The sequence below is a fragment of the Arcicella sp. GW822-FHT02H01 genome (genome assembly GCF_058802005.1).
Map to the genome: position 1 here is coordinate 1 of NZ_JBXANT010000004.1, position 115,343 is coordinate 115,343.

At 36.0% G+C, this 115,343-nt stretch carries 79 protein-coding genes and 1 riboswitch (1 of these 80 running past the window's edge); of the genes, 43 read left to right on the forward strand and 36 right to left on the reverse strand.

Annotation, left to right across the window (positions count from 1 at the left end):
* Positions 1–894: ParA family protein (locus tag AC1RNE_RS22000; RefSeq protein ID WP_492804220.1), on the forward strand; the 894-nt coding region annotated here is incomplete at its 5' end.
* A gap of 21 nt (positions 895–915) precedes the next feature.
* The gene (locus AC1RNE_RS22005; RefSeq protein ID WP_492804221.1) at positions 916–1,842 is read left to right on the forward strand and encodes a ParB N-terminal domain-containing protein; all 927 of its coding nucleotides are present in this window, start codon (positions 916–918) and stop codon (positions 1,840–1,842) included.
* Between the two features lie 101 nt (positions 1,843–1,943).
* Here AC1RNE_RS22005 and AC1RNE_RS22010 read toward each other — a convergent pair whose 3' ends face one another.
* Positions 1,944–3,209, reverse strand: coding sequence for an alkaline phosphatase family protein (locus tag AC1RNE_RS22010; RefSeq protein WP_492804222.1), 1,266 nt, complete (start codon positions 3,207–3,209; stop codon positions 1,944–1,946).
* Positions 3,210–3,485: 276 nt separating this feature from the next.
* On the opposite strand from AC1RNE_RS22010, the gene AC1RNE_RS22015 reads away from it, so the two are divergent.
* From AC1RNE_RS22015 to AC1RNE_RS22030, 4 genes are all read left to right on the forward strand, one after another.
* Positions 3,486–5,141 (forward strand): tetratricopeptide repeat protein, encoded by a 1,656-nt coding sequence (locus tag AC1RNE_RS22015; RefSeq protein WP_492804224.1) that lies wholly within the window; start codon positions 3,486–3,488, stop codon positions 5,139–5,141.
* 274 nt (positions 5,142–5,415) lie between these two features.
* Complete coding sequence (locus AC1RNE_RS22020; RefSeq protein WP_492804225.1) at positions 5,416–8,175, forward strand: TonB-dependent receptor; 2,760 nt, start codon at positions 5,416–5,418, stop codon at positions 8,173–8,175.
* Between the two features lie 29 nt (positions 8,176–8,204).
* Positions 8,205–9,455, forward strand: a complete 1,251-nt coding sequence (locus tag AC1RNE_RS22025; RefSeq protein WP_492804226.1) for a right-handed parallel beta-helix repeat-containing protein — start codon at positions 8,205–8,207, stop codon at positions 9,453–9,455.
* Between the two features lie 72 nt (positions 9,456–9,527).
* A complete protein-coding gene (locus tag AC1RNE_RS22030) occupies positions 9,528–10,601 on the forward strand; it encodes a phytase (protein ID WP_492804228.1) in 1,074 nt (357 codons plus the stop codon).
* A 69-nt stretch (positions 10,602–10,670) separates the two neighbouring features.
* Here the strand turns inward: AC1RNE_RS22030 and AC1RNE_RS22035 are convergent, their stop codons facing one another.
* From AC1RNE_RS22035 to AC1RNE_RS22060, 6 genes are all read right to left on the reverse strand, one after another.
* The gene (locus AC1RNE_RS22035; protein WP_492804230.1) at positions 10,671–11,003 is read right to left on the reverse strand and encodes a DUF6686 family protein; all 333 of its coding nucleotides are present in this window, start codon (positions 11,001–11,003) and stop codon (positions 10,671–10,673) included.
* Positions 11,004–11,203: 200 nt separating this feature from the next.
* On the reverse strand, positions 11,204–11,821 hold the full coding sequence (locus AC1RNE_RS22040; protein ID WP_492804231.1) for an HmuY family protein: 618 nt from the start codon (positions 11,819–11,821) through the stop codon (positions 11,204–11,206).
* 29 nt (positions 11,822–11,850) lie between these two features.
* Positions 11,851–12,063: a hypothetical protein gene (locus tag AC1RNE_RS22045; RefSeq protein WP_492804233.1), complete on the reverse strand. Its 213-nt coding sequence runs from the start codon at positions 12,061–12,063 to the stop codon at positions 11,851–11,853.
* Positions 12,064–12,073: 10 nt separating this feature from the next.
* On the reverse strand, positions 12,074–12,475 hold the full coding sequence (locus AC1RNE_RS22050) for a SpoIIAA family protein (RefSeq protein ID WP_492804235.1): 402 nt from the start codon (positions 12,473–12,475) through the stop codon (positions 12,074–12,076).
* A 4-nt stretch (positions 12,476–12,479) separates the two neighbouring features.
* Positions 12,480–12,833, reverse strand: a complete 354-nt coding sequence (locus tag AC1RNE_RS22055; protein ID WP_492804236.1) for a hypothetical protein — start codon at positions 12,831–12,833, stop codon at positions 12,480–12,482.
* A 188-nt stretch (positions 12,834–13,021) separates the two neighbouring features.
* The gene (locus AC1RNE_RS22060) at positions 13,022–15,124 is read right to left on the reverse strand and encodes a TonB-dependent receptor plug domain-containing protein (protein WP_492804237.1); all 2,103 of its coding nucleotides are present in this window, start codon (positions 15,122–15,124) and stop codon (positions 13,022–13,024) included.
* Positions 15,125–15,503: 379 nt separating this feature from the next.
* On the opposite strand from AC1RNE_RS22060, the gene AC1RNE_RS22065 reads away from it, so the two are divergent.
* From AC1RNE_RS22065 to AC1RNE_RS22095, 7 genes are all read left to right on the forward strand, one after another.
* A complete protein-coding gene (locus AC1RNE_RS22065) occupies positions 15,504–17,870 on the forward strand; it encodes a TonB-dependent siderophore receptor (RefSeq protein ID WP_492804239.1) in 2,367 nt (788 codons plus the stop codon).
* A 241-nt stretch (positions 17,871–18,111) separates the two neighbouring features.
* Positions 18,112–19,236: a PepSY-associated TM helix domain-containing protein gene (locus AC1RNE_RS22070; protein WP_492804241.1), complete on the forward strand. Its 1,125-nt coding sequence runs from the start codon at positions 18,112–18,114 to the stop codon at positions 19,234–19,236.
* A gap of 57 nt (positions 19,237–19,293) precedes the next feature.
* Entirely contained in the window at positions 19,294–20,013 is a 720-nt protein-coding gene (locus tag AC1RNE_RS22075) for a nickel transport complex, NikM subunit,transmembrane (protein WP_492804243.1), read from the forward strand.
* Between the two features lie 141 nt (positions 20,014–20,154).
* A complete protein-coding gene (locus AC1RNE_RS22080) occupies positions 20,155–22,557 on the forward strand; it encodes a TonB-dependent siderophore receptor (protein ID WP_492804244.1) in 2,403 nt (800 codons plus the stop codon).
* A 10-nt stretch (positions 22,558–22,567) separates the two neighbouring features.
* A complete protein-coding gene (locus AC1RNE_RS22085; RefSeq protein WP_492804246.1) occupies positions 22,568–23,851 on the forward strand; it encodes a hypothetical protein in 1,284 nt (427 codons plus the stop codon).
* 3 nt (positions 23,852–23,854) lie between these two features.
* Positions 23,855–25,012 carry a PepSY-associated TM helix domain-containing protein gene (locus AC1RNE_RS22090; protein WP_492804248.1) on the forward strand — a complete coding sequence of 386 codons (1,158 nt, stop codon included), beginning with the start codon at positions 23,855–23,857 and terminating at the stop codon, positions 25,010–25,012.
* Positions 25,009–25,947, forward strand: a complete 939-nt coding sequence (locus AC1RNE_RS22095) for a DUF6607 family protein (protein WP_492804249.1) — start codon at positions 25,009–25,011, stop codon at positions 25,945–25,947. Before AC1RNE_RS22090 ends, AC1RNE_RS22095 begins: the two co-directional genes overlap by 4 nt.
* Positions 25,948–26,022: 75 nt before the next feature.
* Here AC1RNE_RS22095 and AC1RNE_RS22100 read toward each other — a convergent pair whose 3' ends face one another.
* The 5 genes from AC1RNE_RS22100 to AC1RNE_RS22120 all read right to left on the reverse strand — a co-directional run bounded on the left by AC1RNE_RS22100 (position 26,023) and on the right by AC1RNE_RS22120 (position 34,925).
* Positions 26,023–28,332, reverse strand: coding sequence for an efflux RND transporter permease subunit (locus tag AC1RNE_RS22100; protein ID WP_492804251.1), 2,310 nt, complete (start codon positions 28,330–28,332; stop codon positions 26,023–26,025).
* A gap of 202 nt (positions 28,333–28,534) precedes the next feature.
* Entirely contained in the window at positions 28,535–28,855 is a 321-nt protein-coding gene (locus AC1RNE_RS22105) for a hypothetical protein (protein ID WP_492804252.1), read from the reverse strand.
* 197 nt (positions 28,856–29,052) lie between these two features.
* Positions 29,053–30,168 carry an efflux RND transporter periplasmic adaptor subunit gene (locus AC1RNE_RS22110; protein WP_492804253.1) on the reverse strand — a complete coding sequence of 372 codons (1,116 nt, stop codon included), beginning with the start codon at positions 30,166–30,168 and terminating at the stop codon, positions 29,053–29,055.
* Between the two features lie 75 nt (positions 30,169–30,243).
* Entirely contained in the window at positions 30,244–33,522 is a 3,279-nt protein-coding gene (locus AC1RNE_RS22115; protein WP_492804254.1) for an efflux RND transporter permease subunit, read from the reverse strand.
* 2 nt (positions 33,523–33,524) lie between these two features.
* Positions 33,525–34,925, reverse strand: coding sequence for a TolC family protein (locus AC1RNE_RS22120; protein WP_492804256.1), 1,401 nt, complete (start codon positions 34,923–34,925; stop codon positions 33,525–33,527).
* Positions 34,926–35,285: 360 nt separating this feature from the next.
* Here AC1RNE_RS22120 and AC1RNE_RS22125 point away from each other — a divergent pair, with 360 nt between their 5' ends.
* From AC1RNE_RS22125 to AC1RNE_RS22140, 4 genes are all read left to right on the forward strand, one after another.
* Positions 35,286–37,121: an alkaline phosphatase gene (locus AC1RNE_RS22125; RefSeq protein WP_492804258.1), complete on the forward strand. Its 1,836-nt coding sequence runs from the start codon at positions 35,286–35,288 to the stop codon at positions 37,119–37,121.
* Positions 37,122–37,191: 70 nt separating this feature from the next.
* Positions 37,192–40,557, forward strand: a complete 3,366-nt coding sequence (locus AC1RNE_RS22130; RefSeq protein WP_492804260.1) for a DEAD/DEAH box helicase — start codon at positions 37,192–37,194, stop codon at positions 40,555–40,557.
* A gap of 96 nt (positions 40,558–40,653) precedes the next feature.
* A complete protein-coding gene (locus tag AC1RNE_RS22135) occupies positions 40,654–40,950 on the forward strand; it encodes a type II toxin-antitoxin system HigB family toxin (RefSeq protein ID WP_492804262.1) in 297 nt (98 codons plus the stop codon).
* Positions 40,951–40,960: 10 nt separating this feature from the next.
* Positions 40,961–41,359 (forward strand): helix-turn-helix domain-containing protein, encoded by a 399-nt coding sequence (locus AC1RNE_RS22140; RefSeq protein ID WP_492804264.1) that lies wholly within the window; start codon positions 40,961–40,963, stop codon positions 41,357–41,359.
* A 38-nt stretch (positions 41,360–41,397) separates the two neighbouring features.
* Here the strand turns inward: AC1RNE_RS22140 and metE are convergent, their stop codons facing one another.
* A complete protein-coding gene (gene metE, locus AC1RNE_RS22145; protein ID WP_492804266.1) occupies positions 41,398–43,728 on the reverse strand; it encodes a 5-methyltetrahydropteroyltriglutamate--homocysteine S-methyltransferase in 2,331 nt (776 codons plus the stop codon).
* 205 nt (positions 43,729–43,933) lie between these two features.
* Positions 43,934–44,151: riboswitch (cobalamin riboswitch) on the reverse strand.
* Between the two features lie 392 nt (positions 44,152–44,543).
* On the opposite strand from metE, the gene AC1RNE_RS22150 reads away from it, so the two are divergent.
* Together AC1RNE_RS22150 and AC1RNE_RS22155 are read left to right on the forward strand one after the other, a co-directional pair.
* Positions 44,544–47,603, forward strand: a complete 3,060-nt coding sequence (locus AC1RNE_RS22150; protein WP_492804268.1) for a SusC/RagA family TonB-linked outer membrane protein — start codon at positions 44,544–44,546, stop codon at positions 47,601–47,603.
* 128 nt (positions 47,604–47,731) lie between these two features.
* The gene (locus AC1RNE_RS22155; protein ID WP_492804270.1) at positions 47,732–49,417 is read left to right on the forward strand and encodes a RagB/SusD family nutrient uptake outer membrane protein; all 1,686 of its coding nucleotides are present in this window, start codon (positions 47,732–47,734) and stop codon (positions 49,415–49,417) included.
* Between the two features lie 49 nt (positions 49,418–49,466).
* On the opposite strand, the gene AC1RNE_RS22160 is transcribed toward AC1RNE_RS22155, so the two are convergent.
* The 4 genes from AC1RNE_RS22160 to AC1RNE_RS22175 form a co-directional block, all read right to left on the reverse strand.
* Complete coding sequence (locus AC1RNE_RS22160) at positions 49,467–50,075, reverse strand: Crp/Fnr family transcriptional regulator (RefSeq protein ID WP_492804272.1); 609 nt, start codon at positions 50,073–50,075, stop codon at positions 49,467–49,469.
* Between the two features lie 72 nt (positions 50,076–50,147).
* Positions 50,148–51,398: an NAD(P)/FAD-dependent oxidoreductase gene (locus AC1RNE_RS22165; protein WP_492804274.1), complete on the reverse strand. Its 1,251-nt coding sequence runs from the start codon at positions 51,396–51,398 to the stop codon at positions 50,148–50,150.
* Positions 51,399–51,416: 18 nt separating this feature from the next.
* The gene (locus AC1RNE_RS22170) at positions 51,417–53,162 is read right to left on the reverse strand and encodes a DUF885 family protein (RefSeq protein WP_492804276.1); all 1,746 of its coding nucleotides are present in this window, start codon (positions 53,160–53,162) and stop codon (positions 51,417–51,419) included.
* Positions 53,163–53,332: 170 nt separating this feature from the next.
* Positions 53,333–54,334, reverse strand: coding sequence for a pectinesterase family protein (locus tag AC1RNE_RS22175; protein WP_492804277.1), 1,002 nt, complete (start codon positions 54,332–54,334; stop codon positions 53,333–53,335).
* A gap of 346 nt (positions 54,335–54,680) precedes the next feature.
* Here AC1RNE_RS22175 and AC1RNE_RS22180 point away from each other — a divergent pair, with 346 nt between their 5' ends.
* On the forward strand, positions 54,681–54,932 hold the full coding sequence (locus tag AC1RNE_RS22180; RefSeq protein WP_309923849.1) for a hypothetical protein: 252 nt from the start codon (positions 54,681–54,683) through the stop codon (positions 54,930–54,932).
* On the opposite strand, the gene AC1RNE_RS22185 is transcribed toward AC1RNE_RS22180, so the two are convergent.
* Positions 54,929–58,768 (reverse strand): T9SS type A sorting domain-containing protein, encoded by a 3,840-nt coding sequence (locus AC1RNE_RS22185; protein ID WP_492804279.1) that lies wholly within the window; start codon positions 58,766–58,768, stop codon positions 54,929–54,931. The two genes, AC1RNE_RS22180 and AC1RNE_RS22185, sit on opposite strands and share 4 nt — an antisense overlap.
* 551 nt (positions 58,769–59,319) lie before the next feature.
* On the opposite strand from AC1RNE_RS22185, the gene AC1RNE_RS22190 reads away from it, so the two are divergent.
* Positions 59,320–60,564, forward strand: a complete 1,245-nt coding sequence (locus AC1RNE_RS22190) for an MFS transporter (protein WP_492804280.1) — start codon at positions 59,320–59,322, stop codon at positions 60,562–60,564.
* A gap of 54 nt (positions 60,565–60,618) precedes the next feature.
* Here AC1RNE_RS22190 and AC1RNE_RS22195 read toward each other — a convergent pair whose 3' ends face one another.
* A complete protein-coding gene (locus AC1RNE_RS22195; protein WP_492804282.1) occupies positions 60,619–61,449 on the reverse strand; it encodes a ThuA domain-containing protein in 831 nt (276 codons plus the stop codon).
* A gap of 155 nt (positions 61,450–61,604) precedes the next feature.
* Positions 61,605–63,107, reverse strand: a complete 1,503-nt coding sequence (locus AC1RNE_RS22200) for a malate:quinone oxidoreductase (protein WP_492804284.1) — start codon at positions 63,105–63,107, stop codon at positions 61,605–61,607.
* A 935-nt stretch (positions 63,108–64,042) separates the two neighbouring features.
* On the opposite strand from AC1RNE_RS22200, the gene AC1RNE_RS22205 reads away from it, so the two are divergent.
* The 4 genes from AC1RNE_RS22205 (at position 64,043) to AC1RNE_RS22220 (ending at position 71,243) form a co-directional block, all read left to right on the forward strand.
* Positions 64,043–65,410, forward strand: coding sequence for a TolC family protein (locus tag AC1RNE_RS22205; RefSeq protein WP_492804286.1), 1,368 nt, complete (start codon positions 64,043–64,045; stop codon positions 65,408–65,410).
* 103 nt (positions 65,411–65,513) lie between these two features.
* On the forward strand, positions 65,514–66,644 hold the full coding sequence (locus AC1RNE_RS22210; RefSeq protein ID WP_492804288.1) for an efflux RND transporter periplasmic adaptor subunit: 1,131 nt from the start codon (positions 65,514–65,516) through the stop codon (positions 66,642–66,644).
* Between the two features lie 130 nt (positions 66,645–66,774).
* Positions 66,775–69,933 (forward strand): efflux RND transporter permease subunit, encoded by a 3,159-nt coding sequence (locus AC1RNE_RS22215; protein WP_492804289.1) that lies wholly within the window; start codon positions 66,775–66,777, stop codon positions 69,931–69,933.
* A gap of 239 nt (positions 69,934–70,172) precedes the next feature.
* Complete coding sequence (locus AC1RNE_RS22220) at positions 70,173–71,243, forward strand: alkaline phosphatase (RefSeq protein ID WP_492804291.1); 1,071 nt, start codon at positions 70,173–70,175, stop codon at positions 71,241–71,243.
* A gap of 43 nt (positions 71,244–71,286) precedes the next feature.
* On the opposite strand, the gene ppk1 is transcribed toward AC1RNE_RS22220, so the two are convergent.
* The 4 genes from ppk1 to AC1RNE_RS22240 form a co-directional block, all read right to left on the reverse strand.
* Positions 71,287–73,335 carry a polyphosphate kinase 1 gene (gene ppk1 / locus AC1RNE_RS22225; RefSeq protein WP_492804293.1) on the reverse strand — a complete coding sequence of 683 codons (2,049 nt, stop codon included), beginning with the start codon at positions 73,333–73,335 and terminating at the stop codon, positions 71,287–71,289.
* A 109-nt stretch (positions 73,336–73,444) separates the two neighbouring features.
* Positions 73,445–74,398 (reverse strand): site-specific integrase, encoded by a 954-nt coding sequence (locus tag AC1RNE_RS22230; protein ID WP_492804294.1) that lies wholly within the window; start codon positions 74,396–74,398, stop codon positions 73,445–73,447.
* A 106-nt stretch (positions 74,399–74,504) separates the two neighbouring features.
* A complete protein-coding gene (locus tag AC1RNE_RS22235) occupies positions 74,505–74,912 on the reverse strand; it encodes a type II toxin-antitoxin system VapC family toxin (protein ID WP_492804296.1) in 408 nt (135 codons plus the stop codon).
* Between the two features lie 4 nt (positions 74,913–74,916).
* Positions 74,917–75,153 carry a hypothetical protein gene (locus tag AC1RNE_RS22240; protein WP_492804298.1) on the reverse strand — a complete coding sequence of 79 codons (237 nt, stop codon included), beginning with the start codon at positions 75,151–75,153 and terminating at the stop codon, positions 74,917–74,919.
* Positions 75,154–75,401: 248 nt separating this feature from the next.
* Here AC1RNE_RS22240 and AC1RNE_RS22245 point away from each other — a divergent pair, with 248 nt between their 5' ends.
* The 12 genes from AC1RNE_RS22245 to AC1RNE_RS22300 all read left to right on the forward strand — a co-directional run bounded on the left by AC1RNE_RS22245 (position 75,402) and on the right by AC1RNE_RS22300 (position 91,871).
* Complete coding sequence (locus AC1RNE_RS22245) at positions 75,402–77,042, forward strand: carboxylesterase/lipase family protein (RefSeq protein WP_492804300.1); 1,641 nt, start codon at positions 75,402–75,404, stop codon at positions 77,040–77,042.
* Between the two features lie 338 nt (positions 77,043–77,380).
* Complete coding sequence (locus tag AC1RNE_RS22250) at positions 77,381–79,153, forward strand: sugar-binding protein (protein WP_492804303.1); 1,773 nt, start codon at positions 77,381–77,383, stop codon at positions 79,151–79,153.
* A gap of 22 nt (positions 79,154–79,175) precedes the next feature.
* The gene (locus AC1RNE_RS22255) at positions 79,176–80,234 is read left to right on the forward strand and encodes a glycoside hydrolase family 43 protein (protein WP_492804304.1); all 1,059 of its coding nucleotides are present in this window, start codon (positions 79,176–79,178) and stop codon (positions 80,232–80,234) included.
* Between the two features lie 22 nt (positions 80,235–80,256).
* Positions 80,257–81,330, forward strand: coding sequence for a glycoside hydrolase family 2 TIM barrel-domain containing protein (locus AC1RNE_RS22260; RefSeq protein WP_492804306.1), 1,074 nt, complete (start codon positions 80,257–80,259; stop codon positions 81,328–81,330).
* A gap of 426 nt (positions 81,331–81,756) precedes the next feature.
* Entirely contained in the window at positions 81,757–82,050 is a 294-nt protein-coding gene (locus AC1RNE_RS22265; RefSeq protein ID WP_309959295.1) for an Hpt domain-containing protein, read from the forward strand.
* Positions 82,051–82,185: 135 nt separating this feature from the next.
* Positions 82,186–82,950, forward strand: a complete 765-nt coding sequence (locus AC1RNE_RS22270) for a TolC family protein (RefSeq protein ID WP_492804307.1) — start codon at positions 82,186–82,188, stop codon at positions 82,948–82,950.
* Between the two features lie 65 nt (positions 82,951–83,015).
* Positions 83,016–85,562, forward strand: coding sequence for an SPOR domain-containing protein (locus AC1RNE_RS22275; RefSeq protein ID WP_492804308.1), 2,547 nt, complete (start codon positions 83,016–83,018; stop codon positions 85,560–85,562).
* Positions 85,563–85,594: 32 nt separating this feature from the next.
* Positions 85,595–87,091, forward strand: a complete 1,497-nt coding sequence (locus AC1RNE_RS22280) for an O-antigen ligase family protein (protein WP_492804310.1) — start codon at positions 85,595–85,597, stop codon at positions 87,089–87,091.
* A gap of 26 nt (positions 87,092–87,117) precedes the next feature.
* Positions 87,118–88,293, forward strand: a complete 1,176-nt coding sequence (locus tag AC1RNE_RS22285) for a glycosyltransferase family 2 protein (RefSeq protein ID WP_492804312.1) — start codon at positions 87,118–87,120, stop codon at positions 88,291–88,293.
* Between the two features lie 97 nt (positions 88,294–88,390).
* Positions 88,391–89,596 (forward strand): glycosyltransferase, encoded by a 1,206-nt coding sequence (locus AC1RNE_RS22290; RefSeq protein WP_492804314.1) that lies wholly within the window; start codon positions 88,391–88,393, stop codon positions 89,594–89,596.
* An 80-nt stretch (positions 89,597–89,676) separates the two neighbouring features.
* A complete protein-coding gene (locus AC1RNE_RS22295; protein ID WP_492804316.1) occupies positions 89,677–91,038 on the forward strand; it encodes an oligosaccharide flippase family protein in 1,362 nt (453 codons plus the stop codon).
* The gene (locus tag AC1RNE_RS22300) at positions 91,038–91,871 is read left to right on the forward strand and encodes a beta-1,6-N-acetylglucosaminyltransferase (protein WP_492804318.1); all 834 of its coding nucleotides are present in this window, start codon (positions 91,038–91,040) and stop codon (positions 91,869–91,871) included. Before AC1RNE_RS22295 ends, AC1RNE_RS22300 begins: the two co-directional genes overlap by 1 nt.
* On the opposite strand, the gene AC1RNE_RS22305 is transcribed toward AC1RNE_RS22300, so the two are convergent.
* Complete coding sequence (locus AC1RNE_RS22305; RefSeq protein ID WP_492804319.1) at positions 91,866–92,948, reverse strand: Gfo/Idh/MocA family protein; 1,083 nt, start codon at positions 92,946–92,948, stop codon at positions 91,866–91,868. The genes AC1RNE_RS22300 and AC1RNE_RS22305 overlap by 6 nt on opposite strands.
* 242 nt (positions 92,949–93,190) lie before the next feature.
* Between AC1RNE_RS22305 and AC1RNE_RS22310 the strand changes: the two genes are divergently transcribed.
* From AC1RNE_RS22310 to AC1RNE_RS22330, 5 genes are all read left to right on the forward strand, one after another.
* A complete protein-coding gene (locus AC1RNE_RS22310; protein ID WP_492804320.1) occupies positions 93,191–93,709 on the forward strand; it encodes a gluconate 2-dehydrogenase subunit 3 family protein in 519 nt (172 codons plus the stop codon).
* A 94-nt stretch (positions 93,710–93,803) separates the two neighbouring features.
* A complete protein-coding gene (locus tag AC1RNE_RS22315; protein ID WP_492804321.1) occupies positions 93,804–95,522 on the forward strand; it encodes a GMC oxidoreductase in 1,719 nt (572 codons plus the stop codon).
* Positions 95,523–95,603: 81 nt separating this feature from the next.
* Positions 95,604–96,221: a 3-keto-disaccharide hydrolase gene (locus AC1RNE_RS22320; RefSeq protein ID WP_492804322.1), complete on the forward strand. Its 618-nt coding sequence runs from the start codon at positions 95,604–95,606 to the stop codon at positions 96,219–96,221.
* A 183-nt stretch (positions 96,222–96,404) separates the two neighbouring features.
* Positions 96,405–97,289, forward strand: coding sequence for an AraC family transcriptional regulator (locus AC1RNE_RS22325; protein ID WP_492804323.1), 885 nt, complete (start codon positions 96,405–96,407; stop codon positions 97,287–97,289).
* A gap of 345 nt (positions 97,290–97,634) precedes the next feature.
* Complete coding sequence (locus AC1RNE_RS22330; protein WP_492804324.1) at positions 97,635–98,906, forward strand: T9SS type A sorting domain-containing protein; 1,272 nt, start codon at positions 97,635–97,637, stop codon at positions 98,904–98,906.
* A 127-nt stretch (positions 98,907–99,033) separates the two neighbouring features.
* Here the strand turns inward: AC1RNE_RS22330 and AC1RNE_RS22335 are convergent, their stop codons facing one another.
* From AC1RNE_RS22335 to AC1RNE_RS22370, 8 genes are all read right to left on the reverse strand, one after another.
* On the reverse strand, positions 99,034–99,837 hold the full coding sequence (locus AC1RNE_RS22335) for an alpha/beta fold hydrolase (protein WP_492804325.1): 804 nt from the start codon (positions 99,835–99,837) through the stop codon (positions 99,034–99,036).
* Positions 99,838–99,910: 73 nt separating this feature from the next.
* Positions 99,911–102,190, reverse strand: coding sequence for a beta-N-acetylhexosaminidase (locus AC1RNE_RS22340; RefSeq protein WP_492804326.1), 2,280 nt, complete (start codon positions 102,188–102,190; stop codon positions 99,911–99,913).
* 102 nt (positions 102,191–102,292) lie between these two features.
* Positions 102,293–103,366 (reverse strand): dipeptidase, encoded by a 1,074-nt coding sequence (locus tag AC1RNE_RS22345; protein WP_492804328.1) that lies wholly within the window; start codon positions 103,364–103,366, stop codon positions 102,293–102,295.
* Between the two features lie 161 nt (positions 103,367–103,527).
* On the reverse strand, positions 103,528–104,646 hold the full coding sequence (locus tag AC1RNE_RS22350; RefSeq protein ID WP_492804330.1) for a D-TA family PLP-dependent enzyme: 1,119 nt from the start codon (positions 104,644–104,646) through the stop codon (positions 103,528–103,530).
* A 3-nt stretch (positions 104,647–104,649) separates the two neighbouring features.
* Complete coding sequence (locus AC1RNE_RS22355; RefSeq protein WP_309924478.1) at positions 104,650–105,135, reverse strand: RidA family protein; 486 nt, start codon at positions 105,133–105,135, stop codon at positions 104,650–104,652.
* Between the two features lie 252 nt (positions 105,136–105,387).
* On the reverse strand, positions 105,388–106,701 hold the full coding sequence (locus AC1RNE_RS22360; protein WP_492804331.1) for an alpha-L-fucosidase: 1,314 nt from the start codon (positions 106,699–106,701) through the stop codon (positions 105,388–105,390).
* A 188-nt stretch (positions 106,702–106,889) separates the two neighbouring features.
* Positions 106,890–108,434 (reverse strand): SusD/RagB family nutrient-binding outer membrane lipoprotein, encoded by a 1,545-nt coding sequence (locus AC1RNE_RS22365; protein WP_492804332.1) that lies wholly within the window; start codon positions 108,432–108,434, stop codon positions 106,890–106,892.
* Positions 108,435–108,448: 14 nt separating this feature from the next.
* Positions 108,449–111,649, reverse strand: coding sequence for a SusC/RagA family TonB-linked outer membrane protein (locus AC1RNE_RS22370; protein ID WP_492804334.1), 3,201 nt, complete (start codon positions 111,647–111,649; stop codon positions 108,449–108,451).
* Positions 111,650–111,903: 254 nt separating this feature from the next.
* Here AC1RNE_RS22370 and AC1RNE_RS22375 point away from each other — a divergent pair, with 254 nt between their 5' ends.
* Complete coding sequence (locus AC1RNE_RS22375; protein WP_492804335.1) at positions 111,904–112,662, forward strand: DeoR/GlpR family DNA-binding transcription regulator; 759 nt, start codon at positions 111,904–111,906, stop codon at positions 112,660–112,662.
* 188 nt (positions 112,663–112,850) lie between these two features.
* On the opposite strand, the gene AC1RNE_RS22380 is transcribed toward AC1RNE_RS22375, so the two are convergent.
* The 3 genes from AC1RNE_RS22380 to nagB all read right to left on the reverse strand — a co-directional run.
* Positions 112,851–113,258, reverse strand: coding sequence for a DUF983 domain-containing protein (locus tag AC1RNE_RS22380; protein ID WP_492804337.1), 408 nt, complete (start codon positions 113,256–113,258; stop codon positions 112,851–112,853).
* Positions 113,259–113,464: 206 nt separating this feature from the next.
* A complete protein-coding gene (locus AC1RNE_RS22385; protein ID WP_492804338.1) occupies positions 113,465–114,715 on the reverse strand; it encodes a sugar MFS transporter in 1,251 nt (416 codons plus the stop codon).
* 192 nt (positions 114,716–114,907) lie between these two features.
* Positions 114,908–115,343: the final stretch of a glucosamine-6-phosphate deaminase gene (nagB, locus tag AC1RNE_RS22390; RefSeq protein WP_492804339.1), read on the reverse strand. Its footprint extends 1,496 nt past the window's final position; 436 of the gene's 1,932 nt are visible here — the last part of the coding sequence; its start codon lies beyond the right edge, outside the window; the stop codon is at positions 114,908–114,910.

Below are 115,343 nucleotides of genomic sequence, written 5' to 3' on the forward strand. Positions count from 1 at the left end.
GTGGCGACATTGGAAAGAGAAGCAGGACTTGCCAAAGATACTTTGGCTAAAGCATTGAAAGGAGAACGAAATTTAAGTGAAAAGCATTTAGAGCTCTTATTACCAGTAGTAACTTCGTACGGATTTTCAACAAATTTATATGAAAAGGCTAGAGTGGTATCTGTTATCAACCATAAAGGAGGAGTAGGTAAAACTACGACAACGGGATATTTGGGTGAGGCAATTGCTAAAATGGGCTTTAAAGTATTGATTATTGATTTAGATCCGCAAGGTAATTTGAGTCAGATTTTTGATATACATCTGCAAGATGAAAAACAAGTTTACCATAGTTTAGTAAAATTAGCAGATTTGCCTATTTACAACATTGGCGAAAATCTAGACATTGCTCCGTCAGATATAGAATTGGCAAAAGCTGAAACAGAATTGGTTAATAAGGTAGGTGGCGAACAACGCTTAAAAATATTGATAGCAAGGATTAGTCAGAACTACGATTTTATTTTGATTGACTGTCCACCCTCTTTGAATATTCTTACGATGAGTGCCATGCAAGCCTCTAATAGTTGTTTAATTACCCTTTTGCCAGAAATGTCGGCTTTAAAAGGATTAAATACCCTGTTGGAGCGTATTTCGGAAGCTCGCCAAATTTTCAATCCAGCCCTACAAGTAGATGGCATTGTATTTACCATGGTAAGGAAAAATACTGTTCATGACGGGATTAAAGAGACGGTAAGAAGCATTTTCCCACACATTAAAGTATTCAGCAAGGAAATTAAACATTTGATTGCTTTTCAGAAGGCTCAGATAGAACAGATACCCATAAGAACATTTGATAAAGATTCAGAAGCTGCAAGATGTTATGAAGAGTTTTGTGACGAATACCTATCATTGTTTTAATCCAATTAACATTTTATAGAAATGGCAAAGAACATAAAAATGTCGATTGCAGAAAAAGCAAGGGTGTCTATCACAAATAGTTTTTCGCCCTTAGAGTCGATAAAGCAAAATATAACAGTCCTTGAAGAATTAAGAAGCTTCATTCCTCCCTTGTTAGATTCCGAATTAGCGCAATTAAAGGCTAATTTGTTAGCAAATGGATGCAAAGACCCACTTTTACTTTGGGAAACGACCAAGGATGTTATTGGTGAAGGCAACGTAATGGAGCCAGCTTATGTGTTGATAGATGGGCACAACCGTTATGGGATATGCAAAGAATTTGGGGTTTCTTTCAACGTGCAATTATTGTCTTTTAACTCATTTAAGGAAGTAAAGGAACACATGATTGATTTGCAGTTGGGTCGAAGAAACCTAAATGTACAGCAAGCATCATATTTGAGAGGATTGCGCTATAATACCGAGAAAAATGACGTTTCGGATAATTTACAAGGCAAAAAAGAAGGATTTTTATCAGATGGTCAAAATGACCATTTGGAAAATGCTGTAAAAATTACCACTGCCGAAAGATTAGCCAAAGAATATAATGTAGGCGAAAAAACAATTAGGAGAGATGCTGCCTTTGCTGAAGGCTTAGAAAAACTCACGCCTACCCTTCGCAATGAAGTACTTTCGGGAAAAAAGAAAGTTGAGAAAAGTAAAATACAGCTATTGGCAAAGTCGAATGAGAAAAACCAATCGATTGATGATATTGAGAAAGTAGAGGAAATTTTATTGCAACAAGAGAGTAATTCAAAAGATAAAAAATCAGAGAATGATTCAAACGATATTGCTCAAGAGAAATACAATAAAGTACTAAGTGCCATTAACGAAGCATACGCTAGTAGAAATATAGAAGCTTTTGAGGCGATAGAACTTGCTTTACAAGACTTTAAATTGATTTTAAACTGATATTTGCCAGATGGTCAAAATGTCCATTAGGTAAATGAAATCAAAAAGTATTATTGATAAAAAAGCCAGATGGTCATTTTGACCATCTGGCTTTTTATGTTTTATTTCTTTAAAATAGTATCTAAAACCTTTAGTTTCCCATCTATTTTATGGCTGTATTCTAAGCCAAGAATCTTACTAATCATTGGATAGATATTTACATTTTCAAAACCATCTATTTTTGTTTGAGGGTTGAAGGCTGGTCCCCAAGCAAAGAATGTAGCGTGCATATCTTCAATGGCTGGGTCGAAACCGTGTTTGCCTGGCGTCGTAGATTTACCTGTAATACCAAATACTTTAGGTAAATGTGGAACAAGTAAAATATCGCCAACGCGATTATACTTGTCGTCTTTTTTGCCATAATGCCAACGACTAGGAATATTTTTCTTTAAGTATACATCAAAATCCACTGCTTCTTTCTTTAAAGCTTCGTAGGTCGGCTTAATATCTTTTTTATCTTTTGCATACAATTGCAACAATGCATCTCCACGAGGAATGATGAATTTTTCAGGGTCGATTGCTTTAGGTAAAAGCATAGGATGTTCATATTCAACTTTCGTCATACCGTGGTCAGAAACAAATACGAAGTTTACAGGCAAATGGAGAGAGTCAACAGTAGCAACCAGTTTACCTATGCTATTATCTACAAAATGTACTGCTTCTTCAGTTTCTTTTGAGTCTGGGCCATAAGTATGGGCTTCATGGTCAACCTCAGGGAAATAAAAAGTAATCATATGCGGACGCTTATCTTCAGGTAATTGAAGCCAGTTTTTAACCGTTTTAATACGCGTATCAATGTCTATTTTATCGTTATAGATGTAATAATAAGTAGGTAAAGTTCCTTGAATGTTGCTTTCAGAAGCAACCCAATAAAAACTAGCACTTATCATTTGTTGTTGCTCTGCTAACACCCATAGAGGCGTTCCGCCATACCAAGAGCCATCTGCAACGGCTTTTTTATTGCCCATTCCATAACTCTCTTGGCGTTGGGCATCATAAAAAGAATTGTCAACCAATCCATGATGTGCTGGATACATTCCCGTTACGATACTATAATGATTGGGGAAAGTAAGAGACGGAAAAGAGGGTAGCATGTAGGCTGCTGTTACGCCATCATTACTTAATTTACGAAGATTCTTGGCTTGGTACTTATCAGTAAAGTCTGCACGAAAACCATCAGCCGAAATCAAGATGACATAAGGTTTTTGTTGTTGAGCTAGGCTATTGCTACGATTCGGAATAATTTGCTGCGTTAAGTCTTGAGCAATGGTATTAGAAACACAGAAGCATAGCAAGACAAAAAGAAGATGGAGTATTGATTTTTTCATTTGAAATACTATCAAAAATTGATAGGCTTTAAAATTTGTTGAAGTGAATTGATGATTAATAAAATCTCTTAAAGCAATTTAGTCCATTCTTAATCAAAAATCAAAAAACTTATTCATATCTGTTGTTTAACCAAACATCAAATGAACACAAAAGTCAAATTTATAAAAGTTAGGTATATCATCTTCATATTAAATATTTGTTAAACTTCTAATTGAAATAATGATTTTGAGCTATTGAAGAGGGAAATTTAGCAAATTTTTCGGCTAATACTCATTATGAATTTCATCCAATATTATTCTTCGCGTCGCTTTATCAAAAGCTTTTTTGTTGTATGCTTATTAGTAAATAATCTTTCAAATCTCTGCTCACAAACATTTAAGGAGGAAGATAAAGAAAATCTGGGGCTGTATTTTCATAATCCAGATACTACTTTTCGCCTATTGAAAGAAAAGTACAATAAGGCAAACGAGCAAAAGGATTTTGTTCAAGCAGGACTTTATCTACAGCAAATGGGGCAAATTTGTTATCACTTTGGGCATTATCCTCAGGCGTTGGATTTCCATTTACAGGCCAGCACGATATTTAAGGCCAACCAAAAGAAAGAACTGTTAGCAGGTAATTTAAACGATTTGGGTGTTTTATATTATTACAATCATCAGCGAAACTTGGCTCGTCAGTATTATGATGAAGCATTGGTGATTTATAAAAATACCAAAAATGATTTAGGCATGGCCAATACGTTGGGTAAAATTGGGCAGTTATACGAAAAACAACAGAAATATGATAGTGCCTTTGTCTATCAGCGTCGGGCAATGATGCATTACCAAAAGATTAATAATCGCCAAGGAATGTCCAAGATTTATGAAAACATTGGAAGTATTTATGAAGACCTTGCTAAGTATGACTCAGCCTATTTTTATTACCAACGCTCATTTACGCTTAATAAGGAAACAAACAATCAGATAGCCCAAATAGAAGTATTGAATAATCTAGGAGATGTTTTTAGAAAAACAGATAAGGTAAAAGAAAGCTTACAGTATTCTAAAAAGGCCTTGGCTATGGCATTGGATACAAAAGAAAATTATCAGCTATCAGGAGCGTATCGTGATATTGCAAAAGCCTATAATTTACTAGGACGAAACGATAGTGCTTATCATTACTTAGAATTAAGCCGAAAAACAGCCTTAGATATTTATGATGAGAATAGTAATAAGCAATTGGCATTGTTACAAGTAATGTATGATATTAGTAAAAAGAATAATGAAATACAGCAATTGAATAATGCGAAAAAGCAAAACCAAATTATTGGCTTTGCCATCGGAATCGTAACCGTTTTATTAGCAGCTTTGGCGACGGTAATTATTAGCCGACAGCGCTTGAAAATAAAAAGTGAGCGATTTTTGAATGAAGAGCGAAATTATGTATATCAAACCCAAAAGGAATTGATGGAAGTAGCTTTGAGGAATAAAGTATTGGAGGAAGAAAATCTTAAAAATCTATTGGAAGTAAAAACCAAAGAATTGAGTTCGCACACCCTGCATGTTATTCAGAAAAATCAGTTGCTTGAAAAGCTATATAACAAACTAGAAGAAATGATTAAAGACGAGCGTCGTGACCCTAAACGCCAGCTTAGGCAAATCATGCAGGAAATCAATCAAAGTTTTAATCATGACCAATATTGGGATGAGTTTAGGGGTATTTTTGAGCAAGTACATCAGAGCTTTTTTGATAAGCTAAAAGCTAAGACTGATAACCTTACGGCAAACGATTTACGATTGGTGGCTTTGTTAAAAATGAATCTTAATTCTGCTGATATTTCCTCGTTGTTAGGGATATCTCAAGATAGCTTGAGGGTAGTTCGTTATCGTCTTCGTAAGAAATTAAACTTAGCTCAAGGAGATAGTCTTTCGGCATTTATTCAAGCATTATAGGTTGTTAATGATTTGGAAATGTAACGGTAACAATTTGATAATGTAGCGATTGTTTGTTTTTAAAGTGTTGATTTTTAGGTAATTATATATTTTTTGTTTCTATTGTTGCCTTCTTGTTTATGCCCTTTGTAACGCTGTTGCTTTTTTGTAACGCCCCAAATTTGGTTGTATTCATTTTGTATTTGAACCTTTGTCACATCAAAAAAATGATGTCGAAAGATTTTTTAACTAAGCTCACACGAAAAAGCTAATTAAAAATAAATCACAAAACAAAATGAACAAAATATACAGCCTGATTAGCTTTTTTATCTTAATCACTTTTACTGCTTTCTCAGGAACATTGAGTGGGGTAGTGATTGATAAAGAAACGGGCGAACCACTAATAGGAGCGAATGTACGATTAGATAAAAAAGGTTTTTATGATGTTACTGGACTAGACGGTTCTTTCAGCATCAAGAATCTTCCAGCAGGAAAATACCAAGTAAAGATTAGCTACATTACTTATGAAACTATTACACAAGAAGTAATCATCGGTAAAGACAATACTTTTCTAAAACTGAGTTTAGTACCTGATTCAAAACAATCCCTCAATGAAGTTGTTGTGACTGCCACGTCCGATAAATCAACGGAAAATTCAGCTCGTTTTTCAGAACGAAAAGCTAATCAATTGATGAATATTGTTTCTGGTAGGGCGATAGAAATTTCTCCAGATTTAACGGTGGCGAATTTAATACAAAGAGTATCGGGAATTTCTATTGAAAGAAATAGTAATGGTGACGGGCAATATGCTATTCTGAGGGGAATGGATAAGCGTTATAATTATACTTTGGTGAATGGTATCAAAATACCTAGTCCAGACAACAAATATCGCTATGTACCGCTAGATATTTTCCCTTCTGAACTGTTAGGTCGTTTAGAAGTATTTAAGACCTTGACGCCTGATTTAGAGGGTGATGCCGTAGGAGGTGTTGTAAATATGGTGATGAAAGATGCACCTAATCAATTAGAAATTAAAGGGAATTTAGCAGGAGGGTACAATGAATTGTTTATCAATCGTGGATTTACAAGTTTTGATGCAAGCCAGATTCAAAAGCAATCGCCTTATGAATTAAGTGGTAGTACTTATTCGGCGACATCAAAAGACTTTCCGAAAGGAACTTTGACATTGCAAACTAAAAATCCGAGTCCAAATATAGTAGGAGGGTTATCAATTGGAAATCGTTTTTTACAAAACCGTTTGGGTGTAATTTTAGCAGGGAGCTTTCAAAATACGTATCGTGGTAGCAATAGTAAATTCTTCTCTTCAACGGTTTATGATACTGAAAAAACTTCAAGAATTACCAGTTTAGCTGAACGTCAATTTTCTGAAAGACAAGAGCGTTTAGGTTTGCATGCCAAAATAGATTTTCGATTTAACGAGCGAAATAAGTTGCAGTGGTATAATGCGTATATGAACCTGATTAACGAGCAATTAAGAGACACTAAAACAACAGAATACTCATCAGGAGGGTACGACCCAGAAAAAGGAAATGCAGGCTTAACGTTTGGGGTTCGTTCAAGGCTTACACAACAACAAATTTTCAATAGTACTTTACAAGGTACACATCAATTATCAGATAAATTCAAATTCAATTGGTCGGCAGTATATTCTACGGCTTCTAACCAAGTGCCTGATAATACTAGTTTTAGCGTATTGGGTAAAAGAGAAAATTTTGTTGAAACCAAAATATATCCACAGCAAAGCAGTCGCCGTTGGGAACATAATGATGACCGCGATTTAGCCACTTACTTAAACTTGACGTATTTAAGTTCATGGAAGAGTAACCTGCTAGAAATCAGTACAGGAATATTGTATCGAGATAAACAGAGAAGTAATTTTTATAATAACTATGTACTTCAACCAACGAATCCTTTTGCAGTGTTTGGTAAAGACTTTAACAATTATAACGAAGTAGATTTTACCGTTCAAAACCCAAGAGGAACAGTAGCCTCAGCATTAAATTATGAAGCTACTGAAAAAATAGCAGCAGGGTATTTAATGGCAAAACTAAATACCAAAGCAACGCAATTCATTGGTGGACTTAGGGTTGAAAATACAGACCAAGGCTATCAGATGTTATTTCCACTTGGTGAACTTCATCCGTCTGGAAATCAAGTATATACTGATTTTTTGCCAAGCTTAAACGTCAAACATAGTTTAAATAATATTCAAAATTTGCGTGCTTCATATTTCCGTTCAATCAATCGTCCAGGATTTTTCGAGATTGTTCCAGGGAAAGTAGTCAATGAAGAATTTCAAGAAAGAGGAAATCCTGATTTGCAACGTGCTGTGGCCGACAATATTGATTTGAGGTATGAATATTTTCCGAATGCATCAGACCAAATAATGGCTGGAGTTTTCTACAAATACATTAAAAACCCAATAGAATATACCTTGCAAGTGGATGAAGTTAGAGGCCAAGACGTATTCTATACACCAGGGAATTTTGGGAATGCCAATAATTACGGCTTGGAGTTAGATGTAATCAAGTATTTCAAAAACTTTGGCATCAAGGCAAACTATACCTACACACATTCGTCTATTACAACCAAAAAGAATATCAGGATTCGTAATAGTGCGGGGAACTTAGAATCTATCTCCGTTGATCAAACGCGTCCACTCTATGGACAGTCGGAACACATCGGTAATTTTTCTTTACTCTATAGAAATTCAAAAACAGGATGGGATGCACAATTAGCAGCGTCGTATACTGGTGAGCGTATCAATACAGTTTCACAGTTTTTAGATAATGACTTATGGCAAGAAGCCTTCGTTCAGATGGATTTCTCTGTAGAAAAAAAACTGAGTGACCGTTGGGTAGTTTTTGGCAAAGCCAACAACTTATTGAATACGCCGATGAGAGTATTTATCAAAAATACCAATCCAGTCAATGCCAATATACCAGAGCAATCAAAAGGAGGAAATGATAAAACCTTGATTCGCGAAGATTATTACCAAAGAAGTTATTTAATAGGCATAAAATTCAAATACTAAAATATTCAAAATTCAACTTTATTAATGTCATGAAAAATTCAAAAATCTTAGTAGGAGCATTCTTACTAGCCACATTGTTTAGTGCTTGTAGTAAAGACGAAAACAAAACAACACCCGTTGTAGAGCAGTCGGTAACGGGCGAAGTATCAGGAACTTGGGTAAAAGGTTCTATCATCCAAGTAAAAACGGACATCATCATTCCAGCAGGCAAAAGCTTAACGATTGAAGAAGGCGTAACAGTAGTGATGGATACGACAAGCAAGCCTGAAATTATCGTAAATGGTAATTTGTATGTAACAGGAAGTACAGCTAACCCTGTAAAAATGACTGTTCCTGAAAGTGCAAGAATTACTAAAAACAAATTCGGTAAGTTGTGGGGTGGAATTTTGGCTTCAAAAACTTGTTCAGAATTGTTGTTAAATAATGTAATTATGGAGTATGGTGGTGCTGTTACAACAGAATCGTCAACATCTGTAAAACAAGGTTTATACAAGGCTGTTAGCGGTGAATTTGACCCTGCTATCTGGTTTTCTAATACCGCAGGAAAGTTAATAATGCAAAACTCTATCGTTCGTTTTTGGCATGATGACTGTACTTATTTAGAAGGGGGAAGCATCATTTTTAGCAATAACACTTTTCATACAACAGGTGAAAGTGGTGGAGAAGCTATCAACATCAAATCAGGTTGTGTTGCTGACGTAGCTTATAACTTAATTTATAGCACAAATACAAATGCCTTGAAATTATCAAATGCTGGTGACCGTACTCCTCAAGCGTATGTAGTGGCTTATAACAACACGATTGTGAATACAGGCTGGAGAAGACCAACTATTAAAGGTGGTTCTATTTGGGTAGAAGCAAGTGTTCGTGCAGATTTGTATAATAACTTAATGGCAAACACTCGTTTTGGTATTAAGAGAGACGCTAAAAAACCAGAAGATAGTCGTTCGGTAGTTAGTAATTCATTGTACTATGGCTATACGCAAGAGGGAGTAAATCAATTCCAACCAAGTACTGAAATTTTAACAGGAAAGAACGATATTATCAGTACAAAAGTAGGTGATAACGACCCTAAATTTGTGAATTATCCAGTAAGTACTGATAAATCAAATGCTGACTTCACAACTACTTGGGACTTCCACTTAGCTACTGATTCACCAGCGTTGAATAAAGGAATCACTACCTTCACGAGAAACTATAAAGACGGTATCACGATTAATGGTCAGACTTACAAATCGCCTGAACCTGCGTCGTATATTGGTGCTTTTGGAACGAAGTAAATAGTTGTGATTGAGTGGATTACGAGTTAGTGATTCACTCAATCACTAACTCACAATTAAATAGAAAGAATAATGAACCATAGGCTTTTAACCATCTTTTTGCTTGCCTTTTCGCTTAATGCTTGTAAACAAGTGGCTGTTCAAACAAATACTACTGCTAGTGAACAACCCATCGTACAGCCCACTTTTATTACTGAACCTGTACAACATGATACCGACGACCCTGCTGTTTGGATAAATCCCAATGATGCCAGCAAAAGCCTAATAGTGGGTACAGATAAAGACGTAGATGGAGCTTTGTATGTGTATGATTTGCAAGGGAAAATTCAAGCGGATAAAGTAGTACATGGATTAAAGCGACCTGATAATGTGGATATTGAATATGGCTTAGTGCTAAACAACAAAGCCACAGATATTGCCGTAGTTACAGAGCGTCTGACCCATAAACTACGTATTTATTCATTACCAGACATGAAGGCCGTTGATAATGGAGGCATTGAGGTATTCGAGAACGAAACAGGAGCAGAGTTTCGTGACTTGATGGGAATATCTTTATACAAAAACAAAGTAGGAAAAATTTATGCGATTGTAGGTAGAAAATCGGGTCCAACAGATGGTAGTTACCTTTGGCAATATCTTTTGGAAGACAATGGTGCTGGACAGGTAAAAGCTACGTTAGTAAGAAAGTTTGGGGCATATAGCGGAAAAAAAGAAATAGAATCTATCGCTGTAGATGATGAACTTGGCTATGTCTATTATTCCGACGAAGGCGTTGGCGTAAGAAAATATTACGCTGAGCCAACAAATGGTAACCAAGAATTAGCGTTGTTTGCTACTACAGGTTTTACTGAAGACCATGAGGGAATTTCTATTTATCAAACCTCACCAACGACTGGTTATATTTTAGTTTCGGATCAAGGAGCAAATCAATTCCATATTTTTAGCAGAGAAGGGACAGCTCAGAACAAAAACGACCATCAGTTACTAAAGGTAGTGAAAGTAAAAGCCAATAAAAGTGATGGTTCTGAAACAGTTGCAGTGTCTTTAAATAATACTTTCAAAAAAGGATTATTTATTGCCATGAGCGACGACCGTACTTTTCATTTCTATAAATGGGAAGATATAGCAGGAAAAGAACTTAAGTAATGAAATGAATAGTATCGAGTTTTGATTGCGGAGTTATAAAAAATACTCCGCACTTAAAACTCAAATTTCTTAGTTCTTATTGATATTGACTACTCTATGAGCCTCTACTAGCAAGGCAATTTCTTCCATCATATCTAATACTTCATCTATTTCACTTTCTTTCCACAAAACAAAATAGTTTTTCAGTGGTGTACGCATCATATATTCCTTACCATGCGAAGTCCAAAAATCATGAATGCCTATTTTGTTTTCCAACATTTCTTGAAAAGCACCAAACTCAAATTCATTCAGGATAAACAAAGAGTTTTTGTAGGCAAGGTTATACTTTTTACAACATGGACAGTAACCAATATAACCGTTTGCATTTTCGGTTAACGTATTGAAATCGTGTGAGTTTTCCATAAGAATAGCTTTAAACAATGACGCTTATTAATTAGATAGTAGACGAACAGAAATTAAGCAACAATAGCGAGTATTGGCCAAGGAATTAGAAATCTGAAGATTACTATAATCACTATTAAGAAAAACTACCACCGCAAAGCAGTGGCAGTTTATATAAGAGAGCGATGTCTTTTACTCTCTCATTGAGCGATTCAATATCATCAGTTAAACTTTGTACTTGCTTCTGGTTGATATACATATCTGAATGTATAATAACGCGCTACATCAGTAGTAGTTGGAGTAGTCGGAGCACCTTTATAGTAGCTCAAAATCTCTACTTTAGCATATTTGCCATCAGCAGTTTTTATTAATATTACTTTTCCTGCTGCAGGTGTAATGATACCATTAGCATAGTTGTACCAACCATTTCCTGCACCTGTTGGAATAGCAAATGTGGTTTTAGTATCTTGTGCAAAAGTGGCAGAAGCAGGCACTTCTTTGATTTCATCGAAAATACCCGATATTACTACTGCGCCACCTTGGCCACTACCAGAACCACCACCATTTGTGATAATTGTAGTAGCTCTTACGCCAATATCCCATTTCGTAGTTGCTGAGTCTGAGCTAGCAACAGCACCAGTTTTGAAGCTAAAGAAAGCATATTTTCCTGTTCCTGCAGGCTGGCCGTTAGCACCAACGGCAGTTGTAGGGTCGGCAGCTAAATCTTTCACTGTTTCTGATTTTACGGGTTGTACTACTACTTCATCATCTTTTTTACAAGCAGTAAAGAGCGTACTAATAACTAAAGCTGACAAGGCAATTTTTTGTAAAGAATTCATGTTTTTTGTATTTAAATAAAGGGATGAGTTTATGATATTTTCTCGCACTGGTAACCTAGCCCAACAAGGGCACTAATAATTTTTTCGCTCGGTGTAAATTGTTCAGACACAATTTTTAAAACTTTGTTCACATCATGAAAGTCAATGTTGAAATTGCTAATTCCTACTGACTTGAGGGCATCCCAAATGGCTTGTATACCAATAGGAGAGGTAATGTTTGTTTTGAACATTAATGTTTCCATCTGACTGATTTTATTGTTTAGGAGTTAAGTACAAATCCATTAACCATCTTTGAGCATCAGAACGAGTTTCAAAAATATTTACAGGACAGCCATAGGTACGCTTAGCTAAATATTGTACAATATGGTGATAGACGTTTGCCATAAAAAATGATTTCGTGACGATTGCAATCCCAAAACATTGTCTGGAAAACTCTCTACGATAATGTTTAAACCAAGTGGTTTCTAATTTTACGACACCTCTTTCGCGACATAGATTTCCTTCTGGGTAGTCGAAGAGCAAGCCAAAACTTTCGTTTTTATTAATAAGCTTACTCATTTCTGACAAATAGCTTCTGGTATCTTCCTGCGTTGTTTTTCCACTAATTTTCATCGAAAAAACAGGACATTTAAAATGTGTTTCAATTTGTACCATTAGCTTAGTTATTGTGAATTGTATTCCTAAAAATTAGCTCTAAATCAATCTTTTCACAGGCTGTATGCAACACAAATAAAAATTCTTTCATTTCTGTGTTATTTAAAAATAGACCAGTTGAAAATATATCTGTTTGTATATTTGGAACGCTTCTTAAATTGCACAATTCTATGACATAAAACTTTTGGGCATGCGGGGCTTCATTTAATTTTCTTAAAAACGTCACCATCGTAGTCCATTCAAAAGTCATCAAAGAGTTTTTATATTGAACTTGTATTTCATTACAACATTTACATTGCCAAGCACTGGCGTTATCCGTTTCAACTAAAATGATATGTTGTTGTTGCATCTCTTTCATATTGATAAAATTTAGTAGAAAACTTTTTTAAAAACAGTCTCGATAATTCAAGACTGTTTTTGTACAATGTGAACGAAAAGAAAAAATAAAACTATTGATTCTCAGAAATGACTTTAATAAAATCATAGTCATTTACTATTTACCATAATCTCGTGAATTCGGGATAAACGACCCCCCCGAATGCTACTCTACTGTTCTGTAATCTTGTGCTTTTCAAGGTTGATACCAAGGCTTACCCAAATGAGTCTTCCTGCTAGGTTAGGGATATTTCTATTATCTGTATAACCCAATACATTATCAACACCTGCTTGTAATCTAAATCTTTCCTGAAAGGTTTTACTGGCAGATACATTCCAAAGGATGTATCCATTTACAAATTCATTGCTAACATCAGCAATACCATTTCCGTTATAATCAGCAAAACCATATCTACTTCTATAAATCCCTCTTAACGAAGCCGTTAATCCACTTTTCATGTCTTCATAGAATACTTTGATGTTGGCTGAATGCCTAGAGCGATTGAAAAGTCCTTCATAGTCTGCAGCTTTTACCCTTACTGTTACCAACGTTTCAGGGTCACGTCTGAATAATTCACCTCGGGCTATTTTATCTACTACGTCTTTATCTTTTGCTTCCAAAAACTGATAGCCTGCACTCAACGTAATAGGCGACTTATTATTGGCAATCGTATAACTAGCATCTAATTCTATTCCTTGTGTAAATGCTTTCGTAAGATTCATGTAACTAAAAACACTTTGTCCATTCGTTTTCAAGGCTACGGCTTGGGTTTGAATTAGGTTTGAAATATCATTTCTAAAAACATTTGCCTTGAATTTCAGACCATTATCTAAATCAACTTTTCCACCAAAATTAAACGCTAATGAGCTCTCAGCTTTTAACTCTCCGAATTTACTTACATCGAACAACACTTCTGCAATCTGATTTTCAGCCTGTAAACGAGCTAAATTTAATGCTACTTCTTGCGTACCAAATACGCTATAGCCAGCTACGGCATTGGTGAAGTTGAGGTATAACTGTCTGAAATCTGGTGCCTTGAAACCCACTCCAACAGAGCCGTTGAGTTTTACCTTTTTAGATAAATCATAAGCCACCGAAACTTTGGGGCTAAACTGAGCTTTGTAAGCAGAGTGAGCGTCAAAACGACCACCGATAGTTAGGTTTAGAGCACTCACCAGTAAATTTTCGTATTGAAAAAACCCATAATTGGTTTCAAATCTTTTCACATCATCGTATCTCGTTGCTTCTACACTCTCCCAAATTTTACCAGCCCCAAGCGTTAATACTTGTTTATTGCCTATGGCATAATCTACCTGAATTTCTGGTCTTAGAAATTGCTGATTGAAGTACGTTGCATCATATACGTTATTGTCTTTCTGAAATAAAAGTTCAGAATTTGTTTTATACTGTGTATTGTAAAATCTAAAAACAGCTTTTAGGTTTTGGTGAAAAGAAACCCTTAAGCTTGGGTTAATATTCCAGTCTTTTACCGACCCTGTTCCTACTATTTGATCCGTTCCGACTAATAAGCTACTTTCTTGATTTTCAATATTATACCTTGTTGATATATTCAAACTTACATTTTTTGAAAAATCATAGGTAAATTTTGGGGTAATCGTATAATTTTGAAAAGGTGAAACTGTTGGTCCAAAAGTTTCAGGCGTAAAATCATATCCTCCAGAAGCATAACGATTTAAGAAAAGGTTGAACCCTAACTTTTTCGTTTTCATGCTCATGTTTCCAGATAAATCAGTTGTCTGATTCGTTCCGTATCTTGCTGAAAAAGAACCTTTTGTCCCATTAGGTCTTTCAGTAATGATATTTACTACTCCAGCCAAAGCCTCTGAACCATATAAACTAGAGGAAGGCCCTTTTACGATTTCAATTTGTTTAATATTAGCTACTGCCAATCTTGATAATTCTAAAGTACCAGCTGTTCTCCCAACCAAAGGTTCACCATCCAAAAGAATTAAAGTATAATCTGGACTAAACCCTTGAACTTGAAGCCCTTGCCCGTGGTCGTTTACAATAAAAAGCCCCGTTTGTTCTGCAAGTACTTCGCTTAATCGCAATGAACCCATCGCCCGAATCTGTTTCTGCCCAATCAGTGTTACAGGCATGGGTAAAGCGTTTAAAGCCCTTTCATTGCGAGTAGCGGTTACAACAACTTCATTTAAATTACTTGTCTTTAAACTATCACTTAAAACATGTTTCTGTTGCCCAAACACGTTTAAAGCATTATATATAAATAATAAGGTAATTATACACTTCATAAGATGTTCGGGTAATTAGCTTTTAGCAGCGAGCTTCAGCATTATTCAATGTTAGTGATTGATATGAATCTTTGTTTGATAATTTAGAGAAATCCAATACTTGTTTCCTTTCCAATAGTCCTATCGTCTCAAAATCTAAAATCCCTAGGTCTAACGTCTTACATCAAGCGTCTTATGTCTTCTAGTCTTACAGTGTAATAGCCCCAAGTCTCCAAAACTTTCTATTTCAAAAGGAACATGACAAAGGTAATAGATTATTTAGAAGGATTCCAAATAAAAACTAAAATTATTTTGAATTAGTCTAAATAAGTATAATCTTTGCATTGTCAAAATCACATTTGATGTCTTTAAATAATTAAATCCTTATATAAACAGTATCATGAATAAACAATTATCAAAACACTTTTTTAGTATTATTTTCTGCAGTGTTTTATTGTTAAACAGCGTATTTGCAGTAGCTCAACAAACAGCCCTTGTAAAAGGAAAAGTTTTTACAAGTGACGGAAAAGCAGCAGAATTTGTAAACGTTGTTCTAAAAGGAACAAATAAAGGAGTTGTGGCTGATGCAAATGGCTACTATGAGATTACACAAATTAAACCAGGAAAATATACCGTACAAGCAAGTTTTGTAGGCTTAGAACCACAAAACCAAAGTGTTGTTTTAGCGGCTGGTGAAACAAAAGAAATAGATTTTAGATTAACTGAAGACAGTAAACAACTAAAAGAAGTTGTGGTGGTATCAAATCCAAGCAAATATGTAACGGATTATCCATCGATTTCACTTCGTTTAAAAACTCCATTACTTGAACTGCCTCAGAATATTCAAGTAGTGACTGCCCAAACATTAAAAGACCAACAGATTTTTGATATGTCTGAAGGCGTTACTCGTAATGTAAGTGGTGCGGCACGTTCAGAACACTGGGAAACTTATGCACGTATTGTGATGCGTGGTTCAAGAATTGCAGCTTTCAGAAATGGGATGAACGTAACTGAAACTTGGGGCCCACTTACTGAAGATATGAGTATGGTTGAGCGTATAGAAATCGTAAAAGGACCAGCAGGATTTATGCTTGCTAGTGGCGAGCCAAGTGGTTTTTATAATGTAGTGACTAAAAAACCAACAGGTCTTACGAAATCAGAAATCGGTATGACAGTAGGTAGTTTTGGAACATACCGTAGTACCGCAGACTTTGATGGAAAATTAAGCAAAGATGGTAAAATACTTTATCGCCTTAACTTGATGGGACAAATGAAAGGTACTCATCGTAATTTTGAATACAATAACAGGGTTTCAATAGCGCCTGTAGTGAAATTCCAGATTAATCCAAATACTTCATTAACAGCAGAATATACTTATCAAGGAGTTGAAATGTCACCAATTGGTTCGGCTTATGCATTCTCTGCAAAAGGTATCAGCGATTTGCCTTATAATTTCACTACGTTAGAACCAAATTTGAAACCAACTTACATCAAAGATCAATCTTTGTTCCTAACACTTTCGCATAGCATTAATAACAACTGGAAATTCACAGGCCAGTTAGCATATTTGAATTTTGATCAAGTAGGACAAAGTCTTTGGGCATCTGGCTTTAGTGGTGATACTTTAAAAAGAACCGCGTCTATTTGGGATATTTTAGGAACAACCAAAGTAGGACAATTCTTTTTGAATGGTGATGTACAAACAGGAAGTATCAAACACCGCATTTTAGCAGGAATAGATATGGGTAATAAAGACTATTACCACGATTGGGCACAAGGAGGTATAATAGGAGATTTGAATGTTTACCATCCTGTATATGGACAAACACCTTCAAGTAATTATCCAAAATATGACCGTACTTTAGACATCCGTGAACGTGGTGTTCACTACAACAATAGCTATACTGCTTTTTATGCTCAGGATGAAGTAAGACTTTTTAATGAAAAATTACGCTTTACGTTAGCTGGACGCTATACTACAACAAATGATACAGACCCTTATTCTGGAACAGTTGGTACTGATAAATTTACGCCAAGAATAGGTTTGAGTTATTCAATCGACAAAAGTACTAGCGTGTATGCTGTGTATGACGAAGCATTTATTCCACAAGCTGGCGGTACTTTTGAAGGAAAGAAATTTGACCCTATTATTGGAGATAATAAAGAAATTGGTTTGAAAAGAGAATGGTTGAATGGCCGTTGGATGGCATCTGTTGCTGCTTATAAAATCACTAAAAACAATGTACTTACTGATGACCCTAACCACCAATTCTTTTCTATTCAACTAGGACAGACACAAACACAAGGGATAGAGTTTGATGTAAGAGGACAAGTGCTTCAAGGATTAGAAGTAACGATGAACTATGCTGTAACGGATGCTAAAGTAACCAAAGATACTGATGGTTCACAAATAAGCAGACAAGTACCAGGCACAGACAAAAATATTTTTAACGCATGGTTGAATTATCGTTTCCAATCAGGAAAAGCAAAAGGTTTGGGCTTATCATTTGGTGTTCAGCATAGTGCAGGAAGAAGTAACTGGTATGGAGCTTATAATAAAGCAGTTGACCCTACAATGCCAAATTATACACGTTTCGACGGAGCGGTATCTTACCAGTTTGACAAATTCTCAATCGCATTAAATGTAAACAATATTTTCAATGAGTATTTGATTACAGGGGGGTCATTCTATGCATGGAGCAATTATTATTACTCACAAGTAGAAGCTTTGCGTAATGCTCGTTTAAGTATCAATTACAGATTCTAAAAAATTTACCGTGTTCATTTAGCACCTCAGCGTAATAAATGAACACATTATTACCAACATCAAGTTTAATATATAAATAGTAATTGGCTATCTGTATATTAAACTCGATGTTGGCTAAATCAACTCATAGCATCATAAAATGAATTTCCCAGTTATTGTAGGGATATAAGTTTTTTGAATAAAAGAGATAATTCTTTACGAGTACCTTATTAATCATTGAGCGTTAATCATACTTAAATATATGAAGAGTTTTAAAAAAATTATAGGACAGGTTCACCTGTGGCTTGGACTTGCGTCTGGCCTTGTGGTGTTTATCGTTTCTATAACGGGCTGTTTGTATGCTTTTCAGGAAGAAATACAGAATGTCACACAGCCTTTTCGCTTTGTAGAATCCCAAAATAAACCATTTTTACGACCATCAGTCCTTGAAAAAATAGCATTAAAAGCTTTGCCAAACAAACAGCTACATGCTATCATGTATTCAGGTAAAAGTCAGTCAGCACAAGCTATTTTTTATCATTATGAACCATCCTATTATTATATCACCTACCTCAATCCTTATAATGGAGAAGTATTGGAAGTAAAAGATATGGATAGTGATTTTTTTAGAATAGTACTAATGGGGCATTATTATTTATGGCTCCCACCAACGATAGGTCAGCCAATAGTGGCTACTTCAACATTGGTTTTTGTAGTCATGTTGATTTCTGGTATTATTTTATGGTGGCCAAAAAACGAAAGTGCTGCCAAACAACGCTTTTGGTTTCGTTGGAAAAATACCACAAAATGGAAACGTAAAAACTATGATTTACATAATATTTTAGGTTTTTATTCAGCTTGGATTGTCTTGATTATTGCCTTAACGGGCTTGGTATGGGGCTTTGAATGGTTTTCTAACGCGGTGTATGGAGGCTTGGGAGGTGAAAAATCAACGATGTATACAGAAGTTTTTTCAGATAAAAAACAGAAAGAGCTTGTAACAAAACAATCGCCTGCCATTGACCGTATTTGGTATAAAATGCTTGCAGAACAGCCACTTGCCAAAACGATAGAAGTACATATTCCAGAGTCTGATTCAGCATCGCTTGCTGTCAATGTAAATATGGAAGAAGGCACAACGTGGAAAATTGATTACCGTTATTTTGACCAATATTCGTTAAAAGAATTATCCGTAAATCACCTTTATGGAAGATTTCCTGTAGATAAAGTAGCTGATAAAGTACTCCGAATGAATTATGATATTCACGTAGGAGCAATATTCGGCTTGGCAGGAAAAGTATTAGCCTTTTTAGTGAGCTTAGTGGCTGCTAGTTTGCCTATTTCTGGTGTGTTGATTTGGTGGGGGAGAAGAAAAAAACTGGCTTGATTGTAGAATCCTCAAAGTACCTATAGTATTATTTAATCAAACCCAAAACAGTCAAATATGAAGAAGAAAATATTATTCAAACTGGCTTTTTTATTTACCATTATGTGTCTCCCGTTTTTATCCATGGCACATGGATATTGGCTTGAAACACAAGGCTCTGGTAAAATAGGAAGTCCCGTTAAAATCCTAATGTTTTACGGAGAATACGCTTCTGGAATAAGAGAAAAAGGAGATAGGCTCAATAAAATGAATGAACTTACTGTTTCAGTAATTGATGGAGATGGAAATCAATCAGCCGTTACTATGACTCAGCAAGAAACCCATTGGGAAGGAATTTTTACACCAAAAACAGAAGGAACCTACCAGATTTTGGCCATCAACGATACGCGAGAGGTACAAGATTGGACAAAACATAATTTAGGAGTTACTCGACCTGTACAGTTTTTGCGAACCATTTATCAAGTTGGTAAAATAAGTAGCCCAAAGAACAAGCTTCAGTTTTTGGATATTACCGTTAGTAAGGAAAAAGACAAGGTTGTGTTAACAACGTATAAAGACCAAAAGGGTTTGTCTAAGACTAAAGTAACTGTTATTAACCCACAGACTTGGGAGAAATCATTATTCACTAATGAAAAAGGAGAAAGCTCTTTTTCCCCAACAGGAAAAGGAATGTATTTAGTAGAATTGGAATGGATTGATAACACTCCCGGGACTTTTAAAGGGAAGGATTATCAAACAATTAGATATAAATCTGAAACAACCTTTATGCTTGATTAATAAGCAATAATCTATTGACTTGAAAAATTGATGATAGCTTTTCTGAAAAGAAAAGCTATACCCTCATGTGCTAAAAGTTTGACAAAATCACTTTTTGTCGATAAAAAAATACCAAAACTTAACTCTTTACTTAATATTAAAATGAAAAAATATTTACATAATATAATCCTTCTAAAACGTATACTGCCTTTGTTAGTATCGCTTATTACATTTTCAGGATTTGCCCAAAATACAGGGAAAATCATCGGAACGGTAAAGCTGACGGATGGTAGTCCTGCTGAATTTGTTACGATTTCGATTAAAGGAACAAACAAAGGTACTACCACTAATAACAAAGGTGAATATCAACTTGAAAAGCTCAAAGCAGGTACTTATACAGTAGTTGCTAGTTTTGTAGGTTTTGATTCTCAGGAACTTAAAACCACGTTGAAAGCCAATGAAACGAAAACACTTCCTGTGTTTAATCTGAAAGAAAATACCAAAAACCTTAATGAGGTAATTGTAACAGGAGAAAAATCAGAAAAATATATTGCTGAAAATCCATCGGAATCTCTTCGATTGACAGCTCCATTGATTGAAATTCCACAAAATATCACCGTTGCTACACGCCAGACAATTGTTGATATGGGAATGCTTAATAAAAACGACGTTATCAGAGCCGTAAGTGGTATTACTAAGACTTATGGCGAAGACTTAGATGCTAGTCTTTTGATAAGAGGAACTGATGCAACGTATAGCACTTATCGTAACGGGGTAGGTGGACCTATTTGGTGGAATGCACAAGAAGATGCAGGCATGATTGAAAGAGTAGAATTTGTAAAAGGACCAGCAGGCTTTATGTTAGCCAACTCTGAACCAGGGGGTTTGGTAAATACTGTAACCAAACAACCCACTCATGAAAGAATCAATGAAATTACGTTTGGGCTTGGTAGTTTTAACATGATGCGTACTGCCATTGATTTGGGTGGAGAATTTTCAAAGGATGGGAAATTAACCTACCGTTTAAATACAGGATTTCAACAAAGTGCGAAGTTTTATAAAATGGGAAATTTCAACCGTTACTTTATTTGCCCTTCTTTGAAATATGATTTTACGCCAAAATCAAGCATTACTATTGAACATAACTATGTAAAAGCTGTTACAGCTCACAATTCGTATAATCAGATATCAATCAACGAGCAATTCTTTGCTTTACCATACGATATGGCTATGAACGATCCTAATGTTGGTAACTACATGGGGTCAGATGTTTATACAAGATTAGGCTTTAAACATCAAATCAATGACAATTGGAATTTGAATGCTCAAGTAGCCTATATGTCAACAGATTGGGATGGTATGGCACTGTATGTGAATAATATATCGGCTACAAAAGACACCATTTATCGTACAAGTTCAGGAAGTGACTGGACGGGCAATTTATACAATATGCAAGTATTTGCAGATGGAAAATTCAAGACAGGGAAATATGTTGAACATAAAGTATTAGTAGGCTTAGATTTTGGTGATGGTGGCGAAGGAAATAATTATAAAGGAGATTGGAGTAATCCTGAAAGATTAAAATTGTCTATTAAAAACCCCATTTATTATCTTCCAAAAGATAGCGTAAGATATACTCCTGCTGAAAATAATGGCTCATGGCGTTCTACTAACAAGTGGCAAGCATTATATATACAAGACCATATCAAAATTGCAGGGAAGCTTATAGTAACGTTAGCGGGAAGATTTACTAGCCTTACAACAGGGCAAGATTATAACGGAGGAGTAGATGACCCAGAATATGAAATTACCGAAAATGCCTTTACGCCACGGTTTGGCTTAACGTATATGCCATCTAAAAACCTTTCAGTTTTTGCTATTTATGATAAAAGCTTTTTGGCACAACGTGGCGCTATTTTTGGAGAGGGACGTTTGCCTGCACTTACAGGAAGCAACAGAGAAATAGGCGTTAAAGCATTGTTATTAAATAATAGACTTGGTGTAAATGCCTCTATTTATCGTATCGAGAAAAACAATGTAAGTACAAGTGACCCAATCCACGATGGTTTTTACTTAAAAACAGGACAGATAACGAGCGAAGGCTTTGAAATGGATATCGTAGGGAATATCACTAACAATGTAAGTGTTGTTGCTAACTATTCTTATACCAATGCTCGTGTAACCAAAGATGCAGATTCTACTGTAATAGGCATCAAAAACTATGGAACACCAGACCATACGTTAAATGGTTGGTTGAAATACAAATTTACAGATGGTATTTTAAAAGGACTTGGATTTGGTGCTGGGGTGCAATACATGGGTAGTCGTAGCGGCGTATATGTAGGTTGGGGAAGTGAATTTGGCAATAAAACATTACCAACTTATACAATCTATGATGCTTCGTTATCTTATAATTTTAATAAACTTTCAATCGGTTTGAATGTGTACAACATTGGAAATCAGAAGTATGTGAGCAATGGATATTATAATCCAGATGCAAAAGAATGGATTTATAACCCAGGTACGCCTGTAAACTTCAGAATTCAAACAGTTATTAAATTTTAAAGCATTGAGTATGGCCGATAAATATAGATTAGCTTTTCTGACAGTAGCCTTTATTGGTTTACTGTCAGGTAGCGTCTGGGCACAACAGAAACCGAACATTTATATCAATTGCGCAACTTCTACAACACGTTGTTATCAGGATTACCTACTTCAAAGTTTGTATACCTGCAATTTTGTGAGAGATGCTTCTAGTGCTACGATACAAGTATTAGTAACAGAAAAGCCAAATTCGCAAGGAGGATACCGTATAAACTTTGAGTTTACAGGGATGAATGACCTAGTGGGCAAGAAGGATACGCTTTTTTTCGATTTACCGCAAGGGCAAACGGAAGAGTATGTTCGAAGTATGATTGTGACCCACATATCAAAAGGGCTATCTTTTTTATTACATCATACAGCTTTTGAAAAAGCATTTGATGCCAAAGTAAATGAATCGTTTGTTCAAGCAGATTCTGTGTATATCGAAAATCGGGATTTATGGAAAGGATGGAATTTTACAGCAGCCTTTGAGGGCTATATGGAGGGGCAATCGAATTATGTGTACTATAATGTAGGTCCTAAAATTGCCATCAGGAAAATCACACCCAAGCATAAACTGGTCGTTAATATACAGCAGGGATTTAAAAAGAACAGTTATACCATAGATGAAATTAAACAATCTATTTTAATCAAAAGTCTTGATATTATTCCGTTATACGCACGCAGTATCAATGAACATTGGTCTGTTGGAGGGATTATGCATTATCGTAGTAGCGAATATAGTAATATCAAAAGTAGCATTAGAATAGCTCCATTGCTTGAATATAATTTATTCCCGTACTCAAAAAATACCATTAAACAGATACGATTTGTATATCAGGCAGGCGTACAAAGTTTTGATTATTATGGAGAGAGTATCTGGAATAAAATTCAAGAGACGCTCCCTTATCAACGTTTGGCAATATTAACCGATGTAACTCGCAATTGGGGAAGTATCAGAGGGTCTGTGCAGAGTAGCTCTTATTTAAACGATTTGACTAAGAATCGCCTTTCATTTGTCAGTGAATGTTCGTTCCGACTAGCAAAAGGTTTATTCTTTAATATAACAGGGCAGTTTGAAATGGTAAATGACCAAATCTCATTGCTGAAAAACCCTTTGGATGAAACGACTTATTTATTAGGAGGACAGCAGTTGGCGACAAAAAACAATTTTTGGGCAGAGTTTGGTATTTCATACAATTTCGGAAGCAAGTATACTAGCATTGTGAATCCTCGAATGGGAAGTTTAGATGAAGTCTGGTTTCAAAATAAATAAACGATGACATTAAAAAAAATATCAGGGCTCTTACATTTATGGCTTGGTTTAGCATCGGGTATAGTCGTGTTTGTGGTATGTATAACAGGTGCTATTTGGGCATTCTCGCCAGAAATAGAAAACTGGACGCAGTCTTATAGACATGTAGAAAAGCAGAACAAACCTTTTTTACTTCCTTCTCAACTAAAAGAAATTGCACAAAAGCAGTTTCCTAAGCAAATTGTTTCAACGGTGGCTTATTTTGAAGAAGGAAAATCAGTCGTGGTTTATTATAGAGGAACAGACTTTAGGGCATCGGCTTATATTAATCCTTATTCGGGCGAAGTACTGAAAGTAGTAAATGATGAAAATGATTTTTTTAGCATCGTCATTACAGGTCATTATACGCTTTGGCTAGGTGAAATCGGAGGGGAAATTGTAAGATGGGGTACGCTATTATTTACTATCTTATTAATAACAGGTATTGTGTTATGGTGGCCCAAAAATAAAGCTGCTGCCAAGCAACGCTTTTGGATAAGATGGAAAGAGAATGTAAAATGGAAACGTAAAAACTATGATTTACACAATGTACTAGGTTTTTATAGTGCATGGATTGTCATATTTGCAGCCCTCTCTGGTTTAGTTTGGACGTTTGAATCTGTCAGTAAAGCAGAGTATTGGCTAGCTAGCGGGGGTGAAATACCTGTAGAAGAACCACAGGCATTGTCTATCAAAAAAGGAACAGTGGCACCCAAAAATGGAGTAGACATTTTGTATTTAAAGATGCTAACTAAATACAAGAATAATATTGGAGAAATGTATGTCTCAATTCCTGAGGCAGATTCTTCAATAATTGGCTTTTATATCATCCCGAAAGAGAAAGCATATCAGTCAGATGATTATTCTTTTGACCAATACAGCTTGGCTGAAATTGGACATGGAGCTTATGCCGACATGAATGGAGGAGAGAAGCTTAGAAGACTAAATTATGATATTCATATCGGAAGCATATTTGGCTTACCTGGTCGAATCGCTATGTTTTTTGCAACCCTCATTGGAGGAAGCCTACCCGTAACAGGCTTTTATATCTGGTGGGGACGTAGGAATAAAACCAAACAAAAATCAAACAATATTAATTACTCACAGGAATTTTCACGTAAAAAAATGTCTAAAATAAAATGAAAAAACTATTCTTCGCTATGGTATTGATGGGAGTATCAATCTTAGCAAATGCTCAAAAAAGTACGGATATTGCTGCCATTAAAGGTCAATGTGGCTGTTTTGATATAAAATTCAGTTATGCAGAAACCTTTGCACCCGATAAAAGCTATCAATATCACGACCGTTACGTAACGGGAGGAAGAGAATGGGTTTTTGTGGATGAAGAAAGCAAAGACAAGTTGGTATTAATGCACTTGTTGGTTATTAACGATACGATGGTCATAAAACATTGGCGTGAAGACTGGCAGTATGAAAATACTGACCTATTGGCTTTTGACAAAGGAATGACTTGGAAGGCTACACAATTGCCTAAAAATCAGGTGAAGGGACAGTGGTCTCAATCTGTTTTTGAAGTAAACGATATGCCACGTTATGAAGGTACAGCTTCTTGGATTCATAAAGATGGCCAACACCTTTGGGCAAATATTACTGATGCGCCACTTCCAAGAAGAGAATACACTAAGCGTTCAGATTATCAGGTATTGAGAAGAAACAATCGTATCCATGTAACGCCTGCTGGCTATTTACATGAGCAAGATAATGATAAAGTGATTCGCGATGCATCAGGCGATAAGTTATTGGCACAAGAAAAAGGATTGAACGATTACAAAAAAATTGATGATGAAAAATGTAAGATAGCAACTGAATTCTGGGCTAAAAACCGTGAATATTGGGTTGATGTTCGTACTGTATGGGGACAATTGATTGCTCAAAACAAAGGAATTAGCTTAAAAGCAAAATCAGATGATGGAAAGATGTTATGGAAAGAATTAGATGATTTAGTAGAATCATTAAAAGCGAAGGGAGAGAAAAATGCGACGAAACGTCAAGCAGAAATTCGTTCGGTAATCAATAAGTATTTGAATAATAGTAATTTGTATTCTTTGAAAAACTAGATTTAGCTACCCAAATATAAAAAATCCGTCGTCTGTATTTTAACAAACGACTGATTTTTTATGTTTTCATAAAGCTTATTTCTTTTTCTGATATTCAGCAATTGTTAATAACAAAGAGGGTAATAATATTAAGTTAGTAATCATCGCTACTAAAAGCGTAATAGAAACCATTACACCCATTGCTGCTGTACCGCCAAAGCTTGATACTGCGAAAATAGAGAAACCACAGAAAAGAATAATGGCAGTATAAATCATACTTAAACCTGTACCGAAAATACTATTGGTGATGGCTTGTGACACAGTATGTCCTTTTTCATATAATTCCTGACGGTACCTTGTCAAGAAATATACCGTTCCATCTGAAGCAATACCGAAAGTAATGCTGAATACTAAAATAGTAGAAGGCTTAAAGTGAATATCTAAAAAGCCCATCAATCCCGCCGTCAGTGCCAAGGGAATTAAACAAGGAAGTTTTGATAGAATAATTACTGGGATAGAACGGAATAAAACCATTCCAACGACAGCGATTAAGCCGATAGCAATCAATAAACTTTCGTATAGATTCGATAATAAATAATCGTTACTCTTCAAGAAAACCAAACTATGACCCGTCAGGCTCACTTTATATTCTTTAGGGTCAAAAATAGCATCAACTTGTGGGCGAATTTCATCAATGAGCTCTTTCATACGCAAAGAACCAACATCTGCCATTTGGAAACTGATACGTGTAACGCTTTTATCTTCATTCAAAAACGATTTGAATTGCTTAGAGGATGCACCACCATTTTGCACATATTCCGTTAGTTTAGAAAGCTCCAACACGTTTGGCAAGATAAAATACTTGGCTTCGCCACCTTTATAAGATTGGTACAGGAATCTGGTAGCTTCTACAATCGACAAAGGCTTTGAGAACTCTTTATAAGCACGCATTTTGTTTTGCAACGCCTTTATTTTGTATAATGTTTGCGCCTGATTATCAAAAATCCCATTAGGTCTTTTAGTATCAATCATGATTTCAAAAGGTAAAACACCATTGAAATTCTTTTCAAAAAACCTTAAATCAGTATAGATAGGGTCATTTTTAGGCAAATCGTCTACGACATAACCAATTACTTGTACTTTGGTAATGCCATAAGCAGAAATTAACACTACCACAAAAACCGCTGAATAAATGACACTTCGCTTGTTATGCACCAAGTAGTTGATTTTAGACAAAAATGTGTTAATCCATTTTACCTCTAAATGCTTTAAGTGGCGAGACTTTGGCAGTCCCATATAGAATAATGCAATCGGAATTAAAAAGATACAAATGAGGTAAGTAATGATAACATTAAGCGCCGCTATTACCCCAAATTCAACCAAAAGGCTACTATTCGTAAAGTAAAAAACACCAAAGCCAATGGCCGTTGTAACGTTTGCTAAGAAGGTAGAAAGTCCGATACCTGTAACCATATTGGTCAAGGCAACGTCTTTATTGCCATGCGAGACTAATTCAGCTTGGTATTTATTAATTAAAAAGATAGCATTTGGAATCCCGATTACAATTAATAATGGCGGAATGAGACCCGTAAGAATCGTGATTTTATAACCCAATAATTGAAGTGTTCCTAGTGAAAAGATTACACCAATCAATACTACAAAAATAGATAGAATCGTAAAACGAATAGAACGGAAGAAGAACCAAAGGATTAAGCCCGTAATCAAAATGGCTAAACCCATAAAAAGCTTCATTTCTTTAGAAACTTTCAACATGGTAGCCGTACGAATAAAGGGCATACCCGAATAGTGTAATTCTGTTTTAGTCTTTATTGAAAAATCATTGGCTATTCTTTTGATTTCGTTGACAATCGCTATTCTTTTGGCTGAGTTGAGTGTCTTTTCATTGAAAGTAATGGCCATTAAAGCTGTATTGGTTTCATGGTTAATCACCATGCCTTCATAAAACTTCAAGGCTAACACTTTTTGCTGAATTGAATCTAGCTCAGCTTGCGTAATTGTAGCACTACTATGAATCGGTACTACTTCAAATTTTTTAAGAGAATCATTCCGTTTTAACTCGTATAAATTAGCGATTGAAATGATATTTTTGATACCTTCTAAACGCTTAATATCTTCTGTAAGTTTAACTAGATTTTGGTATTTCTCTAACTCAAAAAGTTTGGGTGATTGCCAGCCAATCACCATGATACTTCCGTCTTCGCCAAATCTTTTACGAAATTCTTGGTATTCTTTTTCGATAGGGTCGTAAGAAGGTAAAATCCTTGCTATTTCATACGAAAGCTCAATTTTACTAGCTTCAAAACCCATAAAAACAGTTGAACTAAGAATAATTCCTATCCAAAGAAGGCGATATTGGATAATTAATTTGGCAATTGTATTCCACATAATAATATGATTTTGGAATCCTGATGTGTTACAAAAGGATTATTTCCTGAATAAAATATTCAGGGGAAAGTGGTCGTGCTTTTCATTTTTAGAGGATATTACTAAATAAGAAAAGCGATAAATTGATAAAACTAATGATTGAATAACGAAAACAATCAAAGTCATTGTAAAGATTTTATGAAATTGTTTAATATTAAAGAACTCACGGAGCATTTTTGGCAATAAAATGCTCAAATAAAATTTGATAAAAATGATATTTAAAAAATGATGTCGGTTCAAATGGGAAGGCTACTAGCGAAATGTTTCTAAGGGAATAAATCGAAGGAAAAATCTCACGGTGAGCATCAATTGTATTTAAGGAAAGTAGTATACGAATGTTTGAATTGATATGATGGCGTTCACTAGGGCTATCAATTTTGCATTTATTTTTACCAAAATGATGTACTTGTTGTACCGAAAGCGTTCGTCCATAAACCGAAAGCATAAGTATCTGACACACCAAAAATGTGCTAAATAACCGCATTATGAAAGATTTTTTTTGCATATCAGGATGCAAAAATACAGTGTTTTTTGTTAGAAAGAAAGAATTTTACAGGAGGACTTTAGGACGAAAGACACAAGACTTTTAGACACAAGAAGCTAGACACAAGACATAAGAGCTAAGATTTTATATTTTCATTTTAGTCTTGCATCTTATGTCTTTCGTCTTAAAGTCTCCATCTATTTCTTAACCTTCACTTCAACACCTTCTCTAATTTCTTCAGTAGCTACTTTTGCTAATTGGTCGCCTTCGGATAAGTCACCATAGATTTCTACTTTACCATCTGCCTCTCTGCCTTTTCTTACTTCTATCCAAACAGCTTTGTTATCTACAATTTTCACAACGAATACTTTTTCTGGAGCATTCGCTACAGCAGCTTTAGGAACGACAAAGGTCTTTTCTGTAGCAGGGAAGGATATTTTTACTTCAGCAACCATCCCAGGCAATAGTTTTTTACTACTATTATCAATGTCCATTTCAATTCGTTCTGAGCGGAACTTTGTATCTAATGCTCCTGCTACACGATTGATTTTAGCTTTGAATACTTCACTTGGAAATGCTTTTACCGTGAAAGTTATCTCATTTTTTTCGCCCAAATACGAAGTATACGCTTCTGGTATTAATACAATTAAGCGTAATTTTTTCTGATCTTGTAAAGTAAACAGAGGGAACTCAGAGCCTTTTCCTGAAGGACCAACATAAGCACCCACACTAATATTACGAGCAGTAATAAAACCATTAAAAGGAGCTCTGATTTCTAAGTAGTTCTTGTTATCAGCAATTTCTTTATAGCCTGATTTAGCAGCATCCAATTGTGCAAAATCAGCATTTTTACGTGCTAAAGCTTGGTCTAACTCGTTTGGCGAAATTGTCCCAGGTGTTTTACTAGTTTGTAAAAGACGGTCATAATTAGCTTTACTAGCCGCATATACCGCTTCCTGTGATTGTAACCTTGATGCTGACGTCGCTAATTGAGCTGATAACTCTGGTGCTTCCATCGTGACCAACAATTGCCCCTCTCTTACTTCTGAACCAACATCTACGTTCATTTTCTTGACAAAACTGTTTACTTTGGCATATAAATCAACGCTATGCTTGGCGATTAATTCTCCAGGAATTTGAATATTAGTTGACATCATTCCTTTTTCCAAAGAAAAGGTCTCTATGCTATGCACCGTTGGCGTTTGTGTTTTCTCTTCTTTTTTAGCTTCAGAAGAACCACAACTGTTTAAAAGTATTGTGGCCGTAAAAAAGCCAGCAATAGTAAAAATTGAATTGATAACTTTTGATTTCATGGTCTTATTTTTTAGCTGTAAGCTAAAAGCTTTTGAGCCTTTAGCTTTTAAGTTATATCTATGTCTCGGATAATATTAATTACCAATATCTCTTTTATAAATCGTAGGAATATAGTGTTTACTTTCCTCATCTTCTGGGTCTAAGGAAACAGATTCTATCGATGTTTTCTCTTGGAACCAAGCAAATACCAAAGGCAGAATAATTAATGCTGCAAAGGTTGAAGCAATTAAGCCACCAATAACGGCACGTGCCAGTGGCGAAGTTTGGTCGCCACCTTCGCCTAGGCCAGAAGCCATCGGAATCATGCCTACTACCATAGCCACACTAGTCATTAAAATAGGGCGAATCCTCAAAGCAGCCGCTTCTTTAGCTGCTTCCAAAGCATTCCCCGATACTTTTCTTAATTGTTCAGCATTGGTAATTAATAAAACAGCATTAGCGATAGATACCCCAACCGACATGATGATACCCATATAAGATTGCAAGTTCAAGGTAGAGTTAGTCAACCTCAACATTACTAACGAGCCTAATACTACGGCTGGAATAGTGGTAAGAATCACGATAGATACTTTGAATGACTGGAAGTTTGCTGCCAGCATCAAGAAAATAACAATAATAGCTACTAATAACCCTGACTGTAAACTATCTAACGTTTCTGTCAAAACCTTACTTAAACCAATTGGCTCAACGGTTAATCCGCGAGGTAATTCTCCTAGTGAAGCTATGGCTTTACTTACGTCTTCCGTAGCTGTTCCTAAATCCTTCTTGTATAAATTGGCTGTTACCGAAAGCGTAGGCATAGCCCCTAAATTATCGTTTTCGCCATAAATAGTATCACTTTGAATCGTGGCTACATCACTTAGAACAGGTCTTGCTGAATTTTTCAACAAAGCAATCTCTCCGATATCACCTATACTCGTCATTTTATTTTCAGGAATTTGTACTTGTACACTGTAAGTCAGCCCTGATTTTTCATCTACCCAAACGCTCTTGTCAGTATAACGCGAAGATGAAGTTGAGGCAGTGAGCGTTCTAGAAATATCATTCATATCAACGCCTAATTGCGAAGCCCTAACACGGTCGATATTAATATTAATCGCTGGGTACTTGATAGGCTGTCCTAGCTGTACGTCACGCAAATAGCTAATCTGACTTAATTTTTCGATAAGCTTCTTCGCATATTCTTCATTGTTCTTCTTGCTTCTACCTGCCAAACGTACTTCAATAGGCGTTGGCGAACCTTGACTTAATATTTTTTCAGTCAATTCGATAGGTTCAAAAGAAAGCTTCAAATCTGGAATAGTAGCTTTGATTCTTTTTCTAAAGTCATCTTTTAACTCCTCTAAATCAGTTTCATATTCTTCATTTAACTGAACTTGTAAAACTGCTTCTTGAGGACCACTCATGAATAAGTAAATCGGACTCGTTGAGAAAAGTCCAGGGTGTTGTCCGATAAATGATGATGTAATGGAAATGTTTTCTTTACCCACCATTTTTTCAAGAATGGCAATCGATTGAATCAGTTTCTGTTCCGTCCGTTCAATCCTTGTTCCTTCTTTGGCACGCAAGCGTACTTGAAATTGTCCACCATTAGTCTTTGGTAAAACATCTCTACCAATCGTACTGAGAAATAGAAAGGCTGCTCCTGAAATAATTACTAAGTAACCAACCACCACGAGTTTACGAAAAGGAATGATTCTTTCAAGAAATGAGAGGAAAGAATTTCTGAATCGGTCGAATAAACTTAGTTTTTTAGCAGGATGTTCTACATGACCTTTCTTCTGGGTAATCTGGTTAAATTCTGATTCAACAGTAATATTAGAGGCAATAAAATCTTCATTATCGTGCAAATTGGTAGTATGTGATTGCTCATGCTTATGTCCTTTCATAATCCAGTTGGCCATGATAGGCACAAAGGTTTGTGATAAAAGAAAGGAAACCAACATCGAAAACCCAATGGCTAGTGCCAAGGGTAAAAACAAAGCACCCGGAATACCCGTCATCGTGAAAGCAGGTGCAAATACGGCTAAAATACAGAAAAGAATCAATAGCTTCGGAAAGGCAATTTCTTTACAAGCATCCCAGATGGCCAATGCCTTGGGCTTGCCGAGGTCTAAATGTTGGTGGATATTCTCAATGGTCACCGTGGACTCATCGACCAAAATACCAATAGCTAATGAAAGACCGCTCAGCGTCATGATATTGATGGTTTGACCACTTAATTGCAAAAAGAGTACGCCTGCAATAACCGACGTTGGAATGGTCAGAATTACAATTAAAGCACCACGAGCATCCCCTAAAAATAGCAAAACCATCAAGCCCGTTAAGATGGCACCAATGGCCCCTTCGGTCAGTAAGCTTTTTACAGAGTTGATTACATAAACTGATTGGTCAAACTCATAAGAGAGTTTTACATCTTCTGGTAAAAGACTTTGTAAGCGAGGGAGGTTCTTTTTGAGGTTTTGAACAACTTCCCATGTAGAGGCAGTAGATGATTTGGTAATTGCCAGATACACAGAACGTTTGCCATTGATTAAAGCATAACTTCCTGTAATGTCGGCACCATCTTCTACTACCGCAACATCCCGCATATAAAGGTTTTGTACTCCGCCCTTAAATAAAGGAATGTTTTCAAAATCTTTAATGGTTTTAATGGTTGTGTTGGCGGGCGTAATGTAGTTATAATTGCCTACCCGCACATTTCCAGAAGGAGATGTTTGATTGTTTAGACGAATGGCTTCAACAATTTGGTCAACCGTCATATTATGCGACCGCATCAGTTCTGGGTCAGCTTTGATGACTACCGTTCGCACGTTTCCTCCAAATGGAGCAGGTGAAATTAACCCTGGAATAGATGTAAAAGAGGAACGAATGTAAGTATTGGCAAGGTCTGATAATTCATTATTCGACCGTATCGGGCTACTTAGTACTAATTGTCCTACGGGTAAAGTAGAGGCATCAAAACGTAAAATAAAAGGCGGTTGTGAACCAGGCGGGAAAATAGCTTGGGCTCGGTTACTAAAGGCTGAAACCTCTGCTGCGGCCTGAGCCATGTTAGTACCTTGATAAAAAGTAAGTTTCATCAAGGTTAAGCCTTGTATATTTTTGGTTTCTATACTTTTAACCCCTGAAACGTATAATAAAAGATTGACATACTGACGCCCGAAAAAAGACTCCATTTGGGTAGGCGTATAGCCACCAAATGGGTGAGAGATATAAATTACGGGCATATTCATATCTGGGAAAATATCAATTTTGATATTCCGAATGGCATTGATACCAAAGAATAACAAGCCCGCTACTAATACAAGTATTGTGATAGGTTTGCGTAAAGCTGTTTTAATTAAATTCATTATTATCTGGCTTGTTTGATGAGTAAATCGAAATCTCCGTTGCTGGCCGCTTTAAGGACTAAAGCTTGCCAAACATTGGCATAAGCTACACTAATATTAGTTTCGGCTCTGTTCAATACAAATAAAGCTTGCGTCAGGTCGATGATGTTTGATAATCCGTTTTTATACAACACGGCTTTTTGTTCATAAGCATTGCGGGCGGCCTCTAATTGAATTGGAGATTCTTTATAAGTAAGCAAAGCATTTTCGATGCGTTGGTCTGCTAAAATCATCTGACTTTCCAATTGGTTTTCCGTCAAATCATATTCGCTTTTTAAGCCTTCGCTAATAAACTGCTGTGCTTTGATTTGATGGTTGATTTTGGTCGGTGACATGAAATTCCAGAACATACCCGCACCTACAATGAAATTGCTTCTAGATGGAGCAATTCCTGAAAAATAACTTTGGTCAACGTGATGATTATCAGGAGAATAGTCATAGTCAAAACCAGAGGCTTTAGACTGAAAAGCACCGAATAAGCTGATAACTGGTAGCTTGTTTCTACTCAATAATTTTTGTGTATTATTAGCGATAGTAATACGAGATTTAAGGAACAGCAACGTTGGGTTATTTTCAATAGCTAATGATGAACCAAGTTGACTTGGAATTTTAGAGAAATACAGGCTATCTAACTGAAAATGTTTAGCCGACGTATTTAATAAAATAGCTAATTGATTACTTGCTTGGATTTCAAGGTTTTGTGCATCAATCTGGCTAAGTTTTGCATTAGAAACTTCTGCATTGGCAATAGAAGAATCTACTCCTGCATTCAACCCACTTAAAGTTCTAGCTTTAATTACTTCACGCAAGGCCACTACTCTTTTATGGTTTTGTTGGCTGATTTCTACAAATTTTTGTGCCGCCAACAAATTAAAATATGCAGCCGTAATTTTGATAGTATGCGCAAATTTTTCTTGCAAAACATCTAAGGAATCTCTTGATACTTGCGACTTGGCGATATCTACGGTAGCTTTTAAACGACCAAAGGTATAAACATCCCAATTGACGTTAGAAGCATACAAAGCACCGAAAGCAGTATTCCAGTTTTGGCTTGCAGAGCTCGGACCAGAAGCCGCCATTCCTACACCTCTATAAGAATAGAGTGAGCCAAACTGACCATTCGCTGTACCATAATTATTTTGAATCGCCACGTTTACATCAGGAAGAAACTGCTTTTGTGCATTTATTACCAAGGCTTGTGACGCTTTTAGATAACTATTTTTGGCTTTAATTGAATTGTAATTTTCTAAGCCAAGCTGAATCGCATCTGTTAGTTTCAAGAAATGGTCTTGTGCAAGTGAAAACCTGCAAGGCAACAGAAAGGCGAAAAATAATAAAATGCGTTGGTATTTTATTTGAATCATAATGTTAAGTATTGCTATTGAATGGAAGTGCTCATGCTGATAGTCTATTTGGTTGACCAAATATATTCAAACATTTTGGTTTGCTTTATAGGCTATTGTATCATTTTGATATATTTATAGATGTTTGGAAATATAATACCCTCTAAAAAAAATAGGAATAGAATGTTTCCTAGAAAAAATAAAAAAATATAAATAAATCAAGAATTGGTTAATTTTACGCCTTAGTTAAATAATATCTTTTCTCTTTTGAAAGTTCATCGTAACGGTCTTATTAACTGATTGATTAATTTACAGATAACGATTTCCTAACATTGGAAGGATAATTTTGAACTTTTAACAATCTTCATTGCTATCAACAATATGAAAAGACACATCCTCCTTTTTTTACTCTTTACTATTGCAACAAAGACCTTGGCTCAACCCATGAGCTATTCTATGAAAAATACGCATGCACACAATGATTACTTGCATGATTTACCTTTTTATGAAGCATATGCTTTGCACTTTGGAATGATTGAAGCCGATGTTTTCAAACAAGGAGAAGAGTTGGTAGTGGCACATGAAAAAGAATCCATTCTTCTGAACCGTACTTTCAAATCGTTATACCTTGAACCATTATTGAAGCAAATCAATCAGAATAATGGAAAGGCCTATCAAGACGGACAACGCCTACAATTATTAATTGACATTAAAGAAGATGGAGCGGAAGCTTTGAAACTTTTAGAAACACAATTAAAGCCTTATCGTAACTATTTTGATTTAAAGCATAATCCTAATGCCGTTCAGATTGTTATCAGTGGTGATATGCCATTAAGTATAGACTTTGATAAATTTGATGATATTTTCTACTTTGATGGTCGCCCTAGACAAAGCTATTCGCCTAAAAGTTTTGAAAGAGTTGCGTTAATCAGTACTAGTATCACAGATTTTACGCGTTGGAATGGCAAAGGTCTCATTACAGCACCGCAGTACCTAAAGATTAAGAATTTTGTTGATTCTGTTCATCACATCGGAAAGCAAGTTCGGTTTTGGGCAGTTCCTAATTCGCTGACAGCTTACAAAGCTTTGATGAAATTAGAGGTTGATTATATAGGTTCGGATAATTTATCAGAATTGGCGAACTATATTAAAAACTTAACAGCTTACTCAGGTAAGCCTATTGCTCAACACATTCCTTATTTGCCTACCTATCAATCAGATGGAATAAAGAAGCCTTCTAAGAATGTGATTTTCTTGATTGGTGATGGCATGGGTTTAGCCCAAATTTATAGTGGAATAGCTGCCAATGGTGGAAAATTAAACTGGATGAATTTTAAAAATATTGGTTTCTCTAAAACTAATTCGGCGGATAGTTTTTGTACCGATTCTGCGGCAGGAGCAACCGCTTTTTCAACAGGTGAGAAAACGAATAATCGTTACATAGGGATGAATACCCAACAGCAACCGTTAGAAAACATATCGGAAATTTTAGACAAAAAGAAGATAAAAGTAGGGTTGGTGGTTTCGGAAGAAATCACAGGGGCCACCCCAGCGAGTTTTTATGCGCATGAACCCGAAAGAGATTGGTTCCAATTGATTGCAGATGATTTACCTAAAAGCCCAATTTCATTAACGATTGGGGCGGGAATAGAATCTTTTAGAGCGGAAACACTAGAGAAACTAAAGAAAAATGGGAAAGTATTTACGACCATTGAAGGGCTAAAAAAGGCAAATACGAAAGAGAAAGCTTTTGTATTTGTTGATAAAAACGAAGTGCGTCCTAAGCATGAAGGCAGAGGAGAATATCTTTCTGAAGCTTTTGATGCCGCAGTGAAACAATTAGAGCTTACGTCTCCAAATGGTTTTTTCCTGATGTTAGAAGGCTCAAAAATTGATTGGGGTGGTCATGCCAATCAGTTAAATTATGTTGCCAACGAAATGCTTGATTTTGATAAAGTAATAGGTAAAGCCCTAGAATATGCTGATAAAAATGGAGAAACGACTATCGTGATTACGGCTGACCATGAAACAGGAGGTTTATCATTATTAGATGGTGATTTTAAAACGGGTAAAATAGAGGGGAGTTTCAGTACCAGCGATCATTCGGGCATTATGGTTCCAGTAGTTGCTTATGGACCTAATGCACAACTTTTCAGTGGATTTTATGAAAATAATACTATTTTTGAGAAGTTGCTTCAATGTTTACGGATTAAGTGATGAGCTTTGAGCCGTGAGCAGTAAGCTTTTTTAATGCTCACAACTCACGGCTCAAAGCTTAAAGCCAAATATGCTTTCTTCTCAACTAACATATATTTTTGAAAACCTTAGTATTGCAAATCTTAATTATTTAACGATTTTAAAGCATAGTTCTTCGCTCATTGCTACGGATGAAAAAGGTTTTTTTGATCTTCAACCTGACAAGATTGAACTGAACTTTGTAGAAATACCTGTTTACCTCACTCGAACAGACTTTGTTACCGTTTCCGTCAGGCAAGAAGATAATAGCATTAAACTTTCATGTGAATGTAATGCCCCCATCAAGAATCTCTGTGAACACCAAGTACAAGTATTACTCAATCTGACTGAACGCCAAAACCTTAGGGTGTTTTTTGATGATGCTTTGCGGTATAATAAAATGTTAGCTTTTGCTAAAGATTATGGCTTAGAACAAGAGAAAAACTTGGATGACTATTTCCAACTAGAATATAACCCATTCAAACTTTCAATAAAACCTAAATTGAAAGAATTAATAGCAGTTAATCAAACGACGAACTCGTTGTTAAGCACGTCTTTATTACCACAGCCTCTTGCCAAAAAACAGTCCTTGTTTTCTTTGGAAGAAACATCCAAAAAGATAATTGTATTGGGGAAACACCGCTATTATGACCATCTGGTAGTAGAGCTATATGAAGTGCAAACGACCAAGGATGGTAAGGTGAAAAACCCGCTAAAAATAGTTGACCCCCTTGATTTTATTTGGAAAACTACTGATATAGAGGAAGTTAAATTTTATTCAAGCATTATCAAGTTTCAACAACCTAATCATGAAAAATCATCTAAAACACTTTTTGAGGGATTAAAAGCTTTGGCTAGAAATCCACTAAAGTTAGATGTCTTTTTTCATGACGTTAAACTTTCAGAGAAAGTAAATGCTAATACTATTGTCCCGATTGAGTTAAAAACGCTCAAAATGGACGTGAAGATGCAGATAGATTATAAAGACATCTTTCATGAAGTTTCGGCTCAATTATTTATCAACGAAAAGGCTTATGAGCTAAAAAACCTATCTGTCAAATTCGATTATTTTACCCAAGTGGCCAATACGTTATATCTGATTGAAAATCCTGATTTCTTAAGAATCATTACTTTTTTCAAGCAGAATAACCATAAAATCTTGGTTCATCATACCAAGTTTGAAGAGTTTCAGCACAATATTCTGAACAAACTTGAACATAAAATACAGGTAAATTATTCTTATATCAGACCCGCAACACCTGCCCAAATTGAAGAAAAAGCTTTTGACACAAGTCAGCAAAAAATTATTTACCTGTCTGATTCAGAAGACTATATTTCAATTACACCTGTAATAAAATATGGGAATACAGAAGTGCCAATCCTTTCTAAAAAGCAGATTTATGTAAGTGATTTCAATGAGAATGTTTTTCTGTTGGAAAGAGACCAAGAAGCAGAAGTCCAATTTACAGCCAATTTATTGAAGCAACATCAAGCCTTTGAAGAACAACTAGACCACGAATATTTCTATTTGCATAGAGGACAGTTTTTAGATGAAGGTTGGTTTTTGGATGCTTTTGAAGAATGGCAAAGCCAAGGCATTACTATTTTGGGCTTTAATGAGCTCAAAGAAAATAAGCGAAATTATAACAAAATAAGGGTGTCGGTCAGTGTAACGAGTGGTATTCATTGGTTTGAAACCGAACTCTCTGTGCGTTATGGAAAACAACAGGTTTCTTTAAAACAACTGCAAAAATCTGTTAGAAATAGGACTAAATATGTACAATTGGGCGATGGTACTTTAGGTATTTTACCAACAGAATGGATACGACAATTCACAGAATATTTTCAAGAAGGCATTATTGTTGAAGAAAAAATTAGAGTTCCGAAGAGCAATTTTTCTGAAATAGCAAGGATGTATGAAGAAGAGTTTTTGGCAGATGAAGTAAAACGAGAACTGACGATTTATACTGAAAAACTAAATGCCTTTAAACAGATTGAGCATGTAGAGATTCCGAAAGAGCTTAATGCAACGCTAAGAGATTATCAAAAGGAAGGGCTAAACTGGTTAAACTTTCTGGATGAATTTGGCTTTGGAGGGTGTTTAGCAGATGATATGGGTTTAGGGAAAACGATTCAGATTATCGCTTTTATTTTATCTCAACGCAATAAAAATGTACAAAATACTAACCTGATTGTAGTCCCTACGTCTTTGATATTCAATTGGGAGGCTGAAGTAGCAAAATTTGCTCCTTCTATTAAAATACTAAGTGTTTATGGGAGTAACAGAATAAAAAACACGAAGAGTTTTGATAATTATGAAATCATTCTGACATCTTACGGTACACTATTATCAGATATTGGTTTCTTGAAAAAGTATCATTTCAATTATGTTTTTCTGGATGAATCTCAAGCGATAAAGAATCCAACCTCACAGCGTTATCAGGCGGCTTGCCTATTGTCTTCTCGTAATAAAATTGTTCTAACGGGTACGCCGATAGAAAACAATACTTTTGATTTATTCGGTCAGCTTTCGTTCGCTTGTCCAGGTCTATTAGGAGGTCGTCAGCATTTTAAAGATCATTATTCTATGCCGATTGATAAGTTCAAAGACCAGAAAAGAGCAAGACAATTACAGCAAAAAATCACTCCCTTTATTTTACGGAGAACAAAGAAACAAGTTGCCCAAGAATTGCCAGATAAGACGGAAGTAGTAGTTTATTGCGAAATGGGTACGCAACAACGGAAAGTATATGATGCTTATGAAAAGGAATTTAGAGATTTTTTGAATAATCAGATAGAAGGAGATATTCCCAAAGAAAGTATGCATATTTTAACAGGTTTGACGAAACTCCGTCAAATTTGCGATTCGCCTGCTTTGTTAAGCGAAGATGAATTTTATGGGAATGAATCTGCTAAAATAGAAGCGTTGTTGGAAGAAATAGAGAATAAATCTCCCGAACATAAAATATTAGTATTCTCGCAATTTGTAAAGATGCTTGAATTAATTAGAAAGGAATTAATAAAACGAGGCATCTCTTTTGAATATTTAACGGGCGAAACTAAAAATAGAGCGGATAAAGTAAATGAATTTCAGGAAAACGAAGGCGTAAGGGTATTTCTGATTAGCTTAAAAGCAGGAGGAACAGGGTTGAATTTAACCGAAGCCGATTATGTGTATTTAGTTGACCCTTGGTGGAATCCAGCAGTTGAAAATCAAGCAATTGACCGTTGTTATAGAATTGGACAAAAGAAAAATGTAGTGGCTGTCAGACTAATTTGTCCGAATACTATCGAAGAAAAAATCATGCTGTTGCAAGCTTCTAAAAATGATTTAGTCAACGATTTAATCAAGACAGATACATCCATGTTGAAATCTTTGACGAAAGATGATTTGTTAAACTTGGTAGGGGGAAAATAGTAGGGGTAGAATAGTATTCCGCCTTATTCTAAGAATAATAATTTTTATTTACTTTTGATTCCCAAATTGGGAATTTTTTGTTATCTTTAGTTTGTTATGAGAATATTCACCAAAGGAACATTAAAGGAGTTTTGGGAGCTACACCCAGATTCAGAAGCATCCCTCAAGACATGGCATGAGGTAAATGAAGAGTATGATTTTAATAGTCCCAATGAAGTAATAACCTTATTCAAAGGTGCTGATACTGTGGGTAATAACCGTATTGTATTTAATATTTGTCGCAATAAGTACAGGCTTATTGCGAAATATGAGTATTCAAAAAAATGGGTGTTTGTAAGATTTGTAGGAACACATAAAGAATATGATAAAATAGGAGATATAAAAAATATTTAAATTGATAAAAATGAAGGAATTAGCTATTAATCTTGATGAAATAATAATTAAGCCGATTACTAATCAAGTAGATTTTGAGAGGGCATCTACATTAATTGATGCTTTAGTCGATGCTGACCTTATTGAAGATGAAGCGACGAGAAATAAAGCCTTAGATATTTTAGATGCAATATCAGTTTTGGCATTAGATTATGAGAAAAAGCATTTCCCAATAGAGAAGCTTGACCCAATTGAATCAATCAAGCAAAGAATAGAAATGCTTAATCTTTCTCAAAAAGAAATTGCAAAATATTTTGGGGGAGAAAATAGAGTTTCAGAGGTGCTTAATAGAAAAAGACCTCTTACTTTAAAAATGGTAAAAAACCTTTATCATGGTTTGGGGATTCCAGCAGAAGTTCTTTTAGCATAAAAACAAAATAAGGCGAGATAAAATCTCGCCCTACGGTTTTAACAAACACCCTCTTTTACTTTTTCTCTTAAAAGCTCAGTAGCTTTAATCATATTTTTTAAGGCTAATTCTGTTTCTGCCCAACGGCGAGTTTTCAAACCGCAGTCTGGATTTACCCATAAATTTCTAGCAGGAATATTCACCAAGGCTTTTTCTAACAGAGCAAGCATTTCATCTGTTTCGGGTACTCTTGGCGAGTGAATATCGTACACACCTGGCCCGATTTCATTAGGATATTTAAAGTCAACAAAGGCATCCAATAGCTCCATTTGTGAACGAGAAGTTTCAATCGTAATCACATCGGCATCCATATCGGCTATGTGTTTGATAATGTCATTAAACTCAGAATAACACATGTGCGTATGAATCTGGGTTTCATCTTTTACCCCCGAAGCACTTAAACGGAAAGCTTGTACAGCCCATTGAAGGTAGTATTCCCAATCGGCACGACGTAATGGCAATCCTTCACGAATAGCAGGCTCGTCAATTTGAATAACTTTGATACCAGCTTTTTCTAAATCTAATACTTCATCCCGAATCGCCATAGCAATTTGGAAGGCTGTGGTTTTGCGAGCTTGGTCATCTCTTACAAAAGACCATTGTAAAATAGTAATTGGTCCAGTAAGCATGCCCTTCATTAACTTTTCTGTTTTAGATTGTGCAAATTCTGACCAACGGACTGTCATAGCAACTGGGCGTTCTACGTCACCATAAATAATTGGCGGCTTTACACAGCGACTACCATAACTTTGTACCCATCCATTTTGCGAAAACACATACCCTGATAATTGTTCGCCAAAATACTCCACCATATCATTGCGTTCAAACTCCCCATGAACCAACACATCTAAGCCAATTTCTTCTTGCCAACGGATAGACTTTTCAATTGCTATCGCAATTTGTGCATCATATTCTTCTTGAGAAATAACACCTTTTTTAAGGTTTGCTCTCAATACACGTACATCATCTGTTTGTGGAAATGAACCAATGGTTGTTGTCGGAAAAAGAGGCAATTTTAAGGTTTCTAACTGCAAAGCCTGACGAACCGCAAAAGGACTTGGTCTATGAGCATCTTGTTCTGTTAAAGCTGCCATCCTAGCTTTTACCTGTGGTTTATGAATCAAGGCTGAATCTTTTCTGCTTTGAATAGCCTTTTGATTTTCAGCGAAATGTTGTGCAAACAAAGGTGCGGACGCTGGCTCAGAAAGCTTTCTTAATACATTTACTTCGATCAATTTTTGTTTAGCAAATGCCATCCAATTTTTGATTTCTGGCGTAAGGACTCCCTCATTTTGTTCTAAATCCAAATCGCAAGGACTGTGTAATAATGAACAAGAAGGTGCAATCATTACTCTTTCTTGCCCTAATATATCAATTGCTTTTTGAATCAATGTCAATGATTTAGCATAATCGTTCTTCCAAATATTACGACCATCCACTACACCAAGGGATAGGATTTTTTCCGTTTTGGCAAAATCTGTTTGTTCAAAAATATCACTTAATTGTGAAGGGCAACGCACTAAGTCAAGATGCAAGGCATCAATATCTAAGGTGGTAGCTACATAAATGTTTTCGCCAGTACATTCAAAATATGTGGCAACCAATATTTTTAAGTTCGGAACAGCCTTTTTGATTTTTTGGTAGGCTTGTTGGAAGGCTATTTGTTCATTTTCTGTCAAATCCAACGTCAAGCAAGGTTCATCTAGTTGTATCCATTTTGCTCCACGTATTGCCAATTCTTGTAGAATATCAATATAAACAGGCAATAGTTTTTCTAATAAATCTATTCTATCAAAGCCCGCTTCCTTTTCTTTTCCTAATAGGAGGAAAGAAACGGGCCCAATCAAGACGGGTTTTGTAACAAATCCCATTTGCTTGGCATCTTCAAAATCGACGATTATTTTATCAGAATATCTTTTAAAATGTTGATTTTTAGTGAATTCAGGAACGATATAATGATAATTTGTATCAAACCATTTGGTCATTTCCATGGCTTTAATATCGAGACCGTCACGTTGTACGCCCCTTGCCATCGCAAAATAAATATCTAATTCACGGTTGGTTTGTCCGTCCACCAAAGCATGGTAACGCTCAGGAATAGCCCCGACCAACAAAGCAGTGTCGAGCATGTGGTCGTATAAAGAGAAATCATTTGAAGGAATCAATGCTATTCCTGCCTCTTGTTGAAGTTGCCAATTCTCTCTTTTGATTTGGCGACCAATCCTAAGCAATTCATCTTTGGTAGATTTTCCTGCCCAAAATTGCTCGCAAGCACGTTTTAATTCTCTTTTGCTACCGATACGGGGGTAACCTAAATTGTGTGTAAACATAGTAATTGTTGTTTTAAGGTTCGTGCCTTATCAAGTGTTGATAAAGCATTTTGGCGTATTCTACAACACGCCGAATGGAACTGAAAACACCACACCGTCATGCATAAAGCATAAGCACACGCTGATTCATTGCTGAAACAGAGTAATATTCGACAAGTATTTTATAAAAATCAATGCGTGAACTAAGCCCTATCTCGTGAGGGAATAGTCATTGAGAAGGTAGGCAAGTCTCCTGACTTGTAACATTTTCTTCACCCTTCTCATTCTTTGAAAAGAACAATGGGCAAAACGGAAGAAAAATCGTTTCTGCTCGAAACCGTTACTTACAGTAGCACGTCTGTTCGTGATTCTCACACGATTCCTTTTTAATTTATGGCGAAAGATTATTCACTTTCCCTTAAAACCAACCTCCTGATTGACGGGTGTTTACTGAGTTACTAAGCAAAGGTATTAATATAAAAATATAATAGATATATTATCCTTATATATTTCAATATTTAGATATTTTAATAATTATTAATGTTTTTAATAGATAAAAAATATAATAAAATTGTAAAATTTAAACAAAATATCTTTTTAATTTTTCTTCCTTGATTATAAGTTTATCACTCCATTAAAATAGTGTCATTGGTGATAGATATTAAGACAGTGTTACGAAAAAATCATGTTTTGATAACAATGCCTTTACTTTCTGGAAATCTTACGTGAATAACTTGCGCCCTCAATTAAAAAGCAAATCCTTACTTTTCTTTTTTTATTACAATTTAATTATATTGTGATTAAATATGAAAATTCCATTTACAACACAACTAAAAATGAACACAAAACTTTTTTTTAAGACCCAATCAACGTTGATTCTTGGTGTCTTAGTTGGGGCGACAGTTGGCATTGCTGCCAGTCCAACTTTTGCCAACAATGTTTCCCTTCTCACAATCAATAAATCTTATGCTTATGAAAAAACACTACTAAACAAAGCTCTCAAAGAGATTACAGTAAAAGGTAGAGTGATTGATGCTAAAACCAAAGAGCCTTTGGCAGGATGTAATATTCTGGTAAAAGATAGCAAACGTGGGGTAAATGCAGATGCCAATGGTAACTTCAGTATTATTGCGGACGAAAATGCAACGTTAGTATTTACATTTGTTGGTTATGAAAAACAAGAAGTAGCTATTGCAGGGAAAAGTACAATTGAGGTAGCGTTGGTATCTACTGCATCAGACTTAGCACAGGTAGTCGTAATTGGTTACGGAAGTTCAACGAAAAAAGATATTACAGGGTCGGTGAAGTCACTGAAAAGTGCAGAATTCAACCAAGGGATTATAAACTCTCCTGAACAACTTTTACAAGGTAAAGTATCGGGCGTAAATGTTACCTCTGCCAGTGGGGAACCCGGAGGAGTACAAAGTATCAGTGTTCGTGGACCAGGCGGTGTAAGAACAGGAAGTACACCACTTTTTGTGGTAGACGGTTTGGCTTTAGATAATTCAAGTAGTGGTGGAGCAACAAACCCTCTTAACTTTTTGAACCCTCAAGATATTGAATCAATAGATGTGTTAAAAGATGCTTCGGCAACGGCTATTTATGGTTCAAGAGGTGCAAATGGGGTAATCTTGATTACTACTAAAAAAGGAAAAGCAGGGTTTTCTTCTTTCAATTATTCTACTAGTTATGGTTTCTCTACGATGGCGAGAGCTTTACCTGTTTTCTCGGCAGATGAATACCGTAAACAAGTTCCTGCTGTAGGTGGTGTGCTAGAAGACTTGAAGGCATCAACCGATTGGCAAAAAGAAATTTCGAGAACAGCCCTTACTAAAAACCATAATATTTCATTAGGTGGTGGTGCTGACAAACTTACCTATTATGCTTCTTTTGGGATTCAAAATCAAGAAGGTATCTTGAAAAACAATCAGTTAGATCGTTATACGGGTCGTATTAATGTAACACAAAAATTATTAGACGACCGTATCAGTATTGATGTAAACTTAAATGCTACCAATACTAATAACGAACGCCCACCAATCACGGGTATTATTGGTACAGCTATTTCTACCAATCCTACTTATCCTGCTTACGACGATAAAGGTCAACCTTACTCTTATGTGAATGGCGTAAACCCATTGACTACCTTGAAGTTAGAAAAAGACGTAACCTCTATTACACGTATCATCGGAAATATTTCTCCTTCTATCAAAATCATTGATGGTTTAGTATATAAATTGAATTTCGGGATTGATAATTCAAGCTCATCTCGTGATTTACAATCATTGGCAAGTGCTGTGCCTTTGCAAGATGGTCGTTTAGAGACAATCAATATTACTAATACTAACCGTTTGATTGAAAACTATTTGACTTATACAAAGGCCATTAAAGACCATAGTTTCTCAGCTTTAGTAGGACATTCGTATCAAAAATTCATGTTCCGCGGACGTTCTTATAGCATTAACAAATTTCCAATTTCAGACATCGAGCCTATCTATAATCCGGGCTTAGGACAAGACCTTACTTTGGCAAACAACAAGCCAACAGGTTATGCGACTAATGATGAATTACAGTCGTTCTTCTCAAGAGTAAATTATCAATTTAAAGACAAATATTTATTAACAGCTACGTTAAGGGTAGATGGTTCTTCAAAATTTGGAGCAAACAATAAATATGGTGTTTTCCCTTCTTTCTCGGCAGGCTGGAGAATCTCTGAAGAAGAATTCTTGAAAGGTTCTGCGTTGAGTAATTTAAAAGTAAGAGCAGGTTGGGGACGTACTGGTAACCAAGAAATTCCTTCAAAAATTACTCAGGCTAGATTTACTTCGGTGGTTTCTGCGGGTACTTCTTATCCATTAACTGAAACTGGAGCATATCCTGCAGGAACATCTTATACTAGATTAGCCAACCCAAATATTCAATGGGAACAGTCAACACAAACAGATATCGGTATTGATTTTGGCTTCTTAAATGGTGCTTTGACGGGTACAATTGATGCTTTCAATAAAGTATCTGGAGATATTCTCTTAGAAGTGATTCCTGCTGACCCAGTTCAGCCTGCAGGTACATTCTGGACGAATGTAAACAACATGACAATTACCAACAAAGGATTAGAATTAGAATTGAACTACCGTCGTACATCAGCAAGTGGTTTTACGTATGAAGTAGGTGGAAACATTACTTTTATTGATAACGTTGTTAAAAACTCACCTTATTCAGTTATCCCTTCGGGTTCTGCCTCTGGTTCTGGTTTGACTTCGGCTACTATTAATGGTTATGTGAGTGGCCAACCAATAGGTACGTTCTTCTTGAAAGAATTTACAGGATTTGATGATAAAGGAATCAGTACTTTCCGTGACGTAGATGGCGATGGAATCGTAACTGACAAAGACCGTATTGCAGCAGGAAGTGCCTTGCCAACCAAACAATTTAACTTCTTTGGTCGTGCGAACTACAAAGGTTTTGACTTGTCGATTAACTTCAATGGTGTTGCTGGTAATAAAGTGTATGACAATACAGCTAATGCCAATTTCTATAAGTTAAGACTATCAAAAGGAATTAACACTACAGCCGAAGCCATTGCTTCAAGTAATGAATCAGTTAACAACTCAGCTCCAGTTTCTACAAGATACTTGAAAGACGGTGCTTTCCTTCGTTTGAATAACTTGACTTTAGGATATAATGTAAACACTAAAGCATTGGGTATTAACAAATGGGTATCTACATTAAGACTTTCGGTAACAGGTCAGAACCTAGCAGTATTTACAAAATACGATGGCTATGACCCTGAAGTAAATACAGACAGAACTGTTAATGGTATTACTTCTTACGGAATAGACTATTTAAGTTATCCAAAAGCTAGATCAGTTATTTTTGGCTTAAACATTTCATTTTAATTGACAGAACTGTTATCTGAAAGCAGTTAACGGTTATCTGTTCAATCTTTGGTTTATGTGATGATTGAGAATAATTCATTTTCAAATCTTCAAATCACCAAATTTTTAAATTACAAATCATCGAAATCATGAAAAAGAAAATATATGTACTATTGGCCCTCATGGGTCTTTTAACCATTGAAAGTTGTACCAATCTAGAAGAAGTAGTATTGGATGAATCTTTCACATCAAATCTTTCGGATAAACAAGCTGCTGATGGAATTATTGCTCCTGTGTACGCAAGGCTTCCAGATATTTTCCTACATACCAACTACTTCGCAATCCAAGAAATCTCTACAGACGAGGCAATTTTGCCATATCGTGGGGGAACAGACTGGGGTGATAATGGTATCTATTTAGCACTACATGCTCATACCCAAACAAGTACTGACCCTAATTTAAGATCTACTTGGAACTTTATATTACAGGGAATGTCGCGTGCTATTACGGCAATCAATACACTGCCAAGTTCAAAAGACCCAATTGCTAAAACCTATTTGGCAGAAGCAAGAGGTATGAGAGCTTACTATTCAATGTTGACGCTTGATTTATTTGGCTTAGTATTCGTAAAAGATGACATTGGCGAAAACTCTACTATTTTAAGAGGAGACAAAGCCGTTGAATACATCAAAAGTGAATTATTAGCTGTTGAACCAAGTCTAGAAACATCTGTAGGACCAGGACGATTAACAAAAGGGGCTGTTTGGGGATTATTGACAAGACTTTATTTGAACGCTGCGGTTTATCGTGATCCTTATGCGGCAACAATTACTTTCAAAAATGAAGATTTGGATAAAGTAATTGAATATTCTGATAAAATTATTTCTTCTGGTCAATACCAATTATCAAATGATTATTTCTCAATCTTCAATTCAGATAATCATACGAACAAAGAATTAATTTTTGCCGTTGATCAGCGTGCAGAGCTGAACGGACATAACCGTTTGGCATATTTCTCTCTTTCTGGAGACCAATTTCCACTCCCTGCCTATCCGAATGCTAACGGAACAGATGGCCCAGGGATTACTTCTGACTATTACCGCACTTGGGTGAATGCTTATGCTCCACAAGACCCAACTGTTGACCCTAGATTTTACAAACAAAATTTGTCTATCTATTCAAACCCTGCGGATTCATGTGTTGCGGCTGAGAACTTTAATATCAATCGTGGTATTTTAAGAGGACAACAGTATGGTTTGATTCGTAAAAATGGTGTGTTTGTTAAATGTGGTGATGGAAAGATGAAAGTAGGTAAATTGGTTTATGATACTAGAAATAAGCCAACACTAGCGGTAGATTTCACAGAGAAAATAGACTTTACTACTGAAGGAAGTAATTATAACACTGGTTACAGAGTAGAAAAATATGAATTCAGTAAGAAATCTGTAAGTGGTAGAAATTTCGGTGAGGCCGATATTAGCATTGTGCGTTTGGCCGATGTTTATTTGATGAGAGCCGAAGCAAAATTGCGTAAAAGTAATGATGTGGCTAGTGCCTTATCAGATGTAAATATGATTAGAGCAGCCAGAACTTCGTCTAAGGTAGCTCCAGCACTTAGTGCCATGTCATTGGATATCTTATACCGTGAAAGAGGGTTTGAACTTTATTGGGAAATGCACCGCCGTACAGATATGATTCGTTTTGGTAAATTCGAAGATAAATGGACAGAGAAAACAAATGCCGATAGAAACAAAAGACTCTTCCCAATTCCGCAAACTGCGATTGACGGGGCTTCAAATATTCCAGGATATTTAACTCAGAATCCGAGTTATTAATTCAATAAAAAACGGTTGAGAATCACTTCTCAACCGTTTTTTATTTTAACTATTTTTCTTTCGCCATTTTCGCCCTGACTTTACTAAGAAATTCAGCAGAAATACCAAGGTATGAAGCGATATAATGTTGTGCTACGCGCTGAGGAATCTTTGGATACTTTTTCAGGAAATCAGCATATCGCTCATAAGCAGTTTGGGCAATAGAATTGATTAACCTACTTTGTGTTGCCGACAAGTTTTTCTGTACCAACAATCTAAACTGCCTTTCAAATCGAGGAGCTTTCGTTAATAAATCCTCTTTTTTATCAGGTGTCAATACAAAAATCTCACAGTCTTCTAAAGCTTCTATAAACAGGTCAGAAGGTTTTTGTTCATGAAAACTAGCAATATCACTTACCCACCAATCTTCAATGGCAAATTGTAAGATTACTTCAAAGCCATTTTTATCGATATAATATTTCCGCATACAGCCTTTTATGATAAAGGCTTCGAAATTACATATCTCACCTTCTTGCAATAAAAAGGTCTTTTTCTTAATGGTTTTATATTGAAGATGTTCATTGAAAATGCGTAATTCGTCTTCCGAAAACGTTACATTTTTACAAACATTCTTATTGATTTGTTCGAAATAAGTACTTTGAGGAGCTTGTGAATTCATGTTGTACTACAACTTTTAAGTTGTTTGAAAGATTTAGATTATCCTCAAAAATACTACTATTTTCTAATTATCTTATCCAAATCGCTCTACATCAAAAGCTTTCATATCAATGCTTGTAGGCTGTTCATTCACTAATTCGGCTACTAATTTGCCTGTTGCGGGTCCCAAACTCAAACCCATCATCGAATGCCCTGTGGCAATTACTACATTTTTATGTTTCTTCGTTTTGCCAATATAGGGTAGCCCGTCTGCTGAACAAGGACGATATCCATACCATATTTTATCATTGCTAGGCATCGGAATATCAAAATCAGGAAAGAAATCTTTCACCGATTTTAAGATGCCTTCAACTCTATGATACTGTGGTGGCGTTTTGGTAGAAACTACTTCCATCGTACCTCCAAAACGAATTTTATTGCCATCCATTGATGTTAAAGCTACTCGTCCTTCTGCCAAGATAATAGGATGGTTGATTTTATAAGGAGAATCCTCTAGTGTAATAGAATAGCCACGTCCCGGCATTAGGGGTAAACTTACTTCTACCATTGCTGCCAATTCTCTGCTCCATGAACCCGTAGCAATCACAAAACTGTCGGCTTCATAAGCTTGTTGTTTGGTGATTACTTTCGTGATGTTCCCATTGTTTTTTTCAAAGCGAATTACCTCTTCATTTGCTTTCAATACTACGCCTTTGCTTGTTAAATCCTGTAGTAATACACGCATCAACTTATCTGGATACAAGTGGGCGTCACATTTAAAAAATAACGCACCAAGGCCATTAATTTTAGCTTGTGGTTCAAGGCTTTGTAATTCTTCATAATTCAATAAAGTAACGTCTAAGCCTAATTCCTGTGCTTTCTCAACGGTGTGATGTGCATGGGCTTGTACGCCTTCTGTCTGGAATACTTCTAGCATTCCTTTGTGTTCATAGGCAAAATCAAAGTGAGGTAAACAAGCCCATTCGGCAAATTCGTGTTGGCTCAATAAAGAAATATCTCTCAAGGGAATAGCCGCAGCTGCTACATTTTTTTCAGTCGCACTTTTCATGAATTTCCAACCCCAATCTATCAAAGCGGGATTCAAAGATGGTTTTACATAAAACGGACTTTTAGGATTCAGCATCCATTTTAACCCTTGCCAAATAATGCCAGGTGCTGCCAAAGGAATAAAGTGGCTTGGACAAACATAGCCTGCGTTGCCGTAGGAGCAATTATCCGAAAAATCACCTTTGTCGATAACCGTTACCTGATTACCAGCTTTTTGTAAATAATATGCTGTACTTAAACCAATAATTCCACCTCCGATTACTACTACACTTTTCATATCTTAAATATTAATTGCTTACTTGAATTTGTAAAATCGCCAATTTGTTTTAAAATCTTTGCTCAAAGATTGTTTTGTGAGAATAGCCCTGACCATTTCAACGGGCAACGAGTTTTCCTGCATAATGCTATCATGAAATTGCTTGTAAGACATTTTTTCTGTGTCAACTAATTCGCTTTTCAAGGCCTTAAATTGTAACCCTCCAATCATGTAGGCAATTTGATACAGTGGGTCATACCCACCTACAAATGAACGCCTTACTTCGCCTTCTGCATTGGCTTTTTCATGTCCAACTCGGTCGATTAAAAAATCTATACATTGCTGTGGCGTCCAATTACCTGTATGATAATTAAGCGAGAAAATAATTCTTGCACAACGATGCATCCTCCAGAATAACATGCCTATTTTATCTTCTGGTGTCTTTGGGAAATTCATGTCATATAATAGCAATTCCCAATACAATGCCCAGCCTTCCATCCAAAAAGGAGTGTCAAACTGACGATACGTTTTGTATCTATTCAGCATAAAATACTGTAACGAATGCCCTGCAATTAATTCATGATGTACGGTTGCTCTTGAAAAATGAGGATTATTTCCACGCATACTCATTAACTTCTGGTCTTCAGTCATGGTATTGGTTGGATAGGAGATAATGAACTCTTCACCGCCTAAAAAGAATGGATTAACTAATTGTCTTTCTGGTGACATCATATTCATTCGCCATGCTTCTTCTGCCAGTGCTGGAATACTTATTAATTGATTTTTCTTTAGGAAGTCAACCGATTCATTGTATAGCCTCATCATTTCTTGTGGCTGTTGAGAAGGCTGGACATATTTAGTTTTTACGTATTCCAAGGCAGCTTTCCAATTGTCGCCAAAGCCCAGTTCTTTGCTTGCCTTGAGCATTTCAGCATCACACCAAGCAAATTCTTTATTGGCAATATCAACTAGTTCTTCAGGAGAATAAGGTATCATTTCAATCCGTAATCGACGGACGATTTCTTCTTTACCAATCGGATTGCCTACAATACCACTAGCATCTATTTTTTGTGTGGAGAGGTTTTTCCCTTTCTTTTGAAAATTAATAGCATATACTTTTAACAGCGAATCCAACTGCGCATAAGGTTGGGGCATCCACCAAGTAAACAAAGGGTCGTAGCCATTGTAAAAGCCATAAACAGACTTGATAGCTTTCTGTAGATTTGTAGTAATGCCAGCTCCTCGTTTCCCCAAATTATTGGTTAAAGAGCTGTCTTTAGCTAATTTAGTGTTCAGTACAACAAGTTGCTTGGCTATTTCATTAAACTGAAAAGCCAATTTAGGAGCATCTAAAGGCGTTCCTCTTCTTCTTATTTTTTCTACTGCATACAGGCTATCAGCAAAAGGAAACCATTTCTTCAAGGTGTCATACTCTTTCTCTTCAAGCGTAAATTGATAATATTCTTCATCTAGGTTCCTTTTGAATAAGATGTAATCTACTTTAGAACCAGTATTTAGTTGATTAAAATTGAGTTTTGATAATTGAGTTTGATAGTCGGTAATAAGTTTTTTTAGGCGTTCTCTTCGTTCAGGAGAGTTTTCTACAAAGTAAAATCGGGAAAGTATGCCTTTGTCGGCATAATATTGTGTCATCACATTATTGATTTCACTACTTTGTTGATACAAATCTGTTGTAGAGATTTGAGCAAAAATGATTGATTGATAGGTCATTAGGAAGAAACCTATCAAAAACAGTCTGCGTTGTAATGGTCGATATCTTTTCATTTGTTGCTCAAATTATGGGTTCCACTTGTGACAAGTAAAAGTATAATTTTATAATGATTTGAAGTACATACATTTTATCAATAGATACCTTAATATTAACTTAATGAAAAGAAAAAGCCCTGCGTCGTTATGACACAAGGCTGAATTACAAATTGAAAGCAAAGAGGGTTCTAAACTTTTATTTTAGCCAATTTAGATAGCCCTTTAGCGGCTCTCCATTGGTCGTTTCCACCGAGAACATTCTGAATAGTGTATTTCTTAACATCAGATTTCACTAATTGTTTAGACCACTCTACCCTTGCTTGTGAAATGCCTCCTGCTTCTCTAGAGTCATATTCTGCATAAAAAGCTGTTTTCTCGGCATTGGTTTTATGCCAATTGTGCCATCCTTCTGGCTTAATAATGTTTGACATTTCGCAACATAAAAAAACCGTTTTGGCATAATCTCGCCAAGGTCTTCCTAAGTAATAAGTAGCTGCTGGTGCACTCCCTGTCAAAGTACAACGATTGAAGACAAAGCCATAAGATTGATCTTGGGGTGTTGATGCTGCTGTAAAAAAGCCCGCATCCAATTTGCCATTTAGCTGGCAATGGTCAAAAAATGCAATGGCCCAACCAAAAATAAAATCAACAGTGCCTTCAATATAGCAATTTTTATAGTATTGTCTGGTGCCAGCACGTTTGGGATATAAGGTGTCTTGAAAACCTAGAAAGCGACAATTGATAAAACGAGCTTTGTCTCCATCTACTAACATTGCTACCGCTTGCCCAACTGGTCCTGCGGTATTAGCGAAGGTGATATTTACGGCAGTAAAATTATTTGCCACAATTCTAGTAGATGCAGATGTAGTAGTCGTAATTTTTATACCATCTGCCCCTACTTTACCAGAAAAATCATCAAAAGATAAAATAGTTTGTGACGCACTTTCGCCCACAAGCGTTACCATGTTTTTGGTAGAGTCCAGTACTATTTTCTCTTTGTAAGTACCATTTTTAACGAAAATAAGCACAGGATTATTATTATGAAGGGGAACTGCATCAAAGGCCTCTTGGATACTTTTATAGTCACCAGTACCATCTTTTGCCACCGTTAATTGCTTGGTAGGTGAAGCCAATAGTTCCATGCTCAGCATACAGCATAAGCAAAGGAAAACGTATTTTAAATGTAACATAACTAAATTTTAAAGAAACAGTTCTTCATACAATAAACAAACTCTCAGGAAGCCTTATATCTCTTATTTACTTTTAAAGTATATTGTTGTTGGTTAAGTATTTTTGTTTTGCAAAATTATAGAATTTTATCAATAAAAAATATAATATTAAAAATATTTAAAAGTAAAATATTACTTCTTTTAAAGTAGATAAAATACTTAAAATAGTAGATAACAGCATTTTAAAGTTTTGTCAAAGTATAATGTGGGTTTAAAACAAAAGAAGACTCCTAATTAATTAGAAGTCTTCTTTTACTGAATATGAATGTTTTTTGTTAAATTGTAATCGCTTATATACTAAACAGTTATGGCCGAATCAATTTATTTTACCAATGTATACCTTTCAACTACTTACGACGCCAAAAGTAAGAGAATCAGGGTTCGTCCAACAGAGGGGCAGAAGGTGCCTGTTTTGTGGGTTAGCTGCTCTAGGAAACAACGAAATCAAATGCAAGTTGGTACAGTTTTCAGAACAGATGTTAAATTGATAATTTCTGGGAAAAGAAAACCATACTTAGCTGCCACTAAAAAGATTTTAGGACAGCTAAGCTTGTTCTAACCCGCCTTTACAATTTTCTTAACCATTTGTTCTTTCCCTTGAATTACTTCTATCACGTAGTTTCCAGCAGGCAAGTTTCTGATGTCTAATTTTTCAGAAAATTTGCTTCCAGATTTTTCGAATACATTTTGTAACATCACTCTGCCGAATGTTAAGTCACTAATTCTTACTTCAAGGTTTTCAGTACTTTCATTATCTAGCGTCAATAATACATAATCAGTAGTTGGATTTGGATATGTATTTAATGAACCTAACAATGGTGTTTCAGGACCTGATTTTTCACTAACCGCAATACGGCTATTCATTTCCGTTGTTGGAATTAAATTACTTGTTGGTTTTACACTACCAGCTTGATTTGTAGAGGCTGTCTCTGTTGGAATCAAGAAGATAGGCGTTTCAGTAACATTTAATGTGAATTTTCCGCCATTTGCAGCCAAAGCTGAAACACTCATTGAATCTGCACCTACTTTTAAGTTATATAAATTTGCTTTTGAAACATTACCAAGGTTTAAAGTATAATCTGCAGTACGTCCTTTCTCGTCAGCGATAAACAAAACATAAGCAGATTTACCATTGTACTCGTAACGATCTACGATTGGGTCTTGCGAGATAGTTTCTTTGTACACATAGTTACCCATTAATTTGTTTGTTTGATAAAGGTAATCTGCGATTGGTCTGCGTTTTTGATTTGGACCAATTAAACCAGATGAACCAAATTGAATAGGGTTTTCAAAGTTGTCGTCATATATTTCATAAAAGAAAGATTTTTCAACGCCTAAACGGTTATACATCAAAGATGATCTTAAACCCCAGTCTGCCTGAGTAATATATTCGCTTTTATTACCAATCGGAATTGCTTTTAATGGGCTTCCTTGGTTAAGGTCAAAGCCTAATTCTGTAATCCAAACAGGCATATCATTCGCATAATCATGAGCCATTTGCACAAACTCTTTTGCTGTTTTTGCAGCTTCTGATACTTCTGGAGCAGCACCACGAGATGATGTACCATCTTGTTTAGAACCCGAATTATCAGAATATTGGTGGTAGTTGATTATGTCCCAGCATAAATTAACAGTTCCATCAGCATTATAACCTCTGAACTCTTTACACCAGTCAATCATACCTCTTACATAGTCAGTTTTTGCGAATGCTAAACCAGCCATTACCACTTTCATAGTAGGGTCAGCATTTTTTACACCAACGCCAGGGCCCATTGTGTTTTTATGTCCATCATAAAAAGCAGATAAATTAGCAGCGTGTTCACGAGCAGTTTGATAAGCACCTCTGCCTTTCCACCATTTGTCGCGCTCATTGCCACATTCCATGTATTTTACTACACCTAAGCCTACTTTTACAGTATTGATGTTGTCAAAAGTCCATCTTGGTTTGTCATAAACACTTAAAAGAGATCTATCAACATTTTTATTACTTCCATAACGGGCAGCATATTGAAATGCTACTCTAGCTTGTTCAATATAAGAAGCAGGCTCTGTAATAGACTTTCCGTATTTTACAGGAATAACGTTATAATCTTGGATACTTTCAGGATATGTTTTAACCAACCAAGTTGAAGCCACTTGAATACAAGCTAATACTTCAATACCTTCAGTTTTACAACGTTCATAAATTGCATCATAATTCCAACCACCACTATATGTTGGATTGAATGTATATTTGTTTTCACTGAACTCAAGCTTATCCCAATCTATGTAGTGACGGAATCCTGAGAATGATTTAACAGCTTTAAACTTTGTTTCATCAACATAATCTGGATGATATGGATCAAAGAAGTCCCATTCAAAACCATTTACGCCAAAACCATCTTTCATTTTGATAGCTTTCAAAGGAGCTGCTGTAACAGCTTTTTTACTTGGTACATGTGTTCCATACAACTCCATTTCTGTTGGTAAATTACCGTAGGTATTGATTACCAAATATCTGATTTTACCTGCAGGGATATTGCTCAAAGAAAATGTATTTGGGTTAAGAGCATCTGGACCAACCCAAGTATTGTATAAGTCTCCTGTGAATTTAGCAATCTGAATTCTCTCCCAAGTATCAGTAATCACAGAAAGCGTCATAGGCTTGTCGTGGAATATACCTTGTCCGTCATAAAAACGAATGCTTTGCAATGTCATTTGCTCGTCATCAAGAAGAGGGTAATAAGCATCATAGTTATCTAATAATTTGCCCCATCCTGTATTAACAGAAGCATCTACATTACCATCAAAAAGTTCGTCTAATCCATTACTATTATTATTTAATTGATACCATCTTTTTGGGTTAATTTCTATTTTAGTGCCAGCAATTACTGGTGCTGGAGGTACTACTACTACAGGCGTAGGGGGTGTTGGAGTAGTAACAACTGGGCTATCCTCAACTAAGCCAGTAGAAACTGTAGTAGCTTCTAAGCCAAAAACCTGTACTTTTTGAGGAATGTTGTTCGCAAATTTATGAATTACGATAGCATCTGCATCAAAAGGAGTAGCTACAATAATATCTACAAATGTTTTGTAAGCAAGGCCTTCAAACAAACCTAAGAAAATTTTATTAGCACCATCTAAAGCATATACCGAAACAGGATTATCAGCGAAAGTACCTTCATAGTCATACAAAGAAACTTTAGTGATTTTACTGCGTTTTTCAAAAGTCAATCTTACGTCAACCCATTTAGAGTTGCCAGTCCAAGCATATTCAACCAAGCTGTTCAAATCATCATTCAACCAAGGAGTATAGTCTTGACCTGTGTTTTCGCTAGCTGAAATTTTAGCAATTTTAATACGGTCTGGCGCAACAGTTACAGGCGTTTCTACAATAGGCGTAGGTGGTGTTACTACAACTACAGGATCAGGCGTTGTAATTACTGGCTCTTCTGGTTTAGTAGCTGGCGTAGTAGTAGGAATACCATATACCTGTACTTTTTGTGGAATAGCATTAGCATATTTGTGAATGATGATAGCATCAGCATCTAATGGAGTACTTACCACGATGTCTACAAAAGACATATAAGCAGTTCCATTAAATGTTCCCAATAAAGTTTTAGTAGTTCCGTCTAAAGCATAAACAGAAACGGGAGTATCTTCGAATGAACCTTGGTGGTCGAATAAAGAAACTTTAGTGATTTTACTGCGTTTTTCTAATTTCAAGGTAACATCTACCCATTTGAAATTACCAGACCAAACAAATTCAACAAGGTTATTTAAGTCATCATTCAACCAAGGAGTATAATCTTGACCTGTGTTTTCGCTAGGAGTAATAGAAGAAATTTTAAGACGCTCAGGAATAGCAACTGTAGAAACAACAGGAGCTGGCGTAGGCGTTACTACAACCACTGGTTCAGGCGTTGTAACTACTGGCTCTGCTGGTTTAGCTGCTGCTGTAGTAGCCGCAGTACCATATATCTGTACTTTTTGCGGAATAGCATTAGCATATTTGTGAATGATAATAGCATCAGCATCTAATGGGGTTTTTACTACAATATCCACAAAAGACATATAGGAAGTTCCATTGAATGTTCCCAATAAAGTTTTAGTAGTTCCGTCTAAAGCATAAACAGAAACAGGAGTATCTTCGAATGAACCTTGGTGGTCGAATAAAGAAACTTTAGTGATTTTACTGCGTTTTTCTAATTTCAAGGTAACATCTACCCATTTGAAATTACCAGACCAAACAAATTCAACAAGATTGTTTAAATCGTCATTCAACCAAGGGCTAAAATCTTGACCTGTGTTTTCACTAGCAGTGATAGAAGAAATTTTAATGCGTTCAGGGCTTTGGCAAAAAACAGCAAATGGTGCTATTAAAAATAGCACAAGTAAAAGTAAGCGTCTTTCCATTGTTTATTGGCGGTTAAAAATGGAGTGAATAAAAAAAGAAAAAATAAGATAAATTCAATAATATTTATAACTATTGTTTGCCCTTTTGAAGCAAATGAAGAATTTATTATTCCAAGTTAAGAAATTAAGTTTGCAATTTTTATAAAATTCGTAAAAAAATATTAAAATTTTTAACAAAAAGTGTATTTTAAGGGCTAAAAAAAATGATTTCTTAACGCTGAGCTTAATTATAGTTATTTTCATAACCTTTATTCTTCTAATCTCTATTTTTTAGAAAATTTTGCTAAAAAAACTACTTTCAAAAATACATACGAGATTTCAAAGGTGTTAGTCGCAAATTCATTGAAAAGAGTAACAAAAAAACACTTATTATAAATTGTCTTTACAATAGTACTATAGAAAGATTATAGAAGACTATGATATTGTCTTAAACTAAATCTGATTAAAATCATATATAAAGACTTACTAGTGCTATAAATCTTGAAAATAAAATAGGATTGATTCTTTTTCCTTACGATTTTTGTAACAAACCCGTTTTTAACAAATTGAATATGACTACCACGCTTTCAAAAACTCCCTTACAGCATCTTTTAAGTATTCCAGTGATTGTAGCCTCTCTAGGCTATTTTGTAGATATCTATGATCTTCTGCTATTCGGCATTGTTCGGGTTTCAAGTTTACGCGACTTAGGATTGAATGAAGAAGAAATATCGTCGGTCGGAAAAGATATCCTTAATTGGCAAATGGGCGGATTATTAATTGGCGGAATTTTATGGGGCGTTTTAGGCGATAAAAGAGGGAGGTTGTCTGTACTATTTGGGTCAATCATTACTTATTCTATTGCTAATATCGCGTGTGGGTTTATTCAAGACCCTACTACTTATGCTATTCTAAGATTTGTAGCGGGCGTAGGTTTAGCAGGAGAATTAGGAGCAGGGATTACATTAGTTTCTGAGGTATTGCCTAAAGAGTTAAGAGCATTAGGCTCTTCTTTAGTCGCTGGTGTTGGTTTATTCGGAGCCGTAGCTGCTTATTTTACTGTAACACAATTTGGGGGATGGCGCAATGCTTACTTTATTGGCGGTGGATTAGGAATTATCCTTTTATTGATGAGAATAAGCGTTTTTGAATCGGGTATGTTTGAAAATGCTAAGAAGCAAAAACATGTCAGCAAAGGCAATTTCTTTGCTCTCTTTACAAATGCTGATAGATTAAAACGATACTTAAAATGTATTGCTATAGGTATGCCCACATGGTTTGTAATAGGTATTTTGGCAACATTCGCCAATGAATTTGGCAAGAAATTGGGTATTCCAGAAAACATTGAACCAGGGAAAGCTATTATGTTTTGCTATGTAGGGCTTGCCATAGGTGACTTATCTAGCGGTGTAATAAGCCAAGTGTTACAATCTAGAAAGAAAGCCGTTACCATTCTTTTGGTCCTTTCATTGATTTGTAGCATTATCTTCCTTTATGCGGGTATTTCTACAGCATCTGGGTTATATATATTATGTATTTGTATGGGTTTTTCAGTAGGATACTGGGCGATGTTCGTTACTATCGGTGCAGAACAATTTGGAACAAATCTTAGAGCAACAGCCGCTACTACTGTTCCGAATATGGTACGCGGAACAGTAATCGGAATGACCTTACTTTATGCAAATTTGAAAGAAGGAATAGGAGTATTTCATGCCGCCGCTATTGTTGGCGTAATTTGTTTTACCCTAGCATTCTATTCTATTTTAACCATTCCTGAAACCCATGGGAAAGATTTGGATTATTTAGAAGAAGATTAAAAGCTGATTTTAATAAATATTTCCCAAATGGTCATCATGACCATTTGGGATTTTTTATTTTCTGCCCAACCACAAAAGAGCATCTAGTATAAATTGGCTTTGTGTTTTATTTTGAAAGGTATTTGATAAATCTTTATTCGTTTTATGCTCATAATCGATATCATTATGACCCATATTGACATAAAGCATTTTATAGTTTTTGTTTGTCCACGCCACAGGATAATCACCACTATGCCAAATCTCATGTGCTTTAGGGCCTGTGCCTAAAGGGAAACTACTAGGATGAATAGAAAGGAGTACTTCAATGTTGGCATTTTTTCTTAAATCGTTTGTCCATCTATACCATTCATTAGGAGCAGAGCTGAACGCTTTTGGTAAATGTTTAACAGCAGGATGTTTAGGATTTTCAATGCTCAATACTGCCGACGTTGGTCGCCAAGTATTGCTTTTGTATTCACCTGACCCTAAAAACTGTTCGTGATACCAATCCCAATTTTGCGGATAGGTTGAATTATTAAGCGCAAAACCTGCGAAGTGAAAGCCCATCCATGCACCACCTTTTTCCATATATTGCTGAAAAGCGATTCGTTGTTCTGGTGCTTCGGGACGAGTGTCTAAAAATAACACGACTTGATATTGTGAAAGGAAATCAAGGTTAAGATTTTGCCAATTATTGGTAGAGTCATAAACAAAATGATGCTCTTCGGCCATTTTAACAAACCATTTATTAGCCTCGTGAACATAGCTAATATGTGCTTGGTCATTTTTGGCTGTATAAAAGCCTATTACTTTGAAACTTGAAGAGCGTTTTTGTGCATTGCTTTCAAAAGAAGCTATCATATAGCAAAACAAGCAGGTAATTAATAATAGTCTGCGCTGAATCATGGATATAGTTAAGTATAAATTTAGTTAGGCTAAATTTAAGTATATACTCATCTTTTTTCTATCCTCTTTTAATTGGTATTGTTTTATTAAACAGGAGACTTGAAGCAAAAAATCCACCAGAGATATATCTCTGATGGATTTTCATATTGGAATAATTATTCGTTTATTAACTGTAAGGTTTCTGCTGTATGCTCTCTTACGCTTTCACTTAGTTCAACGTTTTTGCTCAGCGATTCACCAAATGAAGGAATCATTTCTTTTAATTTTGCTTGCCATGCTGGCGTACTTAATTGCTCAGGGTAGCAACGCTCTAATAAAGTAAGCATGATAGAAACTGCCGTTGATGCTCCCGGAGATGCTCCTAACAAAGCGGCAATAGAGCCATCAGCAGCGCTAACTACTTCTGTTCCAAATTCTAAGATTCCTCCATGTTTTGGGTCTTTCTTAATTACTTGTACACGCTGTCCAGCCGTTTCCAATTCCCAATCTTCCATTTTAGCATTAGGTAGATAGTCTTTTAATGCTTCCAGACGGTCTTCTGGAGATTGGCGAACTTGGTCGATTAAGTATTTTGTCAGTGGAATATTATCTAAACCTGCCGAAATCATCGGAACAATATTATTGGGTTTGATAGATAATGGTAAATCTAACAAAGAACCATTTTTCAAGAATCTCGTAGAGAAGCCAGCATAAGGGCCAAAAAGTAATGCTTTTTTACCATCAATCATGCGTGTATCTAAGTGAGGTACCGACATTGGAGGTGATCCAACGGCAGCTTTTCCATATACCTTCGCATTATGACGTTCAATAACTTCTGGATTTACACATTTCAACCACTGTCCACTTACGGGAAAACCTCCAAAACCATTTCCTTCAGGAATAGCCGCTTTCTCTAATAAAGGAAGCGAACCACCGCCCGCACCAATAAATACAAATTTGGCCCTAATTACTCTTTTATCACCCGTTGTTAAATCCTTTACTTTTATTTTCCAGAAGCCATCTTTTTTCTTCAATTTCTTTACTTCATGATTGAAATGAATAGATACATTTTGGTCATGCTGTAAATCTTCAAACATAATTCTGGTTAAAGCTCCAAAGTTGACATCCGTTCCTAAATCCATTCGAGTAGCCGCTACTTTTTCCGCAGGATCTCGGCCTTCCATTACTAAAGGTATCCATTCGCTAATTTGCTGACGGTCTTCAGAATATACCATTCCGTTGAATAAATGCGATTCTTGCAGACGTTCATAACGCTTACGAAGATATTCTACATTTTTTTCTCCCCAAACAAAGCTCATGTGTGGTGTACTTTTGATAAAAGTATCTGGCGACACATCTTTATTTTTTTGTACAAGGTATGACCAAAACTGCTTGGATACTTCAAATGATTCTGCAATAGAAATTGCCTTTGAAATCTCGACAGACCCATCAGGAAGTTGAGGCGTATAATTTAATTCACAAAAAGCCGAATGGCCTGTGCCAGCATTATTCCAAGCATCCGAACTTTCGGCTGCAGCAATGTCTAGGCGTTCAAAAACTTCTATACTTAAATCTGGTTGTAGTTCTTTGAGTAAGGCACCTAAAGTGGCACTCATAATTCCTGCACCAATCAAAACTATATCAAGAACCTTGTCTGAATTACTATTTGTACTATTCATAAATCAATTAATTTTTGGACAACTCGAAAAAAAGAAAAAATGAATTTTATCAGTTTGAAAATTGGATATTCATAATAGGATTTATCCAATATTTAGTTCATCAAACAAAGTTATTACCTCAAATATCCTAAACAAACTACTAGGGGTAATCTTATAAGTTATGTCCAATTACTCATTGGAATTAATCTATAATATGCGCAAAAACTTCAAAGAGGTATGAAAAGATTTTATGGAAATTTTATTTTGAAGAAAAATAGAAGGAACAAGATTTAAGTATGTTTAGGTCATTGTGAATCAGCAATTAAGCCGAATGATGTGAAAATTTAATCATTTAGTAAATGTTCCAATTTTATCAAAATGACTTGCTAGCAGGCTCATGGTTAAGTTTAGTATGCTTCTAAAGGTATAATTTATTCAATACTATACTCCCTTTCCTAATATGGGTAAGTATTTGCCAAAACGTAACAGTATCAGGAATATAGGTAGGAATTCCAGTAATATGTATAACGTTTAGTTTCGATTATTGAGCGAACTTTGTTCCTTGATATAATCAATTTATTTCAATGTAAAATGCTTGTAGAGAGAGCTGTATTATTACAACCCTTTGATTTTCTGAAAATGCTTATCCTGTTAATTAATGCTCAATAAAACTTCTATTTATTGGAAATAAACACCTTATTAAGAAAATAAAGAAGCACAATCTTAGCTAAGAATAGCATAAGTATTTAGAATTAAAGGGTTATTTATTGAAAAAATATTTAAAATAAAAATGGGATAGTCCTATTTTCAAAAAAATAGTCAATTTTGTTGTCTATTTTTTTGAAATCGTGAACGAATATCATTTTTTATAGGTTATAAAGTCATGTTAATATCCAAATAACATACAAAATGCATTAATATTTACTCAAAACGATCAATTTTACCTATCAATGTTCATGTACCAGACTAGAAAAATACTACCGATAATGTTCTTGACAACGTTATTGGTTTTAAAAATTCCCTCGAAACTATATGCTCAAACGGTTGTTCAAGAAAATCTGTCTAGCAAAACAGAAACGGCTTCTAAACTAGAAGATGCAACACTCGAAAATGTCGTTCAATATGCGATTAAGAATCACCCACAAATTCAACAGTCATTTATCGACCAACGAATCGTTGAAAATACGATAAAGAGTAAATTGGCTGACTGGTATCCGCAGATTAACTTTAACTACAATTTACAGCATAACTTTTTGGTTCAAACAAGTATCATCGGGGGCAATCCTGTAAAACTAGGGGTTGATAATACTTCGGCTGCGCAGTTTTCTGTTTCACAGAACATCTTTAACCGAGATGCCCTTTTAGCGAATAAAAGTCAAAATGATGTCCGTTTGCAAGCAAGTCAGGCTACGACAAATACCAAGATTAATTTGGCGGCAAATGTTTCAAAAGCATTTTATGCAGTATTGGCAACCAAGCAACAAATTAAAGTGACAGAAGGAGATATTATCCGTTTGCAGAGGAGCTTGAAAGATACTAAAAATCAATACACTGCTGGAACAAGCGACAAAATAGACTACAAACGTGTAAGCATTACGTTGAACAATACATTGGCTTTGAAAAAAAGTAATGAAGAGTTATTGAAGGCTAGATTACAAAATTTGAAGTCGCTGATGGCTTATCCTGAAAATGAAGAATTAGTAATTGTGTATGATACCCTACAAGTAGATAGAGATATTATGATTGATACTTTACAACAGTCAGATTTTACCTCACGCATTGAGTACAAACAATTAGCTACGTTAAAAAATCTTCGTGAAGCTGAATTGAAGTATAATAAATGGAGTTATTTACCTTCTGTTTCCTTCAACGGAGCCTATAATCTTAACTTCTTGAATAACACTTTTACAGATTTGTATTCAAAAAACTACCCTAACTCATTTGCTGCTTTAACGCTCTCGTTACCAATTTTTCAAGGAGGAAAACGTAAAGCCAATATCAACTCGGCCGAATGGCAGTTGAAGCGAGTAGACTTAGATGTTAAGAATCTGAAACTAAGCGTAAATACAGAATATCAACAAGCGTTAGCTAATTATAAAAGCAACTTAGCCGTGTTTCTCTCACAAAAAGAAAACATGGACCTTGCTAAAGAAGTGTACGATTTGATTCAACTGCAATATCGTTCGGGTATCAAAACCTATTTAGAAGTAATCACTTCTGAAACCGACCTTCGTACAGCCAGAATTAATTATTACAACTCGCTTTATTTGGTACTAGCAAGCAAAGTAGATGTACAAAAAGCATTAGGTCAATTGAATTATTAATAGCTGACGTTTTGATAGCATATATATCATTTCAATACTAAATCATTTACTTCTGCTAAACACAGCAGGGAAATAACAGACAACTTAAACGAATAGAACCAACATGTTTTCCAATAAATCAACACAATATTCAATCATTGCAACTTTGTTTTTATTAAGCTCATGCGGTGATAAAAAAGCTCAACAAATGCCAGCACCTCCAGCGGTTCCTGTAACGATTGAGACCGTACAAGTAATGGATGCTGCGTATCATGATGAATATCCTGCAACCGTAACAGCATTAGATGTAGTAGAATTAAGACCACAAGTAAGCGGTTTTATTACAGGAGTACATTTTAGTGATGGTACCAGAGTACGCAAAGGTCAATTGTTGTATTCGATTGATACACAATTGTATGAAGCTAACTATGACCAAGCAGTGGCTAACCTAAGTGTTCAGGAAGCTAATTTGGTAAAAGCACAAAAAGATGCTAATCGTTATCATGAATTAGCTCAGAATGATGCCGTTGCCAAGCAATTAGTGGATAATGCAGATGCTGCACTGGAAGTAGCCAAAAAACAAGTTGAGGCTTCAAAAGCTAATATCAAGGGTGTGCAAACCAATGTGCGATATACTAAAGTATATGCCCCATTTGACGGAGCCATCGGCATTTCATTAGTGAAAAAAGGTGCTGCTGTAACAGCAGGCCAAACGATATTGAATACAGTTTCTACTGATAATCAATTAGCGGTTGACTTTAATGTTGATCAAAAAGATATTTACTACTTCACCAACTTAATCCAAAAAGGGAAAGCTAATAATGATTCAACTTTTACGCTTGCTTTTGGTGGCGACGTTTATCCATATACAGGAAAACTTCTTTTGATGGATAGAGCCGTTGACCCACAAACTGGAACGATAAAGACGAGATTAGCTTTCCCGAATCCTAAAAACCTACTTCGTTCAGGGATGACGGGTACTGTTAGGGTATTGAGTACTTCTAAAAAAGCTGTTGTAATTCCTTACAAAGCTATCTCAGAGCAATTGGGTGAATTTTTTGTATATGTGCCGGGTGATAGTAGCAAGGTAACGCAAAAGAGAGTACAATTGGGGACAGCTTTAGGGACAAATATCATTGTAAAAGACGGTTTGAAAGAAGGCGATAAAATCATTATCGAAGGGATTCAAAACCTACGTGAAGGGTCTGTTTATACCACAGAGACTCCAGGAGCAACCCCTCCAGCTAAAAAATAAGTTTATGAGCTTAGTGTTTATGAGTTCACGTTATTGTTGGCTCATGTATTAAACTCATCAAATTAACATCATAAATATCACGTTGATAGCTTCCAACTATTGACAGATACAATTTTAATAAGACATAAAAATGATAGCAGATGTTTTTATAAAAAGGCCAATCACCGCAATTGTTACCTCGTTGGTGCTAGTCATCGTAGGAATTATTGCCTTGACTACATTGCCTATCTCACAATATCCAGATATTACTCCGCCAACGGTTACTGTAACAGGTAATTTTACTGGAGCAGATGCCCAGACGGTAGAGCAAACAACTACCACGCCGATTGAAACCCAAATTAATGGTACACCGGGTATGACATACATGTCGAGTAACAGTACCAGTAGTGGACAAAGTAGTATCAACGTAACATTTGACATTGGTACAGATGTTAACATTGCTGCACTAGATGTACAAAACCGTGTAAGTGTGGCGCAGCCAACTTTACCAGATGCTGTTAAGCGTTTGGGATTAACGGTTCGTAAGCGTAACCCAAGTATCATGATGGCCTTGGCTTTGTATTCGCCCAATGGAACACACGATGCAAAATTTATCGGAAACTTTGCCAATATCTACGTAAAAGATGCCTTACAAAGGGTAAAAGGAGTGGGTGATATTGTATCGAGAGCAGATGATTTTGGGATGAGAATCTGGTTAAATCCTGAAAAATTGGCTGCTATGAGAATGACGCCAAGCGACATTACAGCGGCTTTGGCAGAACAAAACCTTCAGATTGCGGCGGGTACAGTAGGAGGAAATCCACAACCTTCAACGCAGGCGTTTGAATATAGTGTATTGACAAACAGTCGTTTAAACACAAAAGATCAGTTTGAAAACATCGTTGTACGGACATCACCTGCTAATGGTAGTATTGTATATTTGAAAGATGTAGCAAGAGTAGAACTAGGAAGATTTGACTATGGTTTAAATGCTTTTGTTTCTGGTAAACCTGCTGCATTCGTAATCATCTATTTAGCACCAGGAGGAAATGCACTGAATACTTATGAAGGTGTGATGAATGCATTACAAGAAATGAAAAAGACTTTCCCTAAAGACATCGACTATGTGGTGCCTTTAGAATCTGCTTCAGTAGTAAAAGTATCAATTGAAGAAGTAATACATACCTTGGTAGAGGCCTTGATATTAGTAATTCTGGTAGTATTCTTATTCCTTCAAAACTGGAGAGCAACCTTGATTCCTATTTTGGCTATTCCAGTATCATTGATTGGGACGTTTATCTTCTTTATTCCTTTTGGTTTTACCATCAATACGCTTACGTTATTTGCCTTTGTATTGGCAATTGGTATCGTGGTGGATGATGCCATTGTGGTAGTAGAAGCCGTACAGCATAATATGGATGAACATGATATGACACCCAAGGATGCTACGGTGAAGGCTATGAAGGATATCTCTGGTCCAGTAATTGCCATTGCATTAATCCTTGCGGCGGTGTTTGTACCAGTAAGCTTTGTGCCGGGGATTGTAGGTAGACTATACCAACAATTTGCGATTACAATTGCGGTTTCTGTAATTCTTTCGGCATTTGTTGCGCTTTCATTAACGCCAGCATTGTGTACCATCATGCTAAAACCATCGAAAGATAAAGATGCTAAAAAGAATGTTTTAGAGAAATTCTTCGCATGGTTTAACACCAAATTTGATAGTCTTTCATTTGCTTATACAAGAGGGGTGGCTAAGTGGATTAAGGCTACGCCTATGGTTATCATCATGATGATTTGTTTGTTTGTTGGTTTAACGTTCTTGTTTAAGTCTAAACCAACAGGGTTTATTCCTACTGAAGATGAAGGCCGTTTGTACGTAACGTATGAAATGCCTGAAGCAACTTCAACAAGCAGAAACGTAGCATTATTCCAAACGATTATGAAGCGTTTGGAGGTGCTACCAGAAGTAAGAGTAGTAGGGGGTATTTCAGGCTTAAACATTGTGAGTTTCTCTAACAAAACCAACGTAGGTACTTTCTTTGTTAACCTAAAGCCTTGGTCTGATAGAGAAGGAAAAGAACACCACGTTCAGGCGGTGATTGAAAAAATTAAGAAGAGTACGGCTGATATTAAAGAAGCCAGAGTCCTTGCAATTGCACCGCCAGCAATTCCTGGATTAGGACAAACCGCTGGTTTTACCTTTGAATTATTGCAAACTACTAGTCCAGATAATGTACAACAGTTTGAAAAAGTAGCCCGTAAGTTCTTAGCAGCAGTAAATCAACGTCCAGAAATTGGGATGGCATTTACTTTCTTTAGCTCACGTACACCAAGTTATCAGATAGATGTTGACCGTGAACAAGCCAAAAAGCAAGGGGTACAAGTATCAGATGTATTTGGTACACTTTCTACGCTATTGGGTAGTTCTTATATCAACGACTTTACGTTGTATGGAAGAAACTTTAGGGTAATGGTGCAGGCAGATAGTAGCTACCGTTCATCTTTAGATAAAATTGAACAGTTTTATGTAAGGAACAATGTAGGAAACATGGTGCCGTTGAAAACGTTAGTGAAAGCAAAAGTAGTAGAAAATGCTGCCTTAATTTCGCACTATAACGTATATCGTTCGATAGAAATCAACGGTTCACCAAAACCAGGCTTTAGTAGTGGACAAGCCATTACGGCTTTAAAAGAAGTAGCAGCGACCACATTACCTACAGGATATGGATATGAATTCTCAGGAATGAGTAGCGAGGAATTAAAAGCGGGCGATAGTACCACGACTATCTTTGCCATATCTATCGTATTCGTATTCTTGTTCTTAGCGGCTTTATACGAAAGTTGGTCTATTCCTTTTTCTGTATTGTTTGCCGTACCGATTGGGGCGTTTGGGTCAATCTTAACACTTACATTGTTGCCAAATCTTTCTAATAACATTTATGCGCAGATTGGTTTAATTACACTAATCGGTCTGGCAGCAAAAAATGCCATCTTGATTGTAGAGTTTGCCAAAGAGCGTGTAGATAGGGGAATGGAGCTGATACCAGCAACTTTGGAAGCAGTTCAACTGCGTTTACGTCCAATTATTATGACATCCCTTGCCTTTATTCTTGGCGTTTTACCCTTGGCTTTTGCGAGTGGTGCGGCAGCAGAATCTCGTAAAACTATCGGCTGGACAGTTTTCGGGGGTATGTTGGCAGCAACATCTTTAGCGATTTTCGTTGTACCAGTACTCTTTGTATTAATCGAAAAGATAGCAGGAGGAAACAAAAAACATGAAATTTCACCAAAAGTGGAAGTAGAGTAAAAGAGTGAAGATTTATGGTTGTGCATTAAAGCGTTTTAATGTACACCTATGAATTTTAGCTATAAATTTAAGGTAATTACACTTCAATATGGATAAGCTAACATAAAAGCATTATTAAGAATTAATAATGTTTTGTGTTAGCTTTATTTTTTGAATCTAGAATTGTTTATTATCGCATTGTTAAATAGAAATCGACAACGGTTTCGGAATAATAAACACTACCTTAATCCTTCAATTTCATGAGAAATATTTTTTGTATTTTATTGCTAATTATCTCTTTTTCAAGCTTTTCACAAAATAAAAAACAGCTAAAACATCCTAAAAACATCATTTTATTAATTGGTGATGGCATGGGGGCTGCACAAGTTTATGCGGGTATTGTGGCTAATAAGGGACATTTGAATATCGAAAGAAGTCAATACATTGGCTTTCATAAAAACCAAGCAACAGATGAGTTTGTAACCGACTCAGGAGCAGGCGCAACAGCATTGGCTATTGGACAAAAATCATACAATGGATCTATTGGAGTAGATAGCCTGAAACAAGCTCAACCTAGTATTTTGGAAATTGCCGAGAAGAATGGTTTAGCAACAGGATTACTGGCCACTTGTTCTATTACACATGCTACGCCCGCTTCGTTTATTGCACATCAGCCTTCTAGAAGTATGGTTGAAGAAATAGCGAATGATTTCTTGAAAACAGATATTGATGTTTTTGTAGGTGGTGGTAGAAATCACTTTGCAAAACGTAAAGACGGTAGAAATTTAATCGATAGCTTGAGCGCTAGAAATTATCAGATAGCCAATAGTATTGAAGATGTAGAAAAAGTAAAATCTGGAAAGTTAGCAGGATTTTTAGCAGATGAAGAACAAGTGAAAATATCGGAAGGAAGAGGCGAACAATTGTTGAAATCTACCAAAACAGCATTGAATATTTTAAAGCAGAATAAGAAAGGCTTTTTTGTAATGATTGAAGGTTCACAAATAGATTGGGGCGGACATGCTAATGATACTCAATATATTATCAATGAAATGACTGATTTTGATAAAGCCATTGGTGAGGCATTTGATTTTGCAGATAAAGATGGAAACACGCTAGTAATCATCACTGCCGACCATGAAACAGGAGGTTTTTCATTGATTGATGCTGATAAAGAAGGGCATATTGAAGGAAAGTTCACTACAAAAGGTCATACTGGCGTAATGATTCCTGTGTATGCTTATGGAGTAGGAGCAGAAGCTTTTTCTGGCATTTATTTCAACAATCAGATTTTCGATAAAATGTTGAATGCCTACAATTTTAAGAAATAATTCTTTTGGATGGTCATCTTAATTTAAAATGGCCATCCAAAAACTATTTACTTAGCAAACGATATATTTCCGCTTGTGAACGTAAGCGTAAAGCTGTTTCATCTTTTGGAAAAAACACATTGTTTGATGAATCATCAATCGCAACAGCTTGAATGGTATCACGGAGCTGTAAATCAATAATTTGTAATATTTCTTGTTTGATGGTTTCATTATAAATAGGAAAACACACCTCAATTCTTCGATAAATATTTCTATCCATCCAGTCTGAAGAACCCATATATACTTCTTGATTTCCTTGGTTATGGAAGATAAAAACCCTACCATGTTCTAAGTATTTATCAATGATTCTCCGTACACTAATATGCTCGCTCATACCTACAATACCAGGGATTAAACAGCAAATACCTCTGATAATTAAGTTAATTTTTACACCAGCGTTTGATGCTTCATATAATTTGCTAATCAACACTCGTTCCTCTAAATTGTTCATTTTGAGGGTAATGGAAGCAGGTAATCCATTTTTAGCATTATTAATTTCGCGGTCTATTAAAGCAATAAACTTATGCTGTAAATTGAATTGAGCAACCAATAAATGTTTGAAGTTACTAATATCTGAAATATTGGGTTTTCGTTTCTTTTTACTGAGAAAGCGAAAGACCAATTCCATTTCTTGAAGCATTTCCTGATGAGCTGTCAATAAAATATGATCTGTGTAAAACCTTGCAGTACTTTCATTGAGATTGCCAGTGGCAAGTAAGCCGAAGTAATAGGTTTTCTTACTCATTTTTTTCTTGACTAAAGCGATTTTTGCATGAACTTTTAGAGATGGTATGCTGTAGATGATTTTTACACCTTCGGCTTTCATTCTTTTTGCCCATTTGATATTATTCTCTTCGTCAAATCGTGCCTTTAATTCAACTAAAACGGTAACTTTTTTGCTATTTTTTGCCGCACTAATCAATGCATTTACAATCCTTGAATCGCTGGCAACTCGATACAGAGTTACATAAATTTCTTCTACATTCGGGTTGATAGCCGCTTCATTAAAAAAACGAAGTACAGTATCATAAGACTGATAAGGTGGGTGGAAAATCATATCTCCCTGACTAATTTCATCAAAAAGTGTTTTGTCTTCAGCAATTTGATGAGGAATAGCGGGCCAATTGTCGTATTTCAAAGTAGCATTATGAATGGGAATAGAAAAGAAATCTTTTAAATTATGATAGCTTCCTCCCTCTATGATACTCTGTTTTTTTAGATTAAGGTATTCGGTTAGCGTATCTAAATGGTTTTTAGGAACTTTGGCATCGTATAAAAAACGTGTGGCAAAGCCCAAATCTCTTTTCGCAATTTGTTTTTCTAGCTTTTCTACTAAATCACCTTTATAGTCATCTTCCAATGCCAAATCTGCATCTCTCGTAGTTTTAAAAGTATAAAAACCTGTGATGGTTGATTTCTTGAAAACTAGATGAAGATGCTCTTTGATAATATCTTCTAAAAATACAATGTATTGTATTTTATCCTTAACGATACTGTGAAATCGTGGTAAATCATTCGATGGAATATTAATGATTTGAATTTGCTCTTCTGGATGTTTTTCAGATGAAAATACAGTTAAAGCATACAGCTTATTGTTTTCAGGAAAAAAGCTTTTCTCGCTTTTTAATAAGGATATGGGTTGTAAAAAGGCAAGTACTTGTGTGAAAAAATACTCTCTTGTAGCATCCAAAATAGTAGTCGGGATGGGTTCATTATAAACAAGATGGATATTGTTTTCCTTTAGGGCAGGCAATATTTGTGCTGAAAGTGTTTGTCCAAAACTTTGTAATTGATGGTTCACAATCTCTTTGATTTGATTGAGTACTTCTTTGTTTTTTCCAGCATCGTCCAACTCATCTTTTTCCGAAAGCTTTTTCAGTGCCATCAAAGTAGGAACTCTTACTCGATAAAACTCATCTAAGTTTGAAGAATAGATAGAAAGAAATTTTATTCTTTCTAACAATGGTACTTCATTTCGTTGAGCTTCGATTAATACTCGTTCGTTGAAGTATAACCAGCTAATATCTCTGTCGAAAAATGTAAAATCTTGCATGAAATATGAGAAAATAATTAAGTAGATTAAAGCTACTATAAATCGAATAAGATTGAAATACTTTTAATTTTCTTAACAAGATATTAATTTAAAAGGATATCATATCGGTTTACAAGCCAAGTTTCATCGCAGCATTATGTTGTTTGATATTTTCAAGGCGAGTGTAGCGAATAATCATGGCCGAAGTTTTATGTTTTGTTTGTCTCATTACCTCGCTGTCGTCAGCTCCGTTGAGTTTAGCAATGGTTATAAAAGACGCCCTAAGTGAATGGGCAGAATATTTTTCACCTAAATAACTTTTTACTAAATCGTTTACCGTTTTATCGTTAAGCCTTTCGTCGGTTAATTGATTACCCTTTCTAATCCTAACAAATAATGGACCTGTAGTTCTTCCTAACGTTGTCATCCAATTTTGTAAAGTTCGTACTGGGCAAAGCGCTGTCTCTGGACTGTAGAATATTGCTTTTTCTTCATAGTCGCCATATTGATTGGTTTTGCTTGTTCCCATTGATACGATAAGCCCGTCTTCCGAAAAGGTTAAATCTTCCAAATTTAAAGCCACCAATTCTGAGCGTCTGAACGCCCCAGTAAATCCTAATAACAAAAGAGCCTTGTTTCGTAATAAAGTATTGGTGTCTGTTTCCATACTACGCAATACATTTTTGATTTCCTTGATGTTAAAAGCGGGAGCTTGTTTTTGACGGATACCATTTGTCCTTTTAATTCCTTCCATCACTGCTCTGAACTGGCGGTCCTGCATGGGAACATCTATATTATTCAAATGATGTAATTTGGCAATAGCCGCAAAACGACGATTAATCGTTGACCATTTATGTGTATCTGCCAAATATGCTGCATAGCCAGCCAAAGTAGTAGCCGAAATAGGCATCATTGTAAAATTATTTTTTTCACACCAATCTTTGAGATGTTTTAAATCTGCTCTATATGCTCTTTGGGTATTTACTGCACCTTCTAAACCTTTGCGACCATAAGCATTTATTTTTTCAGCGAGTGTTTGAACATTTGCCAAAGCATGATTATCAACGGTCGAAATTTCTTGCATGGTTTGATTCTGGATTAAGCTTTACAAATATACTTTTAATTATGATAATGTTTAATTATCGGAAGTAAAAAATTATACCTGTAAAGCTTCATTATAAAAGACATAATTATAAAATAGTGATTTTTACTTTGGTATGACGTTGTATTTTTTGGAAGTCAGATTTATTGAAGGTGTAAATTTCAGTACAACCATTATTCTCTGCAATTGCTGTATGCAGACAATCATTGATATTTTGGAAACCTATCAATTTTGCTAATTTAATACCTCTGATAAAATCTGTTGTAGTATAAGCAACAGGCTTTGCAATCATAAAGTCTTGAATCATTATTTCAATATCAGATTCTCGACAACCTAAACGATTAGCAACATAGCTAAGCTCCTGTAAAGTTAGAAGTGATGTGAAAAATACCTTATCTTTTATGGCTTGTTGGTAAACGGCAATTGCTTTACTATGGCTAAGTTGGTTTTGATTAAATAAATAGTTGATTAGAACATCGGTATCAAAATAGATCATAACATTATAAGTTTACTTCATTTGCCAAGGCAGACAAGTCTAAACCTTCAGGAACAATAATCGCTTCATTTTTCAATCTTGTTTGTTCCGTTCTTTTAAACATTTCTGTATAATCAATATCCTTATTTTGCTCGCTTTCTTTTACGGTAATGTCTATCATTACAGTAGCGCCAAATAATGATTTAATTGATTTTACAATATTTGGTAATGCGTTGACAGGAATTTTAAAAGTAGCCTCCATGATATTATTGTTTTTATCAAATTTACTTCATTATAAAATATGTTGGTTAAACTTTAGCAATTATTAACTCAATATCTCTAAATGAAAACCTTTATAATCAAGCTTTAAACAATTTTTGCTATTTAGTCTGAAAAAATATTGAATAATTCCAATATTTTTTCAGACTTTTGTTTTATAAAGTCTCAAATTGAGACAATAATAAATTTTACCTTTCAAAAACTCAATTTTATACCAATCTTCTATTTACAATGAAAAAGAAAACATCCATAATACTGTCGCTATTGCTCATGAGTCTATCTCCTATGTTGAGTTTTAGCCAGAAAAAAACAGCTACTCCTGCTCCTATCATAGCCAATTCAAGCACTGGCGTTGTACAGACTGAATTTGGTAAGGTAAGAGGCTATGTTCACAAGGGCATCTATACTTACAAAGGGATTCCTTATGCTGTATCAGAACGCTTTATGCCTCCGAGTAAACCAAAAGCTTGGGAAGGTGTAAGAAGCTCAATGACTTATGGACCAGTATGTCCGATGGATGCAACGACTTCAGTAAATGATGTAATCGAATTCGCATTTAATCACAATTGGGGTTATACCAATGAAAATTGTCAAAGCCTTAATGTTTGGAGTTCAGGAATCAACGACCAGAAAAAACGTCCAGTGATGGTTTGGCTACATGGTGGTGGTTTTACCGCAGGTTCTTCCATTGAACTCCCTTCTTATGATGGTGAAAATTTGAGTAAAAAAGGGGATGTTGTAGTTGTGTCTTTAAATCATCGTTTGAATATTTTGGGCTTTTGCGATTTATCGGCTTATGGTGATAAATATAAATATTCCGCCAATGTTGGCATTATGGACTTGGAAGCTGCTTTACATTGGGTAAAAGCAAATATTGCTAATTTCGGTGGCGACCCTAATAACGTAACGATTTTCGGACAATCAGGCGGTGGTGCTAAAGTAACAACGTTGATGTACGCACCTTCAGCAAAAGGCTTTTTTCAGAAAGCTATTGTGCAAAGTGGAAGTTACAGAACTAGTTTCTTAGAAAAAGAAGATGCTCAGAAAGTAAGTGCAGCTTTGTTAGAAGAGTTAGGTTTACAGCCTAATCAAGTAGATTCTTTGCAAAAAATACCATACGATGTTTTAAATGCAGCGGGCAAAAGAGCTCAGCAAAAAGTACAAGCCAAAATGAAAGCAGAAGGAAAAGCTTTTGTAGGCGGTGGCTTGAGTTGGGGACCAAGTCATGATGGGAACTATTTACCTTATCAGCAAGTAGATCCAGCAGGGATTGAAATTTCTAAAAATGTTCCTTTGTTGATTGGTTCAACTAAGAATGAATTTATGGCATCGCTGATTAACCCTGCTATTAGAAATTTTTCAACAGACGAAGCGAAGGCATTTTTACAGAAGAAATACGGAGATAAAACAGAGGCTTATTTAAAAGCAGTGGAGAAAGCGTATCCCAATACGACCAAACCATCTGACTTAATAGATATTGATGTGGCAACGTTTCGCCCAGGAGCAGTTAAACAAGCAAATATAAAGGCTACTGCCGATGCAGCTCCAGTTTATATGTATATGTTTACTTGGCAGTCGCCTATTATGGATGGGATGTACAAGGCAATTCACTGTATCGAAATTCCTTTTGTATTTGATAATATCGCTCGTTGTGAAGAAATGACGGGAGGTGGAACGGGTGCTTATACTCTTTCAAACAAAATCAGTCAGGCTTGGATAAACTTTGCTAAATCGGGGAATCCAAATCATAAAGGCTTACCAACTTGGCAAAAATATTCTGCTGAAAATGGTGCAACTATGATTTTGGATAATGAATGTGTTCAAAAATTTCACCATGATAAAGACTTACTTGAAATAACGGCAGGTAAGTAATGTAATCTTTAGATATTCTTTGAAAAGCGGTTTCGACTTACCTCGAAACCGTTTTTTTATTTAACGAATCGTTGGAAAGGATAATGCTGATGGTGTCACATTACATCTATTTGGCAAAGCCTAAAGAAAATAGAATTTCAAGGTCAAATACAAGGATAAATTAGACTTTTGGTGTCCTAAATCTCATTTTTAACACAAATTGAGACATTTTGAATAACTTTTGAACAGAAAAATTAAATAATTATTCTTCACTTTGTCCTGTTAATTATAAGAATACTTTAATAACATAAAAATATTCTTGAAAAATCCTTAAATGAGAAGCAATAAAACTGTTCAAAATGATTTTGCTTAAACGTATTTATCTTATTAATGCATTCTTTTTATTTTCTGTAGAATGGGGACAAAGTAGTAGCCTTATGCCTCAAATTCAGCAAGACACCACTAAGATTAATCCTACTATCTCGTCCCGATTACCTATCAATGGCATTCGAATAGCATGGGATTTTAATACTTTGCGAAAAGTCTCATCATCTGCTAATAATGAAAGATATTGTGGATACGCAAGAATGATACAACGCATTGATAAATCATTAATAGCAGTCTATGAAGCAGACGGCAATGTGGTAGTGGTAAAAAGCACTGACCGTGGGAATACATGGAGTGAGCCTATCGTGGTTGCTAATAAGCACGATGGTGTAAATATGGCAGTACCAGATATTTTAGAACTAAAAGACGCTTCTATTTTAGTGTGTTATAATCCTCGTCCTTCTGGGAAAGAGCCTACTAAACGTTTTGCTATTCGTACTAAAAAAAGCTATGACGGTGGATTGATATGGAAAGATGAACAGCTTTTGTATGAAGCTGATTATCGTTTTGAAAATGGCTGTTGGGAACCGTCTGCTATTCAATTACCGAATAGGGAAATTCAACTCTTTTTTGCTAACGAAGGAATATACACCACTTCAGGAGAGCAAAATATTTCGATGCTCCGTTCAAATGATAATGGGTTAACATGGACTCAAAAACCGCAAATAGTAAGTTTCAGAGCAGGTAGCAGAGATGGAATGCCTGTTCCTATATTACTGAACAATCACAAAGAAATAGCCTTTTCTATTGAAGATAATGGTTTTGATAACTTCAAACCTTATGTTATTAAAAATACGCTTACGCAAAATTGGGATACTGTCGTAGATGCTAAGAGCGATAATCGCTTTTATGCCCTAAGTGAAAAAATAAGGAATGATATTTATGCGGGAGCTCCGTATTTACGACAACTAAAAACAGGAGAAACGATTCTTTCATATCAGGGAACAGAAGGACGAAACAATAAAATGGATTTTTCAGAAATGAAGGTGGTTATTGGGAATGACCAAGCCTATAATTTTAGTCGAAAATCTAGCCCATTTTCAATACCAAATAATAAATCAGGATTATGGAATAGTCTTAGCGTATTAGATGATAATAGCGTAGTGGCCCTGACAAGTACGAATGCTTACGCCAACAGATCAGAAATATGGATGATAAAAGGTTATGTCATTCCAGCACTGAAGGTAAATAAAGAAACGCTCGTCATCGACGGGCTTACACAAGAAAATATTTGGAAATCAGATTTGCCAATATTAATTGGTCAAAAAAGTGCTACACAAGCCAGAGCATCAGTAAGTTATGATGAAAAAAATCTTTATATAGTTGTTAAAGTAAATGATACTAAAGTTGTAAGTAACGTTGCTACACTGGAAAATAATGATGGAATAAGCATTTTTATTGATGCTCAAAACAAAGCTTATGAAGCACCAGACAAAGGTGTTTATAGGTTTTTTATGGCTACTAATAATCAACTTTCTATGAAAGAAGGTGCTGAGGGGAAATGGATTGACAAAGCAAATATGTCAGGAATTAAATCTGCTGTAAAAACAGTGACAGGCGGTTACGTCCAAGAAATCGCAATCTCTTGGAATAGTTTGGGTGGAAAACCACCTAAAGGAAAACGGATAGGTTTCAATGTAAGTCTTACTGAAAATTCAGGAAAAAACATAGCAGATTATACCGAAACCATTGCTGGAAATATAGAAAATGCACCCTATACGTGGTCTGGGATTTTTTTGAAATAAATAGCATTAACATACATATTCAATGAAAAAAACAATACTCTTATTATTTAGCCTAATTGCCTTTGTTACTGTGAGTTGCGCTCAATCAGTTGAGGAAGGCGGTATTTTTAACAATCCTTTATTGCCCTCTGGGGCAGACCCTTATAGTTTTTATAAAGATGGTTATTACTATTATACCCATACTTCACAAAACAAATTAGTGCTTTTTAAAACAAAGAGCATCGCCGATTTAAAAACTGCTGAAAGCAAAGTGGCATGGATTCCACCTACAGGAACAATGTATTCTAAAGAGCTGTGGGCTCCTGAAATTCATTTTATACAGGGAAAATGGTATATGTATTTTGCTGGTGACGATGGCGACAACAATCATCACCGAATGTATGTATTAGAAAACCCGTCTATCGACCCTATGCAAGGAGAGTGGACTTTTAAAGGAAAAGTAGCTGACCCATCAGACAAATGGGCGATTGATGGCGATGTATTCGAACACCTTGGTCAATTATATATGATTTGGTCGGGTTGGGAAGGCGATAAGAATGGAGCACAAAATATTTATATCGCTAAAATGAAAAACCCTTGGACGATTGAAGGGAATCGTTCAATGATATCAGGCTCTGATTTTGAATGGGAGAAACATGGAGATATTACGGGTGACCCTAATCTTTCTCATGTAAATGTTAATGAAGGTCCTCAGATTTTAATGCATGACAAAAAACTATTTATTATTTACTCAGCAAGTGGCTGTTGGACAGACTTTTATGTCTTAGGAATGTTGACGGCTGATGCAAGTGCAGATTTGTTAAACCCGAAGAGTTGGAGAAAGTCGCCAGAACCTGTATTTAAACAATCGCCAGAAAATGGCGTGTTTGCGCCAGGGCATAATTCATTTTTTAAATCGCCTGATGGTAAGGAAGATTGGATTCTTTACCATGCTAATTCAAAGGCAGGACAAGGATGCGGTGGTTTTCGCTCACCAAGAGCCCAAAAGTTCACTTGGAACGCCGATGGTTCTCCTAATTTTGGCATACCAGTAAAAGAAAGTCAAGCATTGAAAAAACCAGTAGCAAACAATTCAAAATAATTCATAAATAAATTTTAATCACATGAAAATTGTCAAAATATTACTGAGCCTTCTGGTTTTCAGTTTATTATCTCAACGTATAGTGGCACAATCCGCTCCAAGAGAAATTTGGTCAGTTGAAAAGGCAAATGCTTGGTACAAAACAAAAGGTTGGTTGCGTGGTAGTGATTTTATACCAAGCACTGCCATCAATCAATTAGAGATGTGGCAAGCAGAGAGTTTTGACCCTACAACTATTGACAGAGAACTAGGTTATGCCGAAAGCATTGGGATGAATTCTATGCGAGTTTATTTACACCATTTAGCGTGGGAAGTTGATCCTAAAGGATTTAAAAGTCGCGTAAATCAATATTTGACCATTGCTAATAAGCATCATATTTCTACGCTTTTTGTATTATTTGATGATTGCTGGAATCCGACATACAGTGCTGGGAAACAGCCTGCCCCAAAACCAGGGATTCATAATTCAGGATGGGTACGCGACCCAGGGGAATTGATTTTCACCGACCCGAAAGTCATCGAAAAACTAGAAGCATATGTAAAAGATGTTTTGACAACTTTCAAGAATGATAAGCGAATAGTTTTATGGGATTTATACAATGAACCTGGCAATTCAGGCTATGGAAATAAGAGTATGCCATTGCTAGAAAAGGTATTTATTTGGGGTAGAGAAGCCAACCCAAGTCAGCCTCTTTCTGCGGGTGTTTGGAACTGGAGCTTGAAAGAATTATCTGATTTCCAGATTAAAAATTCAGACGTTACTACTTATCATAATTATGGTGATTTACAGAATCACATAGAAGATATAGCAAAACTAAGAACATTATCAAAACGTCCATTGCTTTGTACTGAATACATGGCCAGAAGTAGAAATAGCTTATTCAGTAGCATTATGCCTTTATTAAAGAAAGAGAACATCGCAGCCTATAACTGGGGTTTAGTAGCAGGAAAAACTAATACGATTTACGCTTGGGATAAGCCAATGCCTACTGGAAACGAGCCAGAATTATGGTTTCATGATATTTTCAGACCAGACGGAACGGCTTATAAACCAGAAGAAGTAAAGGTAATTAAAGCACTTACAGGCAAGAAGTAAGCGATATTTATAGATTTAGGAATGCCGTTAGTACTATCGAAAAAAATCGATAGTACTAACGGCATTTTTTATAACTGATTGATTATTAATGATTTTTGACAATATACCTCAATAAATTCTTAGAGGGTAGCGTTTTTAAGAAGTTCAAAGCAAATAAATCTTCAAAATACTGTATGATAAGTTTTAATTTTGTCGAGTTTTCAGTACTTTTAATCGTTGTAAATAGTTGTTAAACAGAATTATGATATTTATTTATAGAAAGTAATTCTTCAAACATCACGTTTTTTTTAATTCAGTCATTTTTATGGTATAGTTTTTGTCAATTAGTCATAAGAAACAATCCAAGATATGTTCAGCTTTAATTCTCAAGTTAATGTTAATCACCTCAACAATATTTACGGTGATGATGTAACAATTGTAAAAATAATGTTTGAGTCTTTTTTAGAAGATAGTTTACCTATTTGGGAGGATATTCAGACTAAACTACAACAAAAAAAGTTTGCCGAAGTAGGCGGATTGGCTCATCAATTTAAACCGTGTTTTTCGATGATTGGCTTTCCTGAGATTAGCCCGAAAATTCATGAGTATGAGCTTTATGCAAAAGGAAATCCGACAGGAGACGAATTAATAAGACGCTATAATGCACTTTCGCCAGAGGTAGTTAAAGTAAAAGAGATTGTAACAGAAGATTTAAAAAGAATGGAAGAAGAAGGATTATAGTCTTAAAACAACCTTGCCATTTATTAGTTATTAAAATCGGAGTATATTTGATATTCGTAAATGATAAATTTTAACATGAATCGCTTGATTCTAAAAGAAGATAGGAAATATTAAATTTCTTTAAATAGATTTTTTATGGTTGGGTCACGAAGATATACTATTAGCATTTTTTTATTTTTTGTATTATGGATAAGTAAATTAGAGGTTACTGGGCAGTCACTTCCTGCTGATGCCTTATTAGCAAAAGCTTTAGATTCGGAAGAGTTTTTGCCCTTGCTGATTGATGCTGCGACAAAATCGTCTCCTCAAATAAAGAGAAGTATGAATAGTGTAGATATTGCAACATCAACGTTAAAAATCAACAAAAATGTTCTCTTTAGTGGAATAGGCCTTATCTCTTCATACAATTATGGTACAAACTATTCAGCCGTAAATAATACAGCAACAACTGTTCCCGGAGCAAATTCTTTTACGACAGCCCAAACTGGGTTTTACAATTTTGGGGTTGCGGCATCACTTCCTATAACCAATATTATCAACAGAAAGCACTTACTGAAATCGAGTCAGGCGCAAGTAAATATTGCATTAGCTGAACAAGAAAACCTCACGCTTGAAATTAAACAGCAAATAATAGGTTTGTATCAACAGCTAAGGCTGGCAAGAAAGGTATTCATCATCAATAGCAATAACCTGCAAATTGCTAAGTCGAATAGCTCTTTGGCAGAGAAACAATTTTTACAGAATCAGATTACTATCGATCAAGTATCAAGTGTGCTTGAATCCTTTAATAAAGCAAAAGTAGAATACGAGACTGCCCTCAATAATTTCCAATTAATTTTCATGCAACTTGAAGTTGTCGTTGGGGTAAATCTTACAACATTATTACAACAGATTAAATGAGCTTTTTACATTTTATAAGACTAATTGTCAAAAATCTAAAGTGGTTAATTTTAATCCCTTGTGCTTTGGCATTTACTATTTTTTACTTTACCAGAAATGAAAAGAAAGTATATTCTTCAGAGTCTATTATTTATACAGGGATAGCCTCTGGATACAGTTTAAGTGGAATTATAAAAGCCGATTATTTCGCTACTAGTAATGCTTTTGATAACTTACTTACCGTAATTGATTCGAGAGAGACCAAAGAAGAAGTAGCGGTACAATTACTCTCAGAACACCTTTTCTTAAAAAAACACGACCCTAACGTAATTACATGGGGAGCCTACGATGAACTACAAAAGCTAGTTCCAGAATCCCTAAAAAGAAGACTTGTTAAGTCAACTGTAGCTGAAACACGCGATGCTGTAGTTGCATATATGTCAAAAAGTGAAGAGAATCCTATTTACAAACTCATTCACTCAGATAATCATTACTATTCAATTGATGTGCTTAATAAAATAAAGTCTTCAAGGATTAGTAATAGTGACTTGATTAAGATTTCTTATGAAGCCAACGACCCATTTATCTGTAAGCGTACACTTGAATTATTAGAGCAAGTGTTTATGTTGAAACATCGCCAGTTAAAAGAAGGTCAGACAACAAGTGCATTGACTTATTTTGAAATCGAAACCAAAAAAGCGTTTTCTAAACTAGACTCTGCCGAGCGACTATTCTTGGCATTCAATAAAGATAATGACATCATTAACTATTATGAACAAACCAAAGCTGTAGCAGGGGAACGAGAAGTTTTATATGCCATGAACCACAATCTGGAAATGGATAAAATGGCATCAAGCTCTTCTTTAGCCAAAGTAAACGAAAATATTAAGGGTCGAACATATCAGACTTTATACGGAAGTGACGTAATCAAAGAAAGAGAAAAACTGGCGGATATCTATAGCAAAATTGCCCTTGAAGATTTACTGAATAAAAAAGGTGAGAAAAATGGCCAAATGGATAGCCTAAAGACGGTGGCGGCTCGACTTGAAAAAAAGTTGAAGTCATCTTTAGAGAATCTCTATGTGGAATCTATGACGCCGAGTGGAATACCTACCAAAACAGTATTAGACCAATGGTTAGCTACAACACTTGCTTTTGAACAAAGCAAAGCGCGTTTAACCGTAATGGATAAACGAAAAGCGGAGTTTCAAGAAGAATATAGAAAGTTTGCACCGATGGGGGCAATGCTGAAAAAAATTGAGCGACTTATTGCTATTTCAGAACAAGAATACCTTGATTTACTCCACAATTTGAATGCAGCAAAGCTAAATCAACAAAATACAGAAATTACGGCCAAGCTTAATGTGGTAGACCCTCCGTTCTTACCATTGAAGGCCAACGCATCTAAAAGAATGGTTTTAGTAATCGTTGGTTTTTTGGTTGGGTTCGTATTAGTCTTAGCACTTATCCTCACGCAGGCGCTCATCAATAAAACCTTGATGGAACCTCAACGGGCGAAAAATATTGTCGGTCTGCCCTTACTGGGCGTATACCCCTTGTTAAATGAAAATCCTTCTTTTTTATTAAAATCAAACTTGAGGTTGATGCAACAATTGCTCGCAACAGTTGACCTCACCCAGAAACCCGTTACCATTGGTTTGATTAGTACCCAAAAAAGCGAAGGGAAGTCTACCATTGCCTACTTACTAGCGAAAGAGCTGACAGACTTAGACTATAGCGTAGAAACACATAGTTGGAATAATGATTATGATTTTAGAGAAAGCCTAAACGCAGATTTCTGTTTAATTGAGTTTCCTCCATTAGAAAACATGATTATCAAGCCAGAATCGTTTCCAAGGTTAAACGCTACCATTTTATTATGTAGAGCCAATAGAATCTGGACTAAAATAGATAAAGAAATGATTTCTATTTTTACTAAAACTACTGGCAACAAACCTTGGTTTATTTTAAATGGTGTTGATATCAACTTTGCAGAAGAATATATCGGTGAAGTACCAAAGAAAAGAAATCTATTACGTGCATTCGTTAAAAGAGTAGCCAAGTTTGAGTTTGGCAATAGAAAATCTATTGATAAAATAGTACCTGCAAATAATGCCCATACAGGCAATGTTAGGTATGAAGAGCCCAACCGTAAAGTTAAAAAAAGTAACTTAATCGTCATCTTTGGGGTAATAACGGGTGTCCTGTTGTCTACAGCTGCCATTTATATGTATCGTAAAAACAGTTCAACTGCTGTGAAAGCGGATACTTTAGTGGTACAAAAACAACCAGATACGACATTTGCATCAAAACCAGATGATGGATTTGGCGCTACTACAGATTTTAATACTCCAGCACAAACATCAGCCAATACAGTAGAACCCTTGTCATCTACTAATAATTATTTTGTTGTTGCAGGTAATTTTAGTAGTGAAGACAATGCTAAATCGTATGTAAAAGAACTCAATAATACAGGTTTCCCGAATGCTCAAATAATTACTCCAAAACAAGGAGAAAGTTCTGTTCGAGTAGCTTTTGCAGCTTTCCCTTCGCAGACCGAAGCATTGGCTGAAGCAAAGGAGATTAATAGAAAATTTGGTAAAAAGAGTTGGGTTTACACTGAAAAAAAATAGCAATCATTGTAATGTGAAGACTAAAAACCTGCATGGACAAAAATTTATTTTATACTTCAAGAAATAAATTAAGTAATATCTGGCTTATTCCAGCTATTATGTTTGCTGTTTTTATGGGCATTGTCATTGCTAAAAAGGGTATAGCCATTGGCTTTCTCTTGTTGGTTTTGCCCTTTGCCGCAGGCTTCATGATTTTGATATTCTTTAGACCACGCCTCGGTATTATTGGTTTTTTGATTTATTGTTTTGTCATGCCTACTATTGGGAGGCATATAGCAGGATTACAAGTTGGCTTAGGAATGGAAGCATTATTATTCGTTACCCTATTCGCCGTAATATTTCATCAGAGTAACAGGTTCCGAAAAAGACATTTGAATATAGATTTGTTTTGGGTAATCGTGGCTTGGGGAATTATGACTATCCTGCAAATTGGGAACCCAGAAAGACCCAGCATCTTGGGGTGGGTTTACGAAATGCGAACACTTTTGCTGTATTGGATTCTCACTGTTTCGTTATCCATACTATTACTGAATAAGAGATCAGACATTGATTTATTTCTTAATATCATCATCCTATTCTCTTTTGCTGGAGCATTGTATGGTATGAAGCAATTATATATTGGGCTTGACGATGCCGAAAATACTTGGCTGGAAAATGGAGGGAAAGTAACGCACGTCATCTTCGGGAAACTAAGAATTTTTTCATACTATTTTGATGCCGCCCAGTTTGGAGCTTCTCAAGCCCAATTAGCCATCATGTGTATTATCTTGGCTACGGGGCCATATAGTTTCAAGAAAAAATTGTGGTACTTTATCGCAGGAATGTTTATCCTTTATGGCATGTTGATTTCTGGTACTAGGGGTGCAATGTTTGCTTTAATTGGAGGGGGATTTGCTTTTTTAGTATTGATAAAGCAAACTGAAATCTTGATTGTTGGTGCTGTTGTTGGGCTAACATTTATCGGAATACTAAAATATACTCTTATCGGAAATGGTAGTGCTGAGATTGTACGTCTTAGAAGTTCATTAGACCCAGATGACCCTTCGTTACAATTAAGGTTCATGAATCAAAAGCGACTAAGCGATTATTTAAGTTCTAAACCTTTTGGAGCAGGAGTAGGCACCATGGGGCAATGGGGGGAATCCTTCAATAGCGACAAGTATATTTCGCATATCGCCCCTGATAGTTTATATGTAAAAATATGGGGTATGTATGGTATTGTTGGTTTTCTTACTTGGTTCGGAATAATGTTGTATATTACTGGAAAATCAGCAGGGATTATTTGGAAAACACGAGACCCCGTCCTTAAAAACCAGTTGATATGTTTATGTGCTGGTTCAACAGGGATATTATTATGTAGCTATGGCAATGAGGTGTTAAACACGATGCCTACCTCAGCAGTTGTATATATTAGTTGGGCATTAATCTGGCTGAGTCCACGCTGGGATACACCACTCACTAAAGCAGACGATATTGCCTTAAATACGCCCGAAGTATCTGACAAGTACGAATATTCAAATGATTTTTAAAGGAACCAAAACCATTAAATAACAAAATGATACAGCAAATAGGTAACGCCATCCAATTAATCATCCTTGTTTACTTATCTATTCAGATATTTTACTTGCTCTTTTTTGCATTAGCAGGAACTTTCGCGAAGAAAACCCATTTTCCAAAAGCCAGTAAACTCAGAAAAATTCGCATTTTCATTCCTGGTTATAAAGAGGATGCTGTTATCATTGCTACAGCGCGTGAAGCCATTAAACAAGACTATCCAGCAGATTTATTTGAAGTCGTAATCATTGCAGACTCATTCAGCGAAAGTACCCTCAATACTCTTCGTTCTTTACCCATCAAAGTAATAGAAGTAAGCTTTGAGAAAAGCACCAAAGGAAAAGCCCTACAAAAAGCTATTGAAGCCACCATCCACGACCCAGTTGATATCTTATTGATCCTTGATGCGGATAACCACATGGCGCAAGGATTTCTGCATGCCGTAAACGACGCTTTTGAGCAAGGTTACGAAGTAGTACAGGGACATAGAACGGCTAAAAACCTTCAAACTCCTTTTGCCTTATTGGATGCTTGTACAGAAGAAATGAATAACAACTTTTTCCGTCGTGGTCATGTGGCAGTAGGCTTACCTTCCGCATTGATTGGTAGCGGCATGGCATTTGACTGGAAATTGTTTGTCGATTTTATACAAGATATTGGCGATACTTCGGGTGAAGACAAAGAATTAGAATTTAGAATTGCCAGACAAGGTAAGCAAATAGCTTTCTTGGACGGACAATATGTATATGATGAAAAAGTAGCTAAATCTGACGTATTCGTTCAACAACGCAGTAGATGGTTTGCCATGCAAATAGAAGTTTTAGAGAAGTATTTTGTAGAAGGTTGGGTACAGCTTTTTAAAGGAAATATAGCCTTCTTCAACAAGGCCTTTCAAACATTGATATTCCCGAGGGTAATGCTTGTAGCAGTTATGTTACTTTGGTTGGCAGTTTCTTTTATTGTTTCCTCAAGATACCTAAATTATAGCATAGGCTTATTCATTCTCTTTGCTATTTCGCTATTATTAGGGATTCCTACGAGATGGTATAACAAACAACTTTTGATGGCATTTTTACAAATACCTGGAGCGATAATTTCTATGATGAAAGCCATGATGAAAATCGGTAAAGCACGCAAGCAATTTATCCATACGCCTCACGGAGATAGTGAGCATTAAACAGTTAAAGATATGCCTTGGGGAATCATTGCCATACCAGCCATTATTTGCCTCACATGGGGCTTTATACAAGGTTTAAAAACTAAAAACAGAAAAAATGTCAGAAAAAGTTGAAGCATATATCATCATTGCACAACAAGAATGGGCATTAGACTTGGGAAGTAATGCCAGAAATTTGGCAGTGGAGTTTAGCAAGTCTAAGCCTGTGTTGTATGTCAATCCAGCAATGGGCATCAAGACGCTCCTGACTCAAACAAAAACTGCCCATGAAAAACAGCGATTAAAAATCTCACTGGGTTTTGGGGAAGATACGGTCAAAGTCGGCGAGAACTTATGGGTTCATACGCCTTCTACTGTTAGTTATTCTGTCAATAAGCTGAAAAATATAAGTCTTTATAATTTCTTAAATGAACGCAATGGTAAAGGCTTTTTTAAAAGCCTGAAAAGTGCCCTTAAAAAATTAGGATGGCATCATGACAAAGTTGTTGTCCTAAATGATAGCCAAATATTTACTGGCCTTTTTACTAAAAAATATCTCCAACCATTATTGAGTTTTTACTATATCAGAGATAATTTGGTTGAACATCCCTATTTTAAATATCATGGCACTAGGCTTGAACCTGAAACAGTTGCATTAGCAGATGCTGTTTTTGCCAATTCAGCATACTTAGCAGACTATGCCAGAAAGCATAATCCACTTAGTTTAGATATTGGTCAAGGATGTGAAACAGATATTTACCAAGCAGACTTTACTTATACCGAGCCTACGGATTTGGCCAATATTCCTCATCCTAGAATTGGCTATGTAGGTTTTCTAACTGGCGAAAGATTAGACATTAAATTGCTTGAAAACATAGCAGATGCCAACCCTACTTGGCAAATAGTATTAATCGGCCCAGAAGAAATTATGTTTCAACAAAGCCGTTTACACAAAATTAAGAATGTACATTTCTTAGGTTCTAAAGATTCAAGTCAATTGCCTTCCTATATGCAGTACTTGGATGTGTGTATGAACCCTCAATTGGTAAATGCTTTGACGATTGGAAATTACCCAAGGAAAATAGATGAATACTTGGCCATGGGCAAACCAACCGTAGCAACAGAAACACCAGCGATGAAAATGTTTTTACCTCATGTAGAGCTGGCTCTGGGAGTAGAAGGTTATAATAAAGCCATTAGTAAAGCTTTATTGCCACAAAGCGAAGAAGCACGAAAAGCCGCCATTGTCTGTGCAAAAAGCCATACTTGGGAAGCTTGTGTAACACAGATTTATTCAGTAGAAGAACAATTGCTGAAGGATTAGATAAAAAATCAACATACATATTCCTGTTTTTATTCAAAAACAAACACCGACTTTTCAGCAAAACATATTTACTACCACATATGAACATTCAAAATATCATCTTAAAACTAAAAAACAAACATTTCTTATCTCTTCTGGGCAATGGTTCAATGTCTGTTTTGGCAATGCTAACCGTGAGTATATTACTCCGTAATATGCTTCCTGGGGAAATTGGTTATTGGTTTTTCTTTCAGTCAGTATTTGTTTTACTGGATACTTTTAGGGTTGGTTTCTTACAGATTGCCATGATAAAGTTCTATACTGGTGCTGAAAAAAGCAGAGCTGATACAGTATTGGGGTCTGTTTGGTTTTTGAGTTTATTGATTACTGGAACGCTTGTAGGCGTAAATATTATAGCTGCATTATTTTTACCTCTTATTGATAGTAATAATATTGGCATTATTAGTATCATCAAATGGTTTGGTATTACGTTCTTATTTACTTTACCTTCTGCAATTGCCTCTTGGATTTCGCAGTCGGATGAACGCTTTGATAGGCTTTTATTATTGCGTTTTATCACGCAAGGAGCATTTATTATCATGGTTTTACTTGTTATCTTTTTTATGAAGCTAAGCCTTGATATGTTATTAATTATTAACGCATTGAGCTCTGGCATTGTAAGCTTATATTGTATTTTTAGAGGATGGACACGCCTTAGTACGTTAAGCAAAAGAACAAAAGAGAGTATCATGGAGCTATTCCATTTTGGTAAATACAGCGTAGGAACTACTATTAGCACAAACTTACTTAGAAGCTCGGATACTTTTATTATTATGTCGGTTTTAGGAGCAGCAGGGCCAGCCGCTGTAACGATGTACACTGTTCCGATGCGTTTGATGGAAATCATAGAAATTCCTTTAAGAAGCTTTTTGTCAACAGCCATGCCATCTATGTCAGGGGCATTCAATAGAGGAAATAAAATAGAAGTAGTAGAAATCATGCAAAAGTATGCTGGAACGCTTACGTTAGCATTATTCCCTGTATCGGTCGTGGCAATTGTATTTGCCGATTTTGCGATTACATTGTTAGGGGGTAAACAATATTCTGGTACAAATGCTGTCGTTGTTTATCGTATTTTAATGTCGTTTGCACTATTTTTCCCTATAGATAGGTTTTTGGGCATTACCTTGGATATTATCCATCAACCCAAGATTAACTTTTATAAAGTATTAGTAATGCTTGCAATAAATGTTTCTTTTGACTACATCGGTATTTATATTTTCGGAAATATCGTCGGGGTAGGTTTAGCCACTTTATTTACATTTTTATCGGGTGTAGCATTTGGATATTATTGGTTAAGAAAATACCTAGATTTTACATTATTTGGCTTCTTTAAAACGGGATTCATCGAGATTAGAATGATATTGCAAGAGTACGTATTCAAAAACAAAACAGTTGGATAATGAAGATTGCCCATTTGATTTTAGCTCATGCAAATCCTTTGCAATTACAAAGATTAGTAAATCGTCTGGCTCATCCAGATGCAGATTTTTATATCCATATAGATTTTAAAACAGATATTACTCCATTTCTTGCTTTGGCTAATGACCATGTAACCCTTGTCAAAAAACGTGAAAGTGTTTATTGGGGCGCGTACAGTATCGTACAAGCAACGGTAAATAGTATGGAAGAAATATTGCAGTCTGGAAAACAATATGATTATATTAATCTGCTAAGTGGGCAAGACTATCCTTTGAAAGCCACGACTGAGATACACCAATACTTTGAGCAAAATCCGGGCAAGGCTTTTATGGAGACGCTAATCTTTGAAAAAGAATGGCACGAGGCAATACAAAGGGTAACAAGATATCATTTAACTAATTATAATTTTTGGCGAAAACATACCGTAGAAAAATACCTTAATATGGTTTTGCCTAAAAGAAAAATGCCCAACAATTTGATTCCTGTTGGGCGTTCTCAATGGTTTGCTATTACTCAAACACATGCTAAGTATATTGTAGATTATTTAGCACAAAATAAGCATGTAAGACGTTTCTTTGAACTTACATGGGGAAGTGATGAATTCGTATTTCAGACACTCCTTTATAATTCTATTTACCAAAAAGATATGGTAAATGATAATCTTCGCTATATAGATTGGTCGGAAGGACAATCTAGTCCAAAAACATTTACTATCGGCGATTTACCAACCTTAATAGACTCAGGAAAACTCTTTGCTCGTAAGTTCAACGAATCCGTTGATGCAACAATTTTGGATAAACTAGATTTACTATAACATCACAGGTAAGCCCGTTCTTACAGATTCATCACAAGCAAAAGCAATGCGAAGACTGTTTACTGCGTCTTCCAGATGGTCTGTCAAATCCATATTTTCTTGAATTGCTTTTAAGAAAAAACGTTGTTCACGATTACACAATTCCTGATGGTCTGGCTCATCAGTAAGGTTAATCCATTCATCTCCTTTTACAAACGCATTTTCGGAATTAATATCTGAATAATGGACTCTTAAAGATTCCGTTTTGGTATGTGAATCTACATTGTCTGACTTACCAGTTCCGCCAGCTTCTTTCGCTACAATAGATACACAACCTTTTGGGCCGATAACATCTTTAATAAAAAATGCTGTTTCGCTCATCATTGGTCCCCAGCCAGCCTCGTACCAACCTACAGAACCATCCTCAAAACGAATTTGTAATTGTCCATAGTTATAATTTCCTTCAGGGATATCGTCTGTCAACCGTGCGCCAATCGCATTTACTTGTATTGGTTTCGAGCGTGTCATTTGGCACATCACATCGATATAATGCACCCCACAGTCTACAATCGGGCTTAAGCTTTTCATCAGGTTACGGTGTACATTCCACATCACGCCATGACTTTGCTGATTCAAGTTCATGCGCATAACCAAAGGTTTTCCCATTTCTTGAGCAATTTCTACAAATTTTTCCCAAGATGGATGATGTCTTAAGATATACCCTACTGCTACTTTTTTTCCTTTCTCAGCCGCGAAATCAGCTACTCTTTTCGCTCCTTCTACCGTATCCGCCAGAGGCTTTTCGATAAATACATGACAATCCGCTTCTAAAGCCATCATTGCAAATGCTTCGTGTGTATCTGGATAAGTAGAAATACAAACAGCATCAGGCTTTGTAGCGACTAGTGCTTCAGCGTAATCACTAAAAAGCGGATAGCCCCCACCCAAACGTTCGTTGAGTACCTCTTTACTTTTTCCAGTAGAAACGATTCCGCAAATTTCAAAGCCTTCTGTATGTTGATATGCAATAGCATGAGAAGCTCCCATATTACCGCAACCCACTACGAGGACTTTGATAGATTGTTTTTGAAGTGTCATGAAGTTTAAATGTTAAAATTGAGATAATGATTACCAAAACTAATTACTTCAAAGATAATAATTATCCTGTTTTAGTCACAAATATGTTATTTGTATCCATTTTTCTATTTTTAATCGATAAAATGATTAATTTTAAATAAACAATCGGCAATATATTACAATACAGGTCAAAACACTGTAAGGTATACAGATTAAAAAATATAGATTTGTGTAGATTTAATATTAACAAACCTTTAAATGTAATGAAAAGACGCTCTGCAATTAAAAACTTATCGATGGCTATAGGTGGCTTGGTAAGTTTACCTACTTGGGCTTCGGGTTGGACGAGCCAAAGTATCGGACAATTTTCTACGTTAGCCATCAATGATGAAGCTCTTCTAGCTGAGATTGTAGAGACCATCATTCCAGAAACAAATACCCCCGGTGCAAAATCATTAAAAGTACATCAGTTTGCCATGCGCATGATTAATGATTGCTATGGCGAAGTAGCACAGAATACCCTCAAACAGGGTCTTGTGCTAGTTAACGAGCTTTCTCAACAAATAAATAATAAGACTTTTCTGGAAAGCAACGTCAATCAACGTACCAATGTCTTGCTTAAAATGAATACTGAGGCTAATCCTGTAGCAAAGCAATTCGCAGACATGATTAAACGATTGACCATTCAGGGCTACACCAATTCAGAATATTACATGGTAAATCAATTGAAATTTAACATGGCTCCTGGTTATTATCACGGCTGTGTACCGATTCCTAGATAGCCTTCAGTCGTCGGTCATCAGCTTCGGCCTAAAATTTTAGGGTGAGGTCAATTCACAACTCACTCATTTACTCAATTACTAAATGTATCATAAGATGTCATATTTAAATATTAACGCTATAAAAGACCGTACGTTTGATGCCATCGTGATTGGCTCGGGCATTAGTGGTGGTTGGGCGGCAAAAGAACTAACAGGAAAAGGATTAAGAACCTTAGTATTGGAGCGTGGCCGTGACGTAAAGCACGTTACCGACTATCCTACCACGATGATGAACCCTTGGGAGTTTGAACACCTTGGTCAGTTGCCCAAAGCCCTTAAAGATGCCAATCCTGTTGTCAGTAGATGTTATGCTTTCAATGAAGATGCTGCTCATTTTTTCGTAAAAGATGCTGAACACCCGTATGTACAAGAAAAGCCTTTCGACTGGATTCGGGGTTATCAAGTAGGTGGAAAATCTTTAATGTGGGCAAGAGGTACACAACGCTGGTCGGAACATGATTTTGATGGGCCTGCTCGTGATGGCTTTGCAGTAGATTGGCCTATTCGTTATGCAGACATTGCCCCTTGGTATAGTTATGTCGAAAAATTTGCAGGGATTTCAGGCAATAAAGATGGTTTAGCGAGTTTGCCAGATGGTGAGTTTTTACCACCTCACGAGATGTCTTGTGTAGAAAAACACTTTAGCGAACAAACAGCCAAACATTATAATAATACTCGCCCTGTAATTATTGGGCGATGTGCGCACCTTACCAAACCAAAACCTATTCATTTACAGCAAGGTAGAGGTCAATGTCAAAACCGTTCCTTATGTCAACGTGGGTGTCCTTATGGCGGATATTTCAGTAGTAACTCTTCTACCCTACCTTGGGCGGCTCGTACTGGCAAAATGACGTTGAAGCCCGATTCAGTAGTACATTCAATCATTTTTGATGAAAAGAAAAACAAGGCTACAGGCGTGAGGGTAATTGATGCTCATACAAAGGAAATGACAGAGTATTATGCTAAAATCATCTTTGTGAATGCGGCTACGTTGAATTCTAATTTGATTTTGCTAAATTCTAAATCCAACCGCTTCCAGAATGGCTTAGGAAATGATAATGGTTTGTTGGGTAAATACATGGCTTTCCATAATTTCCGAACCACTATTACGGCTGAGTACGAAGGTTTTTTAAATACTACTACAGAAGGTATTCGCCCAAACAGTAGTTATATCCCTCGTTTTAGGAATGTTTTCAAGCAAGAAACAGATTTCTTAAGAGGCTACGCCGCAGGGTTTGGTTCAAGCAGAATTACCTCAAATGATACTTCGGGCATAGGCGAATCTTTAAAAGCAAGTTTAAACGAACAACAATACGGAAATTGGCGAGTGGGCTCACACATGATGGGCGAAACCATTCCTAAAGAAAGTAATTTTGTGGCTTTAGATAGCAATCTGGTAGACCCTTGGGGAATTCCTCAATTGAAAATTTCGGTGGCTTATGACGATAATGATGAAAAAATGATTGTAGATTTTCATAACGAGATGTCTGAGATGTTAACCAAAGCAGGGTTTATCAATATCCAAACACATGATAAGCCTAATAAAGCTCCTGGGCTAGACATTCATGAAATGGGCGGTGTACGCATGGGAAAAGACCCTAAAACATCTCTGTTGAATAAATGGAATCAGTTACATACTTGTAAAAATGTATTCGTGACGGATGGTGCTTGTATGACCTCAACGTCAACCCAGAATCCATCATTAACTTTTATGGCCATTACTGCCCGTGCAGCAGACTATGCCGTAAAAGAATTGAGAAAAGGAAACTTGTAAAGTGAGGAGTTTTGAGTTTGGAATGCGGAGTGATAAATAAATCAATAAACGATGGCTTTAAGTCATTTTAACATAATAAACATGAAAAAAATCAATGCGTATTTAATAATTCTAAGCTTGTTAGTAGGCTTTATTACACAGGCTCAAACTCCTAAAAAAGGTAAGTGGGTTAACCTTTTCAATCAAAAAGATTTAAGTGGTTGGAAGATTTACGGTACCGAAAAATGGTATGTTGAAAAGGGTGAGTTAATTTGTGAAAGTGGACCAGACAAAGAATATGGCTATCTAGGCACAGAACAAAGCTTTCAGGATTTTGAATTAAGTCTTCAGTTTAAGCAAGAAGCAGACGGCAATAGTGGTGTCTTTTTTCACTCAAGCATTGAAGGTACAAAAATTACAGGTTGGCAAGCAGAAGTAGCTCCTCCAGGACGTTGGACTGGTGGGATTTATGAGTCTTATGGTAGAGGATGGCTGATTAAACCAACAGATGATAAAGACAAAGCCTTGAAAATGGGCGAATGGAATACCATGAAAATAAAAGTAGTGGGTAATCAAGTAACTACTTGGGTAAATGGACAAGAAATGATTACCCTGAATGATGATAAAATTGGAGGACGTGCAGGTATTATTGCCCTCCAAATCCATAGCGGTGGTGGCATAAAGGTAAAATGGCGTAATATAAAAGTGAAAAGTTTATAGTAAATCTGCTAATTATCAGGTAATGACTGGTTGCCTGATAATTAGCGTATCTTAGCAATGACTACTCGAATATTAACATCATTTTGAATAATTTCCGCTTGTGTTTGTTAAAATAAAGCCAATGTTTTATTTTTATGTAATTAGAACATTATGCCTTCTAATTCATTAACAAACACAATCAATATGAAAGTCCTGCCATTTACGATTCCAGTGCCTCATGATAAAACCATTATTGTTCAAAAGGACGTTCTCCCTCATTTTTATCCCCATTTACACAGGCATCAGGAAATTCAGATTATGTGGATACAGCAAGGCGAAGGTACATTGATTGCTGATAATAATATGCACCGATTTCGTTCCAATGAAATCTATTGGTTGGGCGCTAATCAACCTCATCTTTTTAAAAGTGAGGCATCGTATTTTCATCCAAAAAGTAAAAAGAAGGTAGTCGCTACTGCTATTTTCTTTAATCCAAGCGGACAATTAGCTTCATTTTTCGACTTACCAGAAATTAACCTGCTAAAACGTTTTCTACAGCAACATTCCAATGGTTTTAAAATTCCGCAAGAAAATGTAGTGGAAGTAATTAATAAAATACTACTGATTAAAAAAAGTACTGGGGTTAGCCAGATGCTATATTTTATTGATTTGCTTAAAAGTATTGCATTAATTCCTTCCCTTTTACCCCTTTCAATGAGCACTCAACCGCAGAACTATAGCGAAAATGAAGGTGTAAGAATCAGTAATATTTATAATTTTATCATGCAAGACTACGAAAAGCCTATCACACTTGAAGATGCGGCGAATAAAGCCCACATGACGCCCCACGCCTTTTGTAGGTATTTCAAAAAACATACTCGTCATACTTTTTTGTCGTTTCTTAACGAAGTAAGAATCAATGAAGCCTGTAAAAAATTAACGAATAGTAACAACGAAACCATTGCGAATGTGGCTTATAGTTGTGGTTTCAACAGTATTACAAATTTTAATAGGGTATTTAAACGCATTACGACTCAATCTCCAAGCGAATACATTGAACGTTATTTTAATAATAATGAGGGAAAATAATCTTGTATTCGTTTTTCAAAATAACTAATCTCCTCCCTCCTATTTTCTCCTAATTAATTGTCAAATAAAGCATTTATACTAGTATTTCTATAGCGAAACACATAGAGATGGTCGTGCTTTTCTGTCCAAACACGTCATTTATAAGCTAATACATTTTAACTAATGGTAAACCCCTGATTTTAAAATCAAGGGTTTACCATTAGCGATAAAGTTCTATTTAATATTAATATTGTCATGTAATTTTCGACATTCATCATTTATTTAATAAATAATATACTTATCAATCGCTGTTGAATCCCGAAAAATTACGGCTGTATAATACCAACATTCACTCTCAAATTAATTATGAAAACAACACTACTTACAATCCTTTTTGTAGGGCTGTCGCTTATTGCTGATGCCCAAATGAAATTAACAGGTCGTTTTTTATACACTCAGAATAATGAGAAGGTAATTCCAAGAGGCGTTAATGAAATGTTCATTTATGCCGCTGATAAATCAGGCTGGGGCACCTATCCTGAAATCAAAAAATCAGGTGCAAACATGATACGCATTACATGGAATACGACAGGCTCTGTATCAGATCTCAAGAACTCTATTTATAACTGTGTTACCAGAGGTACTGCTATTCCTGTGGTTACCGTTAATGATGCTACTTGTGATTTTAGCAAGCTACAAACTTGTGTAAATTTTTGGCTCAAAGCTGATGTCAAAGCTGCCATGATGGATTTCAAGAAGTGGACTATCTTGAATATCGCTAATGAAGCAGGAGATGGCAATGTGACAAAAGCCACGTATTTAAGTTCTTATAAAAGTGCTATTACACAATTACGCAATGCGGGGTATACGATTCCGATTATGATTGATGCAAGTGGTTGTGGTCAAAATATCCAAATGTTAAAAGATACTTGGAGTGAATTATTGAACTATGACCCTTTGAAGAAAATCATTTTCTCAGCCCATACCTATTGGACAGACGGTGGAAATTCTAAGTTTTTGGATATGGTCAATTATGCTAAAAACAATAATATGCCATTTATTTTTGGCGAAGGGCCACAGCAAAAAGCATGGGATTGTAATACTAACATTGATTATAAATATGTCATGCAGATTTGCCAAACAAATGAAATCGGCTGGCTGGCTTGGTCATGGGGAGTTGTTAAAAATGGCGATTGTCAAGCGGCTCGTTCACATGATATTACGACAAATGGCGTATATGGCAGTTGGGTTAGCCAATGGTCACAAGATATTGTGTTTTATAATGCTTATAGTATTCAAAAGACTTCTGTTCGCCCTGCTTCTCTGACGGCGAGTAATCCATTTGCTAGGGTTGCGGCAACTGATTATGAGTCAGTTGATACACAAGATGAAGCATATTTTTATCCAAATCCTGCAAAAAGTAAAGCTACTATTTCCCTCCCTAATGATGATAATGCACAAGTGCAAATTGAGGTAGTTTCGATGTTAGGAACTGTCGTCAGTCAAAAATCATATACTGTTCAGTCGTGTGATAGAACTTTGGAAATAGATTTAGAAAATATAAAAGGCGGGAACTATATCATTAAATCAACTCGTGGTAATAGGGTTGCTTCCACAAAAGTAGTTATTGAACAGTAGTTGACAAAAGCATTAAAGTCATCTATCCGATAAACTAACAAAAGACATCTTCCTTAGTAATTTGAAGATGTCTTTTATTAGTTTATCACTTCGTTTGACAACGATACTTTTAAGATTGAAAATGTCTTTATTCTACTAAAAAGCTCATAATTTCATCCGAAAAAGGCTGTGTTCTGTAAGTTCCATTATGATTACCTTTCACTAATTTTAAGGTAGCATTTTTGAAATATGTTTGTAGTATTTTAGGGTCTCCATTATCTAAATCCTCATCTCCACAAATAATTAGTACAGGTTTTTTGTACTTCATTAATTCGGAAGGCAAGGTAACAGGCTGATATTTTTGAAGAAAACCTAAGGCTATCGTATCCACTCCAATTGATTTAGCATAAGCAACAGCTCCTTGGGTTTCAGGATGCAAATGTGCTTTCCCACTAAAGGCATCAGCAAACATCTTTCTCCTGTCCCACTCAGGATTCGTAAAGTACTGACCTACGCCCCCCAAAACAGATTTGCTTACTCTTTTATCTTTCGTTAATAATTTAGCCGCTACAATAGCCCCTCTTGAATAGCCGACTAAGATATAATCTTTAATTTTCAAGGCTGAAACAATGCCCATTACATCTTTTACTTCAGCATCATTTTGATAATACTTATCCTCATGAGGCTTGTCGGAAGCACCATTTCCACGAAGGTCAGGGACAATAACACGGAAGCCTTTTGTTATCAAATCTTTATATAACAATGTTTTTCGCCAGTTTGCACCCGTATTGATAAAACCATGTAGCAATACGACAGGCTTTCCTTTTCCAGTATCTTCATAAGCAATGCGTTGTCCGTCAGAAGCTTTTAAATACTTGAAATTCTGAGCCTTTACATTGAAAGACAAAAGGATTAGTAAACAAAAAATGAATGTTTTTTGAGGACTTTTCATTAAATTATAGTTTAATTATTTTCGTTGATTTTGCTATTTTGATCCGACTCCAGCTCTAGTTATATTGTCAATATTACTCCACAAAAATCTCATCAACCAACAACCAAGCTTTCCCACCAGCACCATATTCTCCTGTTGGAATAATACCTTTATTTTCTGCTTGTACTTTTATGAAACGAGCTTTCTTTGTGGCTATTTTAGCTCGAATTTGATTAATTCCATTCGCAGGAAAATCAGAGGTGCTGTATACTTCTTGATAATGAATGCCATCTTCCGACAATGAAAAAACTAACTTATTCGGCTCCCACATTCTTTGCCAATGATATTTCAAAATATTAATTCCTATCAGACTAATTGACTGAACACTTTCTAAATCAACAATTGCTTCTAAATTTTCTCCACTAAAGCCCACCCATTGCGTATTATTATACCTACTATTTCCAGTCAATCCGTTTACTAAACCGAAAGGTATTGTAGGGTTATAGCCCGCTTTAGGTTGATTGCCTAATGTCACCTTTTTAGCAATGGCTTTATGATAGCTAAATACTTGTTCAAATGCTTGTCCATAAGGTTTATTCCCCACAAATATTTGGGCTTTCAAATGTGCACTTTTATTAATAACTATTTGCTTACTATACACCTTATCATTTATCGTTGGTATTTTACCATCTAACGTATAGTGAATAGTAGTATTAGGTAAAGTAGTAGCTAAATGCACAGTAGTATTGCCCGAATTATCCATCAAGAAATCATACGTAATTTCCTCAAAGCGGTCGAAGAAGTTTACTTTTTTATGATGAAGAATAGCGCGATGATGACGAAGTCGAAGCAAAAAATTATCATAATTACGAAGTTCTTTTTTCGTCCAAGCAATTTCTGATAAAGCCAATGCTCTGGGAAAAGCCATGTACTCTACCTGTTTAGTTGTCGGCATATATTCCGACCAAACATTTGCTTGTACCCCTTTGATATATTGCTCGTCTTCGGGTTTCAATTCAGCCGAAATAGGTTCGTAACTATATACTTTTGAAAGTGGTGTGAAGCCCGCTGCTGCCGTAGGCTCATTTGCTTGTAGTGACTGATAATAATCTAAATACAGGTGACTTTCAGGTGTCATAATCACATCATGCTTTTGCTTTGCCGCTGCAATGCCTCCTGCTTCGCCTCTCCAACTCATTACCGTAGCTTTGGGGCTCAAACCTCCTTCTAAGATTTCATCCCAACCAATTATTTCACGTCCTTTGCTATTGACATACTTTTCTATTTTTCTAATAAAATAGCTTTGTAATTCATGCTCATCAGCTAGATGCTCTTCTATCATTCGTCTTTGGCATTTAGGACAAACTTTCCAGCGTGTTTTAGGGCATTCATCTCCACCAATATGAATGTATTTTGAAGGGAAAAGAGGAATTATTTCATCTAATACATTTTTCAGAAAAATAAATGTACTATCATTTCCAGCACAATAAACATCATCAAAAACACCCCAAAAAGTAGCTGTTTTATAAGAGCCTGTTGTACAACCTAAGTTTGGATAAGCGGCTAACGCTGCTACTGCATGGCCAGGCATTTCTATTTCAGGAATGATGGTAACGTACTTCTCTGAAGCATATTTTACCAATGCTTTCACTTCTTCCTGTGTATAAAAACCACCATATTTTTTGCCGTCAAAACGATGTGGAGAGTCTTTTTTATGCCCAATGATGGTTTCGTCTCTATACGCTGAAACACTTTGTAAGCGTGGGTATTTTTTAATTTCAATTCGCCAACCTTGGTCTTCTGTAAGGTGCCAATGAAAGGTATTGATTTTATAAAAGGCGAGCAAATCAATGTATTTTTTCAGAAAAGATAACGGGAATAAATTCCTACCGACATCTAAATGCAAACCACGATAGGCGAATCTTGGATAATCATTAATATGACAGCCTGCTAATTTAAAACCGTTTGATTGAGCTTGATAAACGATTTGAATTAAACTTTGAATCCCATAAAAAACACCTGCTTCGTCATGTCCAATTAGTTCAATACCCTGTTTAGTAATATTCAGTTGATAACTTTCTTGTTTTAAAACCTTGTTAGCATCAATACTAAGGCTAATATAATTTCCTTTTGCTTGATTTGAAAGTGAGAATTGATAACGTGTTAATGAAGAAAGTGCTTCGCGGAGTAAATCACTATTTTTTGCAAGCGAAGACGATGGTTTGACAATGGTTGTATTCCTATTTAACTGAAATATTTCTTTATTAAGAACAACAGAAACGGGCTTGGGAATAATGGCAATGCTTTGTGCAAAAGAGGTATTTGATGCCAAAATAAACATCAAGGATAAGATGACACTAAAAAAATTATTCATTTTTGACATGAGAAGAGATGGATTGAAAACGAAAAATGTTTTTGAGGTATTTAAAATTCCTAATACCTCAAAAACACATAACTCAACGCTTATTGCTGAAAGCTATTTACTCCAGTTCTTTCTTAAAAACCTCAACCAGTTACCATGCATGATGTTTTCTATATCCGTTTGAGTATAACCTCTTTTCTCTAAAATAGCTGGTATCGTCTGTAAATCCGCAATGGTATCTAAATCATAAGGACTTTGTTCACGTCCAAAAGCTCCATCTAAATCTGAACCAATGCCCACATGAAGTGCATTGCCCGCCAGTTGACAAATATGGTCGAGGTGGTCTACCATGACAGCCAAATTACAGTTCATCCCTTCGGGTGTTGATTTGCCTCTAACCCAATTAGGAACCATCATCCAAGCATCTAATGCTCCGCCAATTACGGCATCCCTACTAATTAATTCCTTTATTTGTTCGTCGCTAAATTGTCTATTATGATTCACTAAGCTTCTACATAAATTATGACTTGCCCAAACAGCCCCATTGAAATGATCCATGGCTTCCCAGAAACTATCATCACATAAATGCGTAGCATCTAAAATGATGTTCAGTCTTTCCATTTCTTTCAGTAAGTCCTGTCCTGCTTTTCCCATAAAACCAGTCGCATCGGTTCCCTGAGCATAACGCCCTGGACCATAGTGTGCTGGACCAATAGCACGCAAACCATATTGATAGGCTCGCTCTACATGATTGATAGTCACTAGCGAATCTGCTCCCTCTAAACTTAAAATATAGCCAATAGGTTTGTTTTCGTTGGGTGTACCATCATTCCACAATGCAAGATGTTTTTCTAACGATTCAAGATTATTGATTTGAACCATCTCGCCACATTCCTCCATGCTTTTATACCATGCTACTTGTCCTTGCGTTTGTGCCCACGCTTGCTCTGGCGATGCCCAGCCTGGTAATGTACTATCTGGTTTTACAAAACGTGCTATTTGTGTTGCTACGACCAATCCTATATTCCCTTTTCTTAATTCAGGAAAAGTAACTGTTCCTTTGGCACGATCTGGTTTATCTGTCATACCTTTTTCTCTCTCACGAATTTCAGAGACTGATAATCTTAAATCACGATTCCATTCCATCGCATTCATGCTAAGGTCAAGATGTGCGTCTATTGTAAACATATGCTATTTCGTGTAAGACAAGTGTTGAACTTGTCAGATTTTTCAATGAATTCAGATATAATGTGCAAAAAGACTTTCCAGCACTAAAAAGTTTCTGGAAAGTCTATATAATAATTGTCAAGCATTATTTAATGATATAAAACAACATTCACTAATCGCCCTCAATAATTAATTTGTCTGTCTCTGGCAACAATTTTCCATTTTTCACCTGTCAATACTTCATGCGCTACAATATTTGCTTTTTCGTACAAAGCACATGTTGGGCAGATATGAATGGGTAACCCATAAAAAACATCTCCAATTTGATAAGTATGGTTTTCGGGAACACCCAAGACTAAGTGTTCTTCACTTTGTCCGATAAAAGTTACGTCAGGAGCATTCAAGAAAAATACTCTTCTATCCAAAGGGTTCTCTGCTGCTACAGATTTATGTCCTAAATCCAAGCAAATTTTGTCTTTATCAGGCAAAGAAATTACCCGACTTATCACTAAAGCCGCTGGTTCAAAATCTTGCTCTGGGAAAGAATCTAAATAACCCTTATCCCAATACACAAAAGTACCTGGGCTACATTCCACCTTATCCCTTTTCGCATGAATCGGAAACGTTGGTGTTCCTCCCGCTACAATATTGAGGTTTTGAATGCCTTTTTCTGTTAGTTTTTCTACTAAATCATTTACAGCTTGGAAAGCCGCATTACATTGTTGAGTACGAACGTCAAGGTCAACATCTTTGATGTTACCATCATAAATATGGAAGCCTTCCACTGACAAGGCCTCCATATCTTGTAAAGAAAGGATTAATTCAAGTGCATTTTCTGGTAAAATACCTGTTCGGTTCATACCAACATTCAAATCGATATAAAGCGATAAAGTAAGGTCGTTTTCCTGCGCGACTTTCGCCATCTCTTTAGCTACTGCTAAAGAATCGACTAAACACGAAAATTTCGTTTCAGGAAAGTGCTTGATGATTTCAATCAAACGCAACAATTTAGCCCCTACTGGCTGATATGCCAAGAGTACATCCTTGGCTTTAGCAATTGCCAAAAGTTCTGTTTCTGCAATGGTAGCACATTTAAATTTCTGGATACCTGCTTCTTGCAACAACTTTGTCACTTCTAAGGTTTTATGTGTTTTGATGTGTGGCCTCAAACGGCTGACATCATCAATAGAAGCAACAAGCTTTTGGATATTACGCTGTACGATGTCTGAAAAAACTACCAAAGCGGGCGTATCAAGCGTATTAATATTTTCAATGTTGTACCCAATAGTGTTATTACTCATGGCCTAGTCTTCATGAAGTTCGAACATCGCCTCAATTTCTACAGGAATATTATCTGGAAGTGTTCCCATCCCTACTGCACTTCTTACACCAATGCCATTTTCGGTTCCCCATACTTTGGCAAAAAGCTCACTACATCCATTGATAACATAAGGATGGCGTTCAAATTCTGATACGCAATTCACCATGCCCAAAATTTTGATGACACGCTTTACTCTATCTAAACTACCAAGATGTGTTTTGATGGTTGAAAGCATGGTTAAGCCTACTTGACAAGCCGCTAATTTTCCTTCTTCTATATCTAAGTCTTTACCAATTCTACCAATAATCAAGCTTTTATCGTCTCTTACAGGGCCATGTCCAGATAGGTAGAGGTATTTGCCATCTATTAAGTAAGGTTTATAAACACCTAAAGGAAGCGGTGCTGGAGGTAGGGATAATCCGAGAGTTTCAAAAGACTGTTCTGGACTAAGTAATTCAATAACGTTCATAATAGTAATTGTTTTTGTTTCAAATTTGTGTTGATGAAGCTTTTCATAAAACCTTCATCATGCTTTTTGCAAGGTTTAAAAAAGTAATCTAAGTGTTGCCCTTATCAATCCTGACGTTTTCTATGAAGCAAATCCGTGAATTATTTCATTAATTTACTATAAATGAACACCTTACAGCATTAATTAAGAGAATTATTTTCACAAATTTTTATCCTGTCAATAACGGATTGAAAGTAATAATATTCTGACGTCCTACTTCGCACCGTCTATCGAACTTTGGGTTGCTTTGGGGGTATTGATTTTTCTGAATTTTGCATTTTCAATTTTCAATACTACCGCATTTTTCCATTGATTGTTAGTGTAAAAGCGTTGACCATTGACGGCACTTACAACTAACCCAATGGTGGTAGGAGCATTGTAGATTTTAGCATCAAAATCTTTTTTGTATTCTACCAATTCGCTTTTATAGCCCAAAATACTCACTTTGGTATTGGCATTCCCTTCTATGTGTGTCAGCACAAAGTTTTTGCGTGTCCCATATCTCCAGTCTTCAAATCCACTTCTTTGCACAATTGCATAAATGTACTTTTCATCGTTCGACTGCGTGTACCAAATATTATCTTCACGCACGACAGAAAGTGGTTTTACGGCATGAATGGCTTCTGCATTAGCAAAATTCCAAAGGGCTATTTCTTGTAAAAGTGCTTGTTGTTCTATTTGCAACTCTCCGTCTTGCTTAGGGCCAACATTCAATAAGAAGTTACCTCCTTTTGCCCTGATTTCAACGAGCATATTGATGATTTCTGTACCAGATTTATGAGGGTCATTCGTTGGTTTGTACTGCCAATCTGTGCCCATCGTATAACAAGCCTCCCAAGGACGAGCCATCGGTTCGTCGGGCGTGTTTTGCTCAGGCGTTGTCATGATATCACGCGTAATCACCAATTCAGGGTTCAAACTCCAAGCATATTCACGTAGTCCATCACCTGGCCCATCAATAAAAAGAATGTCTACCTTTCCGTAATTAGTCAATAATTCCTTCAATTGCTTTTTATCATAATCCATCAACCCTTTATTATTAGCAGGAAAATGTTCTGGCAATTGTAAACGACCTATCTGAATATTGTTTTTATGAAAATAGTTAAAGTCTTCTGGCGAGAAATAAATTCCAATGGCAATTCCTTCTTTTCTGAAAGCATCAATAATTTCTTTGGTAAGGTCTTTTCCGTAAGGAGTGTTCATCACATTGAAGGGTGTAGTTTGGGTATTAAACATACAAAAACCAGAATGATGTTTCGCCGTAAAAACTACATACTTCATGCCTGCTAATTTGGCACTCTTTGCCCAATCAGTAGGGTTAAATTTGTTAGGATTAAAGTATTTAGGTAATTCGTTGATGTATTTTTCAACATATTCGTTTGAAGCTCCTGCCAATGAATGACTAATAACAGCCCCTAAAGAGACATCTACATTCCAATGGATAAACATCCCAAAAGCTAAATCTTGAAACCAATTTATGCGTTCTGGCTTGTTATTTACTTGTACTTTTTGTGCCTGAATTTGCATCGTAAAACAAATGCAAATCAAGAATATTACTATCTTTTTTAAAAACATAATCTTATTATAAACAATTGTGATTGAGCATTTTATGAAATTACAAAAGTTTATTGATTTTAAGTACTTCACCCCGTAGCAACGAACCTCAAGGCGTTCGTTACTACGGATGAAGTGTTTATATAAAATTGGATAATAGTCTATTGTTTATCCCACCAAACTCGGGTTAATAAATCGTCAACACCTTGTCTTTGTACAGCATCATTATATGAAGCTCTGTTAAGGGTCTGTTCTAACACAGGATATAAGAATCGACGGAATATTTTACCACCTGTTGCATTACCAGGATATACGTTTGGCGTCAAAGCTGGATAACCCGTACGGCGGTAGTTGTTATATACTTCCTGAGCATCTGGGAAAAGACCAACCCAAACCTCATTGTAAATCTGTTCCGTCTGAGTAGCTACTGAACCAGTAGTCTTTAAAGCATGAGTCGCCACATAACTATCGATACGAGTTTTGTCAATCACGTTGGTAGTCCCACTAATCAAATCCCACTGTCTCATCGATGCACGAATACCAGCTTCGTATAAACTAGTAGCCGTTTCGGCACTATACCAACCTCTTAAAGCAGCTTCTGCCAATAAGAAATTAGATTCTGCTGCTGTAAACAACAACAAAGGGGCATCTACTTTTAATACTGTTGTTTGCTTTGGCTCTGAATAAGTAACAAAGTCAGAAGGCTTGGTTCCATTAATCGTAGCAGGCATCCCTTTCTGAATACTTTCATCTGAACTAGCATTACCATTTACATATACTACCGAAAGCACCCCTAAGCGAGGGTCATTATTAGCTTTTAATGAATTGATAAATACTTGCTGATATTTACCTCCTTCAGTATTGTTTACCCCATCAGCACGTAAATAATTATCATTCAGTAACTGCCATGCTACTGGGTTTTTATTAATATTCTGACCACCAGAAGTATAGCTCACTTTGGCAATGTCTGCATACTCTCTGATTATTCCACCAGCAACGGCTTTAGTCACCCAGCTTTGTGCACCTGCTGCATCTACTTTTGTCAAACGCATACCTAACCGCAACATCAATGAATAGGCAAACTTTTTCCATTGAGTAACATTTCCTTGGTAAATCAAATCAGAATTACCGAAAGTAGTAGTATTAGAAGTTGTCAAGGCCGTAGCTGCTGCCTCCAATTCTTTCAACATATCTGCATAAATCGTACTCTGAGCATCATATTTAGGCTGAAATACAGAAAGATTATAGCCTTGTCCTGCCTGTGAGTAAGGAATATCGCCATATAAATCGGTAAGGCGACTGAAGCAATATACTCGCCAAATACGCGCTGTTGCATACAGATTTACCTTTGTAGGGTCATCTTTTACTGCTTTAATTACCTCGCCAATTTCATTAATCTGGTTTGGATAAGAGTTCGTAAACACACTACCTGTAGCATTCACTTGTGAGGCTGTATATTTAGAACCAAAACCTTCTACGTCATTATAGCTGGTAGTATATTGCATCAATCCAAACAAAAGGCTCCCCTTGTTTCCACTATTCGCTGCACCATCGTATAGGGCTTTGCTAAATATATAGGGAGTAGTAGGGACGGATACCGCATTGGGATTGGTGTTGATTTCAGCGAAATCTCCATCGCAGGCTGTAAGAAATATGCTACATGCTGCGAGTAAAGGGAATGTATATCTTGAAAATAACTGTTTCATTGTCTTGCTTTTTGTTAGAATTTGAAATTCAGGTTCAAACCGTATGAACGAGTACGAGGTAAGCCAACCGACTCGATACCTTGTGCTGCACCATTGGTCAAGCTTTGCTCTGGATCAAAATTATCTGTTTTCTTATACAGAATCAGAAGGTTACGTCCTACTAATGATACGCTTGCCGACTGTATACCCAATGCTTTCAAGAAACCAGCAGGGAGACGGTAAGAAATGATAACCTGACGTAGTTTCACAAAACTTGCATCATGCACAAATAATTCAGTATATCTGTTTAAGTTATTATAGTATGCACTACGTAAATTAGCCACAGGTACTGTATAAGAATAGGCATCTCCGTTAGCAGTAACACCGCTTAATGCTAAACCATTTTCACGACCTGGCAAGGTAGATTTCAACAATCCTAGACGAGTAGCATATACTTCCATTACTGAGAAGATACTACTACCAAACTTACCATCAACCAATACATCTAATGAGAAGTTTTTGTATTTGAATGAGTTGGTTAAACCCATTGTATAAGGAGGAACACCATTGCCCAAAAACTGGTTATTATCAGTTTGTAAAGGCAGGTTAGAGTTGGTATCATAGATAATTCTTCCCGCAGCATCTGTCTTTTTACGGTATCCATAAATTCCACCAAAAGGCATTCCTACTTGGTTGTTAATGAATGCGTTACCATTGGCAGAAGTTCCGATTGAAAACGTACTGATACCATCAGCTAGCTTTAATACTTCACTTTTGTTATAGGCGAAGTTGAAGCTAGTATTCCATGAGAAATCAGCAGATTTAATAGGCGTACCTTCTATCAACAATTCTATCCCTTTATTACTTAATTCGCCTGAGTTCAAAATAGCACTTGTATAACCTGATGCTCCTGAAATAGGTACACTTACAATATCATTGGATGATTTTTTGTCATACAATGCGGCATCAAAATTTAAACGTCCTCCAAACAAGCGAGTACTTAATCCTAATTCAACTGTTGTAGAAGTAAACGGTTTTAATTCTGCATTAGTAATCGAAGTAGAGCTTACATTTTGTAATGGTACTGAGCTCGCACTTGGAACATTGCTATATGCTAAGTTAATAGCATAAGGGTCAGGACCGCCCCCACCTACTTGTGCCCATGAACCACGCAATTTTACTTGATCAAATGCCTGTGGCATTCTGATTACATCTGATAAAATCAAACTTGTTCCAACACTTGGATAGAAGATATTATTGTTTTTAGGGCTTAGTGTTGAAAACCAATCCTGACGACCAGTCAGTGTTAAAAACCAGATTCCTTTATAATCTAAATCTGCTGAACCAAATACCGAGTTTGTTTTGATATTACTAGTAACTGGAGTAGCCGTAGATGTTGACAAGTTTGAAAAACTATAGAAATAAGGTATCGTATAGCCCTGTCCATAGAAGTCAAATTGATTGTTTTTAAACTGACGAGTATTCCCTCCTGCTAATACTGACAATCCAATTGTTTCTGCAAATTTGGTATTGTAAGCAACCGTAATCATGCTATTAGTTTCTGATACATCCGACTTGATGCCATCGTACTGACCTTGAGGGATATACTGCCCGCCTGTTGGCTGAATACTCGTGAAATTATAATTATAGAAATCGCGCGTCGTAGTACCTTTTATGGTCAGGTTTTTTAATATATCATACGAAATTGAAGCTTGTCCAATAAAACGGTCTTTCGTATCTGTTTGCTTAAACTTATTGATAAAGAAGTAACCATTGGTTACGATACCTGCATCGTTCCAAAAAATCTCATTACCATTCGTATCATATCCAGGATTCAACCAACGTACATCTACTGTATTGGCTACTTCGTATGGCATCCAGTTTGGGTTACCCAAAGCATCCCCTGCCACTGGTCTATTATTACCTTTTTCAAGATTATACTGTACTACTGCTTCTGCTCTAAGGCGGTCGCTTAGTTTAGCTGAAATATTTAAACTAGCCGTTTTACGATTATAAGTATTAGAAGGCAATATGCCTTTCGCATCCATATCTGCTAAAGAAAGACGGTATAAAATCGCGTCGTTACCTCCTGAAAAAGCAAGAGAGTTAGTGAAAGTTGTTCCTGTCTGATAAAAATTCTTCAGGTTATCCTTTTGTGCTACATACGGGTGAGTTTTACCATCAGCTGCTACATAATCAGTAGAACCATCGATTTTTGACCCAAACGAACGGCGACCAGTTCCTTGTGCCTGTGCCAGTGTTGTTGGTTTTACGCCACCATCTCCTTGTCCGTATTCATATTGGAAATCTGGAAATACAGAGATATTTTCCATTGAATACGTACCATTGTATTCTACGCCAATTCCTTTTTGTTGCTTTCCTTTTTTGGTAGTAATCAAGATTACCCCATTAGCACCACGTGAACCATACAATGCCGCAGCAGCACCACCTTTTAGTACTGTCATTGACTCGATATCATCTGGATTGATGGCTGCAATACCATCTCCACGGTCTGTTCCAGCTTTAGTTCCTAAGCCGTTAGGTAATGAACTTCCACCAGGAACACTGTTATCTATTGGCATCCCGTTGATTACGTATAAGGGTTGGCTATTACCAGTCAATGAACCATTACCACGAATAACCACACGACTTGAACCACCAGGACCAGTAGATAAACCAGTAGCATTTACCCCAGCTATTTTTCCTGTTAAACCATTGGCTACGTTGTTCTCACGAGCTTGTGTGAATTCCGCACCATTTATTTCTGATACTGAATAAGCAAGTGCACGCTTGTCTTTCTTTACGCCCAAAGCTGTTACGACAATTTCTCCAAGTTGCTGAACACTTTCTTTTAATGTCACTGAAACAGAAGTTTGTCCTGCTGAAAGAGCCACTTCAAATGTTTCAAACCCCACACTACTAACTACTAACGTAATATTTTTAGTAGCGATGTTATCTGGCAAGTTCAGTTTGAAATTTCCTTCTGCATCTGTGCTTGTTCCAACTCTTGGACTTTCTTTGATAAAAACCGCAGCACCAATCACTGGACTTGCATCTTTTGCAGAAACAACTTTCCCTCCTATTTCTTTAGCTACACTCTTTTCTGATGGTTTTCGAAGATAAGTAACGGTATTTTTATTCACATCAGCATGCGAATAGCCACTTATTGCTAAACTTCCAATAAGAGAAAGCCATAAGAAGCGTTGAGGGCTTTTTAATAGTCTAATTTTTTTCATGCTTAAAAGTTTTTTATGGTAAATTGGATTCTGCAATAACCGCAAATAAATATTGCACTTATTGCAACAAACATATAAATTTTTTGCACACGAAAAACAATTTGTTAAGAAAATAATAACAAATTGTAATAAAAATGAGTATTTTTTCTTAAAAATTGCAAAATTTGCAATATAATTTACCCTAAAACCTTCTGATAATTTGCAGTTTTTTTATACCTTTGTTCTATTCAATTTGATAAATTTTAATAATTATAATGTCGATTAACTTATTAAAGAAAGAACGTAAAGATTTGATTTTAAAAGAAATCAATGTTCATACAAGAATATCTTTAGGAGAATTAGTAGAAGCGTTGAGTGTATCTGAAGACACCATTCGAAGAGATATTAATGAATTAGCAGAAGAGGGCGAAATTATCAAGATTAGAGGCGGGGCTATGTCAAAAGCTTACCATCACTCTTCTAATCTTAAGGAGACCTATGCCCATAGTCATAAAGTAGAAATAGGACAAAAAGCATTTTCTTTGTTAAAAGAGGGAATGTTAGTGCTGATTGGTGGGGGTACTACTATCCGAGAATTTGTAAAACTAATTCCAGAGGATTTTACGGCTACCTTCATGACAGTCAACCCTTTAACGGCTGTTGAATTATTGGATAAACCTAATATTGAGATTATTCTGATTGGTGGACAAGTATCAAGATACAGTCAAATGTCTATTGGTGGAGAAGTACATCACCGCCTTTCAGAAATGAAAGCAGATTTATGTATTTTGGGTACAAATGCGCTGGATGCTCAGGGAGGTTTAACTGACTCTGATTGGGAAACGGTACAAGTAAAAAAGGCGATGATGAAGGCATCAGACAAGGTGGCGGTATTGGCTATTTCAGAAAAATTAAATTCTGTGATGAAAATGAAAGTAGCCGACCTACAAGAAATCGACTACTTAATTACTGAATTACCCGCCCATTCTCCAGAATTATCTGCTTATCAAAATAGCAAGTTGCAAGTTTTATAATTAATTGTGATTGATTGTTTACAATGACTGATTGAGTGAGTTGTGAGTTAGTGATTTTTAAAAAAATTGAAAAATAAAATAATTTTGGGGAACTTACTTTCTGTGAATCGCCTTCCCAATCACTAAATCACTAAATCACTAAATCACTAAATCACTAAATCACTAAATCACAATTCACTAATTCACAACTACCTAACCTCTGGTTTATATTTTACAAAGCCGAAGAGGTGTAAAAATACAGATCTCGACATTCTGAAATTAAAAGGTACCGAAAGAAGTGATACTACTGTGATTGGGATGATATAACCCATAATCGGAGGGTCATTAAAAAACCAATACAATACTACGCCCAACACAATTAATATTAATATGGAAAACCCATAGCTTACAAACATCGCTCCATACCAAAAGCCCGGTTCTACTTCGTAACGTAAATTACAAACAGGACAATTTGTATGCATTTCATCAAACTTATCTACACGTAAGAATGAATATTTAAACATTTTACCTTCTCTACATTGTGGACATCTTTGTTCGACAATGGCTTCAAATTTAGAACGCTCTCTATCTAATTTCAAGGTCTGATACTGGCTCATAACTTTATTGTTTAATTATCTTTAAATGATTTTTATCATTTAATAATCATACAACAAAGCTACTACCAAGCCATCCAATCTAATGGTATTTAATAAGCTGTCTATAGGACTATTTACTTATTTAGTGAATTAGTGTTTGAGTGAGTTGTGATTTTATTCCTATACATCTAATCACTAACTCACAATTCACTCAATCACTAATTGTTTTACCACGTTTGTTTTTTGTGTCCAATCGTTGCGAAGTATAATATGTATAGATAGCAAGGAATTAATATCAGATATGCTTGTTGAACACCTACTGACTCAGCGATTTTTCCATAGAAAAATGGTAAAATAGCACCGCCACCAATACCCATAATCAACAAAGCAGAACCAAATTCGGTCTTTTTACCCAATCCTTTAATCGCTAAAGGGAAAATGGCTGGCCACATTAAAGAATTAGCTAAACCCAACAATGCCACAAAACCAACAGACGTAAATCCAGACGTAAAGATGATACCGATGGTAAATAGTACGCCAATAATACCACAATACATCAATGCCTTATTTTGCGGAATGTATTTCGGAATAGCCACGATACCTACAAAATAACCAACTAGCATAGCAATTAACGTTAGCGAAGTAAAGTTTTTAGCAACATCTAAACTAATGCCTAATGAACTTCCGTATTGTCCGATAGTATCTCCAGCAATTACTTCAACGCCTACACAACAAAAAATAGCTAAAATCCCTAATACCAAATTTACGTGTTGGAATATACTTTTTCCGCTTGTATCTTGAACGGCTTCGTTTTCATCCTTGCTTGTGTCAATCTCAGGCAAACTAGATTTATAAATCATAAATGCCAAAAGCAATAATGCAATGGCCATTACGATATAAGGTACGATAACTCGTCCAGCCAATTCGTTTAATAATATTTCTTTTTCACTGGCAAGGCTCGTTTTTAATTGATTTTCGATGTCGCTTGCACCATCTAAAATGATTGCCCCTAATATCAGTGGACTTAAGGCTCCTGCAATCTTATTACAAACACCCATGATACTAATGCGTTGAGCAGCACTCTCAATCGGGCCTAAAATACTGATATATGGATTGGATGCCGTTTGTAATAAAGAAATCCCTGCTCCTTGAATGAATAATCCTGTAAGGAATAAAGCAAAAGAACGACTTTGGGCAGCAGGCACAAATACAACGGCACCTATCGCCATTATTACCAATCCCCAAGCCATACCGTTTTTAAAGCCTACTTTTGTCAAAATTAAAGACGATGGAATCGCTAAAAAAACATAGGCAATATAAAAAGCAAAGGTTACTAAAAGAGCCTCGGCATATTCAAGTTCACAAGCAATTTTAAGAAATGGTATAAGGGTTCCGTTGAGCCAAGTGATAAAACCAAAGATGAAAAACAGCATCCCGATGATAACAATGGGCGATAGAAAAGATTTATTTTTAGTCATAATGGTGGTTGGTTTGGGGCAAAATGTATAAATAAAGTAAGTTGAAGACAATCTTGAAAGGCACATATTAAATAAATTCACTACAGGCATAGCCCGTAGTGAATTCTAATGTTCAAGCATTATTAATATATAACCAGTTCTAACTAAATACTTGTTGTTTTGATTGATAATAAGGAAAAACTTACCCTAAAATCAATAATGATATCTTACAAAAGCCTCGATGGCTGCATATTCTGCAAAACCTAACTTATTGTACAATTCAGCGGTAGCGCTATTTCTGTCTTCGGCACGTTGCCAGAATTCTCTTGAATCGTTCCCTTGAAAAACTACCCCATCTTTTTGAGATTGGTGTTTGAAAATACCATGACGCTTCTGCAATACTTGCGTTGGGCTCATTGGCACAGCCATTTCAATTTCATGAATATCCCATTCTGCCCATGCTCCACGATACAACCACACCCAACAGTCATTCATGTATTCTTCTTTTTTCAAACGATCAAGCGATTCAAAAATAGCATCTAAGCATACTTTGTGCGTTCCGTGTGGGTCGGCCAAGTCGCCTGCTGCAAAAATTTGATGTGGTTTTATTTCAGCAATGATATTCGATACAATTTTGATGTCTGCTTCG

Excerpts from the sequence above, each read along its gene's own strand:
- AC1RNE_RS22095 (WP_492804249.1), top strand. The coding sequence starts at position 25,009 with ATGAAAAAACTATTCTTCGCTATGGTATTGATGGGAGTATCAATCTTA.
- AC1RNE_RS22150 (WP_492804268.1), top strand. The coding sequence starts at position 44,544 with ATGAACACAAAACTTTTTTTTAAGACCCAATCAACGTTGATTCTTGGT.
- AC1RNE_RS22220 (WP_492804291.1), top strand. The coding sequence starts at position 70,173 with ATGAGAAATATTTTTTGTATTTTATTGCTAATTATCTCTTTTTCAAGC.
- AC1RNE_RS22300 (WP_492804318.1), top strand. The coding sequence starts at position 91,038 with ATGAAGATTGCCCATTTGATTTTAGCTCATGCAAATCCTTTGCAATTA.
- AC1RNE_RS22380 (WP_492804337.1), bottom strand. The coding sequence starts at position 113,258 with ATGAGCCAGTATCAGACCTTGAAATTAGATAGAGAGCGTTCTAAATTT.
- AC1RNE_RS22295 (WP_492804316.1), top strand. The coding sequence starts at position 89,677 with ATGAACATTCAAAATATCATCTTAAAACTAAAAAACAAACATTTCTTA.
- AC1RNE_RS22230 (WP_492804294.1), bottom strand. The coding sequence starts at position 74,398 with ATGCAAGAAATTTCGACCGTTGATAATCATGCTTTGGCAAATGTTCAA.
- AC1RNE_RS22140 (WP_492804264.1), top strand. The coding sequence starts at position 40,961 with ATGAAGGAATTAGCTATTAATCTTGATGAAATAATAATTAAGCCGATT.
- AC1RNE_RS22330 (WP_492804324.1), top strand. The coding sequence starts at position 97,635 with ATGAAAACAACACTACTTACAATCCTTTTTGTAGGGCTGTCGCTTATT.
- AC1RNE_RS22090 (WP_492804248.1), top strand. The coding sequence starts at position 23,855 with ATGACATTAAAAAAAATATCAGGGCTCTTACATTTATGGCTTGGTTTA.
- AC1RNE_RS22025 (WP_492804226.1), top strand. The coding sequence starts at position 8,205 with ATGAAAAATTCAAAAATCTTAGTAGGAGCATTCTTACTAGCCACATTG.
- AC1RNE_RS22020 (WP_492804225.1), top strand. The coding sequence starts at position 5,416 with ATGAACAAAATATACAGCCTGATTAGCTTTTTTATCTTAATCACTTTT.
- AC1RNE_RS22315 (WP_492804321.1), top strand. The coding sequence starts at position 93,804 with ATGTCATATTTAAATATTAACGCTATAAAAGACCGTACGTTTGATGCC.
- AC1RNE_RS22355 (WP_309924478.1), bottom strand. The coding sequence starts at position 105,135 with ATGAACGTTATTGAATTACTTAGTCCAGAACAGTCTTTTGAAACTCTC.
- AC1RNE_RS22125 (WP_492804258.1), top strand. The coding sequence starts at position 35,286 with ATGAAAAGACACATCCTCCTTTTTTTACTCTTTACTATTGCAACAAAG.
- AC1RNE_RS22030 (WP_492804228.1), top strand. The coding sequence starts at position 9,528 with ATGAACCATAGGCTTTTAACCATCTTTTTGCTTGCCTTTTCGCTTAAT.
- AC1RNE_RS22245 (WP_492804300.1), top strand. The coding sequence starts at position 75,402 with ATGAAAAAGAAAACATCCATAATACTGTCGCTATTGCTCATGAGTCTA.
- AC1RNE_RS22200 (WP_492804284.1), bottom strand. The coding sequence starts at position 63,107 with ATGAATAGTACAAATAGTAATTCAGACAAGGTTCTTGATATAGTTTTG.
- AC1RNE_RS22105 (WP_492804252.1), bottom strand. The coding sequence starts at position 28,855 with ATGCGGTTATTTAGCACATTTTTGGTGTGTCAGATACTTATGCTTTCG.
- AC1RNE_RS22335 (WP_492804325.1), bottom strand. The coding sequence starts at position 99,837 with ATGAAAAGTCCTCAAAAAACATTCATTTTTTGTTTACTAATCCTTTTG.
- AC1RNE_RS22270 (WP_492804307.1), top strand. The coding sequence starts at position 82,186 with ATGGTTGGGTCACGAAGATATACTATTAGCATTTTTTTATTTTTTGTA.
- AC1RNE_RS22215 (WP_492804289.1), top strand. The coding sequence starts at position 66,775 with ATGATAGCAGATGTTTTTATAAAAAGGCCAATCACCGCAATTGTTACC.
- AC1RNE_RS22040 (WP_492804231.1), bottom strand. The coding sequence starts at position 11,821 with ATGAATTCTTTACAAAAAATTGCCTTGTCAGCTTTAGTTATTAGTACG.
- AC1RNE_RS22325 (WP_492804323.1), top strand. The coding sequence starts at position 96,405 with ATGAAAGTCCTGCCATTTACGATTCCAGTGCCTCATGATAAAACCATT.
- AC1RNE_RS22185 (WP_492804279.1), bottom strand. The coding sequence starts at position 58,768 with ATGGAAAGACGCTTACTTTTACTTGTGCTATTTTTAATAGCACCATTT.
- AC1RNE_RS22265 (WP_309959295.1), top strand. The coding sequence starts at position 81,757 with ATGTTTGAGTCTTTTTTAGAAGATAGTTTACCTATTTGGGAGGATATT.
- AC1RNE_RS22370 (WP_492804334.1), bottom strand. The coding sequence starts at position 111,649 with ATGAAAAAAATTAGACTATTAAAAAGCCCTCAACGCTTCTTATGGCTT.
- AC1RNE_RS22065 (WP_492804239.1), top strand. The coding sequence starts at position 15,504 with ATGAATAAACAATTATCAAAACACTTTTTTAGTATTATTTTCTGCAGT.
- AC1RNE_RS22070 (WP_492804241.1), top strand. The coding sequence starts at position 18,112 with ATGAAGAGTTTTAAAAAAATTATAGGACAGGTTCACCTGTGGCTTGGA.
- AC1RNE_RS22110 (WP_492804253.1), bottom strand. The coding sequence starts at position 30,168 with ATGAAATCAAAAGTTATCAATTCAATTTTTACTATTGCTGGCTTTTTT.
- AC1RNE_RS22250 (WP_492804303.1), top strand. The coding sequence starts at position 77,381 with ATGATTTTGCTTAAACGTATTTATCTTATTAATGCATTCTTTTTATTT.
- AC1RNE_RS22055 (WP_492804236.1), bottom strand. The coding sequence starts at position 12,833 with ATGAAAGAGATGCAACAACAACATATCATTTTAGTTGAAACGGATAAC.
- AC1RNE_RS22195 (WP_492804282.1), bottom strand. The coding sequence starts at position 61,449 with ATGATTCAGCGCAGACTATTATTAATTACCTGCTTGTTTTGCTATATG.
- AC1RNE_RS22050 (WP_492804235.1), bottom strand. The coding sequence starts at position 12,475 with ATGGTACAAATTGAAACACATTTTAAATGTCCTGTTTTTTCGATGAAA.
- AC1RNE_RS22015 (WP_492804224.1), top strand. The coding sequence starts at position 3,486 with ATGAATTTCATCCAATATTATTCTTCGCGTCGCTTTATCAAAAGCTTT.
- AC1RNE_RS22240 (WP_492804298.1), bottom strand. The coding sequence starts at position 75,153 with ATGGAGGCTACTTTTAAAATTCCTGTCAACGCATTACCAAATATTGTA.
- AC1RNE_RS22350 (WP_492804330.1), bottom strand. The coding sequence starts at position 104,646 with ATGAGTAATAACACTATTGGGTACAACATTGAAAATATTAATACGCTT.
- AC1RNE_RS22365 (WP_492804332.1), bottom strand. The coding sequence starts at position 108,434 with ATGAAACAGTTATTTTCAAGATATACATTCCCTTTACTCGCAGCATGT.
- AC1RNE_RS22045 (WP_492804233.1), bottom strand. The coding sequence starts at position 12,063 with ATGGAAACATTAATGTTCAAAACAAACATTACCTCTCCTATTGGTATA.
- AC1RNE_RS22080 (WP_492804244.1), top strand. The coding sequence starts at position 20,155 with ATGAAAAAATATTTACATAATATAATCCTTCTAAAACGTATACTGCCT.
- AC1RNE_RS22310 (WP_492804320.1), top strand. The coding sequence starts at position 93,191 with ATGAAAAGACGCTCTGCAATTAAAAACTTATCGATGGCTATAGGTGGC.
- AC1RNE_RS22005 (WP_492804221.1), top strand. The coding sequence starts at position 916 with ATGGCAAAGAACATAAAAATGTCGATTGCAGAAAAAGCAAGGGTGTCT.
- AC1RNE_RS22285 (WP_492804312.1), top strand. The coding sequence starts at position 87,118 with ATGATACAGCAAATAGGTAACGCCATCCAATTAATCATCCTTGTTTAC.
- AC1RNE_RS22255 (WP_492804304.1), top strand. The coding sequence starts at position 79,176 with ATGAAAAAAACAATACTCTTATTATTTAGCCTAATTGCCTTTGTTACT.
- AC1RNE_RS22115 (WP_492804254.1), bottom strand. The coding sequence starts at position 33,522 with ATGAATTTAATTAAAACAGCTTTACGCAAACCTATCACAATACTTGTA.
- AC1RNE_RS22010 (WP_492804222.1), bottom strand. The coding sequence starts at position 3,209 with ATGAAAAAATCAATACTCCATCTTCTTTTTGTCTTGCTATGCTTCTGT.
- AC1RNE_RS22340 (WP_492804326.1), bottom strand. The coding sequence starts at position 102,190 with ATGAATAATTTTTTTAGTGTCATCTTATCCTTGATGTTTATTTTGGCA.
- AC1RNE_RS22305 (WP_492804319.1), bottom strand. The coding sequence starts at position 92,948 with ATGACACTTCAAAAACAATCTATCAAAGTCCTCGTAGTGGGTTGCGGT.
- AC1RNE_RS22120 (WP_492804256.1), bottom strand. The coding sequence starts at position 34,925 with ATGATTCAAATAAAATACCAACGCATTTTATTATTTTTCGCCTTTCTG.
- AC1RNE_RS22205 (WP_492804286.1), top strand. The coding sequence starts at position 64,043 with ATGTACCAGACTAGAAAAATACTACCGATAATGTTCTTGACAACGTTA.
- AC1RNE_RS22155 (WP_492804270.1), top strand. The coding sequence starts at position 47,732 with ATGAAAAAGAAAATATATGTACTATTGGCCCTCATGGGTCTTTTAACC.
- AC1RNE_RS22075 (WP_492804243.1), top strand. The coding sequence starts at position 19,294 with ATGAAGAAGAAAATATTATTCAAACTGGCTTTTTTATTTACCATTATG.
- AC1RNE_RS22060 (WP_492804237.1), bottom strand. The coding sequence starts at position 15,124 with ATGAAGTGTATAATTACCTTATTATTTATATATAATGCTTTAAACGTG.
- AC1RNE_RS22210 (WP_492804288.1), top strand. The coding sequence starts at position 65,514 with ATGTTTTCCAATAAATCAACACAATATTCAATCATTGCAACTTTGTTT.
- AC1RNE_RS22260 (WP_492804306.1), top strand. The coding sequence starts at position 80,257 with ATGAAAATTGTCAAAATATTACTGAGCCTTCTGGTTTTCAGTTTATTA.
- AC1RNE_RS22170 (WP_492804276.1), bottom strand. The coding sequence starts at position 53,162 with ATGAAAAGATATCGACCATTACAACGCAGACTGTTTTTGATAGGTTTC.
- AC1RNE_RS22085 (WP_492804246.1), top strand. The coding sequence starts at position 22,568 with ATGGCCGATAAATATAGATTAGCTTTTCTGACAGTAGCCTTTATTGGT.
- AC1RNE_RS22190 (WP_492804280.1), top strand. The coding sequence starts at position 59,320 with ATGACTACCACGCTTTCAAAAACTCCCTTACAGCATCTTTTAAGTATT.
- AC1RNE_RS22160 (WP_492804272.1), bottom strand. The coding sequence starts at position 50,075 with ATGAATTCACAAGCTCCTCAAAGTACTTATTTCGAACAAATCAATAAG.
- AC1RNE_RS22360 (WP_492804331.1), bottom strand. The coding sequence starts at position 106,701 with ATGCAAATTCAGGCACAAAAAGTACAAGTAAATAACAAGCCAGAACGC.
- AC1RNE_RS22165 (WP_492804274.1), bottom strand. The coding sequence starts at position 51,398 with ATGAAAAGTGTAGTAGTAATCGGAGGTGGAATTATTGGTTTAAGTACA.
- AC1RNE_RS22235 (WP_492804296.1), bottom strand. The coding sequence starts at position 74,912 with ATGATCTATTTTGATACCGATGTTCTAATCAACTATTTATTTAATCAA.
- AC1RNE_RS22375 (WP_492804335.1), top strand. The coding sequence starts at position 111,904 with ATGTCGATTAACTTATTAAAGAAAGAACGTAAAGATTTGATTTTAAAA.
- AC1RNE_RS22035 (WP_492804230.1), bottom strand. The coding sequence starts at position 11,003 with ATGGAAAACTCACACGATTTCAATACGTTAACCGAAAATGCAAACGGT.
- ppk1 (WP_492804293.1), bottom strand. The coding sequence starts at position 73,335 with ATGCAAGATTTTACATTTTTCGACAGAGATATTAGCTGGTTATACTTC.
- AC1RNE_RS22320 (WP_492804322.1), top strand. The coding sequence starts at position 95,604 with ATGAAAAAAATCAATGCGTATTTAATAATTCTAAGCTTGTTAGTAGGC.
- AC1RNE_RS22135 (WP_492804262.1), top strand. The coding sequence starts at position 40,654 with ATGAGAATATTCACCAAAGGAACATTAAAGGAGTTTTGGGAGCTACAC.
- AC1RNE_RS22180 (WP_309923849.1), top strand. The coding sequence starts at position 54,681 with ATGGCCGAATCAATTTATTTTACCAATGTATACCTTTCAACTACTTAC.
- AC1RNE_RS22280 (WP_492804310.1), top strand. The coding sequence starts at position 85,595 with ATGGACAAAAATTTATTTTATACTTCAAGAAATAAATTAAGTAATATC.
- AC1RNE_RS22345 (WP_492804328.1), bottom strand. The coding sequence starts at position 103,366 with ATGTTTACAATAGACGCACATCTTGACCTTAGCATGAATGCGATGGAA.
- AC1RNE_RS22175 (WP_492804277.1), bottom strand. The coding sequence starts at position 54,334 with ATGTTACATTTAAAATACGTTTTCCTTTGCTTATGCTGTATGCTGAGC.
- metE (WP_492804266.1), bottom strand. The coding sequence starts at position 43,728 with ATGTTTACACACAATTTAGGTTACCCCCGTATCGGTAGCAAAAGAGAA.
- AC1RNE_RS22290 (WP_492804314.1), top strand. The coding sequence starts at position 88,391 with ATGTCAGAAAAAGTTGAAGCATATATCATCATTGCACAACAAGAATGG.
- AC1RNE_RS22100 (WP_492804251.1), bottom strand. The coding sequence starts at position 28,332 with ATGTGGAATACAATTGCCAAATTAATTATCCAATATCGCCTTCTTTGG.
- AC1RNE_RS22385 (WP_492804338.1), bottom strand. The coding sequence starts at position 114,715 with ATGACTAAAAATAAATCTTTTCTATCGCCCATTGTTATCATCGGGATG.
- AC1RNE_RS22130 (WP_492804260.1), top strand. The coding sequence starts at position 37,192 with ATGCTTTCTTCTCAACTAACATATATTTTTGAAAACCTTAGTATTGCA.